The sequence below is a fragment of the Lysobacter sp. K5869 genome (assembly GCF_018847975.1).
Lineage (GTDB): Bacteria > Pseudomonadota > Gammaproteobacteria > Xanthomonadales > Xanthomonadaceae > Lysobacter.
Genome location: NZ_CP072597.1, coordinates 3,121,777 through 3,237,119 on the forward strand (window position 1 = coordinate 3,121,777; position 115,343 = coordinate 3,237,119).

Consider the following 115,343-nt stretch of genomic DNA (forward strand, 5'->3'; position numbering starts at 1 on the left):
CGGGTTTGTGTTCATCGCTGCCCTGGCGGGCGGCGAATCAAGCGGCGGTAGCCAGCGCCTTGATGCGCGCGGCCAGGCGGCTCTTATGACGGGCGGCCTTGTTCTTGTGGATCAGGCCGCGGGCGCTGAAACGGTCGAGGATCGGCTGGGCGACGTCGAAAGCGGACTTGGCACCGGCGGCGTCGTTCTCGCCGAGGGCCTTGAGCACCTTCTTGACAGCGGTGCGCAGCATCGAACGCTGGCTGCCGTTACGGGCGTTGCGCACGACAGTCTGCTTGGCGCGCTTCTTGGCGGACTTGATGTTTGCCACGGTGAATTCCTGAAAATTAGGTTGGAAGCTTTGATGAAAGCCGGGTTGATGAAACTGGACGAAACACGCAGCGCCGGACGTTGGCCGAAACCGGGTCTTGCGCAGTTGCGGAAAATCAGACCCAAAAGTATGGGCGATTCAGGGGCTTGCGTCAACCCGGTGGGTTTGCGGCAAAGCCGGGCCGGGCATCCGGGCCGGGGAGGGCGGGCATGAGCAAGGGCGGCCTGCTGCGTTCCTCGGTGGTGTTCAGCGCGATGACCTTCATTTCGCGGGTCACCGGCCTGATCCGCGACCAAGTCTACGCCTGGCAGTTCGGCGCCAGCCCGGCGATGGACGCCTTCTTCGTCGCGTTCAGAATTCCGAACTTCATGCGCCGGCTCTCGGCCGAGGGCTCGTTCTCGATGGCCTTCGTGCCGGTCCTGGCCGAGTACAAGGAAAAGCACGACCACGCGGCGGTCAAGGAGCTGATCGACCGGGTCACCGGCACCCTGACCGCGGCGCTGGTGGTGCTGACCGCGGTCGTGGTGCTGGCGGCGCCCTGGGTCATGGGCGTGTTCGCGCCGGGCTTCGCCCCGGGCGGCGAGCAGTACCGGCTGGCGACCCAGATGCTGCAGATCACCTTCCCGTACGCTTTGTTCATCTCGCTGGCCTCGCTGGTCGGCGGGGTGCTCAACAGCTACGAGAAATTCGCGGTGCCGGCGCTGTCGCCGGTGTTGCTGAACATCTCGATGATCGCCGCGGCGGCCGCCGCCGCGCCGCTGATGCGGCCGTTCGGCGCCGAACCGGTGTTGGCGCTGGCCTGGGGCGTGTTCTTCGCCGGCGTGCTGCAGCTGGTGTTCCAGTTGCCGGCGCTGGCCAAGCTCGGCCTGCTGCCGCGGCCGCGCTGGGGCTGGCAGCACTCGGGCGTGCGCAAGATCCTCAAGCTGATGGTGCCGACCTTGTTCGGCTCGTCGGTGGCCCAGCTCAACTTGCTGCTGAACACCGCGCTGGCCTCGTTCCTGATCGTCGGCAGCGTCAGCTGGCTGTACCTGACCGACCGCCTGCTGGAGTTCCCGCTCGGCATGTTCGGCGTCGCCATCGGCACGGTGATCCTGCCGCATCTGTCCAAGCGCCATGCCGCGACCGACAGCGTGGGCTATTCCAAGGCGCTGGATTGGGGCTTCCGCCTGTGCCTGCTGATCGGCGTGCCGGCCTGCCTGGGCCTGGTGCTGTGCGCCGAGGCGCTGATCGCCGCGCTGTTCCAGTACGGCCGGCTGACCCCGCAGGACACCCAGATGATCCGCCTGAGCCTGATGGCGCAATCCACCGCGGTGCCGGCGTTCTTGCTGGTGAAGGTGCTGGCGCCGGCGTTCTATTCGCGCCAGGACACCAAGACCCCGGTCAAGTCGGCGGTGGTGTCGGTGGCGGTGAACCTGCTGTCCACGGTCGGCCTGTTGCTGCTCGCGGTGTATTTCAGCGACGCCGGCCGCGCCGCGCTGGCGCGCGGGGCGGGGCTGACTCAGGCGCTGGGCGAGGTGCCGGGCGCGCATGCCTGCCTCGCGCTCGCCATCGCCATCGCCGGCTGGACCAATGCCTTGCAGCTCGCGTGGTATCTGCGCCGGGCCCGGGTCTATCAGCGCCAGCCGGGCTGGGGGCGGTTCCTGCGCCAGATCGGCGTGGCCAGCGCGGGTCTGAGCGCGGTGGTGCTGTTCCTGCTGTGGCTGTGGCCGGGCTGGACCGGCTGGCCGTGGTGGGAGCGCGGCTGGAAGCTGGCGGTGGTGGTCGGCGCCGGCGGCGCGGTGTACGGCGCGCTGCTGTGGCTGCAGGGCATCCGGCCGCGGGATCTGCGCGGGCATTGAGGCCGAAGGCGGCGACGGATCGCGGGCCCGGGCGCGGCTCCCGGCCTGTCGCGGCGCGGCGATCCGGGCCGCGGCGAGGCCGCCCCCGCGCGGTTCGTCGCCGGCTCCGCGCGCAACCGCGTCGAACCGGCGGTGTTCGATGCCATTGAGAGCGGCGGCCGGCGGCTATACTTCCTGATTCATCCTTCAAGCCGTATCCCGGGCGACCGGGTCGCCACGCCAGAATCCGAATGAGCAGGCTGTTTCGAGACGTCGACCGCGGGACGCGTTGCCCGCACGGCAGTGTGGTCTGCATCGGCGCCTTCGATGGCCTGCACCTGGGCCACCGCGCGCTGGTGCGCCACACGGTAGCGCGCGCGCGCGCCTTGGGCGTGCCGGCGGTGGCGCTGAGCTTCGAGCCGCTGCCGCGCGAGTTCTTCGCCCCGGCCGCGCCGCCGCCGCGTTTGCTATTGCCGCGGGCCAAGGCCGCCGGCCTGCTGGCGCTGGACGCCGATCAGGTCGGCCTGCTGCGCTTCAACCGCGAGCTGAGCAGCTGGAGCGGCGAGGAATTCGTCGAGCGCGTGCTGGTGAAGCAGCTGGCCGCGCGCGAAGTCTGGGTCGGCCCGCAATTCCGCTTCGGCAAGGCGCGCGGCGGCGACATCGAACTGCTGCGGCGCATGGGCGAGGCCGCCGGCTTCGGCGCGCACGAAATCGAGCCGGTGCACCTGGACGGCGAACGCGTGTCGAGCACCCGCATCCGCGAAACCATCCTGGCCGGCGACTTCGCCGCCGCCGCGCGCTTGCTCGGCCGGCCGTACGCCATTGGCGGCCATGTCGTGCGCGGCCAGCAGCTCGGCCGCACCCTCGGCTTTCCGACCGCCAACCTGCGCTTCGGCGGCAAGACGCCGGCGCTGTCGGGCATCTACGCGACCTGGGTGCACGGCATCGGCGATCGCCCGCGTCCGTCGGTGTCGAGCCTGGGCACGCGCCCGACCGTGGCCGGCGTGGAGCCGCTGCTGGAGGCGCATCTGTTCGATTTCGACGGCGACCTGTACGGTCGCAGGATCGAGGTCGAATTCGTCGCCCACCTGCGCGCCGAACTGAAGTTCCCCGATCTGGCGACGCTGACCGTGCAGATGCACCGCGACGCCGCACAGGCGCGCGAGCTGCTGGCGCTCGACGCGCAGCGCCGCCGCCTCGATCCCGCTACGCCGCCCGATCCGCAGCGCGCGCCCGCCGCCGCCGAAAAAACCGCTTGACCCCTTAGCGCGAACCGTTAGCGCCATTCACTCCGCCGAAGATCCCGTCCGAGACCCGCTGTGACCAACGACCCGAGCCAACCCGCCGCCGGCAACCCGTACAAGGCCACCTTGCTGCTGCCGGCGACCGAATTCCCGATGCGAGGCGACCTGCCCAAGCGCGAGCCGGAGACGCTGGCGCGCTGGGAAGGCGAAGGCCTGTATCAGCGAATTCGCGCGAAGGTGAAGGACCGCGAGCGCAGCTTCGTGCTTCACGACGGCCCGCCGTACGCCAACGGCGAGATCCACATCGGCCACGCGCTCAACAAGGTGCTCAAGGACATCGTGGTCAAGTCCAAGCTGCTGTCCGGCTTCGACGCGCCCTATGTTCCGGGCTGGGATTGCCACGGCCTGCCGATCGAGACCAAGGTCGAGAAGACCTACGGCAAGGTCGGCGAGAAGCTCGACGCCGCGCAGTTCCGCGCCAAGTGCCGCGAATACGCCGCCAGCCAGATCGAGCTGCAGCGCCGCGACTTCAAGCGCCTGGGCGTGATCGGCGATTGGGAGAACCCGTACCTGACCATGGATTTCCGCTACGAGGCGGACATCATGCGGTCGCTGGCCAAGATCGTCGAACGCGGCCATTTGGTGCGCGGCTCCAAGCCGGTGCATTGGTGCTTCGACTGCGGCTCGGCCCTGGCCGAGGCGGAGATCGAATACCACGACAAGGAATCCACCCAGATCTACGTGCGCTATCCGGTGCTCGACCGCAAGCGCGTGTTCGACGCGTTCGGGATCGAGGACGACGGCAGCCCGCTGTCGGTGCCGATCTGGACGACCACGCCGTGGACGCTGCCGGCGAGCCTGGCGGTGTCGATGGGTCCGAACGTCGAGTATTCGCTGGTGCGGATCGAGCCGGGCGAGGAATCGCTGTTCAAGGAACCGGCGCAGCGTCCGGAATATCTGCTGCTGGCGCACGACTTGACCGCCAGCGTGTTGAGCGCGATCGCCAACGTCGATGCGCTCAAGCAGGGCCACAGCGTCGAAACCCGCGACTGGTCCTCGCATCCGGGCGAGGTCTTCGAAGGCCTGCGCCTGCGCCATCCGTTCTACGCCGAGCGCGAAATCCCGGTGCTGTTGGGCGATCACGTGACCACCGACGCCGGCACCGGCGCGGTCCACACCGCGCCCGGCCACGGCCAGGAGGACTACGCGGTCTCGCTCAAGTACGGCCTGATCGCGCGCTACACCGCCGCGCAGATCAATCCGGTCGACGCGCGCGGCCTGTACCTGCCGTCGACGCCGCCGGCGGGCGAGCACGTCCTGGCCGGCAAGCACATCTTCAAGAGCGACGAGCTGCTGCTGGAGATCCTGCGCGAGAACGGCGCGCTGCTGGCGCGCGGCAAGATCAAGCACAGCTATCCGCATTGCTGGCGGCACAAGACGCCGGTGGTGTTCCGCGCCACGCCGCAGTGGTTCATCTCGATGGAGCAGGCCGGCCTGCGCCGCGACGCGCTGGCCGCGATCCCGGGCGTGACCTGGATCCCGGGCTGGGGCGAGTCGCGCATCTACAACATGATCGAGAGCCGTCCGGACTGGACCATCTCGCGCCAGCGCTACTGGGGCGTGCCGATCGCGCTGTTCTTCCATCGCGAGACCGGCCAACCGCATGCGCGCACGGTCGAAATCATGCGTCAGGTCGCCGACGCGGTGGAGCGCGAGGGCGTGGACGCGTGGTACGCGATGACCGCCGAGCAGTTGCTGGGCGAGGAGGCCGGCGACTACGAGAAGGTCACCGACATCCTCGACGTCTGGTTCGATTCCGGCGCCAGCCACGAGTGCGTGCTCGCGCAGCGGCCGCAGGACGGCCTGCGCAAGCCGGCCGATCTGTACCTGGAAGGCTCCGACCAGCACCGCGGCTGGTTCCACAGCGCGCTGCTGACCGGCGTGGCGATGGACGGCGTGGCGCCGTACCGGCAAGTGCTGACGCATGGCTTTACGGTCGACGAGCAAGGCAAGAAGCAGTCCAAGTCGCTCGGCAACGTGGTGGTGCCGCAGAAGGTCATCGATGCGATGGGCGCGGACGTGCTGCGCCTGTGGGTCGCCTCGACCGACTTCAGCGCCGAGATGTCGGTGTCGGACAAGATCCTCAAGCAGAACGCCGACGTTTACCGCCGCATCCGCAACACCGCGCGCTTCCTGCTCGGCAACCTCAGCGGTTTCGATCCGGCGCGCGACTGCGTGGCGCTGGACGACATGGTCGCGCTCGACCGCTGGATCGTGCACCGCGCCAGCGAGCTGCAGGACCGCATCGCCGCCGCGTACGAAAGCTACGATTTCGCCGAAATCGTGCAGCTGCTGTCGAACTTCTGCAGCGTCGACCTGGGTTCGCTGTACCTGGACGTGACCAAGGACCGCCTCTACACCATGCGCGAGGATTCGCGCGGCCGCCGTTCGGCGCAGAGCGCGATGTACCGCATCGCCGAGGCGTTCGTGCGCTGGATCGCGCCGGTCCTGGCCTTCACCGCCGACGAAATGTGGCGCCACCTGCCGGCCAACACCGAGCACGGCCCGCGCGAAGACAACGTGCTGTTCGCCACCTGGTACGACGGCCTGGCGCCGCTGCCGGCGGACGCGGCGCTGTCGGACGAGGACTTCAAGCGCCTGCTGGAATTGCGCGAGAACGTCACCCGCGCGCTCGAGCCGATGCGCGCGGCCGGCGAGATCGGCGCGGCGCTGGAGGCGGAGATCACCTTGCGTTGCGGCGTCGCCGATCAGAACTGGCTGGCGCCGCTGACCGACGAACTGCGCTTCTTGTTCATCAGCGGCGATGTCGAGGTGGTGGCGGACGACGGCATCCAGGACATCGCGGTGCTGACGGCCAAGACCGCGAAGCACAAGTGCGTGCGCTGCTGGCATTACCGCGCCGACGTCGGCGCCGACCCGAAGCACCCGGAACTGTGCGGACGCTGCGTGAGCAACGTCGAAGGCCCGGGCGAAGAGCGCCGCTGGTTCTGATGCGGCCGCGGCGCGCGCAGCGATGCGCGCGCCGTCTTCCGATCCCCGATCCTCGATTTCCGATTCATAACGACCCCAAGACCCGATGACCTCAAGCACCCCCGCCAAGAACGCGCTGCCCTGGCTGATCGTCTCGATCGCGGTGATCGCGCTCGACCAGTGGAGCAAGAACTGGGTGCTGGCCTCGCTGCCGGAATACACCCCCGTGGTGGTGATCGAAGGTTTCTGGAACTGGTACCGCAGCTACAACACCGGCGCGGCTTTCAGTTTCCTCAGCGACGCCGGCGGCTGGCAGAAGTATTTCTTCCTGGTCCTGGCGGTCGGCATCAGCGGCCTGCTGGCGCGCTGGCTGGCGCGCACGCCGCGCGGCGAGTGGAAGACCGCGCTGCCGTACTCGCTGGTGATCGGCGGGGCGATCGGCAACGTCATCGACCGCCTGCTGCACGGCCACGTGGTCGATTTCATCCAGTGGTACTGGCGCACCTGGTACTGGCCCTCGTTCAACATCGCCGATGCGGCCATCGTGGGCGGCGCCATCGGCATCGCGGCGTTCGGGCTGTTCAGCAAGCCCGAGGCCGAACCGCGGCCGCCCGGAACCGGCAAGGCCTGAGCGTCGGCGGATCGCGCGCAACGCCGCGTTCCGCTGCCGCCGGCTCACTTCCGCTCATCGCGTCAGCCCGCCTGCCGGGACCGGAGTACAATCGCGTTATGGACGTTCTGCTCGCCAACCCCCGCGGCTTCTGCGCCGGCGTCGACCGCGCCATCGAGATCGTCAAGCGCGCGATCGAGACGCTCGGCGCGCCGATCTACGTGCGCCACGAAGTCGTGCACAACCGCTTCGTCGTCGACGACCTCAAGCACCGCGGCGCGATCTTCGTCGAGGAACTCGACGAGGTGCCCGACGGCGCCACCGTGATCTTCAGCGCCCACGGCGTGTCCAAGGCGGTGCGCGCGGAAGCCGAACGGCGCGGGCTCAAGGTGTTCGACGCGACCTGCCCGCTGGTGACCAAGGTCCACCTGGAAGTCTCGCGCCACTGCCGCGCCGGGCGCGACGTGGTGCTGATCGGCCACGAAGGCCATCCCGAAGTCGAAGGCACGATGGGCCAGTGGAAGCGCGAGGCCGGTTCGGGCCGCATCTATCTGGTCGAGGACGCCGAAGACGTCGCCGCGATGCAGGTCGATCAGCCGGAGAATCTGGCCTACACCACCCAAACCACGTTGTCGGTCGACGACACTCGCAGCGTGATCGAAGCGCTGCGCGCCAAGTACCCCGCGGTGCAGGGCCCGAAGAACGACGACATCTGCTACGCCACCCAGAACCGCCAGGATTCGGTGCGCGAACTCGCCGCGCGCTGCGATCTGGTGCTGGTGGTCGGCTCGCCGAACAGCTCCAATTCCAACCGCCTGCGCGAGTTGGCCGAGCGCGAGGGCGTGGCCGCGTATCTGATCGACGGCGCGATCGAGATCGACCCGCGCTGGGTCGAGGGCCGCCAACGCATCGGCATCACCGCCGGCGCCTCGGCGCCGGAAGTGCTGGTGCGCGGCGTGATCGAGCGTCTGCGCGAACTCGGCGCCGCGCACGTGGCCGAGCTCGACGGCGAGCCGGAGGACATGGTGTTCGCGTTGCCGAAGGAATTGCGCTTGCAGTTGATCAACTGAGCGCCGCGCGCTCGACGCGCTGACGACGCGGCCGGTCCGATGAGGACCGGCCGTTGCTTTTTACGGCTTCGATTTCCTACTGCGCGCGCGCTCAGCGCCCCGAACGCAACCGGCACGCGCTGTCGTTCGTGCGCGGATCGATCAAGGCGTAACGGCCCGGATCGTAGCCGTCGCCCTCGCGCCGCACCGCCGCGTTGGCGAAGGCCGAGCCGCGGCCGTCGCCGTCGATGCGCGCGAACGCGTCGATGCGATACGCCGCCGGCGCGGGCCCGCCCGCGCTCAACGCATAGGCCGGCGCTTGCCCGGGCAAGTCGATCCGGCGCAGGCGCGCTTTCGCGGCGACGCCGGCGCCGCTGCCGCCGACGCCGCTGTCGGCGCTGGCGAACCAGCCGCTCGGGCTGAAGCCGAGGAAACGGCCGGGGTTGGCCGGATCGGCGAAGCAGTACGTGCGGTTGTGCACGCGCGCGATCGTGTACTGGTCGAACGAGCCCGAATCGATGCCGAGCACGATGCGTCCGCCGTTGTCGACCGCGATTTCGCGCACGCGCGCGAACACGTCGCCGGTGTCGAAGGGCTCTAACACGAACGCGGGGTCGACCGAGCCGTCCATGGCGAAGCGCTGCATGCCGATGCGCGGCGTTTCGCCGATGCGGTAGTAAGCGACCGTCGCGCGGCCGTCGGCGAGCACGGTCAAGCGGCCGGGGGATTCCAGGTCGGGCCGGCGGAAACGGTAATCGAAGCGGCCGTCGGGATGGTGCCGCACCACGGTGCCGCGCCAAGGCAGATGGGGAGCGGACGGCCATACGTCGTGACTGGTGAGGATGCTGCCGTCGCTTTGCAGCGCGAACCCCTGGATGCCGTAGGAAGCGAATCGATAACTCTCGACCACGCGCCCGTCGCGGCCGAATTCGGTATCCAGGCGGCCGTCGGCGCGCAAGCGCATCAACAGCAGGCCGCGCTCCTGCACGGTGCCGGCCATCACGATGCGCCCGTCGGCTTGCAGCGCCACGTGTTCGATGTAGCCGCCGTAACGCGCGGTGGGAAAGTCGGTGATGCTGACGCCGCCCACGCCGAAGCCGGTGTCGGCGCTGCCGTCGGCGCGCAGGCGCACGGCCACCGCATAGCCGTGGCGCGGCGCGGCGGGATAGCCGCCGGTGCCGGCCAGGACGATGGCGCCGTCGGCTTGCCGCGCGAACGCTGCGAGCCCGAAGTCGATGCCGGTGTCGAACACGGCCATGCCGCCGTCGCCGAAGTCGGTGTCGGCGCTGCCGTCGGGGTTGAAGCGCATCAGCATCGGCTGCGATTCGAGCCTGCCGACGATCAGGATCTTGCCGTCGGGCAACAGCGCCAGATGGTCGCACGACGACCAGCCCGAGCCGAACGGCAGACCGAAACGCACTTGGCCGTCGCGGCCGAAGCCGGTGTCGATGCGGCCGTCCTCGCGCAGCCGCAGCAGGCGGCAGCGGTAGGTGCCGACCGGGCCTTTGTGATCGCGGCTGAGCGCGAGCACGCGGCCGTCGTCTTGAACGGCGATGGCGTCCAGGCCTTCTTCGCTGTCGCCGCTCAACGGCCTCGACAGTCCGTTGAGGCCGAAGCCGCGGTCGAGCGCGCCGTCGCGCGGCGTCGCGGCGATGGAGGGAAGCGACGCGGCGAGCAGCGCGGCGGACAGCGCGATCGCGCGCAGCGGGGAGCGGAACGGAGGGGCGGGCATCGCGACTCCTGGGCGAGGGCGCGCGGCGCGCACGGTGCGCGCCGCGCCGGGTCGGGCGCTCGCAGGCGGGCATCGCGCTCGCGCACGTACGCAAGCGCGCAACGCGAACCCGCGCAGCGCGCGCATGAGGGAACGGCGCGGCGGCGGGGCGTCGAGCCCCGGCCGCCGCGCCCTCGTCAGCGGATCAGCGCCCCGGCAAAATCTTGCACGCCGGGTCGTTCATCTGCGCATCGATCAGGCCGTACACCGCCGGCGCCTGCCCGCGCTTGACCACGTTGGCGAAGCCGAAGCCGCGCACGTCGCCGGTGACGGCGAAAGCGTCGACCCGATACGCCGCCGGCGACGGGCCGCCGGCGCTGAGCACGCGGCCGGCCGGCCGTCCCGGCGGTTGCGCCGAACGCAGGCGGCCTTGCGCGACCAAACCTTGGCCGCTGCCGCCGACGCCGCTGTCGACGGTGGCGAACCAGCCGCTTTCGCTGAAGCCGATCCAGCGGCCCGGATTGACCGGGTCGGCGAGGCAGTACGTGGTCGCGGCCACGCGCGCCAGGCCGATGCGGTTCTCGTCGCTGAGCCACGCGGCGACCACCATGCGGCCGCTGCCCGGCACGGCCAGATCGATGAAGTAATCCTCGTTGCCGCCGAAGTCGATCGGCGCGACCGCGAAGGTGGTATCGACCGAGCCGTCCGGATTCACGCGCTGCAAGCGGCCGGGCTTGGGCGCGGCCCCGGCGGTGTTGCCGACCACGAGCACGCGGCCGTCGGCTTGCGGCGCCAAGCGGCCGGAGACGTCGAGATCCGGGCGGTGATAAGTCGTATCCAGGCGACCGTCGGCGTTGTGGCGCAGCAGCGTGCCGCGCACGCCGCCGCCGGCGACGATGGGATGGCTGCTGAGGAACTTGCCGTCGGCCTGCAGCACCAGGCCTTGCGCGCCGGCGTCGAGGCCGGTGATGCGGTCCACCGTGCTGCCGTCCTTGCCGAAGCCCGGATCCGGGCGGCCGTCGGCGAGATAGCGCGCGATCAGATTCCAGCGCCCGCCGCCGCCGGCGACGACGATCTTGCCGTCGGGCTGCAGCAGCACGTGCTGTGCGCCCGCGCCTTGAGCCTGCTCGGGATGCGGCGTCACCACCACGCCCTTGCGGCCGAACCCGTTGTCGGCGCGGCCGTCGCCGCGATAGCGCGCGAGCACCACCGCGTCTTGCCCCGTGCCGGCATCGAAGCGCTTGCCGGCGGCGACGATGCGGCCGTCGGCCTGCAGCGCCAAACCGTAGAACTCGTCGAGCCCGCCGACGTCGAGCGTCTGCACGCCGTCGCGCGAGAAGCTGCGGTCGGTCTTGCCGTCGGCGAGGAAGCGCAGCAACAGCGCATCGCCCTTGTTGCCGCCGGCGACCAGGATGCGGCCGTCGGCCTGCACCGCGAGCGCGCGGCAGGCCGCGGGCTTGGCGTCGGAGCGCAGCTTGATCCGCACCTCGCCGTTGGCGCCGAAGCTCGGGTCGAGCTTGCCGCTGGCATCGAAGCGCAGCAATCGGCACTGCAGATAATTCCGGTGCAGCGGCTCGTCGCCGCCGCCTTCGCCGACGGTGAGGATCTTGCCGTCGGACTGGATCGCCACGGCGCGGACGAAGTCGTCGTTGACCGGGAAATCGGTGACGACCAGACCGCGGCGGCCGAACGCCGGATCGAGCGCGCCGTCGGGCAGCTTGGCCAGCGCCGAGGGCGCCAGCGCGGCGAGCGACAGACCGCAGGCGATGGCGAACGGCAGCGCGCGTGGGACTGCGTGGGAACGGATCATGGGGGGGCTCCTGCTGCGTGAGATGGGCAGCGGTCGGCGGCCCCCTGCATCCTCGACCGCGCGGCGAGACTCGGCGATCGCCCCGTCGCGCGCAATCGGGCGCGGCCGCAAAACCGCACATTCGGGTGGGCGATGTGCGAAAGCGGCAAGCCGTTAGCGCAATCGACGTGCGCGGCGCAGCGCTCTCGCGCAAACGCGCGCGCGACGTGGTGTGATCCGATTAGCGCTGTTGTTGCGCTGCGCGTTGGCGGCGGGCGAGGGCGCGGTTTGCGCGTGCGGGCGGTTCGATGGCGTGGGTTGCGCTGTTTTTAGAGATGTTTGGAGATCGGTTGCGTTCGGTCGCGGTCGTTGTTTCGATGCGACAGCGACAACGACAACAACGATGCGACGCGACGCGACGCGCAACGATCCATCGATAGCCGGGCACCGCCGCGTTTGCTCAGCGCGCGGCGACAACGCGCGCGACTCGGCGCCGTCGCGCGCGAACGAGCGGTCGGATCGAGGGGCCGGGCGATGAGATCGGATCGGGCGCCGCGCGTCCGCTCGGCGGGCAGGGCGGGGCGCCACGGTGCGGGCTGCGCAAACGCAGGGCGCAGGCTGCAGCTTTGTCCGCTCAGGTCATTTCGTCCCGAGATCGACTTTCCCTGGCCTTTTTGTGTTTTTGAGTATTTATGGCGACGGCCCGGCTCGGGCCTGTTTGACAACGTTGTCTATAGTGCGCGAGGTTTACCGGCTGCGATCCAACCACCACGACCGGCCACGAAGAAGGACAACGCCATGGGGCAGCGCCGTACGTTTCGCGTCAGCATTCTCGTCGCCTCGCTGATCATCGCCGGCTGCAGCGCCGGCAACGATCCGACGAGCGCAAAACCCGCCGAACCGGCGCAAGCCGCGAGTGCGCCCGCCGCGCCCGCGACGAGCGATCCGGTGTTCTTCGACGACTTCAACTACGCCGACATGGCCGCGTTCAACGCCAACGGCTGGAAGGCGCGCACCGAAACCGGCCACCCCGGCATCAAGGGCGCGGCGTGGTCGGCCGAAGGGCTGTCGTTCCACTCCGACATTCCAGACACCGCCGCCGGCGCGGTGCGCATGAGCTCGGTGACCGACGGCACCGGCGAGAAAACCCGTCAGACCCAGTTCTGCCACGCGCGCAAGTACCGCGAAGGCACTTACGCCGCGCGCGTGTTCTTCCGCGACGAACCGAACTCGGGGCCGGACGGCGACGAAGTCATCCAGACCTTCTACGCCATCAGCCCGCTCAAGGCGCCGATGGACAAGAACTACAGCGAGACCGACTTCGAGTACCTGCCCAACGGCGGCTGGGGCGAAAACGCCAAGCCGGCGATGTGGACCACGAGCTGGGACACCTTCCAACTCGAGCCGTGGACCAAGGTCAACGAATTCACCCGCCACGAAGGCAGCTACGCCGGCTGGCATACCCTGGTGCTCACCGTCGCCGACAAGCAGCTGAAGTACTACGTCGACGGCAAGCTGTTCTCCGAACACAGCAGCGCGGTGTACCCGGAAGACTTCATGTCGATCAACTTCAACCTGTGGTTCATGCCCAAGGGCGCGGACGGCTCGCTCGGCCCGGTGGATTCGCCGGAACTGCGCGAATACCGCGAAGACATCGACTGGGTGTTCTTCCACGAGGGCGCGGCGCTCGCGACCGCCGACGTGGAAGCGCGGGTCGCCGATATGCGCGGCAAGAAGGTGGCGTACATCGACAACGTCAAGGAGCAGAACCCGAAGCTGCCGTCGCCTTGCGGGTTGTGATCGGGCTCGCTCGCGGGGGGCGGGCGATTCGTTCTTGCGGGGTAAGCGCGTAGCGCGCCCCAGGGCCCACGACCCGCCCGCGAACCCCGGGACAGGCCGGCGCCCGGCCCGGGGCGTCGGATTGCGCTCTTGTCCGAATTGACCGGACCACCCCGGCCCCCTAGAATTGCCGTCCTCGCCGGAATAGCTCAGTTGGTAGAGCGGCGCATTCGTAATGCGTAGGTCGCAGGTTCGACTCCTGTTTCCGGCACCAGATGAAGAAAAACGCCCGGCTCGCGCCGGGCGTTTTTTTATGCGCCGCGCGCGGCACCGATGGCGGAGGCCAGGCGCGCCGGGGGATGCCGGTTCCGGCGAGCCCTCGCGCGCCAGCCGCCGCGCGCGGCTCCCGACACCCCCGCTGTCGCGGCGCGAAACCCTTCAGCGCGCCGGCGCGGGGATCGCCTCGTACCCGGGCTGATAGAACCCGCGCGCCCCGGTTTCGCCGCTCAACTCGCCGCCGCTGCAGCGGTAGCTGCGCTCGTCGTAGGAAAAATTGGTGACGATGACCGCGTTGGCCTCGTCGCGGCGGCGGAACTGCGGGCCGGTCTGGACGCGGTATTCGGCCTGGCCCGGACCGCGCTCGACCACGCCGTCGCTGATGACCAACACCTGCCGGGTCGTGCCCGGTTCGGTGTCGCGCGGCTGCGCCTCGGCCAGGGCGCGGTCCTCGCGCGCGGTCTGTTCGAGGAAGGCCTTGCAGGCGGCGTAGTCGGGGAAGCGTTTGGGCTCGATCGGCTGGCCGGGGAGGTGGCCGCTGGCCAGGGCGGCCGGAGCGGCCGCAAGCGTCGCGGCGGTCAGCAGCAGCGCGAGGCCGCGGCGGCGAAGCTCGGATGAGCGTGGACGGGCGGTTTCTTCCATGAGCGTGGCTTCCGATGCGGGAATGCGGCCGGGTGGCGTCGCCGGCGCAGTATCGCAGCGTGGTCGGGCAAGGCAAGCCGTCGCGCGCTCGGCCGCGCGGCGCCTGAAACGGCTGCAGGTTCTGCCGAACGATCGCCATCGACCGGCAGGGGGCGGCGCTGCGGAGCCGATCGAGCCGTTGGCTTGGATCCAGTCGATAGCGGCGCCGCCCTGAGCGCGCACGCGGTCAGCCAAGGCGGCACTTCGTTGGCCCTCGGCCTTTCGTCGTCGACCGGTGGCGCCAGGCGGCCGAACGCGGCGGTTGCGTTCGATTTCGCAGCGACGCCCGCCCCAATCTCAACTCTTGATAAAGCCGGCACTTAGCATGTTTTTCGTGCAGTCCATGGACGTGGCGTGAGTCGCTCCGCGGGGTGCAGATGAATCGTATGAACGATTGCAAAAAGCAGGGTTGTCGATTGACGGCCGCTCATCCCGATGTGACGCTGATTATGTTCGGGGATGGCACCCTGGTGGTGCCCAATTTTTCTAGCAGTAGGTAGTCAGCAATGTCGCAAGGAAGTGCGGCGCTTGCCGTCGTGGGGACGGGCAAGACGTCTGAACAGGAGGACCGCGCGCTCGCCGGTTTGGTCCTGTTGGCCCAGTTTCATGGCATCGCGGCGGACGCGGCGCAACTCAAGCACCAATTCGCGGTCGGCGGCGAGGGATTCGACGAAACCCGCTTGCTGCTCGCGGCAAAGCAATTGGGGCTGAAGGCGCGGATCGGCGACCAGCCGCTCGAACGCATCGACAAGGCGAACCTGCCGGCGCTGGCCTTGCGCCCGGACGGCGAGGCCTTCGTCGTGGCCAAGGTCGGCCCCGACGCGGTGCTGATTCACGACCTGGAACAGAAACGTCCGCTCAAACTGAGCCGGGCCGAGTTCGCCGAGCGCTACGCCGGCCGCTTGTTGCAGGTCGCGTCGCGCGCCTCCGTGCTGGGGGAACTGGCCAAGTTCGATTTCAGCTGGTTCGTGCCGGCGGTGGTGAAGTATCGCCGGCTGCTGACCGAAGTGCTGGTCGTTTCTTTGTTCATCCAGCTGTTCGCCCTGGTCACGCCCTTGTTCTATCAGGTGGTGATGGACAAGGTGCTGGTGCACAACGGCATGACCACCCTACACGTGATCGCGATCGGCCTGGCGACCATGGCCGTATTCGATGTGCTGCTGTCGGGGATGCGCACCTACGTGTTCGCCCATACCACCAGCAAGATCGATGTCGAGCTGGGGGCGCGGTTGTTCCGCCACATCCTGGCGTTGCCGCTGGCGTATTTCGAATCGCGCCGGGTCGGCGAGACCATCGCCCGGGTGCGCGAACTGGAGAACATCCGCGCCTTCCTCACCGGTCAGGCATTGACCAGCGTGCTGGACTTGCTGTTCACCGTGGTGTTCTTGGCGGTGATGTTCTACTACAGCGGCTGGTTGACTCTGATCGTGCTGATCTCGCTGCCGCTGTATGCGCTGTGGTCGGCGGCGATCACGCCGGTGCTGCGCAAGCACCTGGACGAAAAGTTCGCCCGCAGCGCAGAGAACCAGTCGTTCCTGGTCGAGACCGTCAACGGCATCGGCACGATCAAGGCCAACGCGGTCGATCCGCGCGTGACCCGCACCTGGGACAACCAGTTGGCCGGCTACGTCGGCGCGGCGTTCCGGGTCACGCGTCTGGCCACGATCGGCCAGCAGGGCGTGCAGTTGGTGCAGAAACTGGTCAGCGTCGCGATTCTGTACTGGGGCGCGCAGCTGGTGATCCGCGGCGAGCTGTCGATCGGCCAGCTGATCGCTTTCAATATGCTGTCCGGTCAGGTCGCCGCGCCGATCATCCGGCTGGCGCAGTTGTGGCAGGACTTCCAGCAGGTCGGCATCTCGGTCGAGCGTCTGGGCGACATCCTCAATACCCGCACCGAACTGCCCGGCAGCCGCATGGCGTTGCCGCCGATCCGTGGCCGCATCACCTTCGAGAACGTCGCCTTCCGCTATCGCCCCGACGTGCCCGAAGTGTTGCAAGGCATCGATTTGGACATCGCCGCGGGCGAGGTGATCGGCATCGTCGGACGCTCCGGTTCGGGCAAGAGCACGCTGACCAAGCTGGTGCAGCGGCTGTACGTGCCGGAACGCGGCCGGGTGCTGATCGACGGCCACGATCTGGCCTTGGCCGATCCGGCCTGGCTGCGCCGGCAACTCGGCGTGGTGCTGCAGGAGAACTTCCTGTTCAACCGGTCGGTGCGCGAGAACATCGCGCTCAGCGATCCGGGCATGCCGATCGAGCGGGTCATCCATGCGGCCAAGCTGGCCGGCGCGCACGAGTTCATCGTCGAACTGCCCGAAGGTTACGACACCAAGGTCGGCGAGCATGGCACCGGTCTCTCCGGCGGCCAGCGCCAGCGTATCGCCATCGCCCGCGCGCTGGTGACCGACCCGCGCATCCTTATTTTCGACGAAGCCACCAGCGCGTTGGACTACGAGTCCGAGCATGCGGTGATGGGCAACATGCAGGCTATCTGCAAGGGCCGCACGGTACTGATCATCGCCCATCGACTGTCGACCGTTCGCCGCGCCAACCGCATCGTCGTGGTCGAGAAGGGGCGGATCGTGGAAAGCGGCAGCCACGCCGAACTGGTGGCGCGGGCCGACGGCCACTACGCCTACCTGCACCGCTTGCAACAGGGCTGAGCCGCCATGAAACATATCTTTCAAGGCGTCGGCGATTTCGCCGCGCGCTACGCCCGAGTCTTCAAGGCGGCCTGGTCGGTGCGCCATAGCTTCGACGCGCCGCCGCGCAGCGCCGACGAACTGGCGTTCCTGCCCGCGCATCTGGAACTGATCGAGACGCCGCTATCGCCGCTGCCGCGCTGGACCATGCGCGCGATCGTGGCGCTGTTCGCCATCGCCTTGCTGTGGGCCTGCATCGGCCAGTTGGACATCGTCGCGGTGGCGCAGGGCAAGACCGTGGTCGGTTCGCGGACCAAGGTGGTGCAGCCGGCCGAAACCTCGGTGGTGCGTCGGATCCTGGTCCGCGACGGCGAACAGGTGAAGCAAGGCCAGTTGCTGATCGAACTCGACGCCACCGCGACCGCGGCCGATTACGAAAAAGCCGGGGAAACCTTGGTCAACGCGCGTTTGGCGGAGCTGCGGCTGAGCGCGTTGGCCGCGGCATTGGACGGGCGCGGCGAGCCGACGCTGTCGGCCGATGCTTCCTTGCCGCCGGTGCGGTTCCGATCCGAGCAGCAATTGGCGACCAGCGAATTCCAGGCCTTCACCGCCAAGCGCAGCAACCTGGAGGCGGCGGTCGGCCAGCGCCAGGCCGAGCTGCAAACGGTGCGCTCGATGATCGGCCCGCTGGAGCAGAACGCGATCATCGCCAAGGGCCGCGCGGAGGATTACGGGCGGCTGGTCGAGGGGAAATACGTCGGCCGCCACGAATACTTGCTGCGCGAGCAGGAGCGCATCGCCGCCGAGCGCGATCTTGCCGCGCAGCGCAGCCGCTTGCACGAAACCCAGTCGGCGTTGGCCGGCGCGCAGGAGCAGCTCAAAGTGCTGATCGCAGACACGCGCCAGCAGACGCTCGACGAATTGCGCAAGGCGCGCGAACAGGTGCAGCAGTTCGCGCCGGAAGTCGCCAAGACCGGCCAGCGCGACCGGCTCATGCAACTGCGCGCGCCGGTGTCCGGCACCGTGCAGCAGTTGGCCGTGCATACCGTTGGCGGCGTGGTCACGCCGGCGCAACCGCTGTTGGCGGTGGTGCCGTCGGAAGAAGCGCTGGAAGTCGAGGCGACCGTGCTCAACAAGGACATCGGCTTCGTGCGCCCCGGCCAGACCGCGACGGTGAAGATCGAAAGCTTCCCCTACACCCGCTACGGCTACCTGACCGGCACCGTCGAAAGCGTCTCCCACGACGCCGCCCAGGACGAAAAGCTCGGTCTGGTGTTTCCAGCGCGGGTGCGGCTGTCGAAGGCCTCGTTGAACATCGACGGCGTCGAGGTGCGGCTGACGCCGGGCATGGCCCTGAGCGTGGAGATCGGCACGGGAAAGCGGCGGGTGATCGATTACGTGCTTAGTCCGCTGCGGCAGCATACGGGCGAAGCGTTGCGGGAGCGGTGAGGCGGGACAAGGATGCTGCGAAGCGCGAAGCCGGCCAAAGAGAAGGGCTATGTCCAGCAACGTTGTATTTAGAGCTTCAATAGGGATGGGCCTTTTGTCGTTGTTTTGCGCATGTAGTGACGTGCAGCGCGAACGCGATATCGCCGACGAAGAAAAGGTCGCGCCGGTGCATATGCCGAAGGTCGCTTGCCCACGGGGACGCGATGAGTCCTGGGCCTACGTAACGGTGGGCAAGACACTGTTCAAGCTTCCTCGGGCACCGGCCGCCCGTGTACATGTATCCGGCGATGTGCGGGCAGCGACCGAACAAGAAGACGACCTGGGGAAATGCGTCGAGAAGCCCCGACCCGTCCAGAATTTAGGGTTGACCGAACTTTTGACTGCGGCAAGTAGCGAACCTCATTTTCCCGAGGTGAGGCGTGTCCAGGATCTGGCGTTGGTGGGAATCGCGGACGGCGCGCCTGCGCTGCAAGATTCATTTCTTTATCTGGTGCGCAACCAATCCCCTGGGGAGCGCTGCTTGACGGTGCCGGGTGGGTTCGAGACATGCGGACAGCCCCAGTTGCTCGCACAACAAGAACGGCCGACGGCCTACCGCGCACGATTGGATGTCTATACGGCCCCGGAGGGGCGAATTTATGTCGTTCTTTGCGGCTTCGGTCCGAGCATTTCTTCGGACGACTGTAGGGTTAACTATAGATTGGGGGCGAGCGTAAGTCTGGAATATCGTTTCAACAGAAAAGAGTTGCCGCTCGACAAGCTTATTGGCGTTGATCGGGTTTTGAGGGGAAAAGTGGATGCGCTACGCGTCGGCGAATACCGCTGATCACTGTATCCATATATTTTTTACTTACCAAGGACAAGGAAAGTGACTCTTAACGTTACCTATGATCGTGGCTATGGCGGATTTTCGCTCAGTGCGGATCAGCTGAATCAGCTTGGCCAGCTGTATCAGGTCCAGCAGAAAAGATTTGAAGATAAAGTGGATGAGTTGGGTCTGGGGACTCCGATGTATCAGATGATACTCGGATTCATAAGCGATACCGTGACTACGACGACGTATGGTCCGGCCGGATCGCTCATAACCAAAACAGAGTTGGTCCGGAAGGACGGTGTCGACGAGTCCGTGTGGCAATGGATCGCAGGCGCTGTGGATATCAATCGCGCAGAAGGCTTCTACGCGGACTTCATTCGCGATTACACCAAGATTCAATACAAAATGCGGATTGGGCCGCCGAGCGGCAAGGAAGGCGACACCGAGGCGGATCAGAGCGCTAAGGCGGAGGAGTTAAACCAAAAAGCGTCGAACATGATCGCGCTTAATCTTGTCTCCGACCTGATTAATTACAATGGACGACTGCCTGATCTCAAAGGTCTGGGGGCCATTGATGCCGGTGCGGCCGCGTCCTCAGTGTTCGAGAAGCTCGGCCCCATAGTCGGTGGCGATTACGCCCCTTGGGCCGGCACATTGCTGTTCCCGTTCCTCGGTGGCGATAATTTCTATCGTGATCTTTTGCTGTCTCGCGAACGAGTCGAGGCGGATATCCAGTCCGGCGTGGACGAGAACGGGAATCCGATTTATAAGAAAACGGTCGTAAAGCAGCTTGAGGGGACTTACGACCTCATCGCCGCTATGTCGGCATCGCGCGCGGCGGCGCAGAGTTCGGCGCGGGGGAATCTGCGGGATGCCATAATGAGTCTGTTCGCAAAGCTTCCGGGTGGAGATCAGAAAGACCTTATTAAGGAAACAACCGAGTTTTTCAACAAGTACTACGGTCTCGGCGAAAACGATTACAAGATCGGCGAGCAATTGCTGTTCGATCACTATAATTTCTTCGAAGCCACCTTTACCGGGCAAAACTTTATCGCGGGAAGCTACCAGGACGACAAGACGCTCGCCGGAACCTTCAGCGACGACATTATTAACGCAGGGCTAGGCGATGACACCATTCTCGCCTCGCATGGGCGCGACCTGATCGACGGCGGCGACGGCATCGACACAGTCGATTATCGCTCGCTGTTCGCGGATCAGCGCGTGGTCCTGGATGCCGGTCTGGCTGGCGACGCGGCCTACAAGTACAAGTTCAAAATCGAGCAGAGCGGTTTCGAAAGCGACCCGGACGGCAATCTGCAGTCCATGGCGGTGCCTAACGCGCAGGTGTTCGGCGTCGAGCGCTTGACGCTCGGCGGCGGCAGCGACACGCTGAAGATCGACAGCCTAGACGCGAGCAAGCTGCAAGGCCTGGAATGGATTGACATGGGCGGCAACTCCAGCCGCACCGGCGACGTGCTGGATCTGCGAGGAATGTCCGAGGCCGTCGATATCGGCCGCGACGGCGATGGCGCCGCCGTGCTCAAAAGCGCTTCTTCCAGCGCTAATGGTCTGCTGGTGAAAGGCGTGGAGACCATTCGCGCCACCGCCTACGCCGACCGGATCGAAGGTGGCGGGCGCGCCGATATCATCTATGCCGGCGACGGCGACGACGAGATCGTCGGCGGCGGCGGCGCGGATCGTCTGTACGGACAGGGCGGTTCCGACAGCCTGCGCGGCGGCGAAGGCGCGGACTATCTCGAAGGCGGCGCGGGCAACGACAGCTATTACTTCTCGTCCGCGGATTCGAGCGCGACCGACACGATCGTCGACTCCGACGGTGCCGGCCGCGTCATCGTGGACGGCGAGGCGCTGTCGAGCGATGGCTTCGAGCGCGTCTCCGACGCATCCTGGAAGCGCGCCGACGGTAAGTTCCGAGTGACCAAGGTCGAGAACGACGGGCGCACGTTCCTGGTGATCTCGGTGGTGGCCACCGGCGCGAACATCGTCATCAACGACTGGGTCGACGGCGCGCTGGGCTTGAGTTTCGCCGCCAATCCGACCAACCCCGGCGACGGCTGGATCGAGAAGACCGGCGGCAGCGGCGCGGACGCGCTGGACACCCACGCGATCGACGAATCGCAGTGGGTCAACCACTTCGACCGGCGCCATCGGATCGGCGGCGGCGGCGGTAACGACAGCATCTCCGGCGGCTATCTCAACGATGAGCTCGACGGCGGCGACGGCGCGGACTACATCACCGGCGGCGCCGGCGCCGACATCATCCACGGCGGCGACGGCAACGACTTCATCAGCGAATCCGACATGAGCGTCAACTGGGCGCCGACGGTTCGGGTCCAGCGCGAATGGGGCTATGAGGACGTGCCCACGGCCGACTATCTCGCCGAAATGGCTGCGCAGTACCCGGACAGCTTCGTCGCTCGAGGGGCGGCCTGGATGTTGCGCAGCAACGGCGCCGACAAGAACGATGCTACCTCGCTTTATCGCAGCGCCTTGCTCGAGGGCTTTGCCCAGAACTATTACTACAACCCGGATCAGCGTCGCGACGAAGGCGATTACATCGACGCTGGCGCCGGTTCGGACATCGTCGAGGCCGGCGGCGGCGCCGACGTGGTCAAGGGCGGCACCGGCAACGATGTGCTGGCCGGCGGCAGCGACGGCGACCACATCAGCGGCGACGAGGGCGACGATGTCATCTTCGGCGACCGCATCCGCGGCAGCCTCGACAGCTATGCGCCCGAGATCGAAGTGACCGGAAACGATCTGTTGTTCGGCGGCGCGGGCAACGACAAGGTGTACGGGCAGGGCGGCAGCGACATCATCTCGGGCGGGGAGGGCGACGACGAACTGTACGGCGATCGCTACGACAATGATCCCAACGCCACCGACGCGGTTCGCGAAGCGCCGGGCGACGATGTCATCGACGGCGGCGACGGCGACGATAAGATCTTCGGCAATGCCGGCGGCGATACCTTGCGCGGCGGCAACGGCAACGACTACATCGAGGGCGACGATCGCGTGACCGCCGGTGCGCAGCACGGCGACGACGACATCGACGGCGGCGCCGGCAACGATCGGATCTGGGGTTGGGGCGGGTCCGACACTATCGTCGGCGGCGACGGCGACGACATTCTGGTCGGCGATGCCGCGACCGAAGACCTGGCCTTGACCTTCCACGGCGACGACCGCCTCAGCGGCGGAGCCGGCCGCGACCAACTCATGGGCGGCGGCGGCAACGATTCGCTCGATGGCGGCGAGGACGACGATCTTCTGGCCGGCGACCAAGGCAACGACACCCTGCTCGGCGGCGCCGGCAACGATAAGCTGCAGGGCGGCGAGGGCAACGACTCGCTCGACGGCGGTACCGGCAACGATCTGCTGGCGGGCCAGGCCGGCGACGACATCCTCTTCGGCGGAGCCGGGGACGACGAACTGCAAGGCGGCGACGGAGCGGATGCGCTCTACGGCGGCGACGGTGCCGATCGCTTGTTCGGCGAAGCCGGTAACGACCTCATGGACGGGGGAATCGGTAAGGACGAGTTGTTCGCGGGCGCGGGTGCGGACACCGTGCTCGGCGGCGAGGGCGACGACAAGCTGTTCGGCGAGGCGGGCGACGACGTGCTCGCCGGCGGCGGCGGCAACGACACGATCGAGGGCGGGGAAGGCCGCGACACCATCGACGGCGGCAGCGGCAACGATTCGGCCTGGGGCGATGCGGGCGACGACCAACTGCTCGGCGGCGACGGCGACGATCTGCTCGTCGGCGACGATACCGGTTTGGCGGCCGCGCAACACGGCAAGGATTATCTCGACGGCGGCGCGGGTCACGACCGACTGTACGGCCTGGGCGGCGACGATACCTTGAACGGCGGCGCCGGCGACGATGTGCTGTTCGGCGACGATTTCGAGCGTGCCTTCAGCGGCAACGACCGCCTGTCCGGCGGCGATGGCGCGGACTATGTCGATGGCGGCGCCGGCAACGACGTGCTCTCCGGCGATGTCGGCAACGACACGCTCGAAGGCGGGGACGGCGACGACCTGCTGATCGGCGGCGCGGGCGACGATCAACTCAACGGCGGCCGCGGTAACGACCGCTATTCGCTCGAGTCCGGCTTCGGTCACGACCGCATCGTGATCGGCGGCAATCAGCCGGGCAGCGACCGGATCGAGTTCGGCAGCGGCATTTCGGCGTCGGATCTGTACTACCAGAACGTCGGCGCCGACTTGGTCATCACCGTCACGACGACCGGCGATACCGTCGCCATCGTCGGTTTCTTCGGTCCGGACGCCGACATCAGTCTGAACTTCCTCGACGGCACGTCGCTGAGCTACCAGCAACTGCGCGATCAGCTCAATGTCGCCGCGCCGGTGATCGGACAGGATACCGACGACGTCATCTACGGAACCGAAGGCGCCGACAATATTTACGGCCAGGGCGGCAACGACACGCTGTACGGATCGGGCGGCAACGATTTCCTCAGCGGCGGCAGCGGCAACGACACGCTCACCGGTGGACAGGGCGACGATACCCTGGACGGCGGCGCTGGCAACGATGCCTATGTGTTCCACGCCGGCTTCGGTACCGACGCGGTTTTGGGCCTCGAGGATTCGGACTCGGGCGCGGACACCATCCGGTTCGAGTTCCCCTATAAGGGTTCGAATCTGCGCTTCGGCGTCGGCGGGCCGCAGGACTTGGTGCTGCTGTTCGATAGTTTCGGCGGAACCGATCGGCTGCTGTTGTCCGGCTTCATGGCCGCCGGAAGTCGCCATGTCGTCGAGTTCAGCGACGGGGTGCAGTTGTCGTTCGACGGTACCGAGCTGGTGTACGGCTACAACGGTTCGCTCGGCGGCGACGACTATCGAGGCACGTACCGCAACGACCGTATGAACGGCGGTGCCGGCAACGACACGATGTATGGCTGGTACGGCGACGACACCCTAGACGGCGGCGACGACAACGACGACGTCAACGGCGGCGAGGGCGACGATACCTTGCTCGGCGGTGCCGGCAACGATCTTCTGCGGGGAGAGGGCGGCAACGACATCCTCATCGGCGGCGCCGGCGACGACGCGATGATCGGAAACCGGGGGAGCGACACTTATCGTTTCGAACGCGGCTTCGGCAACGACAGCATCTCGAATGTCGACGTCAACGGAGACAACGGCGGCGGTTACGACGTAGTGCAGTTCGGTCAAGGCATCGCGCCCTCCGAAGTGCTGCTGCGCCGCGTGGTGGAAGAGGGCAACGGCGACAATCTGGTGCTGTCCCTCGCCGACGGCAGCGGCACCGTGACCATCAAGAACTACTTCGCCGACGACGGGCGTTCGGCCTACGCGGTCGACGAGATCCGCTTCGCCGATGGAACGTCCTGGGACATGGATGCGGTCAAGGCCGCGGTCCTGCGCTCCAGCGACGGCGACGATACCCTCGTCGCTTTCTCTAGCGACGATGTGGTTGCCGGTGGCAACGGCAACGATACTCTCGACGGAGCGGCCGGCAACGATGTGCTCGACGGTGGCGCCGGCGACGATGTGCTGATCGGTGGCCGTGGTCACGACGTGTACCGTTTCGGCCGAGGTTCCGGCCAGGATTCCTTGGTCCGCGTGCTGCCCGCTTCGCACGGCGAGTGGGGCCAAGAGCATTACATCGCAGTGCTGAATGAGCTGTCGGAGGGCATCGACGTGGTCGAGTTCGGCGCGGGCGTGGCCGAATCCGACATCGCTTTGCGCCGCGAGAACAACGACTTGGTGCTGTCCATCGTCGGTACGGACGATGTCCTGCGCATTCCGCACTACTTCGGTTGGAGCGACGACGGCAACGGCGGCGGCGACGATGGCGGCGGTCCGCCGGCATTGGCGGCGGCGCGTTCCATGCAGGATGCGGACGGCGCGCTTGCGAACGGTTACCAGGATCTGACTGTGGAGTTCTTCCGTTTCGCCGACGGTACGGTCTGGGACCGCGAGCGGGTCGCCTCGTTCCTCAGCGCCAACGGCAAGTTGGCGACCGAAGGCGACGACATCCTGTACGGCGACGACGGCGACGCGGATCCGGGCGTGCTGTCCGGCCGTGGCGGCAACGACGTGCTGTACGGCACCGAAGGCGACGATGTGATCGACGGCGGCGCCGGCGACGACATCCTGGAAGGCGGCCAATTCCGCAGCGGCGCCGATGTCTACGGCAACGACGTCATGCGCGGCGGCACCGGCAACGACACCTACCGCTACGACCGCGGCAACGACGTGATCGACAACTCGGTCGAGGCGGGCCAGGAGAGCGGTTACGACGTCGTCGAACTCGACGCCTACTCCGACGAAGTCGAACTGGAACGCGTCGGCGGCGATCTGCTCGTGCGCAACGTTTACGACAGTTCGGTGCTGACCGTACGCGACTACTTTTCGCGTCCGGAGCAGGCTATCGCCGAGATCCGCTTCGCCGACGGAACGGCGTGGACCGGCGCGGACATCGCCGAGCGGGCCGCAGGTCCCGGCTTGGTCCTGCAGGGGAGCGACAACGGCGAATCGCTGTCCGGCTATGCGGGCGCCGACGTGATCCATGGCGGCGGCGGTCGCGATACGCTGCGCGGGCAGGTCGGCGACGATCGCTTGTTCGGCGAAGCCGGCGACGACGAGTTGTTCGGCGGCCGCGGCGACGACGTCCTCGACGGCGGTGCCGGCGACGACAGTCTGGATGGCGGCGAGGGCCGCAATACCTACCGTTTCGGCATCGGCTACGGCAACGACTATGCGACCGACGCCGGCGACGGCGCGGTGATCGAGTTCGCCGAAGGCGTGACCCTGTCGAACCTGATCCTGCAGGGCTTGAGTTACGACCAGCCCGGCGTATCGGTGCGGCTGCGCGGCGGCTCCGACAGCCTGACCCTGAACGGGTCGATGCCGGTACAGCTGCGTTTCGCCGATGGCAGCGTCTACGGCGCCGAAAAGATCGCCGAGCTGATGCGCACGTCGGCGACCGAAGACAACGATACGCTGATCGGGGGAGCCGGCGACGACGTCTTGTCCAGCGGACTGGGGAGAGACTATCTCTATGGCGCGGGCGGCAACGACAGGCTCGACGGCGGCGCGGGCGACGACACCCTGCTCGGCGGCGACGGTACCGACACCTATGTGTTCGGCCGCGGCTACGGCATGGACCAGATCCGAGACCAAGACGACGATTCGATCCTGCAGCTCGGACCCGACATCGCTCCCGATCAGATCGCACTGGTCTCCAAGTACTACAGCGACGGTCACGCACTGCGCATTCTGGGCACGGACGATGTGCTGCAGCTCGATGGGCAGCGTCTCGCGCAGATCCGCTTCGCCGACGGCACGGTCTGGAACCGGGAACAGATCCGCTCGGCGTTCTTGGCCACCGGCTCGGGCAACGACGACGTGCTCGGTTTCGACACCGACGACACGCTGCTCGGTCAGGCGGGCGACGACCGCCTGTACGGCGGCGCCGGCGACGATGTGCTGGAGGGCGGCGCGGGCCGCGACTTCGCCTACGGCGGCGCGGGACGCGACGTCTACCGGTTCGGGCGCGGCTCCGGCGAAGACAACATCGGCGACAGCGGTCCGGGCGAGCTCAGTGTGATCGAACTCGGTTCGGGCATTTCGGCCCAGGACCTGGCATTCGAAACCGACGGCTGGGGGTTGAAGGTCAGCATCGTCGGCACTGAGGACGTGTTGTACGTTGGCGATTTCGCCTTCGTCGACGATGCCGCGTCGGGGTCGACCTATGAGTTCGCATTCGCCGACGGCACCCGCTGGACCGCGGCCGACGTGCGGGCGCGGTTGCTGGCCGGCAGCGCGGGCGACGATAGGATCGTCGGCTTCGAGTCGGGCGACCGCATCGATGGCGGCGGTGGCGACGACGTCATCGAAGGCCGCAACGGCAACGATCGCCTGTACGGAGACGCGGGCGCGGATCGCCTGCTCGGCGGCGACGGCGACGACACGTTGACCGGCGGCGACGGCAACGACGCGCTGAGCGGAGAAAGCGGCAACGACGTCCTCGACGGCGGCAGCGGCAACGATGAACTCTACGGCGGCTACGGCAACGATACCTACCGCTTCGGCCGGGGCGACGGCCGCGACACCGTCGTCTACGAGTGGGGCTACTACCGCGCGTTGGACGACGTCGATACGCTCCAGCTCAAGGACGGCATCGCTCCCGCGGACATCGTCGTCTCGCGCAGCGGCTACGATCTGATCGTGGCCATTTCCGGCGGCGAGGACAGCGTCACGATCAAGGATCATTTCTTGGCCGACGGCGAAACCGCGATGGCGCTGGACGCGATCCGCTTCGCCGACGGAACAGTGTGGACGACCGCGCAGATCGCTAACCGGCTGGCTTCGTCCACCGAAGCGCCCGATCCGGACCCCGAGGAAGACGCCAACGGCTTCGACATCCGTTACAACGATCATCGCTTCTATACCGATCTGGGCTCGTCGGAAGACGACGAGATGACGACCGATGCGCGCTTTAAGGGCGTTTCCGGCGGCGCGGGCAACGACAGGCTCTTCAGCGGCACCTACGACGACGGTCTGTTCGGCGGCGCTGGCGACGATTACCTGCAAGCGGGGTTGTACGGCAGCCAGCTCTACGGCGGCTCGGGCTGGGACAGCCTGTACGGAAGCATCGCGACGGACTACTTGTACGGAGGCTCGGGCAACGATTTCCTCGACGGCAAGGGAGGCGACGATGAGTTGGGCGGCGGCCGCGGCCACGACACCTTGTTCGGCGGCTTCGGCGACGACGGACTCTCCGGCGGCGAGGGCAACGATAAGCTGTGGGGCGATGAGGGCAACGATGAGCTCGAGGGCGGAGAGGGCAACGACTACCTGGCGGGCGATGAAGGCGACGACACTCTGCTGGGCGGTAGCGGCAGCGATACCTTCTACTTCGGCGTCGGTTTCGGCCGCGATCGCATCCTGTCGGAAGGCCGTTGGCGCCAAAGCGAAGAACGCCGCGGCGAAGCCACCACCGACACGGTCAGCTTCGGCGTCGGCATCGCCCAAGACGACATCGCGCTGCGCCGCGACGGCCGCGACTTGATCCTCAGTCGCCGTAACAGCTCCGATCAGCTGATCATCGAGGAGTATTTCGATGCCAGCGGCGCGCACGACACCTTCGCGATCGACGTGTTCCGTTTCGACGACGGCAGCCAGTGGGGCTATGAGCAGGTCCGCCAGCGTCTGTCCACCGGCGGCAGCGGCAACGACACCATCGCCGGATTCGCCGTCGACGATGTCCTGTCCGGGCTCGGCGGCAACGACGTGCTGTCGGGTCTGGACGGCAACGACCGCCTGGAGGGCGGCGATGGCGACGACCTGCTGTCGGGCGATGCCGGCAACGACGCGCTGGTGGGCGGTTCCGGCAACGACGCGCTGTTCGGCGGCGCCGGCAGCGATTCCTACCTGTTCGATCGCGGCTTCGGCCACGACCGGATCTCGGACTATGTCGATGCCGGCGCTGCGGGCGATATCGACGAGATCGTGTTCGGGGCCGGCATCTCGGCGACGGAATTGCAGTTGTCCCGGATCGGCGACGATCTGCGGGTGGCCTTGGGCGACGGCACGGACGCGGTCACCGTCGCGTCCTACTTCGTCTCGCACAGCCAAGGCAGCTTGCCCAACGCCATCGAACGCATCCGCTTCGCCGACGGCACCGTCTGGAACCAGGACGATGTCGCCGCCGCGGTCGGCGGGACCCCGGCAAATGCCGCGCCGCCCGCGCAGGCCGCTTCCGCCGCGTACGCGCCGGAGGCGGACAAGCCGATGTCGTGGCGCGAATGGAGCGCGCATCAGCCCAGCGAAACGGTGGTGCGACGCGAGTTGCAGTCGCTGATCGTGGCGATGGGGCAGCCGTTGGCGGTCGCGCCGGCGACGCGCGACGCACAAGCCGATTCGACCGCCGGGTTGTTGGGTGTCGCGTCTGGCTTCGCGGAGTTCGAGCATACCCAGCGCTCGGCGGGTGGCCTGGTCTTGTAACGCCGGCTGAGGCATCGGCCGCCGGGGCGTCAGATGCGCCCCGGCGGCGGAACGCCCTCGCGTAAGTTTTCATTGAGCCCCGCTTCGGCGGGGCTTTTTTGTGGCTCGACGGTATCGGCGGCGATGTCTCGAGCCGCCGCCGGTTGCGGGTCCTGCGACCGCCGCAGCGCAAACTGCGCCGCCCCGACCGCTTGCCATCGCGGCGCATAGAAGGAGAACTCGAACTAGGCGGCGGATCGGCCTTCACCGATTCGCCATTGCGGTTTCACTTTTTTTGCTTCGATGGGGGCCATGCGCCGCCCGCGACACAGGCAATGACGAAATGCGCATAGACGTATTCGCGGCAGGCGACAGCGCGGCGTATGTGGTTGCGCCGTCCGACAGTTGGCTGCCCCTGGACGGAATGAAAGCGCTAGGCACGCCGCGTTTCGGCTGGGCCATCGACAGCACGATAGGGCGGCCGATGCTGGACTGGCGCGTGATCGGCAACGATATCGACGCGCGCGGCTACAGCATCGCCGCGTCCACCGGCTCTAAGGCTTACTGGCGCTGCCGCAGCAGCATCTGCGCGCGATTTGTCGCGAGCCCGAGCACGACTTGAGCGGCGGTGCGGCGTCTTCGTCTGGTGACGCGACGCAGTAGGTGTTGTGACGTGGTCGCGGCGTGCGCCGCTCCTACAGGCGGCTCAGATCGATCCGCAGCCCCTAGGAGCGGCGCAAGCCGCGAGCGCGAACCTGCCGCCGCGGCGAAACCCACCCGCGCCTCCATCCCGTCCGGGTGCAAGAATCCGCCGCGTCCCGTCTCGCACGCCAAAGCCTCCCGCCAAGCCATCGCGTTCAAGGCACGCATCACCACGCCCGAAAGGATCAGCTGCGAGTACAGCCCGCGGAGCAGGAAGGAGTTCGGTCGTCCATCAGCCCGATTCCAGGACGATTGCGCCACTGCCGCCGTGAGGCCGCCAGTGTTGCGGCGCGCGAAACAAAAGCAGATGCGCGAGCCCCGGATTTCGGTGCCACGCCACCGCGCCCGCGCCGGGTAGGCGCGGGCGCGGATCGATCAAGGCGCCGGATCCAAACGCAGCAAAGTCTGCACGGCGACGCCCGGCGCGGCTGTGACTTCCACCGTGTAATCGCCATCCGCCGGCAACGGCGGCAGCGTCTTGGCGAAACTCGCATCGCTGGTTTGCGCGGCGTCGAGCACGGCGCCGTTGGGGCCGCGCACGCGGTAGGACACCACCGCCGCGGCCGGCGTGGTGACTTGATCGCTGGCCGACAGGATCCAGCGCTGCCCCGCGTTGCCGGGCAGGCGCAGCCGCGCCGGTTGGCCGCTGCGCAGTTGCAGCGGGTACGGCTCGCTCGGCGTCAAGTCGCCGACGCGCACCGTGCTCAGCGTGGCGTCGATGGCGAAGGGTTGCGGCGAGGTCTGGGTCGTGTCGATCAAGCTCGCTTGGTAGCGTCCGGGCGGCAACGCGTTCAACGGCAGGGTGCAGCCCAGCGCGTTTTCGCCGCAGGGTATTTCGAGCGCCGGGTCGTTGCCGCGCACCACGCGAAATTCGAAGCCGCTCGAGGCGACCGGCGCGACCGCGGCCACGTCCAGCGACAGCGCGCTGTCGGCGGCGACGTCGAAGCCGAAACGCAGCGCTTGGCCCGCGTGATCGGCGGCCATGCGCAGCGGCGCGCCGTCGGTTTCGAGCAGGCCGAAGTCCGGGTTGAGGTCGAGCCGGACTTGCGCGCTCATCGGATCACCTTGCAAAGGATCGACCCGCACGTAATGCGCGCCGCTGGCGGCGAGCGGGCCGAAGCGCAGGAACGCATCGCCTTCGCTTTCGCCGCGCATCACCTGTGCGCCGTCCGGGCCGTAGACCGTGTAGGCGAAGCGGTGCGCGGGCAGCGGGCCGGGCGGCTGTCCGCCGTGGCTGTGGCCGCTGACGGCGAAGGTCAGGTACTGGCCGGCTTCGCCCTGGAACCACAGGCGCGCGTTCTGGCCCCAGCGTTCGATGTTCAGCGCCAGCGGTTGGGCCAGGGTCAGCGTGTGTTCCTGATCCGAACTCAGGCTGACGCGCGCGCCGTACGGCGCCTGGCCGGGCGCCGGTTCGAGTTCGGCGACGTAGGAACCCGCGTCCAATCCGTCGAGGTCGAGCGCGCAGCTGCCGGTCAGCGCGTCGCAGGTGGTCGATGCGATCGCCGCGCCGGCGGCGTTGCGCACGCGCACCCACAACGGGATCGACACGCCGTCCAGCGCGTCCACGCCCAAGCCCAGCCGCGCGCCTTGCGCGGCTTGGAAATTCAGGCGCAGCGTTTGCCCGGTCAGCTGCGAGCGCAGGCTCAACGGATCGGCGTTGGCGACGAGGTCGGCGCTGAAATCGTCGACGATCGCCAACTGCGCCGACAGCCTCGCGGCTTGTCCGGGATCGACGAACACTTGGTAATCGCCGTCGCTGGGCAAGTCGCGCACGCTGACGCCGCCGCTGCCGTTGGCGCCGACCGAGTTCTGCGCCAGCACGCGGCCGTCCGGCGCGCGCACGGTGTAGGCGACCAGCGCGCCGGCCGGTTCGGTGACTTGCGAGCTCACGCTCAGGTTGAGCGTGGCGCCGGCGCGTCCGGCGACGGCGACGCGCGCGTTTTGGCCCCAGCGCGCGATCTGCAGGTTCAGTGGCTGGGTCGGCGCAAGCGTGGCGGTCGCGTCGCGGCTGAGGGTCGCGAGCACGCGCATCGCGGTCGCGCTGGCCGGCGGCGTGGCGCGCAGCGTGTAGCGGCCGGCGGCGAGCGCGGGCAGGTCCATCTCGCAATCGGTCAGGTAAGGCGTCGGCGTGCAATCCTGCGCGGCGACCGTTCGGCCTTGCGCGTCGGCGACCGCGAAGCGGATCGGTCCGTCGGCGCCGAGCAACGCGATGCCGCTGAGGCCGAGGCCGATGTCGGCCGTGGAGGGATTGGCGAAGTTCAGGGTCGTGGCGCCGTTGGCGCCTTGCGTGCGCAGTTCGACCGAGCCCGAATCGATCGGCGTGGCCGCATACGGATCTTCCAGGCTCGCCTGCGCGCTCCAGGTTTCGCCGCGCGGCGCGTCCATCACCAGCGTGTAGCGGCCGGCCGCGGCGTTTTCGACGCTGAAGCTGCGCGCGCCGGAGCCGAGGCTGCTCTGCAGCGCCGCGCCGGTGGGCGAGAGCAGCAAATAGTTCAGCCCCGCCTGCGCGGGCACGGTGACGGGCGCGGCGATGTTGACTTGCGCGTTCTGTCCGGCGGCGAGGTCGAACTCCAGGCGCGCGATCTGGCCCGGGCGGTCGACGACGACGTCGGTGGCTTGGCTCGCGCTCAGCGGCACGGTCTTGGGCCGGCTCAGCGTCGCGCGGTAGCTCACCGCGGCGTTGGCGCTGCCGGAAGGCCGCACTTCGGCGACGTACACGCCGGCCGGGTGCGCGGGCAGGCTCAGGTCGCAGCGGCCGTAAGCGACGTCGCACTGGGTGCTGACGCCGAACACGCTCAAGCTCAGCGTGCTGCCGTTGGCCACGCTCAGGCCGGTGAGGCCGAGGCCGACGTGGTTGCCGCCTTCGCTTTCGAAGGTGATCGGCGAGGGCGCGGCGGCGTTGGCGCGCACCAGCGCGTCGCCGTCGAGTTCGACCATGTTGCTGGGACCCAGCGACACCTGCGCGCTGACCTGTTCGCCGTAACGCGGATCGATCAGCACGGTGTAGCGGCCGGTCGTGGGCAAGGTCTGCTTCGCCAGCCCGTCGCGCAGGCTCACGGTCTTTTGCAGCAGCACGCTGCCGTTGGGCGCGAGCAGGCTGTAGTTGACCGCGCGCCCGGCCGGTACGGTGGTTTGCGAGATCACGCGCAGGCCGAGCACGTAGCCCGCGGTGCCGTCGAAGGCGATGCGCGCGTTCTGGCCGCGGCGCAGGCCCGAGACGCTGGTGGCGCTGGGCAGTTGGACGTTGTAGAGCGCGTCGCGGTAAAGGCCGGCCTTGAAGCTCAAGGTCGCGCCGGCCGGCGGCTGCACGGCGACGCTGTAGCCGCCGCGCGGCAGTCCCGGCAAGTCGATGCCGCAGCCGTTGTTGGCGGCGGCGCAGGCGAGGCTGACCGGCGGGCGGCCGGGCAGCGTGTAGGTGACGGTGGCCGGCTCGCTGGAACCGCTGACGACCAGATCGCTGAGGCCGAGGCCGTAATCGACCGGCGTGGCGCTGGAGGAACCGAAGTTCAACTTCACCGTTTGATCGGCGAGGGTGGTGGCGATGGTTTGCGCGGTTTCGGGCGCGAGCGTCACCGACAACGGCGTCGGCGCGACGGCGGTCGCGGTGGGCTGCGCTTTCGCGGCGGTGGCGGCGCTGCGCGGCGCGGCGACTTGCGCAGGAGCGGCGACGATGCCCGCGGATGCCGCCTTAGCCGTCGCCGTTTTCGCCGGCGCCTCGTTCGCCGCGCGCGCCGGCGCGCGCTCGCCGGCGTCGGCGCCGGTCGCGAAGTCGATCAGCGTCGGCGCCAGCGGCTGGCCGTTGCGCGCGTGCGCGCCGTCGACCAGCAGCGAGTACTCGGCATTCGGCTGCAAGCGCCGGTGCGGCGTGACGAACAGCAGCCGTCCGGCTTCGGCCGGCGTGACCCGCACCGCGGCGAACCCGTTGGGGCCGAGCAGGGTGACGTTGGCGGCGTTGAGTTCGTTCGCGCGCAGCGGTTCGCTGAAGCGCAGCGACAGGCGCGCGTCGGCGGCGACGTCGCGGGCGCGGTCGCGCGGGGTCGAGCCGCTGAGTCGCGGCGCGGCCGCGGACGCGCTGGCGTCTTGCGAGGCATCGGTGGCGGCGAACGCGCGCTGCGCGGGGTCGTAAAGCTGGTCGCGCGATTGCGCGCGGCCATGCGCGTCGACGCCCTCGGACAAGCGCACGCGCCCGTCGGCCTCGACCCGGCTGCGATGCCCCAGCCGCGCCGGCGCCTGCGCGTCCGGCGCGGCGGCGCCGCCGCGTTCGTCCCACAGTTCCGAACGCGCCCCGGCCTCGGCCGATGCGGTCCAGCCGCCGGTCAACAGCAGGCGGCCGTCGCTGAGCACGCTGGCGGCGTGGCCGGCGCGCGGCGACAGCGGTACCTCGTAGGCGGTGGTCAGCGTGCGCGCGGCCGGGTCGAACCACAGGCCGCCGGCTTGCAGGCGGTTGTTCGCGTCCACGCCGCCCCACAGCAGCGCGCGGCCGCTGGGCAGCAGGCTCAGGCTGGCGTAACGGCGCGCCGACGCCAGCGGCCAGCGCCGCAGCGTGCGGCCGTCGATCCGGTCCTCGACCTGCCTGAGCGCGCCGCCGTCGCGTTCGAGCACCAGCCAGGTGCCGTCGGGCAACTGCGTGCGCGCCTCGCGCGGGTGGGCGGCGAGGCCGCGCGCCAGTTCGGGCGGCAGCGCGGGGGCGGCGGCATCGGCGGCGCCGTGCGACAGCGCGGCGGCGATGCCCAGGGCGAGCGTCGCGATCGCGCCGCCGCCGATCCAGGGGCGGGACAGTCCTTGCGCGGAAAACTCCATGTCGGATTCCTTGGTGAACGCCGCCGGACGGCAGCGGGTGCCGCGGCCCGGGTCGCGGGCCGTGGAGGTCGGGTCGGGTGGGTCGGGCGAAACGGTCGGGCCGCGGACCGCGCGCTCCCCTGCGCGGCCGCTGCCCCGGCGCGAACGATGCGCCTCTCGTGCGCATTTAAACGCAGTCGTATCTCACTTGTTGAGTGCCTTCGCGCTCGTCGGCGACGGACGCGCGTCGCGGCCGTTGCGACCGTTGCCGTTCAGGCTGCGCCGCCCCGCCGGTTGTCATCGCCGTGCATAGAAGGTGAACTCAAACTAGGCGCCGAATCGGTCTTCACCAATTCGCTATTCCTTCTTCACTCTTTTTTATCGCTTCGATGGACACCATGCGCCGGCCCGCGACACAGGCGACACAGGCAATGACGAAAATGCGCGTAGACGTATTCGTGGTAGGCGACAACGAGGGGTATGTGGTCGCGCCGTCCGACAGTTGGCTGCCCCTGGACGAAATGAAGGCGCTAGGCGCGCTGCGCTTCGGCTGGACCATCGACACCGCGATGGCGCGGCCGATGCTGGACTGGCGCGCGATCGGCAACGACATCGACGCGCGCGGCTACAGCATCGTCGCGTCCACCGACGTCAGCGGTTTGCTGGCGGTGCCGCAGCAGCATTTGCGCGCGATTTATCCGGAGCAGCATCGGCCGATCGCGGCTTGAGCGGCGGGGGCGTTTTCGTCCGGCGAGGCGACGTCGTAAGCGCGGTGGCGCGGTCGCGGCTTGCGCCGCTCCTACAGGGGCTGCGGATCGATCCGGGCTACCTGTAGGAGCGGCGCAAGCCGCGACCACGAACCGTCCCCTGCGACGAAACCCACCCGCACCCCCTCCCGCCCCGGCGTAGGAATCCGCCGCGCCGCCGCGTCCCGTCTCGCACGCTGCGACGATCAGCGGCTAAAGTGCCGCTTTACCCGCGCAGCCGCCGTCCGCCATGTCCAAAGCCCCCGCCAAGTCCGCCGCGTCCAAGGCGCGCACCGCCTACGTGTGTTCCGAGTGCGGCGCCGATTACAGCAAGTGGCAGGGCCAGTGCGGCGAATGCGGGGCCTGGAACACGCTCAGCGAATTCGTGGTCGAGCCGGCGGCCAAGGCCGGCGCGGCCAACGTCGCCGCCAGCCGCCGCACCAGTTGGGCCGGGCGCGCCGACGCGCCGGCGGTGACCGCGCTCAAGGACGTCACCCATCAGGAAGAAGCCCGCGTCACCACCGGCATCGGCGAGTTCGACCGCGTGCTCGGCGGCGGCCTCGTGCACGGCGCGGTGGTGCTGGTCGGCGGCGATCCGGGCATCGGCAAGTCCACGCTGCTGCTGCAGGCGATCACCCGCATGGCGCAGACGATGCCGGGCCTGTACGTCACCGGCGAGGAATCGCTGTCGCAGGTCGCCGGCCGCGGCGCGCGCCTGGGCTTGCCGCTCGACGGCGTGCACGCGCTGGCCGAGACCTGCGTCGAGCGCATCCTCGAACACTCCTCGAAAATGAAACCGGCGCTGATCGTCGCCGACTCGGTCCAGACCTTGTGGACCGAACAGCTCGGCGCCGCGCCCGGCTCGGTCAGCCAGGTGCGCGAGAGCGCGGCGCGGCTGGTGCGCTACGCCAAGGAAACCGGCACCGCGGTGTTCCTGGTCGGCCACGTCACCAAGGAAGGCGGCATCGCCGGCCCGCGCGTGCTGGAACACATGGTCGACGCGGTGCTGTACTTCGAGGGCGAAAGCGGCAGCCGTTTCCGCGTGCTGCGCGCGTTCAAGAACCGCTTCGGCGCGGTCAACGAACTCGGCGTGTTCGCGATGAGCGACAAGGGCCTGCGCGAAGTGCCCAACCCGTCGGCGATCTTCCTCTCCGGCAGCCGCGCGCCGCAGCCCGGCAGCTGCGTGATGGTGACCCGCGAAGGCACCCGCCCGCTGCTGGTGGAAGTGCAGGCGCTGGTGGATTCCTCGCCGCTGTCGAACCCGCGCCGGGTCGCGGTGGGCATGGAGCAGAACCGTCTGGCGATGCTGCTGGCGGTGCTGCACCGCCACGGCGGCGTCGCGGTCGGCGACCAGGACGTGTTCGTCAACGTGGTCGGCGGCATCCGCGTGCAGGAAACCGCGGCCGACCTGCCGGTGCTGCTGGCGGTGCTGTCCTCGCTGCGCGATCAGCCGCTGGCCGAGCAGACCATCGCCTTCGGCGAAGTCGGCCTGTCCGGCGAGATCCGGCCGGTGCCCAACGGCGAAGACCGCTTGAAGGAAGCGGCCACCCACGGCTTCAAGCGCGCGATCGTGCCCAAGAGCAACGCGCCGCGCGGCGGCCGGGTGGGGGAGATGGAGGTGATCGCGGTCGAGCGTCTGGCCGAGGCGATCGACGCGCTTTGAGCGGGCTCGCGCGGATAGCGCGATCGGGCCGCGCCGGCTGAACCGGTCTGCTCCATCGGCCTGCTCCGGCGACAAGGACGCGCCGCACCGATCCGGCCTGCGCCGGCGCACGAACGTTTCGCACCGACCGGTCTGCGCCGGTGTACGAACGCTCCGCATCGGTTCGCTCCGTGCCAGCGAACCACGTCGCGAGCGTCCGGCGCGATGAGCCGCGAACGCATCGTGCGTCCGCGTTCGCGCCAAGCCTGGGTTTCGCGTCCGCGTTCGCAGTCTGCGCAAACGGCGTGGCGATACTGGTGCGGCGACGCCAATGTCGCTTCGACACCTCATCGCAAAGGACGCACGCATGAACTCCCGCATCATCTTGTCCGCCGCGCTCATGGCCATCGCCAGCGCGGCTCAGGCGCAATCCCCGGTCGTGGAATGGACTTCGCCGCGCCTGGACGGCAGCACCAGCCATTACGGCTCGTGCTGCGATCCGGTCGAAGAGAACGCGATGGCCACCGACGCCGCCGGCAACGTCTACCTGGTCGGCTACCGCCCGCTCGGCCCCGCCACGGTGTGGACGGTCAGCAAACTGTCCGCCTCCGGCGAACTGTTGTGGCAGGCCAGCAACAACGGCCCGGAGCGGCGCTTCGACTACGCCTACGCGGTGGCGGTCGACCCCAACGGCGATCCGGTGGTCACCGGCGCGTCCTCGCAAGGCGGCTGGCCCACCTTCCTCACCATCAAGTTTTCCGGCGCCGACGGCCGCCAGTTGTGGGAGCGGCGCTGGCGCGACGTGGAAGGCGGTTACGGCGCCGCCCTGGCGATCGACGCGGCCGGCGATGTGGTGGTGATCGGCACGGCGCGCAATCGGCAGATCGGCACGGACTACGCCACGGTCAAGTACCGCGGCAGCGACGGCGAGCAGTTGTGGGCCAGCACCTACGGGCGGGTCACCAACGAAGGCGACGCGCCGGCCGCCGTGGCCCTGGACCGCAACGGCAACGTCTTCGTCACCGGCGCCTCCGGCAGTTCGCAGTTCAGCAACGTTGCCACGATCAAGTACGACGGCGCCACCGGCGCGCAGTTGTGGGTCGCGCTGTACGCGCCGAAATTGTGGGGCACTTCGGTGGCGCACTTCGGCATGGACATCGCCGTGGACAGCCAGGGCGATCCGGTGGTGACCGGCGATTCCTTCGGCGAGCGGTTCCGCGACTTCGCCACGATCAAGTACGACGGCGCCACCGGTGCGCAGCGCTGGGTCGCGCGCTTCGACGCGGGCATTTCGCGCGACGATCAACCCAAGGCCGTGGCGATCGACGCCAACGACGACGTCTACGTCGCCGGCGCGAGCTGGTGGAACGCGCCCGAGTCGAACTGGCGGATGGCGACGGTCAAGTACTCCGGAGTCAACGGCGGCGAAGTGTGGCGCGCGATCAGCCAGTCGCCGTGGGCGAGCAAGGAAAGCGCCTACGCTCTGGCCGTGGACGCGACCGGCGTGCAGGTCGCGGGTTGGGCGACCGGCGCCGACGGCAAGTACTTCCCCGCGGCGATCGGCTACTCGCCGACGACCGGCGCGCAATGGTGGGCCGCGCCGTTCGCGCAGTCGAGTTCGGACAACACCGCGACGGTCGCGCTCAAGCCGGCCGGCGACGGCGCGCTTTACCTCGGCGTCAAGCACTACTACACGACCGACGCGCTCTTCATCAAACGCTTGCGGACGACGCCCTGAGCCGTCGGCCCGCGCGTTTCGTTCGCAGCGCCGGCAGCGGCCATCGCCGCTGCCGGTTTCGGGCTTCCCGAATCGGGCCCCCTTGAATCAAACCTTCTCGAATCAAACCTGCTCGAATCAGGCCTTCTTGGCCTCGGTCTTGCCGTGCTTCTGCAGCAACTCGACCAGCTTGGCCTCATCGAACCCACGCATGCTCTGATCGCCGATATAGATCACCGGCACGCTCTTGATCTTGAGCCCGTCGGCTTCCTTGCGCGCGACCTCGTCCTTGTCGATCACCCGCTCGACGTAGCGCACGTTGCGCTTGTCCAGCAGGTCCTTGGCCTTGTGGCAGAACGGGCAGGTCGACAAGGTGTAGAGCACGATGTCGCCGCCGGCCTTGGCGTAGACGGCCGAATAGTCGCCCTGTTCGACGTCCACGCCGCCACCGCCGCCGCCGATCAGGCCGCTGTTGCGCACCAGATAGCCGGCGCCTACGCCCAGGCCCAAGGCCAGGGCCACGACCAGGATGGTGGTCAGGATCGACTTGAAGTTCATTCCTTGTCCTCGGTGGATCGCAGATGGAAAAAGCCGGCGTCGGCGACGCCGGCGGTGATGAAGGCGCGGGCGGCGCTCAGCCGCGGCAGCCGCAGGCGTTGACGCAGGTCTGGCGCAAGCGGAAGCAGGCGGTGCCGCCGCCGTCGGCGCGGCATTGCTCGAAGCGGGCGATGCAGTCCTGCCAGCACAGCGAGCATTCTTCGGGCGTGCGGGCGGCGAAGGCGCTCAGCGAGAGCGCGAGGCCGAAGCAGAAGCCGGCCAGTGCGGCGGCATGGGCGCGGCGCGTAGCGGTCAACATCACTGTTCCTCCCTGTGCCCGTCTGTGGGCGCTGTGCGGTTATATCACCGCGCCGCGCGCGTTCCATGTCCCGTCGGCACGGCGGATGTGATGCGCGTTGCGGAATGCGGGCGCGTCGCGGGGCGCGGCGGCGTGCGTCGCCGGCGCGTCCCGCGCGCGGCCCCGGCTTACGCTGCGTTGCGGCACGGCTTTGCGCGAACGCCGCCGCGCCGCGCGACGGCCGGGGCGAACGCGAACGCTCGCCCCGGCCGGCGTCGCGCGGTCGGATCAGACCGTGCAGCCGCAGGCGCGGATGCACGCGCGCAGGTTGGTCTTGCAGAACGGATAACCGTCGGAGTTGCACTGCTCGTACTGGACGTAGCACTCGTCCGTGCACGCCTGGCAATCCTCCGCCTGAGCGAAGGCGCCGAACGAGAACGCGAGACCGAAGCCGAACGCGGCGACGGCGAAGACGCGGGTGCGCTTGAACATGATCGAAGTCTCCTGGGATGGCGGGTCGGATCAGGGCAGTCGGCAGTTGCACAGACGGCGGCATTCCGCGTACGCCGCGAGGCATTGCTCCGACGGCGTGCCGGCGGCGCGGCACGCCGAACGCTCGACCAGACAATTGCGGTAGCAGTCTTCGCAAGCGGTGGCGACGGCGCTCAGCGAAAACGCCAGCCCGAAACAGAACGCGGTGGCCGCGAGGACGCGGCGGGTGGGTTTGAACATCGATCTCTCCTTGTGCGATGGGACGAACGCTCATCGTGAGCGGGTGACGGCGGCGCCCGGCGCCGCGGGTCGCGCGCGGCGCGACGGCTCGGACCAACGCGGTGCGACGAGAGGGGCGGCCACCGCACGGCACTTTCGCGACGACTTTCTTGTGGAACGGCGATGGACGTCGAAGAAACGCAAGGCCAGCGCGAGGCGACAAGGTTTTGTGATGACCGCTCATGTTTATGAACATGCATTGGCACACATTCGAGACTTCGTAGGTGGCAGGGGGGATGGATCCATGTCGCTGCGCATCTTGTTTTTATGCACTGCGTTCAATGGGCTGGCTCAGCGCGCCTGGGCCGAACTCACCGAGTCGGGCCACGAGGTCGCCGTGCAGATGGCCGCCGATGCGGACACCATGCGCGCGGCGGTCGCGCGCGAACGTCCGCAACTGATCGTCGCGCCGATGCTCAAGTCGGCGATCCCCGAAGACCTCTGGACGCGCCACACCTGTTTGATCGTGCACCCGGGCATCGTCGGCGACCGCGGGCCGTCGTCGTTGGACTGGGCGATCCTGGAAGGCGCGCCGCAATGGGGCGTCACCGTGCTGCAGGCCGCGGCCGAGATGGACGCGGGCGATATCTGGGCCAGCGCCGGTTTCGCCGTGCGCGGCGCGTCCAAGAGCGAGCTGTACCGGCACGAAGTCACCGACGCGGCGGTGCGCGCCTTGCTGCAGGCGGTGGAGCGGTTCGAGACCGGCGGCTTCGCGCCGCAGCCGCTGGATTACGCCGATCCCGACGTGCGCGGCCGCTTGCGCCCGGGCATGCGCCCGGCCGACCGCGCGCTGGACTGGGAGATGGACAACGCCGCGCTGCTGGCGCGGATCCGCTGCGGCGACAGCGCGCCGGGCGCGCGCGGCGAGATCGCCGGGCTGCGTTGTCAGGTGTTCGGCGCGCACGTCGAACCCTCGCTGCGCGGCCGTCCGGGCGAACTGCTCGGCCGCCGCGAAGGCGCGGTGTGCGTGGCCACGGGCGACGGCGCGCTGTGGCTGAGCCATTTGCGCGACAAGGACGGGATCAAGCTGCCGGCGACCCAGACGCTGGGCGAGGCGCGCCTGCGCGGCGTGGCCGCGCGCGCGCTCAAGCCGGCGACCTCGGTGGCCGGGCGGCGCGATCACGGCTACCGTCAGATCCGCTACCGCGAAGTCGGCGCGGTCGGCTACCTGCATTTCGATTTCTACAACGGCGCGATGTCGACCTTGCAGTGCGACCGCCTGCGCACCGCGTTCCTGCACGCGCGCCAGCGTCCGACCCGCGCCATCGCGCTGCTCGGCGGCGGCGATATCTGGTCCAACGGCATCCACCTCAACACCATCGAGGCCGCCGCCGATCCGGCGTTGGAATCGTGGCGCAACATCCTGGCGATGAACGCGTTGGTGCGCGAAATCGTGCTGACCGATTCGCATCTGGTGGTTGCGGCGATGCAGGGCAACGCCGGCGCCGGCGGCGCGATCCTGGCGCTGGCGGCCGATCACGTCTGGGCGCGGCGCGGCGTGGTGCTCAATCCGCATTACAAGGCGATGGGCGGCTTGTACGGTTCGGAGTACTGGACCTATCTGCTGCCGCGCCGGGTCGGCGAGACCGTCGCGCAGGAACTGACCGAAGGGCTGCGTCCGATCGGCGCGCCCGCGGCCGAGCGCATCGGCCTGATTGACGCGGCCTTCGGTGCCAGCGGCGCGGATTTCCTCGCCCATGTCGAGCAGCGCGCCGAGCGTCTGGCCGAACCGGGCGCTTGCCGCAAGGCGCTGACCCTCAAGCGCCGCCGCCGCGCCGAGGACGAACGGCGCAAGCCGCTGGAAAGCTACGGCGCCGAGGAACTGGCGCATATGTACCGCAACTTCTTCGGTCCCGACCGCGCTTATCACGACGCGCGCCGCCGCTTCGTGCGCAAGCAAGCGGTGTCGCCGTGCGAGGCGGGCGAGAGCTTCGCCGCCGAACGCAGCGAAGCCAGGCCCAAGTCGGTGCGCGCGAACGCCTGAGCGGACGCGCGGGCGAGGGCGTGCGCATGCGCGCGCGAGGCGGGCGGGATCATCGGAACGAAAGCGCGGCAGGCCGCAGGGCCCGGCCTGCCGCGCGCCCGGCTCAGGGCATCATGCAGCCGCAATCGCGGCCGCACTGGGTGAACTGCGAGGAGCAGGCCCAGCCGTCGCCGTACTGCTGCTTGCAGTCTTCGTATTGGGCGATGCAGCGGTTCCAGCAGGTGTTGCACACGCCGGCCACCGCGCTCATCGAGAACGCGAAACCGAAAGCCATGGCGGCGAAGGCGAGCAATCCGAGCTTGCGCGAGCGGGTCTTCATGAAGCTCTCTCCTTAGGGCGTTCGCGCGTCCCGGAAGTGGGCGCGCGGTCGGCGGCGGCCGCCGCGAAACCGGGCGACGCCGTGGGAGCGGGTTCGCGGTCGCGGCTTGCGCCGTTCCTACACTCGCAACGCGGCGGGAAAAAGGATCACGCGCCGGCGATGCGCCGGCGATGCGCCGGCGGCCGGCCCGAACGAAGTCCCGAAAAGCGAACGGGCCGGAAGTCCGGCCCGTTCGCATGCTTGGATGGCGCGGCGCGGCTCAGTGCCCGCCGGCCGCCGCGGCGCCGCCGCCAGCCTTGGCGGTGAACGGCGGCTTGGCCAGCCACACGAACGCGGTCACCACGACGAACAGGATGCCGATCAGGTACAGCATCTCGTTGAAGCCGATCTGCGCGGCCTGCTGCGAGATCATCTGGTTCAGCGCCAGCGCGCCGCGGGTCGGATCGCCGCGGCCGAGTTGGTCGACGGTCTGCTGGATCTGCGGATCGTAGGCGCCGATGTGCTCGGTCAGCTGCGCGTGGTGGATGGTGCTGCGCTGGTTCCAGGCCCAGGTGGTCAGCGAGGCGGCGAAGCTGCCGCCGAGCGTTCGCACGAACGTCGCCAAGCCCGAGCCCGCGGCGATCTCATGCGGCTCCAGGTCCGACAGCAGGATCGTCAGCACCGGCATGAAGAACAGCGCCACGCCCAGGCCTTGCCACAGCTGCACCAGGGCGACGTGCTGGAAGTCCACGTCGAGGTTGAAGCCCGAGCGCACGAAGCTGGTCGCCGCCATGACGATGAACGCGCCGGTGGCGACCATGCGCAAATCGAAGCGCGCCGCGTACAGGCCCACGAACGGCGTCAGCAACACCGGCAGGATGCCGATCGGCGCGGTCGCCAAGCCCGCCCAGATCGAGGTGTAGCCCAAATTCCGCTGCAGCCACAGCGGCACCAGCAGGCCGATGGCGAAGAACGCGGAGTAGGCCACCACCATCGCCGCGGTGCCGCTGGCGAAGTTGCGGTGGCGGAACAGGCGCAGGTTGACGATCGGATCGCGCTCGGTGAGTTCCCAGATCACGAACACCGCCAGCGCGACCACGGCGACGATGGTCAGCGCGACGATGGTGGTGGAGTTGAACCAATCCTCGTCGTTGCCCAGGTCGAGCATGATCTGCAGCGCGGCCACGCCGATCACCAGCATCGCCAGACCCATGTAGTCCATCTTCGGGTTGTCCAGCCGCTCCGGGCGGCCGCGCAACTGATTGCCGACCACGAGGCTGGCGAAGATGCCGATGGGCACGTTGATGAAGAAGATCCACTCCCAACTGTAGTTGTCGGTGATCCAGCCGCCGAGGATCGGGCCGGCGATCGGCGCGACCACGGTCACCATCGCCAGCAGCGCGATGGCTTGCCCGCGTTTGTGCGGTGGATAGATCGAGATCAGCAGCGCCTGGGTGACCGGATACATCGGCCCGGCGACGAAGCCTTGCAGCGCGCGCGCGGCGACCAGCAGGCCCATGCTGTTGGCCAGGCCGCACAGGAAGGACGCGATCACGAACAGCATCGTCGCCCACATGAACAGCTTGCGTTCGCCGAACTTGCGGGTGAAGAAACCGGTCAGCGGCAGCGCGATGGCGTTGCTGACGGCGAAAGAGGTGATGACCCAGGTGGCCTGATTGGCGCTGCCGCCGAGGTTGCCGGAGATGGTCGGCAGCGACACGTTGGCGATGGTGGTGTCGAGCACCTGCATGAACGAGGCCAGGGCCAGGCCCAGCGTCGTCAGCGCCATGTTCGGCGGCTTGAAAGCGGCTTGCGGCGCCGGCGGCGCGGCGGGACCGGCATTAGCGGTGGTGGCGGACATGGAACGTGCCTGTGGGTTCGGATGCCTGAAGCTTCAGGACGGGCCGCGCGGGGGCGCGGGGCCGCGAATCGCGGTGGTGCGGTGACGCGGTGGCTTGGCGGTGCGGTGGCGTGGAGGGATGGGAGCTCGGACCTGACGGACTCTTCCTATCCCGTCGTTCCGGCGAAAACCGGAACCCATGCGGATGGGAACTCGAACCTGTGGGAACTCGAACCTGACGGATCTCCCTATTCCGTCATTCCGGCGAAAGCCGGAATCCATTTTGCTGTTGCCTCTGAAGCTCGGTGGGGAAAATCAAAATGGGTTCCGGCTTTCGCCGGAATGACGGTCTTGGAGCGATGCGGCTTCGGTTGGGGCCGGGGTTGCGTCGCTTCGGTGGGTTCCGGCTTTCGCCGGAATGACGGTCTGGGCGCGATGCGGCTTCGGTTGGAGCCCGAGGTTGCGTCGCTTCGGTCATCGACAAATAGAACGGAAGCGCAGGCGAGAACGACGTGGGGGAGGTGCTCGCCTGCGCCTTGCGGCGGCGGAACGCGCTGGCTTCGATCCCGATGCGGGGGAGGGGACATCGGCCGATGCGAACGCGGCCCGCGCCGCAATGCGGGCGGACGCGCAGCGCGCGCGTCCGTCCGCTTCCATGCTCAGCCGTGCTGCACGCCCGGCAGGTTCTCGCGCACGATCTTGTCGATCATCGCGTCGGCGTCGTGCAACTGCTTGGCGTAGGCGTCGGTGCTCAGCACCGGCTTCGCCGGCGGCGCGGCGGCCAACACCGCGCCGTTCTGGTCGCGGATGCTGACGTCGACGTGCATGCTCAGACCCAGGCGCAGCGGGTGCTCGGCCAACTGCTTGGGATCGACCTCGATGCGCACCGGCACGCGCTGGATGATCTTGATCCAGTTGCCGCTGGCGTTCTGCGCCGGCAACAGCGAGAACGCGCTGCCGGTGCCCAGGCCCAGGCTCACCACCTTGCCGTCGAAGCGCACCTTGCTGCCGTACAGATCCGAGTGCAGATCCACCGGCTGGCCGATGCGCATGTTGGCGAGCTGGGTTTCCTTGAAGTTGGCGTCCACCCACACTTCGCTGAGCGGGATGATCGTCATCAGCGCGGTGCCCGGCGCGACGCGCTGGCCCAGCTGCACGTTGCGCTTGCCGACGTAGCCGCCGACCGGCGCGACGATGGCCGAACGCTGCAGGTTCAGATAGGCCTGACGCAGCTGCGCGGCGGCCGCGGCGACCTGCGGCTGACGCGCGACGGTGGTCGCATCGACCAGCGCGCGGTTGCGCGCCAAGCTGCCGCGCGAGGACGACAACGCCGCTTCGGCCGAGGCCAGTTCGTCGCGGGCGTGGGCCAGTTCCTCGGCCGACACCGCGCCGCCGGCGACCAAACCTTCGCGCCGCTTCACGTCGGCGCGGGCCTTCTGCACCGCGACTTCGCGCGCCGACAGATCGGCCTGACCGGCGTCGACCGCGCTGAACAAGCCGCGCACCTGACGCACGGTGTTGGCGAGGTTGGCGACCGACTGGTCGTAAGCGACCTGCGCGTCGTTGGGATCGAGCTGCACCAGCACCTGCCCGGCGGCGACCTTCATGCCGTCGTCGGCGCCGATGCTGACCACGGTGCCTTGCACCTGCGGGGTGATGTTGACGACGTTGCCCTGCACGTAGGCATCGTCGGTGTCCTGATGCCAGCGCAGCACCAGCATGTAGTAGAGCGTCCAGGCCACCGCGGCGATCACCACCACGGTGAGCAGGATCAGCAGCGCCTTGCGGCGCTTGCCGTTCTTCGGCGCGGCGGGCGCGGCCGCGCCGGCATTGGGATTGACTTCGGTCGTCATGGCGTGGGGGCCTTGGCAATAGCGTTGTTATCGGAAGAAGCGTCGGGGACGGTCGCGGCGACCGGATCGGGCGGGCTCAGCTGCAAGCCGCCGCCGAGGGCGCGGTCCAGGTCGATTTGCGCGGCCAGCCGCTGCGCGCGCAGCGAGGCGAGTTGCTGATCGAGCTGCAACAGCGGGCGCTGCGCGCTGAGCACGTCGATCTGGGTGCCCAGGCCGGCGCGGTAGCGCGTGGCGGCGATCTGCCAGGCCTGCTGCGCGGCGTCGCGCGCCTGCTGCGCCGAGACCAACTGGCCGTCGAGCGAGCGCGAGGACTGCACCGCGTCGGCGACTTCGCGCAGCGCGCCGATCAGGTTCTGGTTGTAGTTGGCGACCGCGAGGTCGTAGTCGGCGTCGCTGCCGGCCAGTTCGTTGCGCAGCCGGCCGCCGTCGAAGATCGGCATGCTGATCGCCGGGCCGCCTTGGTACAGGCGCGCCTGGGCGGTGAACAGGTCCGACAGGTGCGCGGTGGCGAGGCCGACGATCGCGCTGAGGTTCACCGTGGGATAGAAGTCGGCCTTGGCCGCCTTGATCCCGTGCGAGGACGCTTCCACGCGCCAGCGCGCGGCGACCACGTCCGGGCGATGGCCGAGCAGTTCGCTCGGCAGCACGTCGGGCACGCCGGCGGCGGTCTTGGCGAGCAAGCTCGGGCGGGCGATGTCGAGGCCGCGGTCCGGGCCCTTGCCGAGCAGCGCGGCGAGCGCGTTGCGGGCGGCGTCGATCTGCTGCTGCGCGGCCTGGATCTGCTGGTCGGCGCTGGCGCTGGCGCTCTGCGCGTTGCGGATCTGCAGTTGATTGTCGAGACCGGCCTTGACCCGCTGCTGGCCGAGGCCGAGCAGCTTGTCCGAGCGCAGCTTCTCGGCCTTGGCCACGTCCTGCGCCTCGAACGCCTGCGCCAGCGAGACGTAGGCGCGGGCGATGTTCGACGACAAGGTCAGGCGCGCGGCCTGCGCTTCGACCTCGGCCGCGCGCGACTGGCCCAGCGCGGCTTGCCAGCGCGCGCGCTTGCCGCCCCACAAATCGGGCGAGTACTTGAAGCTCAGCATCAGCACGTCGGCGCCGAGGTACTTGCCGCCGATGGGCTCCGGCGCGAGCGTCTCGGGCAGGTGCGCGCCGGAGTACTGCGCGCTGGCGCCGAGCGTCGGCTTGCGCGCCGCGTCGGCGAGGCCGGCCTGGGCCACCGCCTGGCGCACGCGCGCGTCGGCCGCGTCCAGGCTCGGCGAACCGGCCAGGGCTTCGTCGATCAGGCTGTTGAGCTGCGCGTCGCCGAACGCGGTCCACCAGTCGCGCTTCGGGAACGCGGCGGCGGACAGATCGGCGGCGGCGAGGCTGCGCTTGGCCTGCAGGCTGTCGGCGTCGAGCGCGCGGCCCGACGGCTCCAGGCCGCGGGTGCTGGCGCAACCGGCGAGGATCAGCGCCGCGGCCAGCGGCGTGAGCACGTAAAGCAGCCCGCGGCGCGGGCGAGTGTCGTGGACGGACATGGCTCAGGAACCGGAAAGGGAGAGGTTGTCGCGGACCTGTTCGAGCAAGCGGTAGAGCTGTTCGCGGTCGGCGTCGCTGAGGCCGGACATCGCGCGCTCGCGCACGCGCCGGCCGCACTGGTCGATGTCGGCCCAGATCGCGGCGCCGGCTTCGGTCAGGTGGATGTTCAGCGCCCGGCGGTCGTCCGGGTCGGCGACGCGCGCGACCAGGCCGCGGCTTTCGAGCTTGTCGAGCAGGCGGGTCATGGCGCCCGGATTGAGTTGGGCCGCCCGCGCCAGTTCGGTGACCCCGGCGGTGCCGATGGCCAACTCCTTGAGGGTGATGAACTGGCTGAAGGTCAGATCGTGGCCTGCCTGGGCCAGCTCGCGCTCCATCTGCGCCCACATCGCGTCGCGCACTTGGCGGAACAGCAGGCCGAGGTTGGAGGTGGAGCAGGGCTGGGTGGGGGTCGGGGTCGTCATGGCGCGGCATGGTGCTCGCCCGCGCAATAGTTGTCAATGCAAATATTGAGCTAGCAATATCCCCATTCAGCAAGTATCGAACGGGCGTGCGCAAGGGCGCCCAGACCGTTCGCTTCGGCCAAGCGATTGATTTAGAAGACGATTAGGTCGGGTCGTGAAGTTGTGACCGAAGCGGTCGAATACTGACCGTTGCGCCGCCGGCACGATTTGTTGCGCCGCAACAGGCCAAGAACGGTCAAGCGCCGCCGACGAGCGGGAGCCCGCGGGCGACCGGCGCGCGGGGCTCAGGCCGCGCTCAAGGCCCACACGTCGAGCGCGGCGTGGGCCAGCACCAGCGGCCACAGCCGGCCGGTGACCGCGTACAGCCAGGCGTAGGCCAACCCCATCGGCACGATGCTGATGACCCCGACCTCGCCTTGATAGAGGTGGTAGGCCACGCGGATCGCGGTGCTGAGGTGGATGGCCGTCCACATCGAGCGCTTGTCGCGCATCGCGCTGATCAGATAGCCGCAGACCAAGGCTTCCTCGTAGAAGCCGTTCACCGCCGAGGCCGCCAGCACCAGCCCCCAGCTCATGCCCGCTTGCACCGGCAAGGCCTCCGCGGGCGGCGGGGTGGGCAGGCCGACGCTGGCGGCGACCGCCTGCAGCACCCAGAACAGCAGCGCCGTGCCCAGCGTCAGCGACAGGCCCGGCAGCACGTCGCGCCACGACGGCGGCGGGCCGAGCCGGTCCCAGGTCCAGCCGCGTTCGCGCAGGAACAGCCCGATCATCGCCAGGATCGGAATTTCCATGCACAGCACGCCGGCCAGCCAGTTCGGATCGACCGGCTGCGGGCCGCCGGCCGGTTGCGGCGAGAACGCCGCGCTCAGGCTCGACAGCACCGGCAGGCCGAAGGCCAGCACCAGCACGCCGACGAATTCGCTGCGGTCCGACAGCGATTTGATCCAGTTGCCCATGCCGCTTTCCTTGCGCCGGCCGTGCCGGCTGCCGTGCTCGAATCCGCGGCGGTCAAACCCGCCGCAACACCAGTTCCAGCACGAACTTGCTGCCGAAGAACGCCAGCACCAGCAGCGCCATCGCCGCCAAGGTCCAGCGCACCGCGATCACCCCGCGCCAGCCGTAGCGCCAGCGCCCCAGCAGCAAGCCGCCGAAGGCCAGCCACGACAGCACGCTGAGCACGGTCTTGTGCACCAGATGCTGGGCCAGCAGGTTCTCCACGAACAAAACGCCGGTCAGCAAGGTCGCGGTGAGCAGGGCGAAGCCGACCGCGATGGTGCGGAACAGCAGGCTCTCCAGTTCCACCAGCGGCGGCAGCGCGCGCAGCCAGCCGTGGAATTCGCGCCGGCGCAGCGCGCGTTCCTGCAGCCACAGCATCATCGCCAGCAGCGCCGCGACCGCCAGGGTGGCGTAGGCCAGCAGCGCCATCCACGCGTGCAACTGCAGGCGCCAGTCCAGCGGCTCGGGGTGCAGGACGTGGCCGTAGAGTTGATAGAGCAGCAGCATCAGCGCCGACAGCGGGAACACCACCACGCCCAGCGCCGCCATGCGCCCGGTCGCGCCGACGATCGCGGTCAGCACCGACATGCCCAGCCCGACCAGCGACAGCGCGGCGAAGAAATGCAGGTCGGCGCCGCCGGCGCCGCGCCAGGCCATCAGATGGGCCAAGCCGTGCAGCAGCACCGCCAGATTGGCCGGCAGCAGCCACCCGCGCGCGCCGCGGCCGCCGTCGCGGCGCACCGCCGAGATCAGCAGGCCGGTCGCGGTCAGGTACAGGGCGATGGCGATGAGAACGATTGTCATCGGGGGAGTTTGGCATAAGGGCAGGAGATAGCGGATAGGAGGTAGGAGGTAGTGGGGGCCGGCTTTCGCTGCCCCCTACCTCCTATCCGCTATCTCCTGCCCCGCTATACTGCCCGCCCGTCGTTGCAGCCCCCGGCCCCCAGCCATGTTCGAATCCCTGACCCAACGCCTCTCCGGCACCATCGAGCGCCTGCGCGGCCGCGGCCGCCTGACCGAAGAGAACATCCGCGAAGCCACCCGCGAGGTGCGCATCGCTCTGCTCGAGGCCGACGTCGCCCTGCCGGTGGTGCAGGCGCTGATCGAGCGCATCAAGGTGCGCGCGGTCGGCCAGGAAGTGCTCAAGTCGCTGACTCCGGGCCAGGCGCTGATCAAGGTCGTGCGCGACGAGTTGACCGCGGTGATGGGCTCGCAGGCCGCCGACCTCAACCTCAACGTGCCGGCGCCGGCGGTGATCCTGATGGCCGGCCTGCAGGGCGCGGGCAAGACCACCACCGTGGGCAAGCTCGCCAAGCACCTGAAGGAACGGCGCAAGAAGAAGGTGATGGTGGTCTCCGCCGACATCTACCGTCCGGCCGCGATCGAGCAGCTCAAGCAGCTCGCCGAACAGGTCGACGTGCTGTTCTTCCCGTCGGCCGCGTCGCAGAAGCCGGAAGAGATCGTGCGCGCCGCCATCGCGGATGCGCGCAAGTCCTTCGTCGACGTGCTGCTGGTCGACACCGCCGGCCGCCTCGCCATCGACGAGGCGATGATGAGCGAGATCAAGGCGCTGCACGCCGCGGTCTCGCCGGTGGAAACCCTGTTCGTGGTCGACTCGATGACCGGCCAGGACGCCGCGACCACGGCCAAGGCCTTCAGCGAAGCGCTGCCGCTGACCGGCGTGGTGCTGACCAAGACCGACGGCGACGCCCGCGGCGGCGCCGCGCTGTCGGTGCGCTACATCACCGGCAAGCCGATCAAGTTCATCGGCGTCGGCGAGAAGCCCGACGGCCTGGACGTGTTCCACCCCGACCGCGTCGCCAGCCGCATCCTCGACATGGGCGACGTGCTGTCGCTGGTCGAGCAGGTCGAGCAGCAGGTCGACAAGGACAAGGCGCAAAAGCTCGCCGAGAAGGTCGCCAAGGGCAAGAAGTTCGACCTCAACGACATGAAGGACCAGCTCGAGCAGATGCAGAACATGGGCGGCCTGAGCGGGCTCATGGACAAGCTGCCGGGCATGGGCCAGATCCCGGATTCGGTGAAGAGCCAGATCACCGGCAAGGAAGTGCCGCGCATGGTCGCGATCATCAACTCGATGACCAAGAAGGAACGGCGCAACCCGACCTTGCTCAACGGCTCGCGCCGCGCGCGCATCGCCAAGGGCGCGGGCTTGACCCCGGCCGACGTCAACAAGCTGATGAAGCAGTATCAGCAGATGGAAAAGATGATGAGCAAGCTCTCCGGCGGCGGCATGAAGGGCCTGATGCGCGGCATGCGCGGGATGATGGGCGGCCGCGGCGGTATGCCGTTCCGCTGATCGCGAGCGGCTCGGCGCGAACCACGACGGCGGCCCTCGGGCCGCCGTTTTCGTTTCCGCCGCCGCATAGTCCACCCGCTTCGCGTAGGAGCGGCGTAAGCCGCGACCGCGCCACTGCGCTCACGACGCAACCCCCGATTCCTCCGCCGCCAACACGACGACCGCACAATCCCATCGTCGCCCTGTAGGAGCGACGCAGTCGCGACCGCGCCACCGCGCCCACGACGCAACCGCCGATTCCGTCGCCACCACAACCCGCACGAAAAACGCCGTTTTCCCCACGCGCGCACCGCCACCGCGAACCCGTATCGCGCCAACATCCCCGTCGCGCGCACCGCGACCCCACGCTCCCACGCATCGCCGACCAACGGCCCGCGCCGTTCTCTTCGTGCGAGATGCCCGCGCGTCAAACTTCTCTCCGCAGCACGGCAAGCGCATCACCCGGCACGCAACGCAACACGCACCGCGAAAGCGCAGCGACACCCGCGCACCACGCCCGCGCCGACCTCCGCCGCGGGCCGTCCTCGGCCTCACCCCGCACCACCACCGCAAGGACCGGCCGCGCATCCGCACGGCCGCAAACAGATCATGGAGATCGCTCAATGCCCCGACTCTCGACGATGTGCGGCGCGCTCGCGCTCGCCGTCGCCAGCCTCGCCGCCGCGCCCGCGGCCTGGGCCGAAACCTCGTACTCCTTCGTCAGCGACACCGGCGACTACATCGGCCAGGGCCAGACCCGCGCCTACGCCAGCGCCGACGCGAACATCGCCGTCAGCGGCAACGCGCAAGCGCTGCAAATGAACGTGACCAAGGGCAGCGACAACTGGTCGATCGAACTGAGCGCGCCGCGCGGCCAGCGCCTGCAGCCCGGCCGCTATTTCCTCGGCGAACGTTCCGCGTTCCGCACCGGCCGTTCGCCGGGTCTGGACATCGGCGGCAACGGCCGCGGCTGCAACAGCGTGTGGGGTTCGGTCTACATCCAGCAGATCGAATACGGCGCCAACGACGCGATCGCCGCGCTGGAAGCCACCGCCTTGCAGCGTTGCGAACGCGACAACGCGCCGCAGCTGACCGCGAAGCTGCGCTACAACGCGCAGCCGCTGAGCCTGTCGCTCAACAGCGATGTCGGCGATTACGTCGGCCAGGGCGTGCGCAAGGACTACGCCGGCGACACCAGCACCTTCGCCGTGTCCGGCAACGACGGCTATCTGATCTACACCGCCTCGGGCCAGCGCGATTCGTGGATGGCGATCCTGCGCCCGCCGACCGGGCAGACGCTGCGTCCGGGCACGTACCCGATCAGCCGCTTCGGCGACGCCAACACCTTCGGCTTCGACTTCGGCGGCAATGGCCGCGGCTGCAACCGGGTGTCGGGCACGGTGACGATCAACGCCGTCGACGTGGATCCGGCCACGCGCCTGGTCGCCGGCCTGTCGGCGGACTTCGAGCAGCACTGCGAGGCCGGTTCGACCGCCTTGCGCGGCGGCATCCGCTACAAGCGCTGAGGCCGCCGATGAGGTGAGCGCGGCCGGCGTCGGGGGCGATCCGGCCGCGGCGGGCGGCGCCAGGAGGGCGCCGTCCGCGCCGCGATCCCGCCGGAAGCGGGTCGCGGCGAGGCGAGGGCAGGGAAGCCCGGCGATGCCGGGCCGGAGCCGGGCGGCGCGCAGGCCGTTCGGGGACGGCCCGGGTCGATTCCGGGCGGAGTGGGGCCAGATCGGCGGGGTTTTCGGGGCCGCCTGAACCGCCCGGGTTGGCCTGACTGGCGCGATGGGCTAGAATCGCCGGCTTACCCCGTCATTCCGACGGCTGGGCAACACAGGAAAGCAACCCTCATGGTCAAGATTCGCCTGACCCGTGGCGGCGCCAAGAAGCGTCCGTTCTACCACATCATCGTCACCGACAGCCGCAGCGCCCGCGACGGCCGCAACATCGAGCGCGTCGGTTTCTACAACCCGGTCGCCGCCGGCAACGAGAAGCGCGTCGAGCTCGACCTCGAGCGCGTCAAGCACTGGATCGGCAACGGCGCCCAGCTGACCGACAAGGTCGCCGACCTGTACAAGCAGGCCGTCAAGGCCGCTCCGGCCGCCTGAGCCGGCGGGCCGCGCGCCTCGCGCGCGGCCCTCTTCGCATCTTATGAGCGAATCCTCGCGCCGCATCCTGTTGGGCAGGGTGCTTGGCGCGTTCGGCATTCGCGGCGAAGCCAAGCTCGAGTCCTGGACCGAGCCGCGCGCCGCGATCTTCCGCTACCAGCCCTGGATCGTGCGCGATCCGCAAGGCGGCGAGCGCGAATTGTCGGGCGTGCGCGGCCGCGAAAGCGGCAAGTACCTGGTCGCCAATCTGCCGGGCGTGACCGACCGCGACGCGGTCGAAGCGCTGCACGGCACCGAAATCTACGTCCCGCGCTCGGCCCTGCCGCCGCCGCGCGAAGGCGAGTTCTACTGGGTCGATCTGGAAGGCCTGGACGTCGTCACCACCGAAGGCGTCGCCCTGGGCCGCGTGTCGCATCTGTTCGCGACCGGCGCCAACGACGTACTGGTGGCGCGCGACGACGAACGCGAGCGGATGATCCCGTTCGTGATTCCGCAGTATGTTCTGTCGGTGGATTTCGAGGCCCGGCGGGTGACCGTCGATTGGGATCCCGATTTCTAGGAGATGGCGGATAGGAGTTAGGAGATAGCGAACGCTAGGCTCTGGGCTCTTGCTGTCTCCTAACTCCTATCCGCTATCTCCTGGCCCATGCGCATCGACGTCATCAGCCTGTTCCCCGACTTCGTCGCGCAATGCGCGGCGTTCGGCGTGGTCGGCCGCGCCGGCGAGCGCGGCTTGCTGACGATGCACGGCTGGAATCCGCGCGATTACGCCGAAGGCAATTACCGCCGCGTGGACGAGCGTCCGTTCGGCGGCGGGCCGGGCATGGTGATGCTGATCGACCCGCTGCGCGCCGCCATCGGCGCCGCGCGCGCGGCCGATCCGACGCCCGCGCGAGTGATCTACCTGAGCCCGCAGGGCGCGCGCCTGGACCAAGCCAAGGTGCGCGAACTGGCCGGGCACGAGCGGCTGATTCTGTTGTGCGGCCGCTACGAAGGCGTCGACGAACGGCTGATCCGCGCCGAGGTCGACGAGGAGCTGTCGATCGGCGATTACGTGCTGTCCGGCGGCGAGTTGGCCGCGGCGGTGGTGGTCGACGCGGTCGCGCGCCTGCAGGACGGCGCGCTCGGCGACGCCGAGTCGGCGGTGCAGGACAGTTTCGAGGACGGGCTGCTGGATTGCCCGCACTACACCCGCCCGGTCGAGCACGAACTGGGCGCGGTGCCGGAGGTGCTGATGTCGGGCAACCACGCCCGCATCGCCCAATGGCGCCGGCAGCAATCGCTGGGCCGGACCTGGCAGCGCCGCCCGGATTTGCTGAACGAGGCGGCCCTGTCCAAGGCCGACCGCAAGCTGCTGGAGGCCTATCGGGTCGAACTGGCGGCGGCCCGCAAGGCCAAGGAAACCGGTTCCAGCCCCGATTCAGCCGGCGCCGGCGCCGCCGAACCCGGCCAGGACGCCTGAGCCCTAGCCACGGCCGAAAAAATCCCGTTATAATTAGCCGCTTAGCTGTATCCATGCCATGACGCGGGTCCACGTGCACTCGCGCAACAACTAATCCAACAGGCCATAGCCATGAACAAGCCCTCCATCCACACGCTGGTCCAGAATTTCGAAGCCGAGCAGATTGCGCGCAAGCTGCCCGACTTCAGCCCGGGCGACACCGTCGTCGTCAACGTCAAGGTCAAGGAAGGCAACCGCGAGCGCGTCCAGGCCTATGAAGGCGTGGTCATCGGCAAGAAGAACGCCGGCCTCAACTCGTCCTTCACCGTGCGCAAGATCTCGCACGGCTACGGCGTCGAGCGCGTGTTCCAGACCCACAGCGCCGTGATCGACTCGGTCGAAGTCAAGCGCCGCGGCAAGGTCCGCGCCGGCAAGCTGTACTACCTGCGCGGCCTGGAAGGCAAGAAGGCCCGCATCAAGGAAGACCTGGCCGCTTACGCGCGCGCCAAGAACGCGCCGGCCGCCGAGTAATCCGGCTCGCCGAGCAGCGTCGCGAACGGCCGCCGAAAGGCGGCCGTTTGCATTTGCGGCAGGCGCGGCCGGATTCGCGCGCTTCAGGAGAGCACTGCATTGCGCGATCGTTTTCGATTCGACTCGTTGCGCCGCGACGAAGACGGCGCGCCCTTATCCGATGAAGCCGCCGGCGCGATCTTCTTCCGCATGCTCGCGGCGCTCGAGTGCGGCGCTCCGATCCGGCGGCTGGAAACGGTCGCGGCGCTCGCCGCGGCGATTGCCGAGGGCCGCTATCGCGTGGCGCACAAGCGGGTGTCGGTCAAAGGCAAGGCCCGTCGTTTCGTCGGCGCCTTCGCGATCGCGCGCAAGCGCGAGCTGATCGAGTATCTGGCGGCCGCGATGGCCGAGGGCGACCTGCGCGAACTGCTGATCGCCCCCGAGCCGTCCCAGGACGCGGCCGCGGACTGGGTGCTGCACGTCGACGAGGATGCGCAGTTGCTTTTCTACGCGGCGCTCCCGTGCGATGCCTAGCGCGACCGCGCCGCTTGGCCGCGCAGGGCCGGTTCCCTGGCCGCGCGCGCCGCTGTGCGCTGCGCGCGAATCGCGCTAGATTCGCCTCGCGGCACCGCCCGCCGCGTTCTCCAATCGCGCCGCCCCCGCGGCGGGAGCGTCCATGAATCCTGGCCTGTCCGAAGGCGACATCTGCACCTATCCGCGCAGCGACGGCACCTGGGGCTTTTTCTGGGTGCAGCGCATCGATGCCTTGCCGGACGGGCGCGACGCGTTCTCGCTGCGCAAGTTCGACACCCACACCGCCGAGGAAGTGCGGCGCGACGACCGCGACGACGTCGCCGAACTCAAGACCGTGCGCCTGCTCGGCCATTTTCCCATCGTCGGCACGCGCGTGGCCGAGGCGCGGCCGCGCGCGATCGGGCGCATGCCGGTGCGCGAGGAGGATCTGGAAGGCTATCGGATCTGGCGCGCGGCTTTCGATCAGGGCGAAGCCGGGGTGTTCACTCTGGCGTTGGAAGAGATCTGACGGCGAGTCGCTCGAACCGATCTGGCTTCCGACCTGAGGGCGACGCGGCGAACGACCGCGCTCGACCAGTGTCGCGGCGATCCGCCGATCCACCGAAAACCTTCGCGAGCGGGCGATACGAACCCGCGCGCAGCGCCTTCGTGCGCGGCGAACGCGCGAGCCGCGCTCAGCGCGCCGACGGCTCCGCCTCCGGCGCGGCATCGGCCACCGGTGCCGGCGGCGAGGCCGGCACTTCCGCCGGCGCGGCGATGGTCTGCGTCGCCACCGGCGCGGCCACGCGCTCGGGCGGCGCCATCATCCGCGCCTTGCGCCAGCCGCCCCAGCGGTAATACGCCATCGCCATCAGCATCGAGCACAGCGCGCTGACCGGAAAGCTCCACCACAGCGCGTCCATGCCCAGCACCGGCTGCAGGAACGTCGCGAACGGCACGCGGATGCCCCACAGCGCCGAGCCCAGGATCAGCAGCGGCGGAATCACCGCGCCGGTGGCGCGGACCACGCCGGACAGCACGAAGGTCACGCCGAAGAACAGGAACGAGAACACCGCGATGTGGTTGAGGTGGCGCGCGATCTCGAACGAGGCGCTGCCGTCGGGCAGGAACAGCGCCAGGGTGTAGCGGTCGAACAGGATCAGCGGCGCGATCAGCGCGCCGGTCATCAGGAAATTGAACAAGGTGCCGGTGCGCGCGGCCGCGTCGACCCGGTCCCAGCGCCCCGCGCCGACGCTCTGCGCGGCGATCGACGAACACGCCGCGCCGATCGCCATCGCCGGCATCTGCACGTAGGTCCACAGCTGCAGCGCGGCGCCGTAGCCCGCGGCGATGGCGGTGCCGTGGGCGTTGACCAAGCGGATCATCGCGATCATCGCCAGCGAGATCAGCACCATCTGCAGGCCCATCGGCACGCCCTTGACGATCAGCGCGCGCAGCACCGCCGGATCGATCTTGAGCAGATGCGCGTCGCCGCGGCCCAGCCACAGCACGTGGCGCTTGCGCCGCAGGTGGATCAGCAGCGCGGCGAGGCTGAGGCCTTGGCCGATGAAGGTCGACAGCGCCGAACCGGCGATGCCCAGCGCGGGCACCGGCCCCCAGCCGAAGATCAGCAGCGGGTTGAGCACGATGTCGAGCGCGACCGACATCAACAGGAAGCGGAACGGCGTGCGCGAATCGCCGAGGCCGCGCAGCGCCGAGGACAGGAACGCGAACGCGTAGATGAAGGGGATCGAGAGGAAGATCACCCGCAGGTAGCGTTCGGCCAGCGGCAGCGCGGCGGGCGGCGTGCCCATGCCGCGCAGGATCGCGTCGGCGAAGAACCAGCCGATCGCCGCGATCGCCACCGACAAGCCGAGGAAGAAGCTCGCGCTGGTGCCCATGATCCGGCGCGCCCTGGCCGTGTCCTGCGCGCCGGTCGCTTGGCCGATCAAGATCGTCGCCGCCATGCCGATGCCGAACATCGAGCCGATCAGGAAGAACATGATGTTGTTGGCGTTGGCCGTCGCGGTCAGCGCGGCCTCGCCGAGGTAGCGGCCGACCCAGATCGAATTGATCGAGCCGTTGAGCGATTGCGCGGCGTTGCCGGCCATGATCGGCAGCGCGAAGGAAATCATGGTGCGGCCGATCGGGCCTTCGGTCAGCAGGTGGCTGCCGCGGGGAGCGCTGGGGGCCATGTCGGTTCCGGGGCGGGGCGGGCGAGGGCGGCAGTATGACGCGCGCCGGGGTTAGCGCGTCGTCGGCGAATGCGCGAAGCGTGGCGCGATCGGTCGATATCTGCACGCGCCTGCGCCGCGCGGCGGCGACGGACGGCGCCGTCGCATCGGCGCAACGCGCGCGGTGGTATCGTTGAAGCAGAATGAGCAAGCAAGACGAAACGACGAATTCGCCGGTGCAGGCGACGGTGCGGCTGGACCTGTGGCTGTGGGCCGCGCGCTTCTTCAAGACCCGCGCGCTGGCGCGGCAGGCGGTGGAGACCGGCAAGGTCGAGGTCGGCGGCCAACGCGCCAAGGCCTCGCGCGCGGTGCGCCTGGGCGATGCGCTGAAAGTGGCGCGCGGCGAGGAACACTTCGAGATCGCGGTGACCGGTCTGAGCGACACGCGCGGATCGGCCAGCGTGGCGCAGACGCTTTATGCCGAGACCGAGGCCTCGCGCTTGGCGCGCGAGCAGGCGAGGGCGCTGCGCGCGGCCGAGCGCAACGGGTATCGGGCGCCGGAGACCAAGCCGGATAAGCGGGCGCGGCGGTTGATCAAGGCGTTGGGGGATATCGACGCGTTGTAGCGGGTGAGGGGCGTTGCGACGAAGCGCCGGGTTCTCTCGCTTGGGAACGATGGCGGTAGTTTTCGCGGCGTCTCTTTCCGTTCGTCATTTCCGCGAAAGCGGGGAGCCAGAGACTTCAGAGCCGTGCCCCGATAACGCCCTGGGTTCCCGCGTTCGCGGGAACGACGACAGGTGGATTCGTGGCATCTTTTTCCGCGTGTCATCCCGGCGCGAGCGTGGCCGAAGATTTTAGCGCCCAGCCGCGATACCCCTCGACGCAGACACACGAACGGCCGCGCAAGGCGGCCGTTCGGCGAATCCCGGTGCGCGCGCCGGGCGAAAGAAACTCAGCGCTTGCCGCCGAGCAGGCTGCCGCCGATCTTGAGAAGGTCGCCCAGGCCGAGCTGGCCGTCGCCGTCCTGATCCAGCACCGCGCCGAGCAGGCCGCCGGCGCCGCCTTGCTGCTGGATGCGCTGATGTTCCTGGCCGAGCGCGTCGCCGAGCTGCTGCGGACTGGCCGCAGCCTGATTGCCGCCGGAGAACATGCGCTGGGCGAGGTAGGACAGCACGATCGGGGCGAGGATCTTCAGCAGCGTGTTGGCTTGGCCGCCGCCGAGGCCGGTGCTCTGGCCCAGGCCCTGCGCCGCGGTGTCCTCGCGGCCGCCGAAGATGTGGCCGAGGATGCCGGCGCCGTCGGTCTGGCGACCGCCGCCGCCGCCGAGCACTGCGCCGAGCACGCTGCCCAGGTCGAGCCCCGCGGCGCCGCCGCCGGCCGCGTCGGCATGGTCGCGCTGCAGCGCGCCGAACAGCGCTTGCGCGCCTTCGGGCTGGCTGGCGTTGCGGCCCAGCGCGCCGAGCAGCAGCGGCAGCGCCTGGCTCACGGCGCCCTGGGTTTGCGATTCGGACAGGCCGAGTTGGCTGCCTATTTGCGCCAGCGGCTGGCCTTGGAGCTGGTTGAGGAGGTCGTCGGTCAGCGAGGCGCTCATCGTTAGTGTCCGGTGTACGGGGAGTGCAGATGCTAGCGCTGGGTTGTTAGTGCGGAGTGATGCTTGGGGGCGGGGTGGAGCGGGTGGGCGGAAGGGGAGTGCTTGGGGGTGTTTGAGGGGCGGAGGAAGTGTGAGCTTGTTTGAAGGCGGTATTGGGTTTGGGGGTTAAAGCACGCGGACTGGGTGTTTGCGGATGCGTTGTTCCGAGTGCTCGTTCGGCGCTGCCGGGAGATCGAGGAGAGATCGAAAAACGGGTGCGGCTTTCGTTGGAATGGCGAGGGCTCCCCCGTCATTCCGGCGAAAGCCGGAATCCATTTTGCCGTTGCTTTTGCCTTTGCCTTTGCCTTTGGCTGGGACGTATCTCCGCCCGAGATCATCGTTTCGCAGCCCCGGAGGGCGCGCGCATGGATGCGCGCGCGCGCCATGGGTCAGGATGACCCTTATGGCGCGGCCCCGCGCCGGGTGCTGGACCTAGTGGCTCTTGATTCGAAAACAGGGAAAGCGCCTTTCTTTGGTTACTTTCTTTGGCAAGACAAAGAAAGTGACTCGGCCGCTTGCGGACGAAAGCTCTTAGCGTTTGATCTTCGCTTGTCGTCGTGCGCCTCTTGCCAGAGAAAGCGTAAGCAACATCAAAATGGATTCCGGCTTTCGCCGGAATGACGGCGTGCGAGCTGCGTTTCTCGCGCGTGGCGGAACACCCCACCCACCGTCATTCCGGCGAAAGCCGGAATCCATTTTGACTTTGCCGTCGGTTTTGCCTTCAACGCAGCAACGAGTGACGACAAGCGACAATCCAAAGCGTTCCGTCCGCAAGCGGCCGGGTCACTTTCTTTGTCTTGCCAAAGAAAGTAACCAAAGAAAGGCGCTTTCCTTGTTTTCGAATCAAGAGCCACTAGGGCTCGCAGTTGCGCGGGGCCGCGCCATAAGGGTCATCCTGACCCATGGCGCGCGTGCGCATCCATGCGCACGCCCTCCGGGGCTGCGGGGCGTGGGCTTTGGTCGCAGATGCGTCAAAGCGAAGAGCGACAGCAATGGCAACAGCAACAACAACAACGACAGCTAGTGGATTCCGGCTTTCGCCGGAATGACGAGTTGAGGGTTGCGGGCTTCGGGAGAGAGCGGCGGGGCTGCGTCGCTGCGGTTGGTCGCAGCTTGCACAGCTCCTACAGGGAGTTGGCCAAGTTGCGGGCGATTTGAAAGAAAAAGCCCGGCGGGTACCGCCGGGCTTTTGTGCTGCGCAAGTTGTGTTACTGCGGCCGCCGCGCGATGCGGCGGTCGTGGCTTACTGCTTCAGATCGAAGCGATCGGCATTCATCACCTTGTTCCAAGCCGCGACGAAATCGCGCACGAACTTCTCTTTGGCATCGCCGCTCGCATACACCTCGGCCAGCGCGCGCAGTTGCGAGTGCGAGCCGAACACGAGGTCGACGCGGGTGCCGGTCCACTTCGGCGCGCCGGTCTTGCGGTCGCGGCCTTCGAACGTGTCTTGCGCGTCGGAGGTGGGCTTCCACACCGTGCCCATGTCGAGCAGGTTGACGAAGAAGTCGTTGCTCAAGGCGTCGGTCTTGTCGGTGAACACGCCGTGCTTGCTGCCGCCGGCGTTGGCGCCGAGTACGCGCAGGCCGCCGACCAGCACGGTCATCTCCGGCGCGGTGAGGTTGAGCAACTGCGCCTTGTCGACCAGCAGCGCCTCGGCGGTCGGCGCGTACTTGCCTTGCAGGTAGTTGCGGAAGCCGTCGGCCAGCGGTTCGAGCACGGCGAAGGAGTGCACGTCGGTCTGTTCGGCGCTGGCGTCCATGCGGCCCGGCGCGAACGGCACGTCGACGCTCACGCCGGCGTTCTTGGCCGCCTTCTCGACGCCGGCCGCGCCGGCCAGCACGATCAAGTCGGCGAGCGAGACTTTCTTGCCGCCGCCGGCCGCCGCGTTGAAGTCCTTCTGGATGCCTTCCAGCGTCGCCAACACTTTGGCCAATTGCGCCGGATCGTTGACCGCCCAATCCTTCTGCGGCGCCAGACGGATGCGCGCGCCGTTGGCGCCGCCGCGCTTGTCGGAACCGCGGAAGGTCGAGGCCGAGGCCCAGGCGGTGGAGACCAACTGCGGCACCGACAAGCCCGAGGCGAGGATCTTGGCCTTGAGCGCGGCGATGTCGTTGGCGTCGATCAGCGGATGATCGGCGGCGGGGATCGGATCCTGCCAAATCAGTTCTTCGGCCGGCACGTCCGCGCCGAGATAGCGCACGCGCGGGCCCATGTCGCGGTGGGTCAGCTTGAACCACGCGCGGGCGAAGGCGTCGGCGAACTGATCGGGGTTCTCGAAGAAACGGCGCGAAATCTTTTCGTAGGCCGGATCCAGGCGCAGCGACAAGTCGGTGGTGAGCATGGTCGGCGGACGGCGCTTGTTCGGATCGTGCGCGTCGGGAATCTTGTTCGCCGCGGCGGGATCCTTGGCGACCCATTGGTGCGCGCCGGCCGGGCTCTTGCTCAGTTCCCATTCGTAGCCGAACAGGTTGGCGAAGAACTCGTTGCTCCACTTGGTCGGCGTGCTGGTCCAGGTGACTTCCAGGCCGCTGGTGATGGCGTCGCCGGCCTTGCCGCTGCCGTGGGTGCTGGTCCAGCCCAAGCCTTGTTCGGCCAGGTCCGCGCCTTCGGGCTCGCGGCCGACGTGGGATTCGGGGCCGGCGCCGTGGGTCTTGCCGAAGCTGTGGCCGCCGGCGATCAGGGCGACGGTCTCTTCGTCGTCCATCGCCATGCGGGCGAAGGTTTCGCGGATGTCGCGCGCGGCGGCGACCGGATCGGGATTGCCGTTGGGGCCTTGCGGGTTGACGTAGATCAAGCCCATCTGCACGGCGCCGAGCGGGTTTTCGAGCACGCGGTCGCCGGTGTACCGCTTGTCGCCGAGCCAGGTGGTTTCCGCGCCCCAATACACGCCTTCCTCGGGTTCCCACACGTCGGCGCGGCCGCCGGCGAAGCCGAAGGTCTTGAAGCCCATCGACTCCAGGGCGATGTTGCCGGTGAGGATCAGCAGGTCGGCCCAGGAAATCTTGTTGCCGTATTTCTGCTTGATCGGCCACAACAGACGGCGCGCCTTGTCGAGGTTGCCGTTGTCGGGCCAGCTGTTGAGCGGAGCGAAGCGCTGCTGCCCGGCGCCGGCGCCGCCGCGGCCGTCGAAGATGCGGTAGGTGCCGGCGCTATGCCAGGCCATGCGGATGAACAAGGGGCCGTAATGGCCGAAGTCGGCCGGCCACCATTCCTGCGAGTCGGTCATCAACGCGTGCAGGTCTTTCTTCACCGCTTCCAAGTCCAGCGTTTTGAACGCGGCGGCGTAATCGAAGTCCTCGCCCATCGGATCGGTCGCGGGCGTTTGCTGGTGCAGGATCTTGAGGCTGAGTTGGTTGGGCCACCAATCGCGGTTCGACGTGCCGCCGCCGGCGGCGTGGTTGAACGGGCATTTGCTTTCGTTTGACATGGGTGCGTGCCTTTGACTGGAGTGGATCCGACGGATGCGGTGCGCGCGACGGCGGCCGCGCGTTAGGGCGGGTGTGTGGGAGGAGGAGGGGAGGCGAGGCCGCGCGAGGAGATCGCTCGCGCGCGAAGGCGAAGTCGATGCCGGACGGCGAGGGAGTGGCGCGAAGTTGGCTCGTCCGGTTGGCTCATCGCTGGCTCGCGCTGGCGGGGGATAGACGCGACGATAGGCCGGCTCGATTCCGATGTGAAATCGATCCTTTCGACGTATTCGATAGGAGTCGGCTATGGCAGCCAGCTCCCGCCGCCCGCATCGCGCCGCGATGATGCGGGGCCGGGGATGGCGGCGATGTGACCGCGCGCGGGAATCGCGACGCGTGGCGGACGGGCGCCACGAAACGCCGCGCTTGTTGCCGCGCAGCATGATCGCGGCGCGCGCGGCCGTGCCTAGACTGCGGCCAGCGTCGGCCGCGTCGGCCGGCGCATCGGCGATTCACCGGTCCAGGGAGGCAAGGCGATGAAGCGGATGCAGATGCGTTGGGCGGCGGTGGCCGCATTGGCGTTCGGGTTGGGGTTCGGCGCGACGACGGCGTCGGCCGCGGACCCGGATTGCTACAGCGCGTGCCAGGAACAGTTGAACGATTGCATCGCCCAGGCCGGGAACGGCAGCACCCGGCATTGCGGGCGCATGTATCGGGAATGCACTACGGCTTGTTCGTTGGAGTGAGCTTGCGCCGATCGCGGCGCGCGCCGGCGAGGGCGAGGGCGCGGTCGCGGCTTACGCCGCTCCTACAGGTAGCCGGGATCGATCCGAAGCACCTGTAGGAGCGGCGTAAGCCGCGACCGCGCCCCTTCGCTTACGACGAACGCAACGCGATCCGATCAAGCCGCCCCAGCGTCGCCACGAGCAGCCTCAATCCTCGCCCATCGCATCGAATTCGCCCGCCATCACCCGATCGAAGCGCCCGCTGCGCCAGCCGCGCACGCCGTCGCGCACCAGCGGCGCGGGCGCCTGCCGATAACGCCGGGCGATGCGGCGTTCGCCGTCGGGCGCGTGCTGCGCTTGCCGCGCGCGGCCGGGCAGGTCGGGCGCGACCTGCACCAGCACCGACAGCCGCTGCGTCGCTTCTTCGGCTTTGTCTTCGTACACGTGCAGGCCGGCTTCGTGCTGCAGCAGATCGAACGCGCCGAAGCCGCTGACCGCGAGCCACGCGCTGCAACGTTCGCGATCCTCGCGCAGCACTTGCACGCGCATGTTGCGGCGCTGCGCCCAAGCTTGGTACATCGCCAGCACGCGTTGCCACCATTGGCGCAGATCCTCGTTCTGGCGCTGCTGCGCCGATTCGCTGAGGTCGATTTCGACCAGCGCGTCCTGCGGCCGGCCGGCGCGCAGCGCATCGACCGCCAAACCGAGCAGGAACAGCAACTGCGCCAGCGACTGGGCGAAGCTGGCGTTGCCGCCGTCGCGGCTGAGCCGCTGCTGCAGGCGCACCGCGGTGTCGAGCGCGCTTTCGATGCGGTCGCGGCGTTCGATCCGGTCGAGCGTGGCGTGGCGTTCGGGCGATTCCCAGAAACCGGCCGCGGCCATGCGCGCGTAATCGGCGTCGCGCTCGCCGCGCCAGGGTGCGCCGAGCACGGTTTCCTCCAGCGCCGCCAATCGCGCGTCGAGCCGGGCGACGGCGCCGGCGTCGGCCGCGGGCGCGTAGACCAGATCGCGCAGATCGTCCTCGCCGTGCGCGGGCGCGGGTTCGCCCGCGGGCGCCGGCCTGCGCGCGGGCGCGGCCGGCGCGGGGTCGATGAACTCGACTTCGAGCTTGTCGCCGGCGCTGCGCACGAACAGGAACTGATCGCCCTGCGGCGCGCGGTGTTCGACGATGCTGCGCGCCAGCGGCGCCAGCAGGTAATGCTCGATGGCGCGGCGCAGCGGGCGCGCGCCCAGGTCGGGCGTAAAGCCGCGGTCGAGCAGGAACTCGATCGCCGAGGGCTCCCATTCCACCGCCCAATCGCGGTTGCGCAGGCCGCGGCGGGTCAGCACGCGGCCGAGTTCCTTGTGCAGGATCTCGCGCATCAGCGCGCGGTCGAGCGGGCTGAACAGCACCACGCGGTCGAGGCGGTTGATGAATTCGCGGCGGAAGGTCTCGAACAGCGCCTTCTCCACCGCGCTGCGCGAATAGCCGCCGCGCACCGAGGTGAAGCCCGGGCCGGCGTTGCGCGAAATGGTCGAGCCGACGTTGCTGGTGAGGATGATGATGCTGTGGCGGAAGTCGACGGTGTGGCCGCTGCTGTCGCTCAGGCGCGCGTCGTCGAACACTTGCAGGAACACGTCCCAGACCTTCGGATGGGCCTTCTCGAATTCGTCCAGCAGCACCACCGAGAACGGTTGCTCGCGGATGCGCGAGGTCAGCGAGCGCACGCCGCCGGCGCCGCCTTGGTCGGCGGTCAGGCGCCAGGCCGAGTCCTCGGACTGGAACTCGCTCATGTCCAGGCGCAGCAGGCGTTCGTCGCTGCCGAACAGCAACTCGCCCAAGGCCTTGGCGAGTTCGGTCTTGCCGGTGCCGGTGGGGCCGGCGAACAGGAACACGCCGATCGGGCGGCCGTTGTCGGTGAGTCCGGCCTTGAGCATGGCGATGCGGTCGAGCAGCGCGTCGACCGCTTCGTCCTGGCCGAGCACGCGGCGGCGGAAGAATGCGCGCAGGCGTTCCAGGTCCAGGCTCTGGCGGTCGTCGATGACTTCCAGCGGCAGGCCGCTGCGCTGGGCGATGGTGGACAGCAGGCGCTCGCCGTCGATCGGCAGCGCGGGCGGCTGTTGCGCCTGCGCGCCGCGCAGCGCGTCGTCGAGCAGGCGCAGCAGGCGGCCGGGTTCGTGCTGTTCGGGGAAGTACTGCGCGGCCATGCGCGCGGCTTCGGCCAGGGTGCGCGCGTCGGCGACTTCGCGGCCGGCGCGCTCGCTTTCCTGCCGCGCCCATTCGGCCGCGAGCGGCGCCAGCGCGAGCGGGTCGAGCGGGGCGACGGTGAGGATGTCGAAGTGGTGCTTGACGACGGGGCGCGCCACTTGCAACTGCGCCAGCTGGCGCGGGGTGATTTCGCCGATCACCCGCAGCTGGCCGCGTTCGATCGCCGGCAGGACCAGATCGAGCACGCCGGTCGGGTCTTGCTTGTACGCGCCCTTGGACAGCAGTTCGAAGAACTCCGGCGCGCGCCACAGCGCTTTGTCGCGGTTGAGCACGGACAGCATTTCGCGCACGCGCTCTTCCAACTCGCCGATGTAGGACTGGCCGGACAGGATTTCCGCGCCGCTGGCCTCGAACACCAGCCAGCCTTGCGCCTGCAGGCGCTGGCACAGCAGATCGATCAGCACGCTCTTGCCGACGCCGTGTTCGCCGCTGACCAACAGCGAGGCCGAATCCTTCCCGCCCAACGATTCCTGCAACCGGTCCAGTTGCTCGCGCAGCGCATCGTGCAGGATCGGCGCGGCCGTCTTCGGCGCCGGATTGACCCGGCCGAACGCGCCGAGCACGCGGCTTTCGCGGCGCGCGTTGGCCGAGCGCTCGACTTCCTCCAGCAAGGGCCGCAGCAGCGGCGAGTCGAAGCGCTTGAGGGTTTCGCCGAGTTGCTTGGCCTGATTCTCGTCGAGATCATCGAGCTTCGGCGCGGGCGGCGCGTGGCCGTAATCGCCGGCCCAGCGCAGGTAATCGCGCAGCTGCTGGCGCATCGGCGCGAATTCCCACCACCACGGCTGGGCGTGGCGCATCAGCTGCGGCAGCAGTTCGGCGCCGTCGAGGGTTTGCAGGTGTTCGATCAGGAAGTGCAGCGGATAGCCGCCGTATTGGCCGGCGGGTTCGATCAGCGCGTCGGCGAGGATGTCGCCGCGGCGCGAGGCGGCCTTGACGATCATCGACTGCAGCACGTAGCCGGTGCCGTTGAGTTGGCGGAGCAGGTCTTCGTGGCCGAAGGCGTCGCTGGCGAGCAGTTCGATGCCTTGGTGGAACTCGGGCAGGGCCAGCAGGTCCTGCGGGCGCTGGATGCGCTCGTCGACCGCGTCGATGCGGCGGATCAGCGCGAACAGGCGTTCTTGCGGGGTGTCCTGAGGAGCGTCCTGAGCGGGCGGTACCGGCTCGGCTACGGATTCTTCGGCGCTCTTGGCGTCGTCGTCGCTCGCGGCCGCGGGTTCGGGCGGGTTCGCGAGCGCCGCCGGCGCGGCTTGCGGCGCGGCGGCGGGCCGATAGAGGCGGGCGAGAATCAGGCCGGCGACGATGCCGACCAGGAATAACAAGGCTTCCACATGCGCTCCGGTGTCCGTTCCGTAGCGAAGTTTAACGGCTGGGCGGCGTGGGGTTCGCGACGCAGGCTGCAGCGTGGGAGGGCGTTCGGCGCGGTAGCCGGCGGCGGCTTCGCGGTCGTGTCGCGATGCAGCCCTGGATGCCCGCGTTCGCGGGCATGACGGTGGGTGGGTTGCGCAGCGAGCGCTCTCAAGCCGTCATCCCCGCGAACACGGGGATCCAGAGGCTTCAGCGCGTGCCCCGCGTTCCCGCGTTCGCGGGAACGACGCAACGGCGCATCCGCCGCCGGGCTCGGCCCGCAACGCTCAGCTCAACGCCTTGATCCGATACAGCGCCTCCAACGCCTGCTTCGGCGTCAGTTCGTCCGGCTCGATCTCCGCCAGCGCGTCCAACGCCGCCGAGGACTGCGGCGCGAACAGGCCGAACTGCTGCGGCGCGTCCAGCGCGGCCTTGGCGAACGACGGCTTGGGCGTGTCGCGGCCCTGGTTTTCCAGCTCGATCAGGCGGCCGCGCGCTTGCTTGACCACCGACTTGGGCAGGCCGGCGAGCGCGGCCACCTGCAAGCCGAAGCTGCGGTCGGCCGGGCCGTCCTTGACCGCGTGCATGAACACCAGTTGCTCGCCGTGCTCGACCGCGTCGAGGTGCACGTTGGCGATGCCGTTGCCCGGTTCGGCCAGCGCGGTGAGCTCGAAGTAGTGCGTCGCGAACAAGGTGTAAGCGCGGTTGTGGTGAGCCAGATGGCGCGCGCAAGCTTCGGCGAGCGCGAGGCCGTCGTAAGTCGAGGTGCCGCGGCCGATTTCGTCCATCAGCACCAGCGAGCAGTCGGTGGCGTGGTGGAGGATGTAGCTGGTCTCGCTCATCTCGACCATGAAGGTCGATTGGCCGCGGGCGAGATCGTCGCCGGCGCCGATGCGGGTGAGGATGCGGTCGACCGGACCGAGCACCGCGCGCGAAGCCGGCACGAAGCTGCCGATGTGCGCGAGCAGCACGATCAGCGCGTTCTGGCGCATGTAGGTCGACTTACCGCCCATGTTCGGGCCGGTGATGACCAGCATGCGGCGGCCGTTGCTGTCGTCGAGCACCAGATCGTTGGGCTCGAACGGATCGTTGCGCACCGCCTCGACCACCGGGTGGCGGCCGCGCAGGATGCACAGGCCCGGTGCGTCGCTGAGCTCGGGCTGCGACCAGTCCAGGCTGGACGCGCGTTCGGCGAACGCGCACAGCACGTCGAGTTCCGACAGCGCCGCGGCGCAGCGCTTGAGCGGTTCCAGGCGCTCGTTGAGCGCGTCGAGCAACTGTTCGTACAGCAGCCGCTCGCGCGACAAAGCGCGTTCGCGCGCCGACAGCACTTTGTCCTCGAACTGCTTGAGCTCTTCGGTGATGTAGCGCTCGGCGTTGCTGAGCGTCTGCCGGCGGGTGTAGTGGGTCGGCGCCTTCTCGGCCTGGGCCTTGCTGATTTCCAGGTAATAGCCGTGGACGCGGTTGTAGCCGACCTTGAGCGTGGGAATGCCGCTGGCGGCGCGCTCGCGCGCTTCCAGGTCGATCAGGAACTGGTCGGCGTTGGTCGAGAGCGTGCGCAGTTCGTCGAGTTCGGCGTCGAAGCCGGGCGCGAACACGCCGCCGTCGCGCGCCAGCACCGGCGGCTGCGGCACGATCGCTTCGGCGAGCAGATGCGCGTGGGCGTCGTGTTCGCCGAGTTCGTCGGCCAGCGCGGTCAGGCGCGGCGCGTCGAGCGGACGCAGCACGCCGCGCACGTCCGGCAGCAGGCCCAGGCCGTCGCGCAGCGTGGACAGGTCGCGCGGGCGCGCGCTGCGCAGGGCGATGCGCGAGAGGATGCGTTCGAGATCGCCGAGCGCGCGGAAGCGTTCGCGCACGTCGTCGCCGGCGCGGCTTTCGATCAGCGTGGCCACGGCCTGATGGCGGTGGCGCAGCGCTTCGCGGTCGCGCAGCGGACGGTGCAGCCAGCGCCGCAGCAAGCGCCCGCCCATCGGCGTGACCGTGCTGTCGAGCACGCCGAGCAGCGTCGTGCGGCTGTCGCCGTCGATGCGGCTGTCCAGTTCCAGATGGCGGCGGGTGGCCGCGTTCATGGCGATGGCGCCGTCGCCGGACTCCACCGCGATCGAAGTCAGATGCGGCAGGCGCTGCTTCTGGGTTTCTTCCACATAGCCCAGCAGCGCGGCCGCGGCGGCGACCGCCAGCGGTTTGTCTTCCAGGCCGAAGCCGGACAGATCGTGCAGGCCGAAGAAGCGCAGCAACTGGCGGCGGCCGCTGTCGACGTCGAACAGCCACGGCGCGCGCCGGCGCACGCCGCTGCGCTGCGCCACGAACGGCGCCCAGCCGTCTTCGTCGGGCATCAGGGTTTCGGCGGGTTCCAAGCGCGCCAGTTCGGCTTCCAGCGCATCCTCGGTCGCCACTTCGTTGACCAGGAAACGGCCGGCGGCCAGATCGGCCCAGGCCAGGCCCCAACCGTGCTTGCCGCGCGACACCGCGAGCAGCAAGGTGTCGCGGCGCTCGTTCAGCAGCGCCTCGTCGGTGACCGTGCCGGGGGTGATGATGCGCACCACCTTGCGTTCGACGATGCCCTTGGCCAGGGCCGGATCGCCGATCTGCTCGCAGATCGCCACCGATTCGCCCAGCGCGACCAGACGCGCCAGATAGCCTTCGGCCGAATGGTGCGGCACGCCCGCCATCGGGATCGGCTGCCCGGCCGAGGCGCCGCGTTGGGTCAGGGTGATGTCGAGCAGGCGCGCGGCCTTGCGCGCGTCGTCGTAGAACAGTTCGTAGAAATCGCCCATGCGGAAGAACAGCAGCACGTCGGGGTGCTCGCTCTTGGCGGCGAAGAACTGCTTCATCAGCGGGGTGTGTTCGGCCGAGCCGTTGGCGGCAGGGCGCGGCGTTGCGGAAGAGTCGGACATTGAGCGATTCGGTGTAGCGATGGGGGCGGGGGGCGCGGATGCGGCCAGCCGGCCCGACATGGTAGCCGAGGCGGGGACACGGGGCGCGTCGGCGCGGCGCGCGGGGCGTGCGGGTGTTGGCGGGAAAGGCCGGAGAGGGCCGGCGCGCAGGGGGGGCGCTCGATTTCGGGAGGCGAACGCGCCCGCGTGGGGCGATCGGCCGACGCCGCCGTTCGCGGGCATCGCGCGGACGACTTGCGTCGATGGAGGCGCCGTCCGAGGCGGCGGGCGCGGTCGCGCGGCGGCAGGGGCGCCGCGTCGCCGGCGCCGGAGATTGCGATGCCGCTCTTGCAACGTCACGCGCTCGGCGCAGCGCGACACCCCAGTCGAGGCGACCCACACAACGACGCGGCACGCATCCCAACGCAGCGGCGCACGAATCCGCGCGACCGCTGCGAACCGTGTCGCCGCACACCGCCGTTTACGCTCTTCATCCACCGCAAGTACGAAAACGTGATGCAGCCCAACGCGGCTGTTGCAGCGCACATTGCGTGCCCTCGAAACCGTACGCTAGCGTCCGGGGGCGATGGCAGGGGGGCAATCCGCGCAGTTCCCAACACCCTTGTCGCGAGCCGGTTCGCGCCGGTCGCGGCCGTCGTGAAGAACTTCGCGTTTTCTCATCGGACGCCCGCGGGCGTCCGCGGCGAACATCACCTTGAAGGGGAATTAAGGATGAAGACTCTGTTCCGCTCCAACGCGGGGCGGCTGCTCCCGGCTGCGGCGCTGTTGGCGCTGTCGGTCCCGGCCATGGCCAACACCCTGAATCAGAACGTGTCGTGGACCATCGATCGGGCCGGCACCAGCACCACCTATCGCAGCGTGGCCTACGGCGATTCGATCTTCGCCGGTTACAACGGTTCGATCAGCAACGCGGCCAAGTATTCGGCGCCGACGGTCGACGCCGAATACCTGTCGGCGCGCTGGAACGCCGACATCGAGAACATCCGCCGGGCCAAGTCCGGCGCGGTGGCGCGCGATGTCTACGAGAACAAGATCGTGGCCGAGCGCTCCTACATGCAGGCCGCCTCGACCCGCGTGGTCAGCTTCGAGATGTGCGGCAACGACGGCCTGCAGGCGCGCACCGCGTTCAAGTCGCAGACCGGCACCTGCGATTACAGCGTGCTGGATTCGGCGGTGGCCTCGTGCAAGACCTACGTGGCCGCGGCGATGGACTACATCAACGCCAACGCGCACGCCAACACCAAGCTCAAGATCGTCTCCAACCTGTACTACCCCGGCTACGCCGCCGACAACGTGCAGAGCTCGTGCACCGACGCCGCCACCGGCCAGACGGTGAGCCTGCGCGACCGTTTCCTGCCGGCGATCGCCAAGATGAACTACTGGATGTGCGAGTACGCGCGCCAGAAGGGCTTCCAGTGCGCGGACAGCTTCGCCCAGTACATGGGCGCGGACTACGACAGCAACGGCGACGGCCAGATCGATGCCGACGCGCTGCGCTACGTGTCCGGCGAAAGCGAATCCAGCTACATCACCCGCACCTCGGTGACGCTCCGCGCGACCTTGCGCGACGCCAACACCAAGTTCGTGTCGTCCGCCAGCTCCTACGACTACATCCAGTCCGACGACACCCATCCGACCTACACCGGCGGCACCGTGTCGGCCGGCCTGTGGGGCGGGACGACCGGCAGCGGCGCGGCGCGCAATGCGAGCTACACCAACGGCCGCAGCCCGATCTGGAACCAGTACGGCCACGAGCGCATGGGCTGGGCGTTGTCGGTCTACCAGCCGGCGAACCCGTGACGTACGCGCGGCGGAGCATCGCGTCGTGACCGCACGCCGCCCTGAGCAGACCCCGCCGTCCCGCGCGGACGGCGAGGGTCAGCGCGTGATCGCCAAAGCGCCGCCCGCCCAGAGCGGGCGGCGCACGGCGGTTTGGATCGCCGCCGCCATGGCGGTGACCGTGGCCGGGTGGTGGTGGCAGCCCGCGTCGGTGCGCAGCGCGCGCGCCGCGGAGTTGCCGGCGCAGACGCTGGATCGCGGCATCGCCTCCGCGCCGGCCGTGGGCCGCGCGCCGTCGCGTCCGCACGCGACGCCGCAGGAGCCCGCCGTGCCGAGCAACGATCCCGACGATCTCGCCGCGTATTTCAAGCCCGGCGACCCCGAACCCAGCGGCGCGCAAGTCATTCAAGCCTTGCAGCAGGCCGGCGTGCGCACCGGTATCGGCGCGTTCAATCCGCCAGGCACCAGCCCGCCATTGATGGGGCTCGCGGTGCCCGCGGATTACCCATTGCCCGAAGGCTACGTCCGCCATCATCAGGTCACCGACGAAGGCGTGCCGATCGAGCCGGTGCTGATGTTCGCGCCGGGCTTCGCCTTGCGCGACGCCAAGGGCCGGCCCGTCGCGATGCCGGAAGACCGCATCGTGCCGCCCGAACTCGCGCCGCCCGGGCTGCCGCTGCGGCCGATCCGGATTCCGACCCAGCACTGACCACCGCGACACGGAGCGTTTCGACTTGATCCTGGAGCGGTTGTCTTCGTCCCGCTGGCGCGGATTCGCCGGCTTGCTCGCCACCGCTGTCTTGCTCGGCCTGTACGCCCGCGGCGGCTACGCCTGGGTCTTGGGCTTCGTCGCGCTGGTGCCGTGGTTGCTGACCTTGGACCGCGACACGACGTGGCCGCGCGCGCTGGCGAACGGCGCGCTGATGAGCGTGGCCTTCGTCGCGGCGGTGTTCTATTGGTTCGGCGCGGCCATCGGCGCTTACACCGGCATGGGCGCGACGACCGCAACGGTGGCGTTGCTGCTGCTCGCGCCCTTGGCGCAGCCGCAGTTCCTCGCGTTCGTGTTGGTGCGGCGGTGGGCCGGGCGCCGCCACGGGCCGGCGGTGCGCGCCTTGGCCGCGGCATCGGCGTGGGTGGCCTGCGAATGGCTGGTGCCCAAGGTGTTGGGCGACACGCTGGGGCACGGCCTGTTTCCGTCCGCGCTGTTGCGGCAGGGCGCCGACCTTGGCGGCGCCGCGGGCCTGACCCTGCTGCTGCTGTTGGTCAACGAAGCGGTAGCGTTCGCCGTCGCGCAGCGCGGGCGCGGCCTGCGCGCGACGCTGCGGCCGCTGGCGCTGGGCGCGCTGATCGTCGCCGGCCTGAGCGGTTACGGCGCGGTGCGGCGCGCGGACCTGCAAGCGCCGCCCGCCGACGACGCGGCGACGCTGCGCGTGGCGATGATCCAGGCCAGCATCGTCGATTACGAGCGGCTGCGTAAGGAGATCGGCGCCTACGCGGTGGTGCGCAAGGTGCTCGACACGCATTACACCTTGTCGTGGTCGGCGATCCGCGACCACGGCGCCGACGTGCTGCTGTGGTCGGAGACGGTGTATCCGACCAGCTTCGGCCATCCGCGCAGCGAAGACGGCGCGGCGCTGGATCGCGAAATCCAAGGTTTCGTCGACGCCGCCGGGGTGCCGCTGGTGTTCGGCACCTACGACCGCGATGCGCAGGGCGAGTACAACGCGGCCGCGTTCCTGGAACCCGGCAAGGGGCTGCTCGGCGTTTATCGCAAGACCTATCCGTTCCTGCTGACCGAATACGTGCCGCCGTGGCTGGACGGCGCGTGGCTGCGGCGCGCGCTGCCGTGGACCGGCGGCTGGCGTCCGGGCGACGGCGCGCGCGTGCTGCCGCTGCGCAGCGCGGACGGGCGCGAGGTCAACGTGGTGCCGCTGATCTGCCTGGACGATGTGCATCCCGACCTGGCCCTCGACGGCGCGCGGCTCGGTGCGCAGGCCATCCTCGGCATTTCCAACGATTCCTGGTTCACCGATTATCCCGCCGGCGCGCGCCTGCATCTGGCGGTGGCGGCGTTCCGCAGCATCGAAACGCGGCTGCCGCAGGCGCGCCTGACCAGCAACGGGCTCAGCGCGATCATCGACGACACCGGCGAGGTGTTGGCGAACACGTCGATGGGCGATCAAGCGGTGCTGACGGCGTTCGTCAGCGCGCGCGATCCGGCGCCGACGCTGATGGTGCGCTGGGGCGATTGGGTCGGGCGCGCGGGCGCGGCGTTCTTGTTGGCCTTGGCCGCGCTGGCGGCGTGGCGCGCCTCGCGTCGCCGCGCCGGCGCGGCGGCGCGAGACGACACGGTGGTCGACGTGGTGGCGCTCACGCCCGGGTGGCGCGCGCTGGTCGGCGCGCTGCGCGTGGGCGCGGGCCTGGGGCTGGCGTGGCTGGCCTTCGACATGCTGACCCGCACCGGCTTGCAGATTCAATCGGTGAAGCAACTGCGCTGGTTCGCCGCGGGCGTGCTCGCGCCGATGCTGGCCGCGTGGGCGATCGGGCGCGCGTTCGCGGCGAAGGCGCGGGTCGAAGGCGGGGTGTGGATCTTGGAGCAGCGCCGGCAACGCATCGAACTGCCGGTGTCCTCGCTCGCCGCGTTGCGTCCGTGGCGCGTGCCGCTGCCCGGCAGCGGCGTCGATGTGCGGCTGGCCGCGGGGCCGTGGTGGACGCGCAGTCTGGCGCTGACCCGCCCGCAGTCCTTGCTGCGCCTGCTCGCCGCGACCGGCGTGCCGATCCGCTGGGAAGGCCGCCACGCCGCGGCCTGGGCCGAGTTGATCCAGGCCCGCGCCGATGCGCGCCGCCGCCGGCTCGATCACCCGCTGGCGAAATTCGCGCTGTTCCCGTTGCTGCTGGCGCTGGTCGCGTTCCGCCTGCATCAGGTGATCGCCTTCGGCGGCGCGTTCGGCGAGTACTACAGCTACGGGCTCGGGGCGTACCTCACCGGCTTGCTGATCTGGTGGGCGTCGTGGTCGATCGGACTGATGCTGTTCGCGGCGGTGTTGCGGGTCGTCATCGAGGCGACGGTTCTGCTGACCGCCGCGGTGCGCGCCCGACACGCGGCCGACGTGCGCGACGCGATGGAATGGCTGGGGCGCGCGGCGTTCTACCTCGGCGTGCCGGTGTGGCTGGCGATGCGTTTGCTCGCGGCAGGGTAAGCGCCGGGCGCGCGCGGTCGGCGCGACAACGGACTGAACGGGCAGAGCCGCCCCGTTTGTGCGGACTTCCGCATTCCAGCCGCGCAAGCGCGACTAGTCCGGCGCGCGCCGCGGGTGCGAGCATCGCTCGGACCTGTCGCCGCTGGAGCTTCGATGAGCCTCGCCGCCCGCATGCTGCGCCGCAAGTCGGTCGAACAGTTGCAACGTCAGGCGCAGGTGCGCGGCGAGCTCAGGCGGGTGCTGGGCCTGTGGCATCTCACCGCGATCGGCCTGGGCGGCATCATCGGCGTCGGCATCTTCGTGCTGACCGGCACCGTCGCCGCCGGACACGCGGGGCCGGCGGTGGTGCTGTCGTTCCTGATCGCGGGCGTCGCCAGCGCCGCGGCGGCCTTGTGCTACGCCGAATTCGCTGGGCTGATTCCGGTGTCGGGCAGCGCCTACACCTACGGCTACGCGGTGCTCGGCGAGTTCGCCGGTTGGTTGATCGGCTGGGATTTGCTGCTCGAATTCGCGCTGATCGCATCCGTCGTGGCGGTGGGCTGGTCGGGTTACGTGCAGGCGCTGTTGGCCGCGGCCGGGCTGGAACTGCCGCTGTGGGCGCAGGGCGCGTACTTCGGCGACAAGCCGGGGCAGGTGTTGAACGTGCCCGCGGTGTTCGTGGCGGTGGCGATCACCGCCTTGCTCGCGTTCGGCACCGAAGCCGGCGCGCGCTTCAACACCGTGGTGGTGGCGATCAAGATCGCCGCGGCCGCGCTGGTGATCGCCGCGGGCGTGGCCTTCGTCGATCCGGCGCGCTGGCAGCCGTTCATGCCGTTCGGCTTCGGCGGCGTGGTGACCGGCGCTTCGATCGTGTTCTTCGCCGTGTTCGGTTACGAAATGATGACCACCGCGGCCGAGGAGGCGATCGACCCGCAGCGCGATCTGCCGCGCGCGGTGGTGTTGTCGCTGGCCATCGCGATGACGCTGTATGTCGGCATCTGTCTGGTGCTGACCGGGATCGTGCCGTACGCGACGCTCGGCAACGATGCGCCGGTCGCCAACGCCTTCGCCGCGATCGGCTTGCCCAAGGTGATGGTGGCGATCTCGCTGGCCTCGGTGTGTGGGATCACCAGCGTGATCTTCGCCAACTTGATGGCCGGCGCGCGGATCTGGTTCGCGCTGGCGCGCGACGGCTTGCTGCCGGGCTGGTTCGGCCAGACCCATCCGCGCTGGCGCACGCCGTGGCGCACCACGTGGCTGATCGGCGCGGTGGCGGCGCTGGCGGCGGGGCTGTTCACGCTGGAAGAGTTGGCCAAGCTGGTCAACATCGGCGTGCTGTGCGCGTTCGTGGTGATCTGCAGCGCGGTGCTGGTGCTGCGCCGGACTCGGCCGGATCTGGAGCGGCCGTTCCGCACGCCGTTCGCGCCGTGGGTGCCGCTGATCGGCATCGGCTTTTCGCTGTGGCTGATCTCGGGCTTGCCGTGGGTCACCTACGAGCGTTTCGCGGCGTGGCTGCTGATCGGGTGTGCGGTGTATTTCGGATACGGTATCCGCCACAGCCGTTTGGCGCGCGCGGCCGAGGCCGCGTAGGCGCGCGGCCTCGACGCGAACGCGGCGCTCAGGGTTGGCCGCTGGCGGCGTGGCCGGCGTCGACCACGGCCGCGGCGACCGGCGCGCCGTGCGCGGCTTGCGCCGCTTCGTAGGCTTCGTCGAGCGGATCGATCAAGGGTTCGCGCTTCGGCGCCGGCTTCGGCGGGCACGCCGAAGCCGGCGCGAGCGCGATCGGCAGCAAGCGCTTGTCGCGAGCGTGGCAGGACGGCAGGAACGCGGCCGCGAGCAAGCAGGCGCCGGCGATCAGCGCGGCCGCGGTGGGAGGCGTAAGCGCTACGCCGAGGGTCGTTTTCATGCGATACCGAAAAGTATGACGGGGCGGCCGGTGCGGCCGCGGTGCGCGTTCGAGCGCGCTTATGCGTCTATGTTCGTGGCGTGGTGCGATGCGTGCATGTGCGAAACGTCCCCCCCGGACCGCGGCGAGGATCGCACGCGAAGCGCGGCATTGCACGCGAACGGCGCGAGCGGCGCCAGCTAGGAACGACCCTAGTCGGCGCGTCGCTCGCGCGAGCGCCGCGCGATGGCGGCACGATCGATGGGCGCGTCAGCGCGAGTCGCCGTCGGCGTCGGCCGCGCGCGTGCGCTCCAACCGGCGTTCGCCGCCGCGCTCGACCACGCGCCAGCGGCCGTCGCGCGATACCGCGACGGTGCCGTCGGCGGCCGCGCGCGCGGCGCCGCGCAAGGCGGCGTCGCGGCGGTCGCCGGGCGCGGGCGCCTCGCCCGGATCGGCGGCGCTGTCGTCCACGCCCGGCGGCAGCGGCGCGAGACTGTCGCGGCGCACGCGGCATCGCGGGTCGAACCAGTATTGATGGCGGATCGGTCCTTGGCCGTCGGCGTAGCCGTAGCTGGCCATGCGCATGCCGTCGCGGTCGGCGCCGAACGCGCGGCTGAGGTCGGCGCCGTCGCCGCGGCAAAGGCGCCGCCCCGGCTGCCAGCGTTCCGGCGCGCCGGCGGCGAGCCAGAGCGCGCCGTCGTCGGCGTACGCCAGATCGGCGATGTCGGCCTGCGCGCGCAGGCGTTCGCGGCGGCCGTCGGCCAAATTCAGGCGGTAGGCGTCCCGGCCCTGCGCCCACGCCAGTTCGTCGCGGTGCGGATGGAACGCGAGCGGGCCTTGCGCCGGCAAGCGCGGCGCGGCGATTTGCGTAGCGTGCGCGGGTGGCGCGGCGCGGACGAGCGCGGCGGCCGGCGCGACGGCGATCAGCGCGGCGAGGCAGAGCGCGCGGCGCGGCGATGGCGAAGTCATGGCGGTGCATTCCTCCCGCGCGACCGGTGCGGCGGCCGCGCGCCGTGCGCCGGCGCGAGCGCCGCAAGCGCGTTGCGCCGACGCTCGCGCGATGCCGCGCGCCGATACCGCGGCGACCGGTTCAAGGTCCGCCGAGGCCGAGGTTGTTCCAGACTTGCGGCAATCCGCCCTGGCGATAGGCCGGCAGCATCGTGCGCGCCTCGCCGGCGCCGAGCCCGGGGTGATATTCGATATGCGGCCGGTCGGTGATGCCGCGCCAGTTGCCGCCCCATTCCAGACTGCGCGCCACGGCGAGCTCGCCGTAGCGGTCCCAGTGGGCGTTGTCGGGCCAACTGGGCTGGCCGTTGGCGTTGTTGAACGCCACGTCCACCGCCAGCCCGTAGTTGTGCCAGGAACTGCCGCCGGTGGCGTTGGTGACGATGCGCCCCGGCGCGGTCCGGCCTTGCGCGTACAGCGCGTTTTGTTCCTCGACGCTGCGGAAGTCGCTGACCACGCGCATGTCCATCGCCTCGCGGCGCGCGCGGGAAATCGTTTCGGTGGCCAGCCGCGCCATCTCGCGGTTGATGCTGGGGTTGTCGAGGCGGCCGTTGGGATCGGCGGCGTGCAGGTTGACCAGATCGTGCATCTGCTGATCCGGACCGAGCTCGCGCATCTGCACGCGGGTGTTGATGTCGTCGTAGACGCTGCGCGGCGCGGTGTCGCTGTTGAGCTGGACCTGACCGTCGTTGCGGATGCTGCCGGCGACCTGGCCGTCGGCGCCGATCAACTCGCCGTTGCGGATGCTGTAGGTCTGCCCGTCCAAGGTCAGCGTGCCGGCGTCGGGCGTCAACGCGCTCGGCGTGGCCTGAGGATCGAGCGTCTGTTCGGCCGCGCCTTGCAGATAGGTCGCCGTGGCCAGATTGGGCGCGGCGTTGAACGCGTCGAGCGCTGCGACTTGCTGCTCGACGCTGAGCTGGGCGTAGCTGGGGTTGGCGGTGAGCGCGCCGAGCGCGGCGACGGCGTCGGGGTTGTTCTCCAACTCGTCGCTCAGTTCCTGTTCGCGGGTGTCCGCGGCGGTCGGCGCGGACTGCGCGCCGAGCGATGCGGATTGGCTGTCGTGGGCGCTGGAACTGCCCGAAGTGCCGGATGTGCCGTTGACGCTGTCCATGAGGCGGTCTCCTGGTCGTGCGCCGGCGCGGCGTGGGGGAACGCGCGCGGCGCGGGGCTCGCAGCCATTGCAGTGGCCGCGGCCGCGCGGGGACAGCTAGGAACGACCCTAGGAAACGGTTGCGGTCGCGTTGCGGGCGTGCACTGCGTCACGAACCGGACGCGCTTTCGGCCAATTCGGCGGGCGAGGCGTCGCGCGGCCGGATCCAGGCGTAGCACAGCAGGGACAAGGCGATGCCCGCGGCCGCGGCGAAGAATAGTTCGGCGAAGGCGCCGCGCAGCAGCGCGCGCGTCGTCGCCGGCAGCGCGCGCGCGACCGCGCCTTCGGCGCCGAGCGCGCCCATCAGCGCGCCGCCGCCGTGTCGCACGCGCGCGACGATCATCGCCGAGGCGGCGGCGACCACGACTGCGGTGCCGAGCGTGCGGCTCAGCGCCATCGCTCCGGTCAACGCGCCGAGCTGGCGCGCCGGCGCGGCGTTCTGCGCCACTGCGTTGATCGTCGCCATGCACGGGCCGAGCCCGAACGCGACCAAGGCCAGCAGCGCGCTGGCCATCCACGCGCTCAACTGCGTCGCCAGCGCGCCCATCGCGGCGAAGGCCAGCGCCGCGACCGCGAGGCCCGGCAGCACCGGCCGCTTGTAGTCGCCGCTGCGCGCGACGCTGCGGCCGCCGAGCAGCGCGCCGATCGCGCCGGTGAGCAGCGCCGGCACCAGCAGCGCGCCGGACAGCGCCGGGCGCAGGCCGTGGCCGAGCTGCCAGTACGCCGGCATCAACACCGCCACCGCGATGTAGAAACCGTACAACAGCAGGCTCGCGGCCAGCGCCGGGCCGATGGCCGGATCGCGCAGCCACGCCGGCGCCAGCAGCGGATCGGCGCTGCCGCGCTGACGGGCGAAGAAGGCCGCGCCGGCGATCAGCGCGACGGCGAGGCTCGACAGCACCGGCATCGACGTCCACGGATGGCGCGCGCCGCCCCACGACAGCGCCAGCAAGAACGCGCTGGTGGCGGTGGCGAACAGCGCGGTGGCGGCCGGGTCGATGCGGCCCGCGCCGTCGCCGCGGCCGAGCGCGCGCAGGCCGGGCGCGCCGATCCACAGCACCAGCGCGCCCAGCGGCAGGTTGATCCAGAAGATCGCGCGCCAGTGCAGCCAATCGCTGAGCGCGCCGCCGAGCAGCGGGCCGATCAAACCGGCCGCCGCCCACACCAGGGCGAAGTAGCCGGCGTAGCGGCTGCGCTGCGCCGGCCCCGCGAGCTGAGCGACCGCCGCCTGCGCGACTACGATCAATCCGGCGCCGCCGACGCCCTGGATCGCGCGGCCGGCGATCAGCGTGCGCATGTCCGGGGCCAGCGCGCAGACGGTCGAGCCGAGCGCGAACAGCGCCATGCATGCGCGCAGCAGCGCGCGGCGGCCGTGCAGGTCGCTGAGCTTGCCGATCACCGGCGTGGCCGCGGCGGTGGCGAGCAGATACGCCGACAAAGCCCAGCCGAGCAGGTCGAAGCCGGCCAGATCGCGCACGATCGCCGGCAGCGCGGTGGCGACGATGGTCTGCTCCAGCGCGCCGAGGAACAGCGCGAGCAGCAGGCCGGTCAGCAGGCGCGAATGGCCGGCGGGGGCGGGCGGGGCGGAAGTCATGGCCGGTCCTGGCGGTGATGCGGGAAGGAGAGACGAAAGGACGATCGCAACAGCGGCTCGTTGCATCGCGGCGTGCGTACGGCGCGAGCGGAAGCCTCCGCTGCGCGCCGCACGCACGCCGTGCGCGCCGCTAAGTGCTCGCCGCGCGCGTGGTCACCAACTGCGGAAACCCGCTCGGCGGCGAGTACGCGGGCTTGGACGGCCCCACCGCATGGATCAGATGCGTGGGCAGCGGCGCGTGGTCGTCGATGCTGGCGGTGAAGTCCTTATCGTCGTCCTTGCAGATGAAGTGCATGACGTGGCGGCCCGCGGCGGCGGCGCGGATCAGGCCGCCGGTGGTGGCCCACACGCCGGAGATGTAGAAGTTCGACAGCCCTTCCATCACCGGCCCGTGCTTCTTGATCTCCTCCTCCATGGTCTCGCCGCTTTCCACGAACGGCTGCCAGCCCAGCACGGTGCCGTCGTAGTTGCCGGTGTAGCGCACCTGGGTCAGCGGGCTGGAGACGTCGCGCACGACGATGGAATCCTTCAGCCCCGGATAGCGCTTTTCCAGCAAGCGGATCATCGCGTTGCTGACCCGGCGCTTGGCCGCGTGGTACTCGTGGCCGCGCCGCACCGGCAAGGTGTGCAGCTCCTCGCCCTTGCGCTTGCGGCTGACTTGCTCGGGGCCTTCGTTGAGCGCGCGCCACGGCGCGATGTCGCAGAAGTAAGTCGCATAGACGATGCAATGGTCCTTCGGCGCCAGCTCCGGGTAATGCTGGCTGCGGAACTGCACGTTGATGCTGGGATGGCGGATGCCGAGCATCTCCTGCGCTTCCTCGTCGTCGAGCAGATACGTGGCGCAGGGCTCGCCCTCGGGGAAGGGCTTGTTCAAGCCGAGGAAGGTGATGAAGTAGCCCGGGAAGACCATGTGCGGCTCGGCGATGGTCTGGGTGTAGAGCTTGCGGTAGGTCTCGTTGAGATAGCGCCCCTTGAGGAACTTCATCAGCGTGGTCTGGCCGTCGGCGGCGGAGACCACGATGTCGGAACGGATCTCGCGCCCGTCGCTCAGGCGGATGCCGACCGCGCGGTCGTCCTCGACCAGGATTTCCTCGACCTTGGCGTTGTAATGCACTTGCCCGCCCAGGCGCTTGTAGCGCTGTTCGATCGAGGTCGCCAGGCCCAGCGAGCCGTGCTCGGGCACGCCGGCGGACAGGTTGGCGTGCGAGGCGAGCTGGAAGTAGAACGGCAGCACCGGGAAGTTCTGGTGCTTTTCGTAGAGGATGAAATTGAACGCCTCGCGCAGCAGCGGGTCCTTGAACTTGGCCGAGTAGTCGGTCATCAGCACGCTGATCGACTTGCGGATGGCGTTGAAGTAAGGGAGGAAGGACGCCAGCATCTTCCAACGCTCCCAGCGCCCCATCAGCCCGACCGGTTTGAGGAAGGGGTACACCGCCAGCGCCTTGCGGAAGCTGCGCAAACCCTTGACGAAGTCGCGGATCAGCTTGGCGTCGGCCGGCGAATGCTCGATCAGGTGCGCTTCGAGCCGGTCCGGGTCGGAATAGAAATACACCGCGCGGCCGTCGCGGCCGCGCACGATGTTGAACACGTCGAAGTGGCGCATCTGCTTGCCTTGCAGCGCGCCCAGTTCCAGCCAGATCTGATGCATCTCGTTGCCCGGGCCGTTGCCGAGCAGCCAGCTGATGCAGCAATCGAAGGTGAAATCGCCGCGTTCCCAGGCCGTGCAGCAGCCGCCGGGGATTTCGTGCATCTCGAAGATCTGGGTCTTGTAGCCGTTCATCTGCGCGTAGCAGCCGGTGGACAGGCCGCCCAATCCCGCGCCGATGATGATCATGCTTTCTCGCTTGCTGCTCGCCATGGCCGGGCTCCTGTCAGGCGGGGGAGGCGCTCGACGCCAGCACAGCGTCGGCGGCGTGCGCGGCGCGCGCGGGACGGTCCAGCGGCGCCTGCTTGTCCAATTGCGGGAAGTGCCCGAGCTTGCCGGTGTGCCAGCGTTCGGCGCCGCGGCTTTCGAAGGCCTGGAAATCGCGGCCGAGCTCCTGGCAGATGTACTGCATGACGAAGCGGCCGGTGGACGCGGCGCGGATCAGGCCGCCCAGGCCGACCCATTGCCCGGCCATGTAGAAGCCCTTGAGCCCGGGCAACTGCATGCGGCCCTGGTTGACCAGCGTGTTCGCCAGTTCCTCGGCGTCGCTGAAGGCCTTCCACGCCAGGATCGAACCGTTGCTGTTGCCGGTGTAGCGCTTGGTCGTCGCCGGCGAGGCCACGTCGACCAGCTCGATCCGCTCGCCGATGCCGGGATAGCGCTTTTCCAGGAAGCCGCGCACGAAATCGGCGACCTGGCGTTTCTCGGCCCAGTAACGCTTGCGGTCCTCGGTGCGCAAGGTGCGCCAGTAGTGGAAATCGCTGAAGTAGGTGCAGTGGATCACCGCGCGGCCGGGGGGGGCGAAGCCGTCGGAATAGCGCGAGCGCAGCTGCACGACGATGCTGTTCTGCATCGCGCCCGGCAGTTGCTTGCCTTCTTCCTCGCTGAGGAAATAGGTGGTGCTGTGCGAATCCTCGGGATCGAAATCGCCGGTCAGGCCGACGAAGGCCGAGACCACGGCCGGGAACAGTTCGCCGGGCTTGTTCAACATCTCGCCGTAGAGCTTGTCGATCGCCGGGCTGGTGTACTTGCCGTCCAGCATCCCGTACAGCGTGGTGTGGCCGTCGGCGGCGGAGATCACGATGTCGGCGTAGTGGCGCGCGCCGCCTTTGAGTTCGACGCCGACCGCGCGGTCGTTCTCGACCAGGATCTTGTCCACGCGCGAGCGGTAGTTGAGGATGCCGCCGAGCGCGAGGTAACGCTCCTCGATCGAACGCGACAGCCCGAGCGAGCCGCCCTCGGGAAAGCCGGCGTTGTTGTTGTGGGCGCAGGCCATGTTGTAGAGGTACGGCAGCACCGGAAAGGTTTCCGGGTCTTGATAGAAGATGTTGCGGAACGCGCGCCGCAGCAGCGGGTCCTGGAAGCGGTCGGCGAAGCGGTGCATCGGGGTCGCGCCGTTGCGCCAGAACAGCCGGAACGCCGGCAGGATCTTCAGCAGCGTGCGCAGCTTTTCGCCGACGCTCTTGAGCGGGTCGGGAGTCAGGAACGGATACAGCTCGATCTTGACGAAGCGGCGCAGGTCGGCGCAGAAGGCCTTGATCGGCTCGGCGTCGGCCGGAGAAATTTCCAGCAGATGCGCTTCGAGCCGGTCCGGGTCGTTGTAGAACGTCACCGAGCGCCCGTGTTCGTCGACGACTTTATTGAACATGTCGAAGTCGCGCACGGTCTTGCCGTCGAGCGCGCCGAGTTCGCGCCAGACCCGGTTGGCGTCGTTGCCGGCGCCGGTGCCGATCAGCCATTCGATGCAGTAGTCGAAGATGTAGCCCTGGCGCGACCAGGCGGTGCAGCAACCGCCCGGCAGCACGTGGGATTCGAAGATGCGCGTCTGCAATCCGTTCATCTGGCCGTAGACGCCGGCGGACATGCCGCCGACGCCGCCGCCGATGACGATCGCCCGCGGTTTGCCGTCCGCAGACGGCCCGCGCGCGCTCCAATCGGGGCCGGTCTCACGCATGGCCCGCTTCTCCGACCAGAATCCCGCGCGCCAGCGCCGCGTTCTTCTCGATGTAGTCGGCATCGAGCATGTCGGCGTGCTTGCCGTAACCGCGGAACACCTGACTGCGGGTCAGCGAACTGCCGTGCCAGGTGCCGCGCTGGCCGGTGCCGTAGAACACCAGTTTGTCCTCGTCGGAAATCACGCTGACCGGCGCGGCGATGGTGCCCAGGTTCGGGGTCTGGCTGCAGAAGCGGATGTAGTCCTTGGCCTGCTCCAGAGTGTCGTGGGCGAGCAGCTCCGAGCCGGTGTGCTTGCGCAGATGCTCGGTGAGTTCGCGCTCGAACGCCTCGAAGTGCTCGTTGCCCAGTTCGAAGGATTCCGGGATGCGGTAGGAATCCATGATGACCACGTTGGGCACTTCGCGGCCGCGGCGTTCGAGTTCCTTGGCCACTTCGAAGGCGAGGTTGCCGCCGAGCGAGTAGCCGAACAAGGTGCAGTGGCCTTCGGCGTGGATGCTCTCGATCAGGTCGGCGTAGCGCGCGACCTTGTCGTCGCCGAGCAGGTAGTTGAAGGAAACGAACTCGTACTCGGGCAGATGCACCGCGAGTTGGCGATAGACCAATCCGTGGCCCCCGGCCGGCGGGAAGCAGAAGATGGTCTGCTCGTGCCCGCGCCCGGCGTTGAAGCGCAGATACGGCTGGGCGCCGGCGACGCGGCCCAGGCTGATCGCTTCCACCGTCTTGGCCATGCCGTGCAGGGTGGTGAGCTTGAACAGCTGGCTCACCTCGATGGCGATGTTGAACTCGCTCTGCAGGTTGTAGATCAGTTCGATCAGCTTGATCGAGCTGCCGCCGACCTCGAAGAAGTCGTCGTGCAGGCCGACCTGCTGCAGGCCCAGCAACTGCTTCCAATGCTCGGCCATGCGGGTTTCGAACAAGGTCTGCGGCGGCTCGTACGCGGCCGCGGCGGCGTTGGCGTCGGGCGCCGGCAGTGCGGCCAGATCGACCTTGCCGTTGCCCGACAGCGGCAGCGCGTCGAGCTGCACGTACTGCGCGGGGATCATGAAGGTCGGCAGGTACTGCGCCAGATGCTCGCGCAGCGCGCGCCAGTTCAAGGTCTCGCCGGCGTCGGCGGCGACGCAGTAGGCGCACAGCGCGGACTCGCCGCGCGCGTCCTCGCGCACGGTCAGCACCGCCTGGGCGATGGGCGGCCATGCGGCGAGCTGCGATTCGATCTCGCCGATCTCGACGCGATGGCCGCGCACCTTGACCTGACCGTCGGCGCGGCCGATCAGCTGCACCTGCCCGTCGGCGCTCCAGCGCGCGAGGTCGCCGGTGCGATAGACCCGCACCTGGGCGCCGTCGCGGCCCAGCGGCAGTTCGCCGAAGCGCTGCGCGGTCTGTTCCTCATCGTTGACGTAACCCGCGCAGACGCCGCCGCCGCCGATCCACAGCTCGCCGGCCACGCCCGCCGGCACCGGCTGACGGCGCTCGTCGAGGAGGTACAGCGCGGTGTTCGGGAACGGCCGGCCGATCGGCACCATGCGGCTGCCTTCCAGATCGGCGGCGTCGCCCTCGAACCAGGTGCTGTCGATGGTCGCTTCGCTGAGGCCGTAGGAATTGATCGTGCGCGTGTCCGGCCCCGCCAGCGCGCGCAGGCGCCGGTACTCCTCGACCTTCCACACGTCCGAGCCGACCACGAGCAAACGCATGAAGTCCAGCCGCAGGTTTTCGCGCTCGCAGTAATCCATGAGGCCGCGCACCACCGCCGGCACGAACTCGGCGGCGTCGACCTGTTCCTCGACCATCGCCTTATAGAGACGCTGAGTGTTGAACAGCAGTTCGCGCGTTACCGGCACCAAGGTCTTGCCCGAGCACAGCGCGCGGGCGAAATCGCCGGCGAACACGTCGAAGGAGAAGCTCGCCATCTGCAAGTGCGCGCGGGTCCGGTCGAGCGCGTACTCGCGCCGCCAGCCGGCATAGGCCGAGGCCCAGTTGGCGTGGGTGACCCGCACCGCTTTGGGCTTGCCGGTCGAGCCGGAGGTGTAGATCACGTACGCCGTATCCGACGGCGCCACCGCGACATCGACCGGCGAGGCGTCGGTGTCGGCGTCGGCGATCAGTTGCAGTTCGTCCGGCGTCAGCACGTCGCCGTCCCAACCGGCCAGGCGTTCGCGGCGCTCCTCGTCGATCACCGCCAGCTTGGCGCCGGCGTGAGCGGCCATGTAGGCCAGACGTTCGGCCGGGTAGTCCGGATCCAGCGGCAGGTACGCGCCGCCGGCCTTGAGCACAGCGAGCAGGGTCACGACGAGTTCGGGCGACTTGTCCAGGCACAGCGCCACCACCGAGCCGCCGCCGACGCCGAGTTCGCGCAGCTTGCGCGCGAGCCGGTTGGAGCGGCGCTCCAGCTCGCCGTAGCTGAGCCGGCGGGTGTCGCCGCGTTCGCTCGGCACCGCCACCGCCAGCGCTTCGGGCGCGGCCTGGGCGGCGCGCGCGATCAGCGCGTGCACCGGCGCGTCGGCGACGACGGTGTCGTCGGCGCCGCTCCAGCGGCCGAGCACGTCGGCGCGCTCCTCGCGGCCGAGCAATTGCAGTTCGGCGATGGATGCCTGCGCCGGAAGCCGGGTCAGGCCGTCGAGCAGGTTGACGTAGTGCGCGGCGAGCCGCTGCACGGTCTGCGGCAGGAACAGGTCGGTGTTGTACTTGAACACGCAGTGGAACCGGCCATCGGCTTCGTCCTCATAGGCCGACAAGGTCAGGTCGAACTGGCCTTCTTCTTCCGGCAGCTCGATGTATTCCAGGCGGTAGCCGTACTTCTCGGTCGCGACCTTGTGCGCGAGCAGGATGAACATGGCCTGGAACACCGCCGAGCGGCTCGGATCGTGCTGCAGGCCGAGCTTCTCCACCAGCAGCACGAACGGATACTCCTGGTTGTCCAGGCCGTTGAGCACGGTGCGCTGCACCTGCGCGATCAGCTCGGCCACGCTGGGCTGCGCGCTCAGGTCCACGTGCAGCGGCAGCGGGTTGACGAAGTAGCCGTAGACCTGGGCGAACTCTTCCTGGGTGCGGCCCATCACCGGGCTGCCGACGATCACGTCGTCCTGGCCGGTGTAGCGCTGCAGCAGCACGTAGTAGGCCGCCATCAACACCATGAACACGGTGGCGCCGTGCTCGCGCGCCAGGGTGTGGATGCGCGCGCTGAGCTCGCGGTCGAGCACGAAGAACTCCGAGGCGCCGTTGTTGGTCTGCACGATGGGGCGCGGCTTGTCGGTCGGCAGCGCCAGGATCGGCACCTGCGCCGGCAGGTGCGACTTCCAGTACTCCAGCATCTTCGAGGCCTCGCGCGAGGCCAGGAACTTGCTCTGCCAGTTGAGGAAGTCCAGGTACTTGGCGCGCACCGGCGCCAGTTCGGTCTTCTCCTTGCGCCGCAGCCCTTCGTAGATCGACAGCAGTTCCTCGATGAAGGTGAAGGTCGAGATCGCGTCGGAGATGATGTGGTGGACCGCCTTCATGATCACCCAGCGGTCCTTGCCGCGCTTGAACAAGCGGAAGCGCACCAGCGGGTCGTGCTCCAGGTCGTAGGGCTTGCGGTACTCGCGGACGATTTGCTGGTGGATCTCGTCCCAGCTCTTGTCCTGCACGTCGAACAGGCCCAGGTCGGCCTCGCTGTGCGGGCGGATCACCTGCACGGCCTGACCGCGGTCGAGCACGAAGTTGGCGCGCAGGCTCGGGTGGCGCGCGATCAGCTCGCGCACCGCCTGGAACATCAGCTCGGGTTGCAGCTCGGTGCGCACCTCGACCGCGCCGCCGATGTTGTAGGCGAAGCCGTCGGGGTTGAGCTGCTTGAGGAACCACAGCGCGTTCTGGTTCTGGGTCAGCGGGTAGCGGGTTTCGTCGGTGTGCGCCTCGAACTGGGCGGCGCCGTCGTCGTCGCCGTCGCCGGCGACCAACTCGACCAGACCGGCGTGCAACTGCTCGGTCAAGGTGCCGATGGTCGAACTGCTCAGCAGCGTCACCACCGGCAGCGCGACTTTGAGCTCGGTGTGGATGCGCGCGCGCAGTTCCATCGCCAGCAGCGAATCCAGGCCGAGCGCGTTGAGGCTGGCCTCGGCGTCGATCTGCTCGGGCTTGACCCGCATGACCTGGGCGATCAGACCGTGGAAGCGCTCGCTCAGCAGGCTCCAGCGCGTCAGCGCATCGGCGTCGCGGAAGGCTTCGACGAAGCTGCCGTGCTCGGCCGCGCCGCTGCCGGCGCCGAGCTTGGCCAGTTCCTCGATCAGCGGCGGCGGCGAGGAATACCACGCCATGAAGATCGGCCAATCGACCACGGTGGCGACCAGCAGTTGGGCGCGGTCCTGGCCGATCACGCGTTCGAGCACGTCCATGCCGGCGTCGGGCGAGAGCGAACTCATGCCGCGGCTGTTGCGGTAATGCTCGATCAGGCCGAGTTCTTCGATCATGCCGGTCGCCCACGGACCCCAATCGACCGCGAGCGCGGGCAGGCCTTGCGCGCGGCGATGATGCGCCAGCGCGTCGAGGAAGGCGTTGCCGGCGGCGTAGTTGGCTTGGCCGGCGGTGGTGACGATGGAGGCGATCGAAGCGAACAGCACGAAGTGGTCGAGCGGCTGGTCGGCCAGATGCTTGTGCAGCAGCCAGCCGCCGATCACCTTGGGTTCGTACACCGGATCGAAGCTGTCGCGCTGCATGTCGGCGAGCAAGGTGTCGCGCACCTGTCCGGCCAGATGGAAGGCGCCGCGGATCGGCGGCAGCTCGCGCTGGCGGTAATCGGCGAGCCAGCCGCGCAGCGCGCCTTCGTCGGTGATGTCGAGCTGGGCCAGGATCGGCTCGGCGCCGAGCTGTTCGAGTTCCTTGAGGAAACGCACCGCGCGGCCGGCGGCGCTGGCCGGATCGGTGTCGCGCCACTGCGCGCGCGGCGGCAGCTTGGTGCGGCCGACCAGGATCAGCTTGCGCGCGCCGCGCTTGACCAGGGTGCGGCAGAGCAGGCGGCCGAGCGCGCCGAACGCGCCGGTGACCAAGTAAGCGCCGTCGCTGCGCAGGCGCAGCGGCAGCGGCTTGGTCAGGCCTTCGGCCGGCAGCAGGCGCCCGGTGTAGCGCTTGCCGTCGCGCAGCGCCACTTCGTCTTCGTCCGCGCGCAGCAGTTCGGCGCGCAGCAGCGCGGCTTCGGCGACGCGTTCGACCGGGTCGTGGCCTGCGCGCAGCGGCAGATCGACCAGCTTGCCGCGCTGGGCGATCAGTTCCTGATAGCCGAGCACGCGGCCGATGCCCCAGGCCGGCGCGCCGAGCGGCTCGACCGCATCGCCGCGGTTCACCGCCTGGGTGCCGCGGGTGACGATGTGCAGCTTGCCGTGCGGATGCGCCGTGCTCAGCGCCTGCGCCAGCGCGATCAGCGAGTACGCGCCGCGGCTGTTGCCGTTCTGCAGCGCCGGCGTATCGGCTTCGTCGACGCTGGGCTGATCGAGGTTCCACAAGTGCACGATGCGGCCGAAGCGGCCGGCGCCGGCCTTGTCGAGGTCGGCGAACAAACGCTGCAAATCCTTGGCCACGCCGGGCGCGACGCTGGATTCGTGCAGATCCTTCTCCAGTTTGTAGCGCTTGCCCGGACGCACCAGGTGCGCGCGCTCGCCGCGGCTTTCGGCCAGCGCGGCGAGTTCGTCGCCGAGACCGTGTTCGTCGGCGAAGATCAGCCAGCCGTCGGGTTCCTCGGCGCCCGCCTCGGTCTGTTCGGGCGCTTGCGCGTCGCTCTCGGCGATCTCGTGCCACTGGGTTTCGGCCAGCCAGCCGTCGATGGTCGGCAGGCCGACCTTGGCGCTGGCGTTCTCGACGTTGGCGGCGCGGAAGCCGGCGACCTTGCCGAGCGCGCGACCGTCTTCGCCGTAGACCAGGATGTCGCCGATCAATTCGTCGCCGCCATCAAAGGTGATCTGCGCATGCACCCACAGCGTGCGCTCGCCGATGGCTTCGCTGCGCACTTCCTGGATCGACAGCGGCAGGCGGATGCCGGTGTCGGCGACGCCGCCTTCGCTGAGCTGGCGCTGCAAAATCTGCGGGGTCAGCAGCGCCTGGAAGCAGGCGTCGAGCATGGCCGGATGGAAGTGGTGATCGGCGGCGCCGCCGAGCAGTTGTTCGGTCGGCACGATCTTGGCGAGCGCTTCGCCTTGGCCGATCCAGACTTCCTCGATGCCCTGGAACGCCGGGCCGTAGTGGTAGCCCATCTCGCCCAGCTGCTGATAGCAGGCCGAACGCGCCAGATACAGCGGGCTGCGCTCGCGCACCGCGCGCGCGTCCAGCGCCGGCGCGGCGCGGCGGCCCTGGCTGGCGCGCACGCTGCCGGCGGCGTGGACGGTGCGTTCGCCGCCGTCGGCGCCGAGCGTGGAGATGTTGAAGCCGGCGCCGTCGGAGGAGAACGACAGCTGCGCCGTGGTCGCCTCGGCGTCGGACAGGAACATGGCCTTGCGCAGTTCGATATCGGCGATCGCGGCGCTGGCGCCGCCGGTCATCGCGCGCACCGCCTGCACCGCCATTTCGATGTAGCCGGCGGCGGGGAACAGCACGTTGCCCTGGATGCGGTGGTCCTGCAGATAGGGCTGCTGTTCGGCGTCCAGGCGCGCTTCCCAGGTCGGTTCGGCATTGGCCATGCGCCGGCCCAGCAGCGGGTGATCGAGCTGGCCGAGGCGGATCTGTTCGACCGGGCGCGGCTCGACCCAATAGCGATCGCGCTTGAACGGATAGCGCGGCAGCGCGATCTGCGATCCGCGCGGATGCAGCGACCACCAGTCGATGGCGACGCCGAGATTGTGCAGGGTCGCCAGCGAGGCGGCGAAGCGCGCGGCCTCGTCTTCCTGGCGCCGGATCGAGGGCACGCTGCGCGCGCTGGCGCCGCGCGCGGCGAAGCATTCGTTGATCGAATGGCCGAGCACCGGGTGCGGGCCGATTTCCAGGAACAGCTCGTAGCCGTTCTCGGCCATCAGGTCGATGGCGGCGCGGAAGCCGACGCTGTTGCGCACGTTGGCCCACCAGTAGTCGGCGTCGAGCTCCCGGCCCGTCGCGATGCCGGGCTTGGCGGTGAGATACAGCGGCAGCTTCGCCGGATGCGGCGCCAGCCCTTCGAGCGAGGCCAGCAACTCGTCGCGGATCGGATCCATCTTGGCGCTGTGGTAGGGCACGCGCACGGTCAGGAACTTGGCGAACAACTGCTCGGCCTGCAACTGCGCGGCCACTTCGGCCAGCGCGTCCTGATCGCCGGCCAGGGTCATCGCGGCGGGGCTGTTGACCGCGGCGATGGAGACGCGGTCGCCGTACGGCGCGATCCGTCGCAGCGCCTCGGCTTCGGTGAGGCTGACGGCGAGCATGCTGCCGGTGTCGACCAGCGTTTGCTGCAGGCGGCTGCGGTGCACGACCACGCGCACGGCTTGTTCCAAGGTATAGACGCCGGCCTCGTAGAACGCGGCGACCTCGCCGGTGCTGTGGCCGACGATGGCGTCGGGCACGACGCCGCGCGCGCGCCACATCGCCGCCAGCGCGATCTGCACGGCGAAGTTCGCCGGCTGCGCCAGCCAGGTATCGCTCATCAGCGAATCGGCTTCGGCCGCGTTGAGCAGCTCGATCAGCGACCAGTCTGCATGCTTGCGCAGCTCGGCGTCGCAGCGTTCGATCGTCTCGCGGTAGATCGGTTCCTTCTCGAACAACTGCCGGCCCATCGCCCACCACTGCGGGCCCATGCCGGTGAACACCCAGGCCAGCTTCGGCGCAGTCGCGCCGCGGCGGTCGTCGGCGAGCACCAGCGGATGCGCTTCGCCGGCCGCGGCCGCGGCGAGGCGTTCGCGCAGCGCCTCACGGCTGTCGTAGACCAAGGTCAGGCGCGATTCCAGATGCTGGCGGCGGTGGGCGAGGGTGTAGGCGAGGTCGTCGAGCGACACCGCCTCGTCGCCTTCGCGTTCGAGTTCCTTGGCGATGCCGGCGGCCAGTTCGGCCAGCGCGGCCGGGTCGCGCGCGGTCAGCGGCAGCAGGTTGTAGCCGCCGATGTCGGCGGGCGCCTTGTCTTCGGCGGCGGCCGCGTCTTCGGCGCGCGGCGGCGCTTCTTCCAGCACCACGTGCGCGTTGGTGCCGCCGAAGCCGAACGAGTTCACCGCCGCGCGCGCCGGGCCTGCGTGCGCGGGCCACGGCGTGAGTTGGGTCGGGATCTTGTACGGCATCGAAGCCAGATCGATGTCCGGGTTCACCGTCTGCAGATTGATGTGCGGCGGAATCTGCTTGTGCTTGAGCGCGAGCGTGGTCTTGATCAGACCGGCGACGCCCGCCGCCGCTTCGGTGTGGCCGATGTTGGTCTTGACCGAGCCGACGTAGCACTCGCTGCCCGGCTCGCGGCCCTGCGCGAGCGCGCGGCCGAGCGCCTTGGCTTCGATCGGGTCGCCGACCGGGGTCGAGGTGCCGTGCGCTTCCATGTACTGCAGGCTGCCCGGCGCGATCCCGGCTTCGCCGCACACGCGCTGGATCAGCGCGACCTGCGCGTCGGGGTTCGGCACGGTGATGCCGTTGCTGTGGCCGTCCTGGTTGACGCCGGTGGCGAGGATCACCGCGTGGATCGGATCGCCGTCGCGCAGCGCGTCCTCCAGACGCTTGAGCGCGACGATGCCGACGCCCTCGGCGCGCACGTAGCCGTTGGCCGCGGCGTCGAAGGTGCGCGACTTGCCTTCCGGCGACAGGAACCCGCCCTTGGTTTCGGCGATGGTGTACTGCGGCGTCATGTGCAGCAGGGTGCCGCCGGCCAGGGCGAGGCTGGTTTCGCCGCGGCGCAGGCTGTGGCAGGCCAGATGCACGGCGACCAGCGAGGAACTGCACGCGGTGTCGATCGACAGGCTGGGGCCGCGGAAGTCGAAGCAGTACGAGATGCGGTTCGACGCCATCGTCATCATCGTGCCGGTGGCGGTGTGCGCGGCCAGGGTGTCGAAGCTCAGGTCGGCGAACTGGACGATCTTGTAGTCCAGAGTGAACGCGCCGACGAACACGCCGATCTCTTGGCCGGCCAGTTCGCCCGGCTTCTGGCCGCCGTCTTCCAGCGCTTCCCAGGCCACTTCCAGCAGCTTGCGCTGCTGCGGATCCATGTAGTCGGCCTCGCGCGGGCTGATGCCGAAGAAGGCGGGATCGAATTCGTCGAAGCCGTCGATGTAGCCGCCGCGGCCGCCGACCAGACGGCCGGGCTTGCTCTTGTCGCGGCTGCCGAGCGTGCGCACGTCGTAGCGGTTGAGCGGGGTGTCGGTGAGGCAGTCCTTGCCGTCGACGAGGTTCTGCCAGAACGCGCGGTAGTCGCTGGCGCCGCCGGGCAGGCGGCAGCCGATGCCGATGATGGCGATGCGGTCCTCCATCGCCACCGGGCCGGCGGCCGATTGCCCGCGTGCGGCGGCGTCGTGGGCCTCGTGCGCGGCGTCGTCGCGCGCGGGGACTTCGCTGGAGGAGGGCTTCTTGCTGGAGTCCGTCATGGTCGATTCCTTGGAGATGCGTCCACGCGCGAGCGCGGCGGGCCGTGTGATCGGGTCGTCGGGTCGTCTTGCGGGTCTTTTCGGGTCTTGCTCGGGCGGATCTGAAACAAAGCGTCTAAGGCGGGGCGGACGGCGGGGCCGGCGGCGGATAGCGCCGCGGCCGCAGCGGATGCAACAAGGTGGAAAGCAGGGCGCGGTTGTCGGGAAAGCTGCCCGGCGCGAACAGGCCGATCGCGCGCGGCCGCTTGCCGGGCCGCCAGGTGTAGCTGCCGAACAAGCGGTCCCAGATCGACAGGTCCGAACCGAAGTGGCCGGCTTCGTCCTTGTCGGCGCTGTGGTGCATGCGGTGCAGTTCGGGACTGGCGAGCAAGTGGTTGAGCCAGCCGATGCGCACGTCGATGTTGGCGTGGACGAAATAGCCTTGCGCGATCACGAAGAGGCCGACCGCGAACAGCGCGTGAGCGGAGAAGCCGGCCCAGGCCAGCGCGAGTTGCACCACGAACTGGGCCAAGGTCACGTCGAGCACGTGGTTGACCCCGTTGTTGCCGACGTTGACCTTGTCGGGCACGTGATGCACGCCGTGCAGCCGCCACAGCAGCGGGATGTCGTGGCCGGCGCGGTGCACGGCGTAGCTGGCGAGCGAACTCACCAACAAGGCGGCGGGGATCTGCGCCCACAGCGGCCAGCTCGGATGCAGCGGCGCCAGCGCGGTCAACGCCGCCATCAACGGGATTTGCGCGAGCGCGGCGCCGACCACGGTGAGGACGAAGTAGACGCCGTACAGGCCCCACTCGCGCCGATCCGGCCACCAACGGCGTTCGTACGGGATCAAGCGCTCCAGCAGCGCGAGATAGCCGACGGTGAGCAGCACGAAGGCGAAGTTGGCGTTGCCCAAGTCCCAGCCGCGCGCGATCGCGGCGTATGCGTAGGCGACCACCGCCAGCATCAGCAGCGGGTGGGCCCAATGCCGGAGAAAATCCGATCGCCTCGCCGGCGGCGGCGTGACCGGGTCGGCGTTCCCGCCGCGGACGCTCTCGCCGGGTTTCGGTCCGGGCCGATCCTGCTTACCGCCGTCACGCTTTTGCTGCGACGCAACACGCGCGTGTAAAGTGCGCTCAGATAATCCTGTCATTTTCTTTTCCATTATCTATAAGAAAATGAGAATGCAGGCGCGGTTCGATAATGAGACCGCCGCCGCGCCGCGACCGGGAAGCATTGGGCGTTTAGGCCAACTCGTTGATATGTATGGCGCAAGCGATCCCGTCGAACCGTCCATGCGATCCTCCCGGCAGGTTTGGTTATGGTCGGCCCGGATGGGCGCCGGATACGCGCTGGCGCGTTCGGCGTGCGGCCGAAACGAATGCTGCAGATAATGCCGGCGCATATTCGCGGCAAGGCGGAGGCGCCGTCAAAGGCGCAGGCCCGATTATCTTGCGACGCGGTTCGTCCTTTGGAATATCCGTTTCCCTCCGGAAAAAATAATGTGCTGGTATTGCCCCGCCGTCGCGCGGCGCCCGGGTCGCGCCGGATGCGACCGCGGCGGCGGTCAATGACCGGGCCGCGTCCGCGCGATGACGATTCGATTGCGGCGGACGCCGCGCGAGGCGTCCGCCGCCGCGCGGCCGCCTTACCCGATTCGCCCTTCCATGGAGGAGTCACGCAGATGCAATTGGCGACCGAACGCGTCATCGAAGTCAGGCATTGGAACGACAGCCTTTTCAGCTTCCGCACCACCCGCGATCCGGGCTTCCGCTTCGACAGCGGTCACTTCGTCATGGTCGGGCTGGAGATCGACGGCCGCCCGCTGATGCGCGCCTACTCGATCGCCAGCGCGCACTACGAAGAGCATCTGGAGTTCTTCAGCATCAAGGTGCCCGACGGCCCGCTGACCTCGCGCCTGCGCCACATCGAGTTGGGCGACGAGATCCTGGTCAGCCGCCGGCCCACCGGCACGCTGGTGCTCAACGACCTCAATCCCGGCAAGCGCCTGTACTTGCTCGGCACCGGCACGGGGCTGGCGCCGTTCCTCAGCATCGTGCGCGATCCCGACACCTACGAGCGCTTCGAGACCGTGGTGCTCGCTCATGGCGTGCGTCGCATCGAGGATCTGGCCTACGCCGACTTCATCGAGAGCGAACTGCCCAAGCACGAGTTCCTCGGCCCGCCGGTGCGGCAGCAACTGCGTTACTACCCGACGGTCACGCGCGAGCCGTTCCGCAACCGGGGCCGGCTCACCGACGGCATCGTCTCCAACGCGATGACCGATGCGCTCGGCCTGCCGCCGCTGAATCCGGCCGAAGACCGGGTGATGCTGTGCGGCAGCCCGCAGATGCTCGCCGACATCGCCGCGCTGCTGGACGAACGCGGCTTCGTCGCCTCGCCGCGCACCCGCGAGCGCGGCGACTACGTGATCGAGCGCGCCTTCGTCGAGAAGTGAGCGCCGCGCCGGCGGGCGCGCGAGGACGCGCGCGCGCCGGCGCCGAACCCTCATTCATCCATTGCAAGCGGCCGCCGCGGCGGCCGCCCGGGAACTCTCATGAGCACTGCACCTGCGGTTTCGTTGATTGGCGCGCCGACCGATGTCGGCGCCGGTGAGCGCGGCGCGCGCCTGGGCCCGGAGGCGCTGCGCATCGCCGGCTTGCGCGAAGCGCTGCACGGCCTCGGCGTGGACGTGGCCGATCGCGGCAACCTCGACGGCCCGCCGAATCCGTGGACCGGGCCGGTCGACGGCTATCGCCATCTCGACGAAGTCGTCGCCTGGAACCGCCAGGTAATGGACGCGGTGTCGGCCGAACTGGACATGGGCCGCATGCCGATCCTGCTCGGCGGCGATCATTGCCTGGGCTTGGGCTCGATCACCGCGGTCGCCCAGCACTGCCGCGCGCAAGGCAAGAAGCTGCGCGTGCTGTGGCTGGACGCGCACGCCGACTTCAACACCAACGACATCACGCCTACCGGCAACTTGCACGGCATGCCGGTGGCGTGCCTGATCGGCCTGGGGCCGCGCGAACTGACTCATCTGAGCGGCGAGGCGCCGGCGATGCAGGTCGATGAGATGCGGCAGATCGGCACGCGCTCGGTCGACGCGGGCGAGAAGCAACTGATCCGCGAACACGGCTTGCCGGTGTACGACATGCGCCGGATCGGCGACATCGGCATCAAGCGGGTGATGGAGGACGCGCTGGCCGACATCGACGAGGACACCCATCTGCACGTGAGCTTCGATGTCGACTTCCTCGATCCCAGCATCGCGCCGGGCGTCGGCACCGTCGTCGCGGGCGGGCCGAACTACCGCGAAGCGCAACTGGCGATGGAGATGATCGCCGAGAGCGGGCGGATGGGCTCGCTGGACATCGTCGAACTCAATCCGATCCTGGATCGCGACAACGCCACGGCGTTGGTGGCGATCGATCTGGTCGAGAGCCTGTTCGGGAAGTCGACGTTGGTGCGCGAGTAGGGCGGCGGGCGGGTTCGCGTTCGCGACGTTCCGCGTCGCGGCTGCGCTGGCGCGGCCCGCGTTTTCCGCGTCGTCCCCGTTGCGAGTTCGCGCGCCGTTCCGCGCGCCTCTCCCAAGCCGTCACCCTCGCGAAGGCGGGGACCCAGAGGCTTCAGAGCCATGTCGCGGTAAAGCCCTGGATTCCCGCCTTCGCGGGAATGACGACCGGTAAGCCTCGTCGCGCTTCCCTCATAAGTCGCCAGCAAGCGACCGCGCGCGATCTCGAGAGCATCCCCTCGAACACGAACTTTTCCGAACGTTCGTGCGCCAATCTCCGGCGCAATTGTTTGCCGACACAAAGGTGCTGCGACGCGGCATGACGCGTGCATCCAGCGTGCTAATTTCCAGCCCCATCGGGCATCCCGCGCAACCCGGCCGACTTCCCCCGCCGATCGCGTATACGTCGTGGATGCCCCGCGCACGGGGAGTGCGCGGAATCGCGCGGGTGCGCGCGCCAACGTCATCGTGAGACATCGAAGTCCAGCGTTTTCGCCGAAACGTCGCTAAAGAGGGGAATGCCTGATGATCGCTCGCCCGCTGGGCCGCAAGGCCCTGTCGTTCGCCGTCGCCCTGAGCCTGGCCGCGTCCGCCGCCGCGCAGGCGCAACCGTCCGCGCCTGCGCCGGCGCAGGAGGAAGAGGCCAAGACCCTGGCCGGTCTCACCGTCACCGCGCAAAAACGCGAGGAGGCGATGCAGGACGTGCCGATCTCGATCACCGCCTTGCCCGAGCAACTGCTGCGCGACACCGGCGTGCGCGACATCAAGGACGTGCAACTGCTGGTGCCCGGCCTGACCGTCACCAGCACCCAGAGCGAAGTGCAGACGGTGGCGCGCATCCGCGGCATCGGCACGGTCGGCGACAACGCCGGCCTGGAATCCTCGGTCGGCGTGGTCATCGACGGCGTCTACCGTCCGCGCAACGGCGTGGGCTTCGGCGATCTGGGCGAGATCGAGCGGATCGAAGTGCTCAAGGGGCCGCAAGGCACGGTGTTCGGCAAGAACACCTCGGCCGGCGTCATCAACGTCATCACCCGCCGCCCCGACTACGACACCACGGCCGAGGGCGAGCTGACCTTCGGCAACTACGGCGCGCTCGGCGCGGCCGGTTCGTTCAACACGCCGATCGGCGAGCACGCCGCGTTCCGCGTCTACGGCGCCAAGCGCAAGCGCGACGGCTTCGTCGACGTGGAAACCGGCCGCGGCCCGCGCGCCGAACGCGAGGACGGCGACCAGAACTTCCACACCTTGCGCGGCCAGTTGCTGTTCGAGCCGACCGAGAACCTCGACATCAACCTGATCGCCGACTTCACCAGCCGCGAGGAGAACTGCTGCGTCGGCCTGACCACGGTGCGCGGGCCGACCGCGGCGATCATCAACGCGCTCGCCGGCGGCACCGGCGTGGCGCCGGTCGCCGATCCGTTCGCGCGGCGCGCCTGGAGCAACCGGCCGACCACGCAGGACATCAAGGACAAGGGCGTTTCCGCCGAGATCAACTGGATCACCCCGTGGTTCGGCGGCGCCACCCTGACCTCGATCACCGCCGCGCGCGACTGGCAGGCGATCAACGGCCTGGACTTCGATTTCTCCACCGCCGACATGATCTACCGCAATCCGAACGAGGACGAGTCGTTCACCGGCTTCAAGCAGTTCAGCCAGGAATTCCGCCTGACCGGCGCGACCAACAAAGTCGATTGGATGGTCGGCTTGTTCTATTCCGACGAAGACCTCAAGCGCCACGATTCCTACAGCCTGGGCGCGGCCTACGAGCCGTATCTGTCGACCGCGGTGCTGAGCCAGATCGCCGCGCGCTTCCCGGCCGGCGTGGTCAACACCGCGAATGCCGCGACCTTTCTCTCGCAAGCCACCGGCCGCCCGTTCGGCAGCAGCTTCGGCGGGCTCGGCGCGCTCGACCGCTATCAGCAGAACAGCAAGAGCGTCGCGCTGTTCACCAACAACACCTGGCACGCCACCGACAAACTCGATCTCACCTTGGGCCTGCGCTACACCAAGGAGAACAAGGAACTCGATTCGGTCTACAGCAATCCCAATGGCGGGTTAGGTTGCGGCGCGGGCTTGGCCAATCCGCAGCGGGTCGGGCAGGCGTTGGCCGCGCGCGGCGTGCCGCTGGCGGCGGTGAACGCGTTGGTGCCGCAGGTGATCGGTTTCATGTGCTTGCCCTGGGCCAACCGTTTGCACGACGGGCGGATCACCAACCAAGAGCGCGACGAGAAAGAATGGTCGGGCACGATCAAGGCCGCGTACCGCTGGAACGAGCACGTGATGGGCTACGCCTCGGCCGCGCGCGGCTACAAGGCTGGCGGCTTCAACCTCGACCGCGTGCAGTCCTCGAACGGTTTGTCCGCGGGCACGGCCGGCATCACGCCGGTCAACGACACTTCGTTCCCCGGCGAGTTCGTCGACAGCTTCGAGCTCGGCGCCAAGACCACCTGGGCCGGCGGCAACCTGCTGCTCAACGCGACCTTGTTCCATCAGACCTACAGCGATTTCCAGCTCAACAGCTTCCTCGGCACCAGCTTCGTGGTGCGCTCGATTCCCGAAGTGAAGTCCCAGGGCATCGACACCGAAGTGCTGTGGCAGACCGGCATCAAGGGGCTGATGCTGCAGGGCGGCTTGATGTACACCGACACCAAGTACGGCAAGGACCCGCTGCCCGACGCGGATCTGGCCAAGCTGCCCGGCGCGCGCGCCAGCTTCGCGCCGCTGTGGTCGGCCTCAGCCGCGGTGACCTACCAGTGGGACTTCGGCCCCGAGCTGATCGGCCGCTTCAACATCGGCGCCAAGTATTCCTCCGACTACAACACCGGCTCCGACCTCGACCCGGAAAAGGCGCAGGACGCCTACACCGTGGTCAACGCGCGCCTGGGCATCGGCGCCAAGAGCCGGCGCTGGATGGTCGAGGCCTGGGCGATGAACCTGTTCGACGAGGAATACAAGCAAGTCGGCTTCGACGCGCCGCTGCAGACCGGCTCGTGGAACGCCTTCCTCGGCGCGCCGCGCACCTACGGCGTGACCTTGCGGGTGATGTACTGAGGATCGCCGCGGGCGAGGGCGGTCGCGCGCGCTGCGCGCGGCCGCGCCGAAACCTGCGCGCGGGCCGTGTAGGAGCGACGCGGCCAGCGCGAATGCCGAGGCGATCGGTGCGGGCGGCGCACGGTCCGCACCGACCTCATCGTCGCGCCGAGAGCGGCCGCTGCGCGGTCGCGGCTCGCGCCGCTCCTACAGGACAGATCGCCACCCTCCGCAGCCCCCTGTAGGAGCGGCGCAAGCCGCGACGCGGCCACCGCGGACGCCGAGACAACCGGCGCAGTCGACGCACGATCCGCACCGACCTCGTCGTCGCGCCGCGAGCAGCCACGCCGATCGCGGCTCACGCCGCTCCTACCGCACAGATCGCCGCCTGTAGGAGCGGCGTAAGCCGCGACGCGGTACCCCAACCGCCGATACCCCCGCCGTCGCCGAACAACTCGTCGCCGGCACCCGCACCGCGCCTCCAACCCAGCGCAACCAATCGCACTGACATAAATCACTGGCGCCCCACGCAACCCAATCGCGCCGCGCCCTCAACGAAAACCCCGCAAAAATCCCGCGATTCCGCAATGACCAGCGGCACATGCCGAACCCCGCGCGCGCGCCTAGCGTGAGCCGCGAATCCGGCCAGGGAACGGCGCCGCCCGCGAACGCGCCGTTCGCTTCCGTCCCGGAGTGTCCCCGCATGAGCGTTTCCCCGCGTACGCGCGCCTGCCTGTTGAGCCTGATGTGGCTGTCGGCGCCCGCCGCGTTCGCCGCCACGCCGGACCCGACGCCGACGATCTTCTCCCCCGGCGTTATCTCCGGTCCCGCCCACGACGCCGCGCCGGCGTTTTCGCCCGACGGCGCCACCGTGTACTTCGGACGGCAAGCGCCCGAAGTCGCCGTCATCATGGAATCCCGTCGCAGCGCGCGCGGTTGGAGCGAACCGGCGATCGCGTCGTTCTCCGGCGAGTGGACCGACATGGAACCGGCGATGGCGCCCGACGGCTCCTATCTGATCTACGTCTCCAACCGCCCGGCGCATCCCGGCGAAAAACCGCGCGACGGCCACTACAACGGCAAGACCTGGCCCGGCAAAGGCAGCGCGCTGTGGCGCGTGCGCCGCACCGCGCACGGTTGGAGCGAACCCGAGCGCCTGCCCGAGCGGATCAACCGCGGCGATTCGGTCTACGCGCCCAGCGTCGCCGCCGACGGCACGCTGTACTTCATGCATCCCAACGCCAAGACCGGCTATTTCCAGTTGTTCAGCGCGCGCCTGCGCGACGGCGATTACGAAGAGCCGCAGCCGCTGCCGTTCAGCGGCGGCGAACAAAGCGACGTCGATCCGGCCGTGGCGCCCGACCAATCCTTCCTGATCTTCGGCTCGCGCCGCGCGCCCGCCACCGCCTCGATGGACCTGTTCGTCGCCTTCCGCGACGGCGAAGGCTGGAGCGCGCCGCAATGGCTCGGCGAGCGCATCAACAGCCCCGGCTCCGACGCCGAACCGCGCCTGAGCCCCGATCTGAGCACGCTCTACTTCAGCAGCGAACGCAGCGAACCGGTGACGTATCCGCGCACCCGCGAACAGACCCGCGCCGATCTGACCCGCATCCAAACCTGGGACAACGCGCTCTACAACATCTGGCAAGTTCCGCTGCAGCCGCTGCTGAGTGCGCATCGCCCGGCGACCGCGACGCATTGATTCGAGGCGCGTGTAGGAGCGGCGTAAGCCGCGACGCGGCCGCATCGACGGCCGAGGCAATCCATGCAGCCGACGCAACCCCACAAGCCGCTTTCGCCGCGACCTGCCACCCCGCAGTCGCGACTCGCGTCGCTCCTACAGGCAGATCGCCACCACCCGAAGCCCCTGTAGGAGCGACGCAAGTCGCGACGCGGCGGCATCGACGGCCGAGGCCATCCATGCAGCCGGCGCAACCGCACAAGCCGCTTTCGCCGCGGTTTGCTACCCCGCGGTCGCGGCTCACGCCGCTCCTACAGCCAGTTCGCAGTCCACCGAAGCCCGTGTAGGAGCGGCGTAAGCCGCGACGCGGCCGTACCGAATGCCGAGGTCACGCCCGCAACTGACGCAACCGCACAAGCCGCTTTCGCCGCGACCTGCCACCCCGCAGTCGCGACTCGCGTCGCTCCTACAGGCAGATCGCAACCACCCGAAGCCCCCTGTAGGAGCGACGCAAGTCGCGACACGGCACCCCCGACCGCCGAAGCGCCTCCCGCAACCGACGCAACCCCCTCCGTACCCAGCAAGCCCGACCGACCCACCCGGCAAAGCCCTCGCCGCCACGCCCGCTATAGTGGCGCCCATGAGCGCCCATACCCCCGCCATCGACCCCGCCGACACCACCGACGCCGCGCTGCAGACGCTGGCCGCCCGCATCGGCGAAACCGCCCGCCGCAACCACCACATGCTGGTCACCGCCGAAAGCTGCACCGGCGGCTGGATCGCCAAGACCCTGACCGACATCGCCGGCTCTTCGGCCTGGTTCGGCTGCGGTCTGGTCGCCTACAGCTACGAAGCCAAGCAAGCGCTGTTGAGCGTGCGCCCGCAGACCTTGGAACAGCACGGCGCGGTCAGCCGCGAGACCGTGATCGAAATGGTCTCCGGCGCGCTCGCCAACACCGGCGCGACCTTGGCCGTCGCGGTCACCGGCATCGCCGGCCCCGGCGGCGGCACCGAGGACAAGCCGGTCGGCACGGTGTGGGTCGCGTGGAAGCGCCGCGGCGGCTACCCGCGCGCCGAAGCCTTCCGTTTCGACGGCGACCGCGAAGCGGTGCGGCGGCAGACCGTCGCGGCGGCGCTGCAAGGGCTGGAAACGCTGGCGTCCTGATCCGTAGCGGGGCAGGGCGGCGATCCGTCCCGCCCCGATTCAACGCGCCCGCTTTCGCTGCCCGCCGACCGCAAGCGGCCGCGCGATCCCCTGTAGGAGCGGCGTGAGCCGCGACCGCGCAGCGACAAGACCGCGACGAACGCGCAACGCAGCGACGACAACGCCGGCGGCCGCCATCGCCTCGGCCGCCGATGCGGCCGCGTCGCGGCTTACGCCGCTCCTACCAGACGCGGCCGCGCCTCACTCCAGCGAAAGCTCCCAAATCTGCCCGACCAAATCGTGGCCGAAGCTGTGGTGCCGGTTCTCTTCCACCAGCACGAACCCGAAGCTCTCGTAGATCCGCCGCGCCGCCAGCAAAATATCGTTGGTCCACAAGCGCATCCGCGGATACCCCGCCTCGCGCGCGAACGCGATGCAGGTCTCGACCAAACGCCGCCCCACGCCGAGCCCGCGCGCACGCGGATCCACCAGCAAGCAGCGCAACTGCGCGACCCGCGCGTCGTCGGCGTTGGCGACCACGAACACGCAGCCGACCCGCTCGCCGTCGATCTCAGCGATCCAGCACCGCTCGCGCGCCGGATCGCGGCCGCCGGCGAACTGCGCGAACAGCTTCGCCACCAGCGCCTCGAACTCCTGATTCCAGCCGTATTCCTCGGTATACAGCCGCGCGTGGCGCTCGATCGCCCAGCCGATATCGCCGGTGCCGTGCTCGCGCACGCGCAGCCGCTGCGGCGCGGGCAGCACGTGCGGGGTCAGCGCGCGCTCGGCGTCGGCGATCGCGCGCAGCAGGCGGTCGCGGTCCAGCGGCGACAGCGCCGCCAGCAGGGTCGCGGTGGCCTCGTGCGAACTGCGGTCGAGCGCGGCGAAGGCGGCGCGGCCCGGCGCGGTCAGGCTCAGCGCGAAGCTGCGCGCGTCGTGTTCGGAGCGTTGTTTCTCGACCAAGCCGGTCTCGACGAAGCTCTGCACGATCCGGCTCAGATAACCCGGGTCCAACCCCAGCGTATCGCCGATCTCGCGCGCCGCCACCGGCTCGCGCTGGGCCAGCTCGAACAGCACCCGCGCCTGGGTGAGGGTGTAGGGGCTGTCGAGCAAGTCCTCGCGCAGTACGTCGATCCGGCGGGTGTAGAAGCGGTTGAAGGCGCGGACGGCATCGACTTGGGCCGGGGCGATCTCGGGCGTCATGAGCGGCGGCTCGCGAAAAAGGGCGAGCGGGCAGGGTGCGGCAGATATTTGACTTAGTCAATTAATTCGCGGACGAACGGCCTTGCCCGTCCCGGTTGTTAGTAGTAATACTACTAACCATGACTCTGACCGACACCCAGCAAGCCATCCTCGCGCTGATCGCGGAACGGATCGACGCCGAGGGTTTCCCGCCGTCGCAGACGGAGATCGCCCGCGCCTTCGGCTTCAAGGGCGTACGCGCCGCGCAGTACCACCTCGAGGCGCTCGAGGCGGCCGGCGCGATCGAGCGCCTGCCGGGGCGCGCGCGCGGCATCCGCGTGCTGCAGCCGCCGCCGCAGGCGCAGCGCGAGCTGGGGCTGGTCGCCGCGCCCGCGCAGGCCTTCGACGAGGACGCGCTGCGCCTGCCGGTGCTCGGCCGGGTCGCCGCCGGCGCGCCGATCGGCTCGGCCGCCGGGATCGAGCCGGACAACTACGTTCTGCTCGACCGCAACATGTTCTTCCCGTCGCCCGACTACCTGCTCAAGGTCAAGGGCGACTCGATGCGCGACGAGGGCATCTTCGACGGCGACCTGATCGGCGTACACCGCACCCGCGACGCGCGCTCGGGCCAGATCGTGGTCGCGCGCATCGACGACGAGATCACCGTCAAGCTGCTGAAGATCGGCAAGGACCGCATCCGCCTGCTGCCGCGCAATCCCGATTACGCGCCGATCGAAGTGCTGCCCGATCAGGACTTCGCCATCGAAGGCCTGTATTGCGGGCTGGTCCGGCCCAACCGTTGAGCGCCCTCGCCATGGCCAGCGCCCGCTTGTTCGACCGCTACGGCTCCGCGCGCGACTGCGCCGCGGTGGCGGCCGCCGACGCCGCGCTGCGCGGCCTGGACGAGACGATTTCCGCTGCGCTGGCGCGGGGAAATCCGACCCCCGCGCCGGCAACCGCCCGGCAGCGCACGGCCGCTTCGACGGATAATTTGGTTCCCGGCGCCACGATCTCAGCCTCTGCGATACGCGCCCTCTAACGTATCCCCACCACGACAGACTTAAGGAACACAGCGATGGACGAGAACAAGAAGCGCGCGCTTGCGGCCGCCCTGGGCCAGATCGAAAAGCAATTCGGCAAGGGCTCGGTGATGCGCATGGGCGACCGCCCGGTCGAAGCCGCCGAGGTCGTCGGCACCGGCTCGCTGATGCTCGACATCGCTCTGGGCATCGGCGGCCTGCCCAAGGGCCGCGTGGTCGAAATCTACGGCCCGGAATCCTCGGGCAAGACCACCCTGACCCTGCAGGCCATCGCCCAGTGCCAGAAGAACGGCGGCACCGCCGCCTTCATCGACGCCGAGCACGCGCTCGACCCGATCTACGCCGCCAAGCTCGGCGTCAACATCGACGACCTGCTGGTCTCCCAGCCCGACACCGGCGAACAGGCGCTGGAAATCGCCGACATGCTGGTGCGCTCGGCCGCGGTGGACATGGTCGTGGTCGACTCGGTCGCCGCGCTGACCCCCAAGGCCGAAATCGAAGGCGAAATGGGCGACCAGCTGCCGGGCCTGCAGGCCCGCCTGATGTCGCAGGCGCTGCGCAAGCTCACCGGCAACATCAAGCGCTCCAACGTGCTGGTGATCTTCATCAACCAGCTGCGCATGAAGATCGGCGTGATGATGCCGGGCCAGAGCCCGGAAACCACCACCGGCGGCAATGCGCTCAAGTTCTACGCCTCCGTGCGCCTGGACATCCGCCGCATCGGCGCGATCAAGAAGGGCGACGAGATCATCGGCAACCAGACCAAGATCAAGGTCGTCAAGAACAAGATGGCCCCGCCGTTCAAGCAGATCGTCACCGAAATCCTCTACGGCGAAGGCATCTCGCGCGAGGGCGAGCTGATCGACATGGGCGTGGAAGCCAAGCTGGTCGAGAAGTCGGGCGCCTGGTACAGCTGCGACGGCGAACGCATCGGCCAGGGCAAGGAAAACGCCCGCCAGTACCTCAAGGAAAACCCCGAAATGGCCCAGCGGCTGGAAGCGAATCTGCGCGAGAAGTTCGTGCCGGCCGAGGCTTCGCGCGAAGAGAGCAGCGACGAGGATTGATCCTCGCCGGGTCGCTTAGCGAATCGTCCTTGCAATGAGTTCCGATCGGGATGACGGACGGCGTCATGGTGGTGATGCCGGCGGCACGGCCGGGCAGGGTGGCGAGCCCTCGCCCGGCCGTGGAGCGGAGCGTCTGAACGAACTGCGCGCTCGGATGCGCGCGATCGAAAGCGGGAGCCGGTCCGCCGAGGCGGATCGGCCTTCCCGCGAGTCTTTGTTTTCCGATGCGGCGGATCGTCCGGGTACTGCATGGGGCGCGGGATCGGGCGAGAGTCCGCCGGATCCAACCGACAGCGAATCCGGGCAGGCGAGCCTGTTCGCGCCTCCCCAAGCGCACGGCCGCCACGGCGGCGAGCGTCGCGACCACTGCGGCGGCCATGGCGCTCGCAGCGCGCACGGTCGCGAACACAATCGCGACGATCGCGATCGCCACCGCGATGGCGGGCGCAATCCTTCGTCGGCCTCGACCGACGACGGCTCCCCACGCGAGGCCGATCCCGGCCTGTTCCCCGCGCAATCTCCGCCCGAATCCTCATTCGAACACCCGTTCGCCGACGGCGACGGCCACCTGTTCGACCAAAGTACTAGCGGCCCCTCGCGCCGCGAACGCCGCCGCGCGCCGCGCGAGCAAAGCCCGACCCAGCGCGCGCTCGGCCTGCTGGTCCGGCGCGAGCATTCGCGCAAGGAATTGACCCGCAAACTGACCTCGCGCGGCCTCGAGCGCGAGGCCGTGACCGAAGCCGTCGACCGCCTCGCCGAAGCCGGCTGGCAGGACGACGCCCGCTTCGCCGAGACCCTGGTCCGCAGCCGCGCCAACAACGGCTACGGCCCGATGCACATCCGCGCCGAATTGGGCACCCACGGGCTCGACGGCGAGGCCATCGCCGCGGCCATGGACGCCTTCGAAGGCGACTGGCTGGAGAACGCCCGCGACCTGCTCCGGCGCCGCTTCGGCGAGGACTACGGCGACGACCCGGCGCGGCGCCGAAAAGCCGCCGATCTGCTGATGCGGCGGGGCTTCGAGATGGAAACCATTCGCATCGCCAGCCGTTCGTACGCATCGGACTGAACGTTCAGGCACTTTTCCTGCCGAGCCTTGCGCACAAGAGCCTCCGGCCTGCTAGGCTACGCCGCTTTCGGGTCCCGGGTTGCCTGTTCCAGTCGATGCCCCCATCGTGGTGGCATGGGTTCGGTCGAGCGCTCCGCTCCCGACCAGGCGAATCTTCCCCCAGGCATGAAAACGACCACCGAAATCCGCAGCGATTTCCTCGAGTTCTTTCGGGGCAAAGGCCACACCATCGTGCCGTCGGCTCCGCTGGTGCCGGCCAACGACCCGACGTTGTTGTTCACCAACTCGGGCATGGTCCAGTTCAAGAACGTGTTCCTCGGCAGCGAGAAGCCGGGCTACGTGCGCGCGGCCGACGTGCAGCGCTGCCTGCGCGCCGGCGGCAAGCACAACGACCTCGACCAGGTCGGCTACACCGCGCGTCACCACACTTTCTTCGAGATGCTCGGCAACTGGTCGTTCGGCGACTACTTCAAGGCCGACGCCATCGCCTGGGCCTGGGAACTGCTGACCGGCGTGTGGAAGCTGCCGGCCGAGCGCCTGCTGGTCACGGTCTACCACACCGACGACGAAGCCTACGATCTGTGGAACAAGACGATGGGCATCCCGGCCGAGCGCATCGTGCGCATCGGCGACAACAAGGGCGCGCCGTTCGCTTCGGATAATTTCTGGCAGATGGCCGACACCGGCCCCTGCGGACCCTGCACCGAGATTTTCTACGATCACGGCGACCACATCGCCGGCGGCCCTCCGGGCTCGCCGGATGAAGACGGCGACCGCTTCATCGAGATCTGGAATCTGGTGTTCATGCAGTTCGACCGCCAGCCCGACGGCACCCTGGTGCCGCTGCCGGCGCCGTGCGTGGACACCGGCATGGGCCTGGAGCGTCTGGCGGCGGTGCTGCAGGGCGTGCACGGCAACTATGAGATCGACCTGTTCCGCCATCTGATCGCTGCCGCGGCGCAAGCCACCGGCACCGCCGATCTGGAGAACAAGTCGCTGCGCGTGATCGCCGACCACATCCGCGCCTGCTCGTTCCTGATCGTCGACGGCGTGCTGCCGTCCAACGACGGCCGCGGCTACGTGCTGCGCCGGATCATCCGCCGCGCCCTGCGCCACGGCTGGATGCTCGGCCAGAAGGGCCCGTTCTTCTCCAAGCTGGTGCCGGCGCTGGTCGAGGTGATGGGCGATGCCTATCCCGAACTGGCCGCCAAGGCCGAGTTCGTCGCCCAGGCGCTGCGCGCCGAAGAAGAACGTTTCGCCAATACGCTCGGCAACGGCATGCGTATCTTCAACGACATCGCGGTTCGCTCCGCAGATGGCGGCGTCATTTCCGGACGCGATGCGTTCACCTTGTACGACACATTCGGTTTCCCGGTCGATCTGACCGCGGATATCGCCCGCGAGCGCGGGTTGACCGTCGATATGGACGGTTTCGACAAGGCGATGGCGGAACAGCAGAGCAACGGCGGCGGCACCTTCATCAACAAGACCGGGATGCCGGCCGAAGTCGCCGCGCGTCTGGCGCCGACCGAATTCCTCGGCTACGACCGCCTCATGGAAGGCGGCCTGCAAGTCGTCGCGCTGCTGCGCGACGGCGTCGCGGTCGACGAGCTGCGCATCGGCGACGAAGGCGCGGTGATTCTCGACCGCACCCCGTTCTACGCCGAAAGCGGCGGCCAGGTCGGCGACACCGGCGAACTCGACGAAGCCGGCACGCGCTTCCGCGTCGACGACACGCTGAAGTTCGCCGGCCAGTTCCACGGCCACGTCGGCGTGCTGACCGCGGGCAGCCTCAAGGTCGGCGACCGCCTGCTCGGCGCGGTCGACGCCCAGCGCCGCGCCGCCACCGTGCTGAACCACTCGGCGACCCACTTGCTGCACGCGGCCCTGCGCCGCCTGCTCGGCGAGCACGTCACCCAGAAGGGTTCGCTGGTCGCGCCGGACCGCCTGCGTTTCGACTTCTCCCATTTCAACCCGCTGACCGACGCCGAACTCGCCGAGCTCGAGCGCCAGGTCAACGCGGACGTGCGCCACAACTACGAAGCCGAAGTCCGTCAGATGGGCATGCAGGAAGCCATCGACTTCGGCGCGATGGCGCTGTTCGGCGAAAAATACGGCGATCGCGTGCGCGTGCTGCGCATGGGCGAGGCCTCGACCGAGCTGTGCGGCGGCACCCACGTGTCGCGCACCGGCGACATCGGCTTGTTCAAGATCGTCGCCGAAGGCGGCGTGCAGGCCGGCGTGCGCCGCATCGAGGCGGTGACCGGGCAGGGCGCGCTGGACTACGTGGCCGAAGAGGAAGGCCGTCTGGAGCAGGCCGCGCGCTTGCTCGGCGGCAACCCGGCCGACGTGGCGGACAAGCTGCGCGCGCTGCTGGACCGGCAGAAGAAGCTCGAGCGCGAGCTCGAATCGATCAAGGCCAAGGCCGCCTCCGGCGCCGCCGCCGACCTCGCCGCGTCCGCGGCGCAGATCGGCGCGGTCAAGGTCGTGGCCACCCGGCTGGAAGGTTTCGACGCCAAGGCGTTGCGCGAGGCGGTCGACCGCCTCAAGCAGCAGCTTGGCGATGCGGTGATCGTGCTGGCGGGCGCCAGCGACGGTAAGGCGGCCTTGGTCGCCGGAGTGAACGGAAGCGCGGCTGGCAAGGTCAAGGCGGGGGAACTCCTCTCGCACGTGGCCAGTCAGATCAACGGTAAAGGCGGCGGCCGACCGGACATGGCGCAGGGCGGCGGCGATGACGGCCCGGCCCTGGTCCAAGCTCTTGCGGGCGTCGCGCAGTGGGTTGAGAGTAAGCTAGTCTGAATGGCGAACAGTGACTGCTATCGCTTGCGACCGGGTTTGACCGGTCGCTAAGATGGTTCACGTTTGTGTACAAATTGCAGCATTCTTCCGCGTGGAGAGAATGCCAACGCCGGTGCCTAGGGTGCCGGCTCGAGGAGGTTTTCAATGCTGATCCTGACGCGTCGCGTCGGCGAAACCCTGATGATCGGCGACTCGGTGACGGTCACCGTGCTCGGCGTCAAGGGTAACCAGGTGCGTATCGGTATTACCGCGCCTAAAGATGTCGCGGTCCATCGCGAGGAGATTTACCAGCGCATTCAGCGCGGCGAGGACGCGTCGGACGATTCGGGCAAACACACGGGCGGCTAAGTAAAAAAGTTCGCCTGAAGCGTTGCTGTAATTCAGGCGAGCCGTTATGATTGCGGCCCGCATCGCTTCATAGATGCGGAGAGTTGCCCGAGTGGCCGAAGGGGCTCCCCTGCTAAGGGAGTATAGGGTCAAAAACTCTATCGAGGGTTCGAATCCCTCACTCTCCGCCAGTTGTACCGAAAGCCGCCTACGGCGGCTTTTATTTGCCAGCTCGTCCAAGGCGCCATCGGACAGGTCGGTAAGAGAAGTTTGAAAAATGTTGACGGAAGGCAGTTTGTCCGTCATAATTTTCCAACTAAGCGCCCGTAGCTCAGCTGGATAGAGCACCAGGCTACGAACTTGGGGGTCGGAGGTTCGAATCCTTCCGGGCGCGCCATATTAAGAAGCCGGCAATCGAGAGATTGCCGGCTTTTTTCTTTTGTCCGGATTCCAGCGATACGCGTCGGAGCGTCGGAGCGTCGGAGCGTCGGAGCGTCGGAGCGTCGGAGCGTCGGAGCGTCGGAGCGTCGGAGCGTCGGAGCGTCGGAGCGTCGGAGCGTCGGAGCGTCGGAGCGTCGGAGCGTCGGAGCGTCGGAGCGTCGGAGCGTCGGAGCGTCGGAGCGTCGGAGCGTCGGAGCGTCGGAGCGTCGGAGCGTCGGAGCGTCGGAGCGTCGGAGCGTCGGAGCGTCGGAGCGTCGGAGCGTCGGAGCGGCCTGCGATGTCGCGTCGTCGTAACGGATGTCGTCCCGTGCTTCGTCGGCATGCGACGAGGCATGCGTTCGTTGCGTAGAACGGCATCGACATCGATGTGATGCGCTGTCGCGCAGCGATCTCGATGCGTCGATGCATCCGCGTTCGGAAGAATTCTTACTCGATGTGTCGCATTGCCGTCGCGATGTTGCGATAGAGCTTCCCGCCGCACGAAATACACGTCATAATTGCACTCAGGCGCCCGTAGCTCAGCTGGATAGAGCACCAGGCTACGAACTTGGGGGTCGGAGGTTCGAATCCTTCCGGGCGCGCCATCATTAAGAAGCCGGCAATCGCGAGATTGCCGGCTTTTTCTTTGTCCAACCTTCGTACATCGCGCGGCCGACGCCGGTAACGAAATTGCGCTTGCTGTCGGCGCGTCGTCGCGTTCGCAACAGGGCGCGTTTGCGTCCGCGCGGGTGTTGTAAGTCGTCGCGCGTTTCTATGCCGGCCCGGACCTTGGCGCGCGAAGCGATGCCGGTTCCTCTGCATCGGCGCAGCCGTTTTCCGACCGCCATGGGAGCGCGCCGCCCCCGCAAGGCCTACCTGTAGGAGCGGCGCAAGCCGCGACCGCGAAACCGAAGCTACAGCGCCAATGCGAGGGCGAAATGCCACTCGACGCGCGGCGTCCGCGCTGACTTGTTCCGCGTACGAAAGCGCGTAGTTTCGCTCCCTGACGGAGGCTTCGCAGCAGCGTGGTCGTGCGCGGTCGCGGCTTGCGCCGCTCCTACAGGTAGGCCATGCAGGAGCGATACGAACTGGGGAGCGGGGCTCGGCGCGAATCGCGCCTCCAACGCGCCTCAGTGCTTGTCGATGAACCGCAACCCCACCCCCGGCTCGGTCGCGATGTAGCGCGGTGCGGCCGCGTCGTCGCCGAGCTTGTGGCGCAGTTTGCCGACCAGGATGCGCAGGTAGTGGGTGTCTTCCTGATGCGTCGGGCCCCACAGTTCGCGCAGCAGCTGCGGCTGGGTCACCACCCGGCCGGCGTGTTGGAACAACAGGGCGAGCAGCGCGTATTCCTTGCGCGCCAGGACGACGGGTTCGCCGTCGAGGTGGACTTCGCGGCGGGCGAGGTCGATGCGCAGGCGGCCGTCGTCGAACACCGGCAGGGTTTCGCCCTGCGGGCCGTGGGCGCGCAGCAAGGCGCGCACGCGCGCCATCAGTTCCTGCACGCCGAAGGGTTTGGTCACGTAGTCGTTGGCGCCGCCGTCGAGCGCGGCGACTTTTTCCGCCTCGCTGGAGCGCACGGTCAGCAGGATCACCGGCACGCTCGACCATTGCCGCAGCTCGCGCAGCACGTCGTGGCCGTCGCGGTCGGGCAGGCCGAGGTCGAGCACGACCAGATCGGCGCCGCGCGTGGCCAGCGATTCCAGGCCGGCGTTGCCGGTGTCGGCCAGATCCACGACGTAGCCTTGCGCGCGCAGGGCGATGTCGAGGAACTTGCGGATCTGCGGTTCGTCGTCGATCACCAGCACGCGCGCGGGCGCGGCGGAGGCGGAGGGGGCGTGATCCTGCGTCATGGCGCGGAGGCGGCGTCGGCCTTGGGTTCGGGTTCGATGGGCGGCAGGGTAATGCGGATCGTGGTGCCGCGGCGACCCTGGGCGTCGGGCTGGCCGGGCAGGGCGACCACGCTGCCGCCGTGGGCGCCGATCATGCCCTGGCAGATCGCCAGCCCCAGGCCGGTGCCTTGGCGGCCGCGGTCGCCGCGCTCGACGCTGTAGAACATGTCGAAGATGCGCGCGCGTTCGTCCTCGGGAATGCCGGGGCCGCGGTCGCTGACGTCGATGCGCAGCACTTGCTCGGGGCCGCCGGGCTCGCCGTCGACGCGGCGCGCCTCGATCGTCACCGGCGCGTCGCTCGGGGAGAACTTCACCGCGTTTTCCAGCACGTTGAACAAGGCCTGTTCGATCAGCGCCGGGTGCACCCAGATCGGGCCGAGGCCCGGCTGCAAGCGCACGTCGAAGCGCGCCGCCGGCTCGTAGCGCTGCAAGCGCGTCACCGCCGAGCCGATCAGCTCGTCCACGCCGATCCAGTCGCGGTTGAGGGCGAGGCCGCCGTGGCCGAGCCGGGTCATGTCGAGCAGGTTCTGGATGTAGCGGTCGAGCCGCTCGCCTTCGATGCGGATGGTTTCCAGCAAGGCGTGGCGGTCCTCGCGCGGCATCGCGTCGGCGTAGTTGTCCAGGCTGCTGGCCGCGCCGATGATCGAGGCCAGCGGCGAGCGCAGATCGTGCGAGACCGAGGACAGCAGCGCCGAACGCAAGCGCTCGGTTTCGCCGCTGACGCGCGAATCTTCCAGGTCGGCGACCAGCCGCGTGCGCAGCACCGCTTGCGCGATGTCGTCGGTCATCGCCTCGGCGAGGCGGCGTTGCTCGGGCCCGAGCCGGGTCAGCGACGCAGGCAGGCGCAGGCCGACCAGACCGGTCGCGGGCTTGTCGCCGGCGTCGCCGGTCAACGGCAGCAGCCACCATTCCGAACCGGCTAGCGTGTCGGTGTAGCGCCCGGCCTGTTGCCGATGCTTGAGCGCCCAGTCGGCGGCGGCGCGGTCCTTGTCGCTGAGCTCGGGCAGATGCGCGCCGGCCAGCGGCGCCTTGCCGACGTAGACGAACACTTCCGCGCCGAGCGAGCGCTTGAGCGCGCGCTTGCCGGCGCGCATCACCTGACCGGCGTCGGCGGCGGTGGCCAGTTCGCGCCCGAGCGTCTGCAATTCGGTGGCGTGCGCGTTGGCCGCGCGCAGCGCCATCACCTGCATGCGCAGCTTCGAGGCGAGGCGGCCGGCGACGAGCGCGGCGATCAGGAACAGCGTCACCGTGGTCACGCCCCGGCGCGCGCCGATCAGCAAGGTGAAGCGGGGTTCGATGAAGAAGAAATTGTAGGCGAGGAAGCACAGCGCCGAGGCCAGCACCGCCGCGGTCATGCGCGTGCGCGCGGCGACGACGACCACCGCGACGATGAACACCAGCGACAAATCGTCCAGGCCGATCCAGCGTTCGGCAAACCATGCCAGCACCGTGGCCACCGCCACAGCGACCACGGCCAGCGCGGCGTCGCTGCGGCTCAGCAGGCCGCGCAGGCGGCCGCCGTTCTCGCGCAGCGAGCGGCGCGCGCGGGCGCGGGCCTCGGGCGTGCTGACGATGGTCAGTTCGTAGTGCGCGCCGCGCTGGATCAACTGCTGGGTGAGGGTGCGGTTAACCATGCGCGCCAGCGGCCGCTCGCGGGTGCGGCCGAGCACGATCGTCGAGACGCCGGCGCGTTCGCCATGATCGAGCAAGGCATCGACGATGCTGTTGCCGTGCAGCACCACCGCCTCGCCGCCGAGCCGGCGGGCGAGGGCGAAGGCGCGGTCGAGTTCGCTCTGGCGCTGCGGGTCCGGCGAGCCGCCGGTCTGCACGGTGACCACCAGCCACGGCGCATCGCGGCGTTCGGCCAGACGCCGGGCCACGCGCACCAGATATTCGGACTGGCCGAGGCCGTCGATCGCCACCATCACCGCGCGCCGCAGCGGCAC

73 protein-coding genes and 4 tRNA genes (2 of these 77 only partly in view) are annotated in these 115,343 nt (G+C 69.0%); 44 read left to right on the forward strand and 33 right to left on the reverse strand.

The window, feature by feature from the left end; genetic code table 11:
- Together J5226_RS13565 and rpsT are read right to left on the reverse strand one after the other, a co-directional pair.
- A protein-coding gene (locus J5226_RS13565) for a hypothetical protein (protein ID WP_215835034.1) crosses the window boundary here: on the reverse strand, nucleotides 1-15 show its 5' portion. The gene continues 219 nt to the left of window position 1, outside the view; 15 of the gene's 234 nt are visible here — the first part of the coding sequence; the start codon lies at nucleotides 13-15; its stop codon lies beyond the left edge, outside the window.
- 22 nt (nucleotides 16-37) lie between these two features.
- Nucleotides 38-310 (reverse strand): 30S ribosomal protein S20, encoded by a 273-nt coding sequence (gene rpsT, locus J5226_RS13570; protein ID WP_074866324.1) that lies wholly within the window; start codon nucleotides 308-310, stop codon nucleotides 38-40.
- 209 nt (nucleotides 311-519) lie between these two features.
- Between rpsT and murJ the strand changes: the two genes are divergently transcribed.
- From murJ to ispH, 5 genes are all read left to right on the forward strand, one after another.
- Complete coding sequence (gene murJ, locus J5226_RS13575) at nucleotides 520-2,148, forward strand: murein biosynthesis integral membrane protein MurJ (RefSeq protein WP_215835035.1); 1,629 nt, start codon at nucleotides 520-522, stop codon at nucleotides 2,146-2,148.
- A gap of 230 nt (nucleotides 2,149-2,378) precedes the next feature.
- Nucleotides 2,379-3,386, forward strand: a complete 1,008-nt coding sequence (locus tag J5226_RS13580; RefSeq protein ID WP_215835036.1) for a bifunctional riboflavin kinase/FAD synthetase — start codon at nucleotides 2,379-2,381, stop codon at nucleotides 3,384-3,386.
- Between the two features lie 138 nt (nucleotides 3,387-3,524).
- Nucleotides 3,525-6,383 carry an isoleucine--tRNA ligase gene (gene ileS, locus J5226_RS13585; RefSeq protein WP_215840425.1) on the forward strand — a complete coding sequence of 953 codons (2,859 nt, stop codon included), beginning with the start codon at nucleotides 3,525-3,527 and terminating at the stop codon, nucleotides 6,381-6,383.
- A gap of 85 nt (nucleotides 6,384-6,468) precedes the next feature.
- Nucleotides 6,469-6,993, forward strand: coding sequence for a signal peptidase II (gene lspA, locus J5226_RS13590; protein ID WP_215835037.1), 525 nt, complete (start codon nucleotides 6,469-6,471; stop codon nucleotides 6,991-6,993).
- Nucleotides 6,994-7,091: 98 nt separating this feature from the next.
- On the forward strand, nucleotides 7,092-8,042 hold the full coding sequence (gene ispH / locus J5226_RS13595) for a 4-hydroxy-3-methylbut-2-enyl diphosphate reductase (protein ID WP_215835038.1): 951 nt from the start codon (nucleotides 7,092-7,094) through the stop codon (nucleotides 8,040-8,042).
- Nucleotides 8,043-8,133: 91 nt separating this feature from the next.
- Here ispH and J5226_RS13600 read toward each other — a convergent pair whose 3' ends face one another.
- Both J5226_RS13600 and J5226_RS13605 read right to left on the reverse strand, forming a co-directional pair.
- Nucleotides 8,134-9,753, reverse strand: a complete 1,620-nt coding sequence (locus tag J5226_RS13600) for a hypothetical protein (protein ID WP_215835039.1) — start codon at nucleotides 9,751-9,753, stop codon at nucleotides 8,134-8,136.
- A gap of 184 nt (nucleotides 9,754-9,937) precedes the next feature.
- Complete coding sequence (locus J5226_RS13605; protein ID WP_215835040.1) at nucleotides 9,938-11,542, reverse strand: hypothetical protein; 1,605 nt, start codon at nucleotides 11,540-11,542, stop codon at nucleotides 9,938-9,940.
- A gap of 777 nt (nucleotides 11,543-12,319) precedes the next feature.
- Here J5226_RS13605 and J5226_RS13610 point away from each other — a divergent pair.
- On the forward strand, nucleotides 12,320-13,321 hold the full coding sequence (locus J5226_RS13610) for a glycoside hydrolase family 16 protein (protein WP_215835041.1): 1,002 nt from the start codon (nucleotides 12,320-12,322) through the stop codon (nucleotides 13,319-13,321).
- A 177-nt stretch (nucleotides 13,322-13,498) separates the two neighbouring features.
- Nucleotides 13,499-13,574, forward strand: a tRNA-Thr gene (locus tag J5226_RS13615).
- Nucleotides 13,575-13,738: 164 nt separating this feature from the next.
- On the opposite strand, the gene J5226_RS13620 is transcribed toward J5226_RS13615, so the two are convergent.
- A complete protein-coding gene (locus tag J5226_RS13620) occupies nucleotides 13,739-14,452 on the reverse strand; it encodes a hypothetical protein (protein ID WP_215835042.1) in 714 nt (237 codons plus the stop codon).
- A 311-nt stretch (nucleotides 14,453-14,763) separates the two neighbouring features.
- On the opposite strand from J5226_RS13620, the gene J5226_RS13625 reads away from it, so the two are divergent.
- The 5 genes from J5226_RS13625 (at nucleotide 14,764) to J5226_RS13740 (ending at nucleotide 29,774) form a co-directional block, all read left to right on the forward strand.
- The gene (locus J5226_RS13625; RefSeq protein ID WP_215835043.1) at nucleotides 14,764-16,920 is read left to right on the forward strand and encodes a type I secretion system permease/ATPase; all 2,157 of its coding nucleotides are present in this window, start codon (nucleotides 14,764-14,766) and stop codon (nucleotides 16,918-16,920) included.
- A 6-nt stretch (nucleotides 16,921-16,926) separates the two neighbouring features.
- Nucleotides 16,927-18,348, forward strand: a complete 1,422-nt coding sequence (locus tag J5226_RS13630) for an HlyD family type I secretion periplasmic adaptor subunit (RefSeq protein ID WP_215835044.1) — start codon at nucleotides 16,927-16,929, stop codon at nucleotides 18,346-18,348.
- Nucleotides 18,349-18,397: 49 nt separating this feature from the next.
- The gene (locus J5226_RS13635) at nucleotides 18,398-19,174 is read left to right on the forward strand and encodes a hypothetical protein (protein WP_215835045.1); all 777 of its coding nucleotides are present in this window, start codon (nucleotides 18,398-18,400) and stop codon (nucleotides 19,172-19,174) included.
- A gap of 42 nt (nucleotides 19,175-19,216) precedes the next feature.
- On the forward strand, nucleotides 19,217-29,173 hold the full coding sequence (locus J5226_RS25430) for a calcium-binding protein (RefSeq protein ID WP_255322789.1): 9,957 nt from the start codon (nucleotides 19,217-19,219) through the stop codon (nucleotides 29,171-29,173).
- A gap of 322 nt (nucleotides 29,174-29,495) precedes the next feature.
- Entirely contained in the window at nucleotides 29,496-29,774 is a 279-nt protein-coding gene (locus J5226_RS13740) for a hypothetical protein (RefSeq protein WP_215835046.1), read from the forward strand.
- Nucleotides 29,775-30,229: 455 nt separating this feature from the next.
- Here the strand turns inward: J5226_RS13740 and J5226_RS13745 are convergent, their stop codons facing one another.
- Nucleotides 30,230-34,654 carry an Ig-like domain-containing protein gene (locus tag J5226_RS13745; protein ID WP_215835047.1) on the reverse strand — a complete coding sequence of 1,475 codons (4,425 nt, stop codon included), beginning with the start codon at nucleotides 34,652-34,654 and terminating at the stop codon, nucleotides 30,230-30,232.
- A 419-nt stretch (nucleotides 34,655-35,073) separates the two neighbouring features.
- Here J5226_RS13745 and J5226_RS13750 point away from each other — a divergent pair, with 419 nt between their 5' ends.
- From J5226_RS13750 to J5226_RS13760, 3 genes are all read left to right on the forward strand, one after another.
- The gene (locus J5226_RS13750; RefSeq protein ID WP_215835048.1) at nucleotides 35,074-35,361 is read left to right on the forward strand and encodes a hypothetical protein; all 288 of its coding nucleotides are present in this window, start codon (nucleotides 35,074-35,076) and stop codon (nucleotides 35,359-35,361) included.
- A gap of 268 nt (nucleotides 35,362-35,629) precedes the next feature.
- Nucleotides 35,630-37,042: a DNA repair protein RadA gene (gene radA, locus J5226_RS13755; RefSeq protein WP_215835049.1), complete on the forward strand. Its 1,413-nt coding sequence runs from the start codon at nucleotides 35,630-35,632 to the stop codon at nucleotides 37,040-37,042.
- Between the two features lie 346 nt (nucleotides 37,043-37,388).
- Nucleotides 37,389-38,759: a hypothetical protein gene (locus tag J5226_RS13760; RefSeq protein ID WP_215835050.1), complete on the forward strand. Its 1,371-nt coding sequence runs from the start codon at nucleotides 37,389-37,391 to the stop codon at nucleotides 38,757-38,759.
- Nucleotides 38,760-38,876: 117 nt separating this feature from the next.
- Here the strand turns inward: J5226_RS13760 and J5226_RS13765 are convergent, their stop codons facing one another.
- The 4 genes from J5226_RS13765 to J5226_RS13780 all read right to left on the reverse strand — a co-directional run bounded on the left by J5226_RS13765 (nucleotide 38,877) and on the right by J5226_RS13780 (nucleotide 40,305).
- Nucleotides 38,877-39,296 carry a glutaredoxin family protein gene (locus J5226_RS13765; protein ID WP_215835051.1) on the reverse strand — a complete coding sequence of 140 codons (420 nt, stop codon included), beginning with the start codon at nucleotides 39,294-39,296 and terminating at the stop codon, nucleotides 38,877-38,879.
- 76 nt (nucleotides 39,297-39,372) lie between these two features.
- Nucleotides 39,373-39,594, reverse strand: coding sequence for a hypothetical protein (locus tag J5226_RS13770; protein WP_215835052.1), 222 nt, complete (start codon nucleotides 39,592-39,594; stop codon nucleotides 39,373-39,375).
- A gap of 267 nt (nucleotides 39,595-39,861) precedes the next feature.
- Nucleotides 39,862-40,065, reverse strand: coding sequence for a hypothetical protein (locus J5226_RS13775; RefSeq protein WP_215835053.1), 204 nt, complete (start codon nucleotides 40,063-40,065; stop codon nucleotides 39,862-39,864).
- A gap of 30 nt (nucleotides 40,066-40,095) precedes the next feature.
- Nucleotides 40,096-40,305 (reverse strand): hypothetical protein, encoded by a 210-nt coding sequence (locus tag J5226_RS13780; RefSeq protein ID WP_215835054.1) that lies wholly within the window; start codon nucleotides 40,303-40,305, stop codon nucleotides 40,096-40,098.
- Between the two features lie 283 nt (nucleotides 40,306-40,588).
- Here J5226_RS13780 and J5226_RS13785 point away from each other — a divergent pair, with 283 nt between their 5' ends.
- Nucleotides 40,589-42,328, forward strand: coding sequence for a hydrogenase maturation protein (locus J5226_RS13785; protein WP_215835055.1), 1,740 nt, complete (start codon nucleotides 40,589-40,591; stop codon nucleotides 42,326-42,328).
- Between the two features lie 103 nt (nucleotides 42,329-42,431).
- Here J5226_RS13785 and J5226_RS13790 read toward each other — a convergent pair whose 3' ends face one another.
- The 7 genes from J5226_RS13790 to ccsA form a co-directional block, all read right to left on the reverse strand.
- Entirely contained in the window at nucleotides 42,432-42,647 is a 216-nt protein-coding gene (locus J5226_RS13790; RefSeq protein ID WP_215835056.1) for a hypothetical protein, read from the reverse strand.
- A 259-nt stretch (nucleotides 42,648-42,906) separates the two neighbouring features.
- Entirely contained in the window at nucleotides 42,907-44,487 is a 1,581-nt protein-coding gene (locus J5226_RS13795; RefSeq protein WP_215835057.1) for a DHA2 family efflux MFS transporter permease subunit, read from the reverse strand.
- 638 nt (nucleotides 44,488-45,125) lie between these two features.
- Nucleotides 45,126-46,319, reverse strand: a complete 1,194-nt coding sequence (locus J5226_RS13800; RefSeq protein ID WP_215835058.1) for an efflux RND transporter periplasmic adaptor subunit — start codon at nucleotides 46,317-46,319, stop codon at nucleotides 45,126-45,128.
- Entirely contained in the window at nucleotides 46,316-47,836 is a 1,521-nt protein-coding gene (locus tag J5226_RS13805) for an efflux transporter outer membrane subunit (protein WP_215835059.1), read from the reverse strand. Before J5226_RS13805 ends, J5226_RS13800 begins: the two co-directional genes overlap by 4 nt.
- Nucleotides 47,837-47,839: 3 nt before the next feature.
- Nucleotides 47,840-48,298 (reverse strand): MarR family transcriptional regulator, encoded by a 459-nt coding sequence (locus tag J5226_RS13810; RefSeq protein ID WP_074866390.1) that lies wholly within the window; start codon nucleotides 48,296-48,298, stop codon nucleotides 47,840-47,842.
- A gap of 284 nt (nucleotides 48,299-48,582) precedes the next feature.
- On the reverse strand, nucleotides 48,583-49,254 hold the full coding sequence (locus J5226_RS13815; protein WP_215835060.1) for a type II CAAX endopeptidase family protein: 672 nt from the start codon (nucleotides 49,252-49,254) through the stop codon (nucleotides 48,583-48,585).
- A 52-nt stretch (nucleotides 49,255-49,306) separates the two neighbouring features.
- A complete protein-coding gene (ccsA, locus tag J5226_RS13820; RefSeq protein WP_215835061.1) occupies nucleotides 49,307-50,098 on the reverse strand; it encodes a cytochrome c biogenesis protein CcsA in 792 nt (263 codons plus the stop codon).
- A gap of 145 nt (nucleotides 50,099-50,243) precedes the next feature.
- Between ccsA and ffh the strand changes: the two genes are divergently transcribed.
- The 8 genes from ffh (at nucleotide 50,244) to J5226_RS13860 (ending at nucleotide 56,694) form a co-directional block, all read left to right on the forward strand.
- The gene (gene ffh / locus J5226_RS13825; protein WP_215835062.1) at nucleotides 50,244-51,611 is read left to right on the forward strand and encodes a signal recognition particle protein; all 1,368 of its coding nucleotides are present in this window, start codon (nucleotides 50,244-50,246) and stop codon (nucleotides 51,609-51,611) included.
- A 602-nt stretch (nucleotides 51,612-52,213) separates the two neighbouring features.
- Nucleotides 52,214-53,116 (forward strand): hypothetical protein, encoded by a 903-nt coding sequence (locus tag J5226_RS13830; protein ID WP_215835063.1) that lies wholly within the window; start codon nucleotides 52,214-52,216, stop codon nucleotides 53,114-53,116.
- 327 nt (nucleotides 53,117-53,443) lie between these two features.
- Nucleotides 53,444-53,701 (forward strand): 30S ribosomal protein S16, encoded by a 258-nt coding sequence (gene rpsP, locus J5226_RS13835; protein ID WP_207525283.1) that lies wholly within the window; start codon nucleotides 53,444-53,446, stop codon nucleotides 53,699-53,701.
- 43 nt (nucleotides 53,702-53,744) lie between these two features.
- Nucleotides 53,745-54,260: a ribosome maturation factor RimM gene (gene rimM / locus J5226_RS13840; protein ID WP_215835064.1), complete on the forward strand. Its 516-nt coding sequence runs from the start codon at nucleotides 53,745-53,747 to the stop codon at nucleotides 54,258-54,260.
- 87 nt (nucleotides 54,261-54,347) lie between these two features.
- Nucleotides 54,348-55,163: a tRNA (guanosine(37)-N1)-methyltransferase TrmD gene (trmD, locus tag J5226_RS13845; protein WP_215835065.1), complete on the forward strand. Its 816-nt coding sequence runs from the start codon at nucleotides 54,348-54,350 to the stop codon at nucleotides 55,161-55,163.
- A 111-nt stretch (nucleotides 55,164-55,274) separates the two neighbouring features.
- Nucleotides 55,275-55,673, forward strand: a complete 399-nt coding sequence (gene rplS / locus J5226_RS13850; protein ID WP_215835066.1) for a 50S ribosomal protein L19 — start codon at nucleotides 55,275-55,277, stop codon at nucleotides 55,671-55,673.
- Nucleotides 55,674-55,772: 99 nt separating this feature from the next.
- Nucleotides 55,773-56,186: a hypothetical protein gene (locus tag J5226_RS13855; protein WP_215835067.1), complete on the forward strand. Its 414-nt coding sequence runs from the start codon at nucleotides 55,773-55,775 to the stop codon at nucleotides 56,184-56,186.
- A 142-nt stretch (nucleotides 56,187-56,328) separates the two neighbouring features.
- The gene (locus tag J5226_RS13860) at nucleotides 56,329-56,694 is read left to right on the forward strand and encodes a hypothetical protein (RefSeq protein WP_215835068.1); all 366 of its coding nucleotides are present in this window, start codon (nucleotides 56,329-56,331) and stop codon (nucleotides 56,692-56,694) included.
- 166 nt (nucleotides 56,695-56,860) lie between these two features.
- On the opposite strand, the gene J5226_RS13865 is transcribed toward J5226_RS13860, so the two are convergent.
- Nucleotides 56,861-58,360: an MATE family efflux transporter gene (locus J5226_RS13865; protein WP_215835069.1), complete on the reverse strand. Its 1,500-nt coding sequence runs from the start codon at nucleotides 58,358-58,360 to the stop codon at nucleotides 56,861-56,863.
- Nucleotides 58,361-58,542: 182 nt separating this feature from the next.
- On the opposite strand from J5226_RS13865, the gene J5226_RS13870 reads away from it, so the two are divergent.
- Complete coding sequence (locus tag J5226_RS13870) at nucleotides 58,543-58,965, forward strand: RNA-binding S4 domain-containing protein (protein ID WP_215835070.1); 423 nt, start codon at nucleotides 58,543-58,545, stop codon at nucleotides 58,963-58,965.
- 326 nt (nucleotides 58,966-59,291) lie between these two features.
- Here the strand turns inward: J5226_RS13870 and J5226_RS13875 are convergent, their stop codons facing one another.
- Entirely contained in the window at nucleotides 59,292-59,930 is a 639-nt protein-coding gene (locus J5226_RS13875) for a DUF937 domain-containing protein (RefSeq protein ID WP_215835071.1), read from the reverse strand.
- A gap of 1,282 nt (nucleotides 59,931-61,212) precedes the next feature.
- Complete coding sequence (gene katG, locus J5226_RS13880) at nucleotides 61,213-63,396, reverse strand: catalase/peroxidase HPI (RefSeq protein WP_215835072.1); 2,184 nt, start codon at nucleotides 63,394-63,396, stop codon at nucleotides 61,213-61,215.
- A 513-nt stretch (nucleotides 63,397-63,909) separates the two neighbouring features.
- Between katG and J5226_RS13885 the strand changes: the two genes are divergently transcribed.
- Complete coding sequence (locus J5226_RS13885) at nucleotides 63,910-64,119, forward strand: hypothetical protein (RefSeq protein ID WP_215835073.1); 210 nt, start codon at nucleotides 63,910-63,912, stop codon at nucleotides 64,117-64,119.
- Nucleotides 64,120-64,305: 186 nt separating this feature from the next.
- On the opposite strand, the gene J5226_RS13890 is transcribed toward J5226_RS13885, so the two are convergent.
- Nucleotides 64,306-67,674, reverse strand: a complete 3,369-nt coding sequence (locus J5226_RS13890) for an AAA family ATPase (RefSeq protein ID WP_215835074.1) — start codon at nucleotides 67,672-67,674, stop codon at nucleotides 64,306-64,308.
- Between the two features lie 303 nt (nucleotides 67,675-67,977).
- Nucleotides 67,978-70,587, reverse strand: coding sequence for a DNA mismatch repair protein MutS (mutS, locus tag J5226_RS13895; RefSeq protein ID WP_215835075.1), 2,610 nt, complete (start codon nucleotides 70,585-70,587; stop codon nucleotides 67,978-67,980).
- Between the two features lie 711 nt (nucleotides 70,588-71,298).
- Here mutS and J5226_RS13900 point away from each other — a divergent pair.
- From J5226_RS13900 to J5226_RS13915, 4 genes are all read left to right on the forward strand, one after another.
- Entirely contained in the window at nucleotides 71,299-72,387 is a 1,089-nt protein-coding gene (locus J5226_RS13900) for a hypothetical protein (RefSeq protein WP_215835076.1), read from the forward strand.
- 25 nt (nucleotides 72,388-72,412) lie between these two features.
- The gene (locus J5226_RS13905; protein WP_215835077.1) at nucleotides 72,413-73,075 is read left to right on the forward strand and encodes a hypothetical protein; all 663 of its coding nucleotides are present in this window, start codon (nucleotides 72,413-72,415) and stop codon (nucleotides 73,073-73,075) included.
- Nucleotides 73,076-73,148: 73 nt separating this feature from the next.
- A complete protein-coding gene (lnt, locus tag J5226_RS13910) occupies nucleotides 73,149-75,566 on the forward strand; it encodes an apolipoprotein N-acyltransferase (protein WP_215835078.1) in 2,418 nt (805 codons plus the stop codon).
- A 153-nt stretch (nucleotides 75,567-75,719) separates the two neighbouring features.
- Complete coding sequence (locus J5226_RS13915; protein WP_215835079.1) at nucleotides 75,720-77,135, forward strand: amino acid permease; 1,416 nt, start codon at nucleotides 75,720-75,722, stop codon at nucleotides 77,133-77,135.
- 28 nt (nucleotides 77,136-77,163) lie between these two features.
- Here J5226_RS13915 and J5226_RS13920 read toward each other — a convergent pair whose 3' ends face one another.
- The 8 genes from J5226_RS13920 to J5226_RS13955 form a co-directional block, all read right to left on the reverse strand.
- Entirely contained in the window at nucleotides 77,164-77,451 is a 288-nt protein-coding gene (locus J5226_RS13920; protein WP_215835080.1) for a hypothetical protein, read from the reverse strand.
- A 249-nt stretch (nucleotides 77,452-77,700) separates the two neighbouring features.
- A complete protein-coding gene (locus J5226_RS13925) occupies nucleotides 77,701-78,399 on the reverse strand; it encodes a hypothetical protein (protein WP_215835081.1) in 699 nt (232 codons plus the stop codon).
- A gap of 121 nt (nucleotides 78,400-78,520) precedes the next feature.
- Nucleotides 78,521-79,546 carry a M15 family metallopeptidase gene (locus tag J5226_RS13930; RefSeq protein WP_215835082.1) on the reverse strand — a complete coding sequence of 342 codons (1,026 nt, stop codon included), beginning with the start codon at nucleotides 79,544-79,546 and terminating at the stop codon, nucleotides 78,521-78,523.
- A gap of 148 nt (nucleotides 79,547-79,694) precedes the next feature.
- Complete coding sequence (locus J5226_RS13935; RefSeq protein ID WP_215835083.1) at nucleotides 79,695-81,179, reverse strand: MFS transporter; 1,485 nt, start codon at nucleotides 81,177-81,179, stop codon at nucleotides 79,695-79,697.
- 130 nt (nucleotides 81,180-81,309) lie between these two features.
- A complete protein-coding gene (locus J5226_RS13940; RefSeq protein ID WP_215835084.1) occupies nucleotides 81,310-83,037 on the reverse strand; it encodes an NAD(P)/FAD-dependent oxidoreductase in 1,728 nt (575 codons plus the stop codon).
- 13 nt (nucleotides 83,038-83,050) lie between these two features.
- Nucleotides 83,051-84,778 carry an NAD(P)/FAD-dependent oxidoreductase gene (locus J5226_RS13945; protein WP_215835085.1) on the reverse strand — a complete coding sequence of 576 codons (1,728 nt, stop codon included), beginning with the start codon at nucleotides 84,776-84,778 and terminating at the stop codon, nucleotides 83,051-83,053.
- The gene (locus J5226_RS13950) at nucleotides 84,771-94,256 is read right to left on the reverse strand and encodes a non-ribosomal peptide synthetase/type I polyketide synthase (RefSeq protein ID WP_215835086.1); all 9,486 of its coding nucleotides are present in this window, start codon (nucleotides 94,254-94,256) and stop codon (nucleotides 84,771-84,773) included. The genes J5226_RS13945 and J5226_RS13950 overlap by 8 nt, the downstream gene beginning before the upstream one ends.
- Before the next feature lie 115 nt (nucleotides 94,257-94,371).
- Nucleotides 94,372-95,193 carry a sterol desaturase family protein gene (locus J5226_RS13955; protein ID WP_215835087.1) on the reverse strand — a complete coding sequence of 274 codons (822 nt, stop codon included), beginning with the start codon at nucleotides 95,191-95,193 and terminating at the stop codon, nucleotides 94,372-94,374.
- Between the two features lie 726 nt (nucleotides 95,194-95,919).
- Between J5226_RS13955 and J5226_RS13960 the strand changes: the two genes are divergently transcribed.
- The 5 genes from J5226_RS13960 to J5226_RS13980 all read left to right on the forward strand — a co-directional run bounded on the left by J5226_RS13960 (nucleotide 95,920) and on the right by J5226_RS13980 (nucleotide 103,628).
- Nucleotides 95,920-96,693 carry a ferredoxin--NADP reductase gene (locus J5226_RS13960; protein ID WP_215835088.1) on the forward strand — a complete coding sequence of 258 codons (774 nt, stop codon included), beginning with the start codon at nucleotides 95,920-95,922 and terminating at the stop codon, nucleotides 96,691-96,693.
- A 99-nt stretch (nucleotides 96,694-96,792) separates the two neighbouring features.
- Entirely contained in the window at nucleotides 96,793-97,713 is a 921-nt protein-coding gene (gene rocF, locus J5226_RS13965; RefSeq protein WP_215835089.1) for an arginase, read from the forward strand.
- Between the two features lie 561 nt (nucleotides 97,714-98,274).
- Nucleotides 98,275-100,803 (forward strand): TonB-dependent receptor, encoded by a 2,529-nt coding sequence (locus J5226_RS13970; RefSeq protein WP_215835090.1) that lies wholly within the window; start codon nucleotides 98,275-98,277, stop codon nucleotides 100,801-100,803.
- A 682-nt stretch (nucleotides 100,804-101,485) separates the two neighbouring features.
- Nucleotides 101,486-102,484, forward strand: a complete 999-nt coding sequence (locus J5226_RS13975) for a hypothetical protein (RefSeq protein ID WP_215835091.1) — start codon at nucleotides 101,486-101,488, stop codon at nucleotides 102,482-102,484.
- 619 nt (nucleotides 102,485-103,103) lie between these two features.
- Nucleotides 103,104-103,628: a CinA family protein gene (locus J5226_RS13980; protein WP_215835092.1), complete on the forward strand. Its 525-nt coding sequence runs from the start codon at nucleotides 103,104-103,106 to the stop codon at nucleotides 103,626-103,628.
- Nucleotides 103,629-103,868: 240 nt separating this feature from the next.
- On the opposite strand, the gene J5226_RS13985 is transcribed toward J5226_RS13980, so the two are convergent.
- The gene (locus tag J5226_RS13985) at nucleotides 103,869-104,810 is read right to left on the reverse strand and encodes a helix-turn-helix domain-containing GNAT family N-acetyltransferase (RefSeq protein WP_215835093.1); all 942 of its coding nucleotides are present in this window, start codon (nucleotides 104,808-104,810) and stop codon (nucleotides 103,869-103,871) included.
- Between the two features lie 119 nt (nucleotides 104,811-104,929).
- Between J5226_RS13985 and lexA the strand changes: the two genes are divergently transcribed.
- The 9 genes from lexA to J5226_RS14030 all read left to right on the forward strand — a co-directional run bounded on the left by lexA (nucleotide 104,930) and on the right by J5226_RS14030 (nucleotide 112,113).
- Nucleotides 104,930-105,592: a transcriptional repressor LexA gene (lexA, locus tag J5226_RS13990; RefSeq protein ID WP_215835094.1), complete on the forward strand. Its 663-nt coding sequence runs from the start codon at nucleotides 104,930-104,932 to the stop codon at nucleotides 105,590-105,592.
- A complete protein-coding gene (locus tag J5226_RS13995; protein WP_215835095.1) occupies nucleotides 105,589-105,828 on the forward strand; it encodes a hypothetical protein in 240 nt (79 codons plus the stop codon). Before lexA ends, J5226_RS13995 begins: the two co-directional genes overlap by 4 nt.
- Nucleotides 105,829-105,864: 36 nt before the next feature.
- Nucleotides 105,865-106,893, forward strand: coding sequence for a recombinase RecA (gene recA, locus J5226_RS14000; RefSeq protein WP_215835096.1), 1,029 nt, complete (start codon nucleotides 105,865-105,867; stop codon nucleotides 106,891-106,893).
- A 568-nt stretch (nucleotides 106,894-107,461) separates the two neighbouring features.
- Nucleotides 107,462-107,962 carry a recombination regulator RecX gene (gene recX, locus J5226_RS25435; RefSeq protein WP_255323114.1) on the forward strand — a complete coding sequence of 167 codons (501 nt, stop codon included), beginning with the start codon at nucleotides 107,462-107,464 and terminating at the stop codon, nucleotides 107,960-107,962.
- Nucleotides 107,963-108,127: 165 nt separating this feature from the next.
- Nucleotides 108,128-110,761 carry an alanine--tRNA ligase gene (gene alaS / locus J5226_RS14010; RefSeq protein ID WP_215835097.1) on the forward strand — a complete coding sequence of 878 codons (2,634 nt, stop codon included), beginning with the start codon at nucleotides 108,128-108,130 and terminating at the stop codon, nucleotides 110,759-110,761.
- A 144-nt stretch (nucleotides 110,762-110,905) separates the two neighbouring features.
- Complete coding sequence (gene csrA, locus J5226_RS14015) at nucleotides 110,906-111,109, forward strand: carbon storage regulator CsrA (protein WP_057948118.1); 204 nt, start codon at nucleotides 110,906-110,908, stop codon at nucleotides 111,107-111,109.
- 77 nt (nucleotides 111,110-111,186) lie between these two features.
- Nucleotides 111,187-111,279 (forward strand) — tRNA-Ser (locus J5226_RS14020).
- 129 nt (nucleotides 111,280-111,408) lie between these two features.
- Nucleotides 111,409-111,485, forward strand: a tRNA-Arg gene (locus tag J5226_RS14025).
- Between the two features lie 551 nt (nucleotides 111,486-112,036).
- Nucleotides 112,037-112,113 (forward strand) — tRNA-Arg (locus J5226_RS14030).
- 525 nt (nucleotides 112,114-112,638) lie between these two features.
- On the opposite strand, the gene J5226_RS14035 is transcribed toward J5226_RS14030, so the two are convergent.
- Both J5226_RS14035 and J5226_RS14040 read right to left on the reverse strand, forming a co-directional pair.
- Nucleotides 112,639-113,358: a response regulator gene (locus J5226_RS14035; RefSeq protein ID WP_215835098.1), complete on the reverse strand. Its 720-nt coding sequence runs from the start codon at nucleotides 113,356-113,358 to the stop codon at nucleotides 112,639-112,641.
- Nucleotides 113,355-115,343, reverse strand: partial view of a sensor histidine kinase KdpD gene (locus J5226_RS14040; protein ID WP_215835099.1) — the 3' portion only. It continues 732 nt past the right edge of the window; the window shows 1,989 of its 2,721 coding nt (coding positions 733-2,721); its start codon lies beyond the right edge, outside the window — the gene reads right to left on this strand; the stop codon is at nucleotides 113,355-113,357. The genes J5226_RS14035 and J5226_RS14040 overlap by 4 nt, the downstream gene beginning before the upstream one ends.

Excerpts from the sequence above, each read along its gene's own strand:
- murJ (WP_215835035.1), top strand. The coding sequence starts at position 520 with ATGAGCAAGGGCGGCCTGCTGCGTTCCTCGGTGGTGTTCAGCGCGATG.
- J5226_RS13580 (WP_215835036.1), top strand. The coding sequence starts at position 2,379 with ATGAGCAGGCTGTTTCGAGACGTCGACCGCGGGACGCGTTGCCCGCAC.
- ileS (WP_215840425.1), top strand. The coding sequence starts at position 3,525 with ATGCGAGGCGACCTGCCCAAGCGCGAGCCGGAGACGCTGGCGCGCTGG.
- lspA (WP_215835037.1), top strand. The coding sequence starts at position 6,469 with ATGACCTCAAGCACCCCCGCCAAGAACGCGCTGCCCTGGCTGATCGTC.
- ispH (WP_215835038.1), top strand. The coding sequence starts at position 7,092 with ATGGACGTTCTGCTCGCCAACCCCCGCGGCTTCTGCGCCGGCGTCGAC.
- J5226_RS13600 (WP_215835039.1), bottom strand. The coding sequence starts at position 9,753 with ATGCCCGCCCCTCCGTTCCGCTCCCCGCTGCGCGCGATCGCGCTGTCC.
- J5226_RS13605 (WP_215835040.1), bottom strand. The coding sequence starts at position 11,542 with ATGATCCGTTCCCACGCAGTCCCACGCGCGCTGCCGTTCGCCATCGCC.
- J5226_RS13610 (WP_215835041.1), top strand. The coding sequence starts at position 12,320 with ATGGGGCAGCGCCGTACGTTTCGCGTCAGCATTCTCGTCGCCTCGCTG.
- J5226_RS13625 (WP_215835043.1), top strand. The coding sequence starts at position 14,764 with ATGTCGCAAGGAAGTGCGGCGCTTGCCGTCGTGGGGACGGGCAAGACG.
- J5226_RS13630 (WP_215835044.1), top strand. The coding sequence starts at position 16,927 with ATGAAACATATCTTTCAAGGCGTCGGCGATTTCGCCGCGCGCTACGCC.
- J5226_RS13635 (WP_215835045.1), top strand. The coding sequence starts at position 18,398 with ATGTCCAGCAACGTTGTATTTAGAGCTTCAATAGGGATGGGCCTTTTG.
- J5226_RS13740 (WP_215835046.1), top strand. The coding sequence starts at position 29,496 with ATGCGCATAGACGTATTCGCGGCAGGCGACAGCGCGGCGTATGTGGTT.
- J5226_RS13745 (WP_215835047.1), bottom strand. The coding sequence starts at position 34,654 with ATGGAGTTTTCCGCGCAAGGACTGTCCCGCCCCTGGATCGGCGGCGGC.
- J5226_RS13750 (WP_215835048.1), top strand. The coding sequence starts at position 35,074 with ATGCGCGTAGACGTATTCGTGGTAGGCGACAACGAGGGGTATGTGGTC.
- radA (WP_215835049.1), top strand. The coding sequence starts at position 35,630 with ATGTCCAAAGCCCCCGCCAAGTCCGCCGCGTCCAAGGCGCGCACCGCC.
- J5226_RS13760 (WP_215835050.1), top strand. The coding sequence starts at position 37,389 with ATGAACTCCCGCATCATCTTGTCCGCCGCGCTCATGGCCATCGCCAGC.
- J5226_RS13765 (WP_215835051.1), bottom strand. The coding sequence starts at position 39,296 with ATGAACTTCAAGTCGATCCTGACCACCATCCTGGTCGTGGCCCTGGCC.
- J5226_RS13770 (WP_215835052.1), bottom strand. The coding sequence starts at position 39,594 with ATGTTGACCGCTACGCGCCGCGCCCATGCCGCCGCACTGGCCGGCTTC.
- J5226_RS13775 (WP_215835053.1), bottom strand. The coding sequence starts at position 40,065 with ATGTTCAAGCGCACCCGCGTCTTCGCCGTCGCCGCGTTCGGCTTCGGT.
- J5226_RS13780 (WP_215835054.1), bottom strand. The coding sequence starts at position 40,305 with ATGTTCAAACCCACCCGCCGCGTCCTCGCGGCCACCGCGTTCTGTTTC.
- J5226_RS13785 (WP_215835055.1), top strand. The coding sequence starts at position 40,589 with ATGTCGCTGCGCATCTTGTTTTTATGCACTGCGTTCAATGGGCTGGCT.
- J5226_RS13790 (WP_215835056.1), bottom strand. The coding sequence starts at position 42,647 with ATGAAGACCCGCTCGCGCAAGCTCGGATTGCTCGCCTTCGCCGCCATG.
- J5226_RS13795 (WP_215835057.1), bottom strand. The coding sequence starts at position 44,487 with ATGTCCGCCACCACCGCTAATGCCGGTCCCGCCGCGCCGCCGGCGCCG.
- J5226_RS13800 (WP_215835058.1), bottom strand. The coding sequence starts at position 46,319 with ATGACGACCGAAGTCAATCCCAATGCCGGCGCGGCCGCGCCCGCCGCG.
- J5226_RS13805 (WP_215835059.1), bottom strand. The coding sequence starts at position 47,836 with ATGTCCGTCCACGACACTCGCCCGCGCCGCGGGCTGCTTTACGTGCTC.
- J5226_RS13810 (WP_074866390.1), bottom strand. The coding sequence starts at position 48,298 with ATGACGACCCCGACCCCCACCCAGCCCTGCTCCACCTCCAACCTCGGC.
- J5226_RS13815 (WP_215835060.1), bottom strand. The coding sequence starts at position 49,254 with ATGGGCAACTGGATCAAATCGCTGTCGGACCGCAGCGAATTCGTCGGC.
- ccsA (WP_215835061.1), bottom strand. The coding sequence starts at position 50,098 with ATGACAATCGTTCTCATCGCCATCGCCCTGTACCTGACCGCGACCGGC.
- ffh (WP_215835062.1), top strand. The coding sequence starts at position 50,244 with ATGTTCGAATCCCTGACCCAACGCCTCTCCGGCACCATCGAGCGCCTG.
- J5226_RS13830 (WP_215835063.1), top strand. The coding sequence starts at position 52,214 with ATGCCCCGACTCTCGACGATGTGCGGCGCGCTCGCGCTCGCCGTCGCC.
- rpsP (WP_207525283.1), top strand. The coding sequence starts at position 53,444 with ATGGTCAAGATTCGCCTGACCCGTGGCGGCGCCAAGAAGCGTCCGTTC.
- rimM (WP_215835064.1), top strand. The coding sequence starts at position 53,745 with ATGAGCGAATCCTCGCGCCGCATCCTGTTGGGCAGGGTGCTTGGCGCG.
- trmD (WP_215835065.1), top strand. The coding sequence starts at position 54,348 with ATGCGCATCGACGTCATCAGCCTGTTCCCCGACTTCGTCGCGCAATGC.
- rplS (WP_215835066.1), top strand. The coding sequence starts at position 55,275 with ATGAACAAGCCCTCCATCCACACGCTGGTCCAGAATTTCGAAGCCGAG.
- J5226_RS13860 (WP_215835068.1), top strand. The coding sequence starts at position 56,329 with ATGAATCCTGGCCTGTCCGAAGGCGACATCTGCACCTATCCGCGCAGC.
- J5226_RS13865 (WP_215835069.1), bottom strand. The coding sequence starts at position 58,360 with ATGGCCCCCAGCGCTCCCCGCGGCAGCCACCTGCTGACCGAAGGCCCG.
- J5226_RS13870 (WP_215835070.1), top strand. The coding sequence starts at position 58,543 with ATGAGCAAGCAAGACGAAACGACGAATTCGCCGGTGCAGGCGACGGTG.
- J5226_RS13875 (WP_215835071.1), bottom strand. The coding sequence starts at position 59,930 with ATGAGCGCCTCGCTGACCGACGACCTCCTCAACCAGCTCCAAGGCCAG.
- katG (WP_215835072.1), bottom strand. The coding sequence starts at position 63,396 with ATGTCAAACGAAAGCAAATGCCCGTTCAACCACGCCGCCGGCGGCGGC.
- J5226_RS13885 (WP_215835073.1), top strand. The coding sequence starts at position 63,910 with ATGAAGCGGATGCAGATGCGTTGGGCGGCGGTGGCCGCATTGGCGTTC.
- mutS (WP_215835075.1), bottom strand. The coding sequence starts at position 70,587 with ATGTCCGACTCTTCCGCAACGCCGCGCCCTGCCGCCAACGGCTCGGCC.
- J5226_RS13900 (WP_215835076.1), top strand. The coding sequence starts at position 71,299 with ATGAAGACTCTGTTCCGCTCCAACGCGGGGCGGCTGCTCCCGGCTGCG.
- J5226_RS13915 (WP_215835079.1), top strand. The coding sequence starts at position 75,720 with ATGAGCCTCGCCGCCCGCATGCTGCGCCGCAAGTCGGTCGAACAGTTG.
- J5226_RS13920 (WP_215835080.1), bottom strand. The coding sequence starts at position 77,451 with ATGAAAACGACCCTCGGCGTAGCGCTTACGCCTCCCACCGCGGCCGCG.
- J5226_RS13925 (WP_215835081.1), bottom strand. The coding sequence starts at position 78,399 with ATGACTTCGCCATCGCCGCGCCGCGCGCTCTGCCTCGCCGCGCTGATC.
- J5226_RS13930 (WP_215835082.1), bottom strand. The coding sequence starts at position 79,546 with ATGGACAGCGTCAACGGCACATCCGGCACTTCGGGCAGTTCCAGCGCC.
- J5226_RS13935 (WP_215835083.1), bottom strand. The coding sequence starts at position 81,179 with ATGACTTCCGCCCCGCCCGCCCCCGCCGGCCATTCGCGCCTGCTGACC.
- J5226_RS13940 (WP_215835084.1), bottom strand. The coding sequence starts at position 83,037 with ATGGCGAGCAGCAAGCGAGAAAGCATGATCATCATCGGCGCGGGATTG.
- J5226_RS13945 (WP_215835085.1), bottom strand. The coding sequence starts at position 84,778 with ATGCGTGAGACCGGCCCCGATTGGAGCGCGCGCGGGCCGTCTGCGGAC.
- J5226_RS13950 (WP_215835086.1), bottom strand. The coding sequence starts at position 94,256 with ATGACGGACTCCAGCAAGAAGCCCTCCTCCAGCGAAGTCCCCGCGCGC.
- J5226_RS13960 (WP_215835088.1), top strand. The coding sequence starts at position 95,920 with ATGCAATTGGCGACCGAACGCGTCATCGAAGTCAGGCATTGGAACGAC.
- rocF (WP_215835089.1), top strand. The coding sequence starts at position 96,793 with ATGAGCACTGCACCTGCGGTTTCGTTGATTGGCGCGCCGACCGATGTC.
- J5226_RS13970 (WP_215835090.1), top strand. The coding sequence starts at position 98,275 with ATGATCGCTCGCCCGCTGGGCCGCAAGGCCCTGTCGTTCGCCGTCGCC.
- J5226_RS13975 (WP_215835091.1), top strand. The coding sequence starts at position 101,486 with ATGAGCGTTTCCCCGCGTACGCGCGCCTGCCTGTTGAGCCTGATGTGG.
- J5226_RS13980 (WP_215835092.1), top strand. The coding sequence starts at position 103,104 with ATGAGCGCCCATACCCCCGCCATCGACCCCGCCGACACCACCGACGCC.
- J5226_RS13985 (WP_215835093.1), bottom strand. The coding sequence starts at position 104,810 with ATGACGCCCGAGATCGCCCCGGCCCAAGTCGATGCCGTCCGCGCCTTC.
- lexA (WP_215835094.1), top strand. The coding sequence starts at position 104,930 with ATGACTCTGACCGACACCCAGCAAGCCATCCTCGCGCTGATCGCGGAA.
- recA (WP_215835096.1), top strand. The coding sequence starts at position 105,865 with ATGGACGAGAACAAGAAGCGCGCGCTTGCGGCCGCCCTGGGCCAGATC.
- alaS (WP_215835097.1), top strand. The coding sequence starts at position 108,128 with ATGAAAACGACCACCGAAATCCGCAGCGATTTCCTCGAGTTCTTTCGG.
- csrA (WP_057948118.1), top strand. The coding sequence starts at position 110,906 with ATGCTGATCCTGACGCGTCGCGTCGGCGAAACCCTGATGATCGGCGAC.
- J5226_RS14035 (WP_215835098.1), bottom strand. The coding sequence starts at position 113,358 with ATGACGCAGGATCACGCCCCCTCCGCCTCCGCCGCGCCCGCGCGCGTG.